At 56.3% G+C, this 83,436-nt stretch carries 76 protein-coding genes, 6 tRNA genes and 1 rRNA gene; 61 read left to right on the plus strand and 22 right to left on the minus strand.

Annotation, left to right across the window (positions count from 1 at the left end; all coding sequences use genetic code 11):
* The first annotated feature begins 3 nt into the window (after positions 1 to 3).
* The 3 genes from rrf (at position 4) to P349_RS01890 (ending at position 380) form a co-directional block, all read left to right on the plus strand.
* Positions 4 to 119 (plus strand): 5S ribosomal RNA (rrf, locus tag P349_RS01900).
* Between the two features lie 56 nt (positions 120 to 175).
* Positions 176 to 252 (plus strand) — tRNA-Asp (locus P349_RS01895).
* A 52-nt stretch (positions 253 to 304) separates the two neighbouring features.
* Positions 305 to 380, plus strand: a tRNA-Trp gene (locus P349_RS01890).
* 100 nt (positions 381 to 480) lie between these two features.
* Here P349_RS01890 and hdfR read toward each other — a convergent pair.
* A complete protein-coding gene (gene hdfR / locus P349_RS01885; protein ID WP_024907953.1) occupies positions 481 to 1,302 on the minus strand; it encodes an HTH-type transcriptional regulator HdfR in 822 nt (273 codons plus the stop codon).
* Positions 1,303 to 1,420: 118 nt separating this feature from the next.
* Here hdfR and P349_RS01880 point away from each other — a divergent pair, with 118 nt between their 5' ends.
* Complete coding sequence (locus P349_RS01880; RefSeq protein WP_008501577.1) at positions 1,421 to 1,759, plus strand: DUF413 domain-containing protein; 339 nt, start codon at positions 1,421 to 1,423, stop codon at positions 1,757 to 1,759.
* Positions 1,760 to 1,789: 30 nt separating this feature from the next.
* Here the strand turns inward: P349_RS01880 and P349_RS01875 are convergent, their stop codons facing one another.
* The gene (locus P349_RS01875; RefSeq protein ID WP_032646100.1) at positions 1,790 to 3,310 is read right to left on the minus strand and encodes a YifB family Mg chelatase-like AAA ATPase; all 1,521 of its coding nucleotides are present in this window, start codon (positions 3,308 to 3,310) and stop codon (positions 1,790 to 1,792) included.
* Positions 3,311 to 3,651: 341 nt separating this feature from the next.
* On the opposite strand from P349_RS01875, the gene ilvL reads away from it, so the two are divergent.
* From ilvL to ilvA, 7 genes are all read left to right on the plus strand, one after another.
* On the plus strand, positions 3,652 to 3,750 hold the full coding sequence (ilvL, locus tag P349_RS25800; RefSeq protein WP_001311244.1) for an ilv operon leader peptide: 99 nt from the start codon (positions 3,652 to 3,654) through the stop codon (positions 3,748 to 3,750).
* Between the two features lie 86 nt (positions 3,751 to 3,836).
* A complete protein-coding gene (gene ilvX / locus P349_RS26680; RefSeq protein WP_166792073.1) occupies positions 3,837 to 3,887 on the plus strand; it encodes a peptide IlvX in 51 nt (16 codons plus the stop codon).
* Between the two features lie 2 nt (positions 3,888 to 3,889).
* Positions 3,890 to 5,536: an acetolactate synthase 2 catalytic subunit gene (gene ilvG / locus P349_RS01870; protein ID WP_032646099.1), complete on the plus strand. Its 1,647-nt coding sequence runs from the start codon at positions 3,890 to 3,892 to the stop codon at positions 5,534 to 5,536.
* Complete coding sequence (gene ilvM / locus P349_RS01865) at positions 5,533 to 5,796, plus strand: acetolactate synthase 2 small subunit (protein ID WP_024907956.1); 264 nt, start codon at positions 5,533 to 5,535, stop codon at positions 5,794 to 5,796. The genes ilvG and ilvM overlap by 4 nt, the downstream gene beginning before the upstream one ends.
* Positions 5,797 to 5,814: 18 nt before the next feature.
* The gene (gene ilvE, locus P349_RS01860) at positions 5,815 to 6,744 is read left to right on the plus strand and encodes a branched-chain-amino-acid transaminase (RefSeq protein ID WP_023309654.1); all 930 of its coding nucleotides are present in this window, start codon (positions 5,815 to 5,817) and stop codon (positions 6,742 to 6,744) included.
* A 60-nt stretch (positions 6,745 to 6,804) separates the two neighbouring features.
* On the plus strand, positions 6,805 to 8,655 hold the full coding sequence (ilvD, locus tag P349_RS01855) for a dihydroxy-acid dehydratase (RefSeq protein WP_032646098.1): 1,851 nt from the start codon (positions 6,805 to 6,807) through the stop codon (positions 8,653 to 8,655).
* A 2-nt stretch (positions 8,656 to 8,657) separates the two neighbouring features.
* Positions 8,658 to 10,202 carry a threonine ammonia-lyase, biosynthetic gene (gene ilvA, locus P349_RS01850; RefSeq protein WP_039267211.1) on the plus strand — a complete coding sequence of 515 codons (1,545 nt, stop codon included), beginning with the start codon at positions 8,658 to 8,660 and terminating at the stop codon, positions 10,200 to 10,202.
* Here ilvA and ilvY read toward each other — a convergent pair.
* Positions 10,199 to 11,089 carry an HTH-type transcriptional activator IlvY gene (gene ilvY / locus P349_RS01845; RefSeq protein WP_023333829.1) on the minus strand — a complete coding sequence of 297 codons (891 nt, stop codon included), beginning with the start codon at positions 11,087 to 11,089 and terminating at the stop codon, positions 10,199 to 10,201. The two genes, ilvA and ilvY, sit on opposite strands and share 4 nt — an antisense overlap.
* 152 nt (positions 11,090 to 11,241) lie before the next feature.
* On the opposite strand from ilvY, the gene ilvC reads away from it, so the two are divergent.
* On the plus strand, positions 11,242 to 12,717 hold the full coding sequence (gene ilvC / locus P349_RS01840; protein ID WP_021242831.1) for a ketol-acid reductoisomerase: 1,476 nt from the start codon (positions 11,242 to 11,244) through the stop codon (positions 12,715 to 12,717).
* A gap of 86 nt (positions 12,718 to 12,803) precedes the next feature.
* On the opposite strand, the gene ppiC (P349_RS01835) is transcribed toward ilvC, so the two are convergent.
* A complete protein-coding gene (ppiC, locus tag P349_RS01835; protein WP_008501570.1) occupies positions 12,804 to 13,085 on the minus strand; it encodes a peptidylprolyl isomerase PpiC in 282 nt (93 codons plus the stop codon).
* 50 nt (positions 13,086 to 13,135) lie between these two features.
* On the minus strand, positions 13,136 to 13,417 hold the full coding sequence (ppiC, locus tag P349_RS01830) for a peptidylprolyl isomerase PpiC (protein WP_004886860.1): 282 nt from the start codon (positions 13,415 to 13,417) through the stop codon (positions 13,136 to 13,138).
* Positions 13,418 to 13,529: 112 nt separating this feature from the next.
* Here ppiC (P349_RS01830) and rep point away from each other — a divergent pair, with 112 nt between their 5' ends.
* Entirely contained in the window at positions 13,530 to 15,554 is a 2,025-nt protein-coding gene (rep, locus tag P349_RS01825; RefSeq protein WP_032646096.1) for a DNA helicase Rep, read from the plus strand.
* A 51-nt stretch (positions 15,555 to 15,605) separates the two neighbouring features.
* On the opposite strand, the gene gppA is transcribed toward rep, so the two are convergent.
* Positions 15,606 to 17,090 (minus strand): guanosine-5'-triphosphate,3'-diphosphate diphosphatase, encoded by a 1,485-nt coding sequence (gene gppA / locus P349_RS01820; protein ID WP_032646095.1) that lies wholly within the window; start codon positions 17,088 to 17,090, stop codon positions 15,606 to 15,608.
* A gap of 5 nt (positions 17,091 to 17,095) precedes the next feature.
* The gene (gene rhlB, locus P349_RS01815) at positions 17,096 to 18,364 is read right to left on the minus strand and encodes an ATP-dependent RNA helicase RhlB (RefSeq protein WP_021242834.1); all 1,269 of its coding nucleotides are present in this window, start codon (positions 18,362 to 18,364) and stop codon (positions 17,096 to 17,098) included.
* 144 nt (positions 18,365 to 18,508) lie between these two features.
* Between rhlB and trxA the strand changes: the two genes are divergently transcribed.
* From trxA to P349_RS01730, 17 genes are all read left to right on the plus strand, one after another.
* The gene (gene trxA, locus P349_RS01810; RefSeq protein ID WP_006179218.1) at positions 18,509 to 18,838 is read left to right on the plus strand and encodes a thioredoxin TrxA; all 330 of its coding nucleotides are present in this window, start codon (positions 18,509 to 18,511) and stop codon (positions 18,836 to 18,838) included.
* 345 nt (positions 18,839 to 19,183) lie between these two features.
* On the plus strand, positions 19,184 to 20,443 hold the full coding sequence (gene rho / locus P349_RS01805; RefSeq protein WP_008501566.1) for a transcription termination factor Rho: 1,260 nt from the start codon (positions 19,184 to 19,186) through the stop codon (positions 20,441 to 20,443).
* 241 nt (positions 20,444 to 20,684) lie between these two features.
* Positions 20,685 to 21,788 carry a UDP-N-acetylglucosamine--undecaprenyl-phosphate N-acetylglucosaminephosphotransferase gene (gene wecA, locus P349_RS01800; RefSeq protein WP_032646094.1) on the plus strand — a complete coding sequence of 368 codons (1,104 nt, stop codon included), beginning with the start codon at positions 20,685 to 20,687 and terminating at the stop codon, positions 21,786 to 21,788.
* Positions 21,789 to 21,801: 13 nt separating this feature from the next.
* Positions 21,802 to 22,848 carry an ECA polysaccharide chain length modulation protein gene (gene wzzE / locus P349_RS01795; RefSeq protein WP_032646093.1) on the plus strand — a complete coding sequence of 349 codons (1,047 nt, stop codon included), beginning with the start codon at positions 21,802 to 21,804 and terminating at the stop codon, positions 22,846 to 22,848.
* Between the two features lie 56 nt (positions 22,849 to 22,904).
* Positions 22,905 to 24,035 carry a non-hydrolyzing UDP-N-acetylglucosamine 2-epimerase gene (wecB, locus tag P349_RS01790; protein ID WP_032646091.1) on the plus strand — a complete coding sequence of 377 codons (1,131 nt, stop codon included), beginning with the start codon at positions 22,905 to 22,907 and terminating at the stop codon, positions 24,033 to 24,035.
* Entirely contained in the window at positions 24,032 to 25,294 is a 1,263-nt protein-coding gene (gene wecC / locus P349_RS01785) for a UDP-N-acetyl-D-mannosamine dehydrogenase (RefSeq protein WP_032646090.1), read from the plus strand. Before wecB ends, wecC begins: the two co-directional genes overlap by 4 nt.
* Positions 25,291 to 25,968, plus strand: coding sequence for a dTDP-4-amino-4,6-dideoxy-D-galactose acyltransferase (gene rffC, locus P349_RS01780; protein WP_032646089.1), 678 nt, complete (start codon positions 25,291 to 25,293; stop codon positions 25,966 to 25,968). The genes wecC and rffC overlap by 4 nt, the downstream gene beginning before the upstream one ends.
* Before the next feature lie 4 nt (positions 25,969 to 25,972).
* A complete protein-coding gene (gene rffA, locus P349_RS01775) occupies positions 25,973 to 27,103 on the plus strand; it encodes a dTDP-4-amino-4,6-dideoxygalactose transaminase (protein ID WP_032646087.1) in 1,131 nt (376 codons plus the stop codon).
* A gap of 1 nt (position 27,104) precedes the next feature.
* Complete coding sequence (gene wzxE, locus P349_RS01770; RefSeq protein WP_032646086.1) at positions 27,105 to 28,355, plus strand: lipid III flippase WzxE; 1,251 nt, start codon at positions 27,105 to 27,107, stop codon at positions 28,353 to 28,355.
* Positions 28,352 to 29,431, plus strand: a complete 1,080-nt coding sequence (locus P349_RS01765) for a TDP-N-acetylfucosamine:lipid II N-acetylfucosaminyltransferase (RefSeq protein WP_032646084.1) — start codon at positions 28,352 to 28,354, stop codon at positions 29,429 to 29,431. The genes wzxE and P349_RS01765 overlap by 4 nt, the downstream gene beginning before the upstream one ends.
* Positions 29,428 to 30,780: an ECA oligosaccharide polymerase gene (gene wzyE, locus P349_RS01760; protein WP_032646083.1), complete on the plus strand. Its 1,353-nt coding sequence runs from the start codon at positions 29,428 to 29,430 to the stop codon at positions 30,778 to 30,780. Before P349_RS01765 ends, wzyE begins: the two co-directional genes overlap by 4 nt.
* A 12-nt stretch (positions 30,781 to 30,792) precedes the next feature.
* On the plus strand, positions 30,793 to 31,533 hold the full coding sequence (wecG, locus tag P349_RS01755) for a lipopolysaccharide N-acetylmannosaminouronosyltransferase (RefSeq protein WP_032646082.1): 741 nt from the start codon (positions 30,793 to 30,795) through the stop codon (positions 31,531 to 31,533).
* Positions 31,534 to 31,730: 197 nt separating this feature from the next.
* The gene (thrP, locus tag P349_RS01750; RefSeq protein WP_032646081.1) at positions 31,731 to 33,116 is read left to right on the plus strand and encodes a bifunctional threonine/serine APC transporter ThrP; all 1,386 of its coding nucleotides are present in this window, start codon (positions 31,731 to 31,733) and stop codon (positions 33,114 to 33,116) included.
* A gap of 102 nt (positions 33,117 to 33,218) precedes the next feature.
* Positions 33,219 to 33,295, plus strand: a tRNA-Arg gene (locus tag P349_RS01745).
* 64 nt (positions 33,296 to 33,359) lie between these two features.
* Positions 33,360 to 33,435, plus strand: a tRNA-His gene (locus P349_RS01740).
* 22 nt (positions 33,436 to 33,457) lie between these two features.
* Positions 33,458 to 33,543: transfer RNA gene (locus P349_RS01735), tRNA-Leu, on the plus strand.
* Positions 33,544 to 33,589: 46 nt separating this feature from the next.
* Positions 33,590 to 33,666: transfer RNA gene (locus tag P349_RS01730), tRNA-Pro, on the plus strand.
* A gap of 507 nt (positions 33,667 to 34,173) precedes the next feature.
* On the opposite strand, the gene P349_RS01725 is transcribed toward P349_RS01730, so the two are convergent.
* The 5 genes from P349_RS01725 to hemC all read right to left on the minus strand — a co-directional run bounded on the left by P349_RS01725 (position 34,174) and on the right by hemC (position 39,649).
* On the minus strand, positions 34,174 to 35,385 hold the full coding sequence (locus P349_RS01725) for an MFS transporter (protein WP_032646080.1): 1,212 nt from the start codon (positions 35,383 to 35,385) through the stop codon (positions 34,174 to 34,176).
* 172 nt (positions 35,386 to 35,557) lie between these two features.
* Entirely contained in the window at positions 35,558 to 36,757 is a 1,200-nt protein-coding gene (gene hemY, locus P349_RS01720) for a protoheme IX biogenesis protein HemY (RefSeq protein ID WP_032646079.1), read from the minus strand.
* A 2-nt stretch (positions 36,758 to 36,759) separates the two neighbouring features.
* On the minus strand, positions 36,760 to 37,950 hold the full coding sequence (hemX, locus tag P349_RS01715) for a uroporphyrinogen-III C-methyltransferase (protein ID WP_032646078.1): 1,191 nt from the start codon (positions 37,948 to 37,950) through the stop codon (positions 36,760 to 36,762).
* Positions 37,951 to 37,970: 20 nt separating this feature from the next.
* Entirely contained in the window at positions 37,971 to 38,711 is a 741-nt protein-coding gene (gene hemD, locus P349_RS01710; RefSeq protein ID WP_024907976.1) for a uroporphyrinogen-III synthase, read from the minus strand.
* Entirely contained in the window at positions 38,708 to 39,649 is a 942-nt protein-coding gene (gene hemC, locus P349_RS01705; protein WP_032646077.1) for a hydroxymethylbilane synthase, read from the minus strand. Before hemC ends, hemD begins: the two co-directional genes overlap by 4 nt.
* A 349-nt stretch (positions 39,650 to 39,998) precedes the next feature.
* Here hemC and cyaA point away from each other — a divergent pair, with 349 nt between their 5' ends.
* The gene (gene cyaA, locus P349_RS01700) at positions 39,999 to 42,542 is read left to right on the plus strand and encodes a class I adenylate cyclase (RefSeq protein ID WP_023309629.1); all 2,544 of its coding nucleotides are present in this window, start codon (positions 39,999 to 40,001) and stop codon (positions 42,540 to 42,542) included.
* A 91-nt stretch (positions 42,543 to 42,633) separates the two neighbouring features.
* Here cyaA and cyaY read toward each other — a convergent pair whose 3' ends face one another.
* Positions 42,634 to 42,954 carry an iron donor protein CyaY gene (cyaY, locus tag P349_RS01695; protein WP_024907979.1) on the minus strand — a complete coding sequence of 107 codons (321 nt, stop codon included), beginning with the start codon at positions 42,952 to 42,954 and terminating at the stop codon, positions 42,634 to 42,636.
* Positions 42,955 to 43,089: 135 nt separating this feature from the next.
* Here cyaY and lptM point away from each other — a divergent pair, with 135 nt between their 5' ends.
* The 8 genes from lptM to corA all read left to right on the plus strand — a co-directional run bounded on the left by lptM (position 43,090) and on the right by corA (position 50,018).
* The gene (gene lptM / locus P349_RS0124690; protein WP_032646076.1) at positions 43,090 to 43,293 is read left to right on the plus strand and encodes an LPS translocon maturation chaperone LptM; all 204 of its coding nucleotides are present in this window, start codon (positions 43,090 to 43,092) and stop codon (positions 43,291 to 43,293) included.
* 35 nt (positions 43,294 to 43,328) lie between these two features.
* Positions 43,329 to 44,153 (plus strand): diaminopimelate epimerase, encoded by an 825-nt coding sequence (dapF, locus tag P349_RS01690; protein ID WP_024907981.1) that lies wholly within the window; start codon positions 43,329 to 43,331, stop codon positions 44,151 to 44,153.
* A complete protein-coding gene (locus P349_RS01685; RefSeq protein WP_032646075.1) occupies positions 44,150 to 44,857 on the plus strand; it encodes a DUF484 domain-containing protein in 708 nt (235 codons plus the stop codon). The genes dapF and P349_RS01685 overlap by 4 nt, the downstream gene beginning before the upstream one ends.
* Complete coding sequence (xerC, locus tag P349_RS01680; protein WP_024907983.1) at positions 44,854 to 45,756, plus strand: tyrosine recombinase XerC; 903 nt, start codon at positions 44,854 to 44,856, stop codon at positions 45,754 to 45,756. Before P349_RS01685 ends, xerC begins: the two co-directional genes overlap by 4 nt.
* Entirely contained in the window at positions 45,756 to 46,472 is a 717-nt protein-coding gene (gene yigB, locus P349_RS01675) for a 5-amino-6-(5-phospho-D-ribitylamino)uracil phosphatase YigB (RefSeq protein WP_032646074.1), read from the plus strand. The genes xerC and yigB overlap by 1 nt, the downstream gene beginning before the upstream one ends.
* A 76-nt stretch (positions 46,473 to 46,548) precedes the next feature.
* Positions 46,549 to 48,711, plus strand: coding sequence for a DNA helicase II (gene uvrD / locus P349_RS01670; protein ID WP_032646073.1), 2,163 nt, complete (start codon positions 46,549 to 46,551; stop codon positions 48,709 to 48,711).
* A gap of 149 nt (positions 48,712 to 48,860) precedes the next feature.
* Positions 48,861 to 48,917 (plus strand): YsgD/CorL family protein, encoded by a 57-nt coding sequence (gene ysgD / locus P349_RS26890; protein ID WP_212743980.1) that lies wholly within the window; start codon positions 48,861 to 48,863, stop codon positions 48,915 to 48,917.
* 150 nt (positions 48,918 to 49,067) lie between these two features.
* Entirely contained in the window at positions 49,068 to 50,018 is a 951-nt protein-coding gene (corA, locus tag P349_RS01665) for a magnesium/cobalt transporter CorA (RefSeq protein WP_008501540.1), read from the plus strand.
* Positions 50,019 to 50,101: 83 nt separating this feature from the next.
* Here corA and rarD read toward each other — a convergent pair whose 3' ends face one another.
* Positions 50,102 to 50,998 carry an EamA family transporter RarD gene (rarD, locus tag P349_RS01660; protein WP_032646072.1) on the minus strand — a complete coding sequence of 299 codons (897 nt, stop codon included), beginning with the start codon at positions 50,996 to 50,998 and terminating at the stop codon, positions 50,102 to 50,104.
* A 51-nt stretch (positions 50,999 to 51,049) separates the two neighbouring features.
* Positions 51,050 to 51,517, minus strand: coding sequence for an acyl-CoA thioesterase YigI (gene yigI / locus P349_RS01655; RefSeq protein ID WP_008501538.1), 468 nt, complete (start codon positions 51,515 to 51,517; stop codon positions 51,050 to 51,052).
* Positions 51,518 to 51,680: 163 nt separating this feature from the next.
* Here yigI and pldA point away from each other — a divergent pair, with 163 nt between their 5' ends.
* From pldA to rhtC, 3 genes are all read left to right on the plus strand, one after another.
* A complete protein-coding gene (pldA, locus tag P349_RS01650) occupies positions 51,681 to 52,550 on the plus strand; it encodes a phospholipase A (RefSeq protein ID WP_024907987.1) in 870 nt (289 codons plus the stop codon).
* A 90-nt stretch (positions 52,551 to 52,640) separates the two neighbouring features.
* Positions 52,641 to 54,470, plus strand: coding sequence for an ATP-dependent DNA helicase RecQ (recQ, locus tag P349_RS01645; protein WP_032646071.1), 1,830 nt, complete (start codon positions 52,641 to 52,643; stop codon positions 54,468 to 54,470).
* Positions 54,471 to 54,531: 61 nt separating this feature from the next.
* Positions 54,532 to 55,152, plus strand: coding sequence for a threonine export protein RhtC (rhtC, locus tag P349_RS01640; RefSeq protein ID WP_024907989.1), 621 nt, complete (start codon positions 54,532 to 54,534; stop codon positions 55,150 to 55,152).
* Here rhtC and rhtB read toward each other — a convergent pair.
* Entirely contained in the window at positions 55,149 to 55,769 is a 621-nt protein-coding gene (gene rhtB, locus P349_RS01635; protein ID WP_008501533.1) for a homoserine/homoserine lactone efflux protein, read from the minus strand. The two genes, rhtC and rhtB, sit on opposite strands and share 4 nt — an antisense overlap.
* Before the next feature lie 109 nt (positions 55,770 to 55,878).
* Here rhtB and pldB point away from each other — a divergent pair, with 109 nt between their 5' ends.
* The 3 genes from pldB to P349_RS01620 all read left to right on the plus strand — a co-directional run bounded on the left by pldB (position 55,879) and on the right by P349_RS01620 (position 58,685).
* Positions 55,879 to 56,871 (plus strand): lysophospholipase L2, encoded by a 993-nt coding sequence (pldB, locus tag P349_RS01630; RefSeq protein WP_024907990.1) that lies wholly within the window; start codon positions 55,879 to 55,881, stop codon positions 56,869 to 56,871.
* Positions 56,872 to 56,902: 31 nt separating this feature from the next.
* Entirely contained in the window at positions 56,903 to 57,703 is an 801-nt protein-coding gene (gene yigL, locus P349_RS01625) for a sugar/pyridoxal phosphate phosphatase YigL (protein WP_032646070.1), read from the plus strand.
* A gap of 82 nt (positions 57,704 to 57,785) precedes the next feature.
* On the plus strand, positions 57,786 to 58,685 hold the full coding sequence (locus tag P349_RS01620; RefSeq protein ID WP_032646069.1) for a carboxylate/amino acid/amine transporter: 900 nt from the start codon (positions 57,786 to 57,788) through the stop codon (positions 58,683 to 58,685).
* Here P349_RS01620 and metR read toward each other — a convergent pair.
* Positions 58,573 to 59,526 carry an HTH-type transcriptional regulator MetR gene (gene metR, locus P349_RS01615; RefSeq protein ID WP_032646068.1) on the minus strand — a complete coding sequence of 318 codons (954 nt, stop codon included), beginning with the start codon at positions 59,524 to 59,526 and terminating at the stop codon, positions 58,573 to 58,575. The two genes, P349_RS01620 and metR, sit on opposite strands and share 113 nt — an antisense overlap.
* 115 nt (positions 59,527 to 59,641) lie before the next feature.
* On the opposite strand from metR, the gene metE reads away from it, so the two are divergent.
* Positions 59,642 to 61,903 carry a 5-methyltetrahydropteroyltriglutamate--homocysteine S-methyltransferase gene (gene metE, locus P349_RS01610; protein ID WP_032646067.1) on the plus strand — a complete coding sequence of 754 codons (2,262 nt, stop codon included), beginning with the start codon at positions 59,642 to 59,644 and terminating at the stop codon, positions 61,901 to 61,903.
* A 43-nt stretch (positions 61,904 to 61,946) separates the two neighbouring features.
* Here the strand turns inward: metE and P349_RS01605 are convergent, their stop codons facing one another.
* Together P349_RS01605 and P349_RS01600 are read right to left on the minus strand one after the other, a co-directional pair.
* Positions 61,947 to 63,410, minus strand: a complete 1,464-nt coding sequence (locus P349_RS01605; protein ID WP_032646066.1) for a glycoside hydrolase family 1 protein — start codon at positions 63,408 to 63,410, stop codon at positions 61,947 to 61,949.
* A gap of 38 nt (positions 63,411 to 63,448) precedes the next feature.
* Positions 63,449 to 64,255 (minus strand): dienelactone hydrolase family protein, encoded by an 807-nt coding sequence (locus P349_RS01600; protein ID WP_024907996.1) that lies wholly within the window; start codon positions 64,253 to 64,255, stop codon positions 63,449 to 63,451.
* 255 nt (positions 64,256 to 64,510) lie between these two features.
* Here P349_RS01600 and udp point away from each other — a divergent pair, with 255 nt between their 5' ends.
* From udp to tatD, 9 genes are all read left to right on the plus strand, one after another.
* Entirely contained in the window at positions 64,511 to 65,272 is a 762-nt protein-coding gene (gene udp / locus P349_RS01595; protein ID WP_003860792.1) for a uridine phosphorylase, read from the plus strand.
* 140 nt (positions 65,273 to 65,412) lie between these two features.
* Entirely contained in the window at positions 65,413 to 66,870 is a 1,458-nt protein-coding gene (gene rmuC / locus P349_RS01590) for a DNA recombination protein RmuC (protein ID WP_032646065.1), read from the plus strand.
* 66 nt (positions 66,871 to 66,936) lie between these two features.
* Positions 66,937 to 67,692: a bifunctional demethylmenaquinone methyltransferase/2-methoxy-6-polyprenyl-1,4-benzoquinol methylase UbiE gene (ubiE, locus tag P349_RS01585; RefSeq protein WP_023309612.1), complete on the plus strand. Its 756-nt coding sequence runs from the start codon at positions 66,937 to 66,939 to the stop codon at positions 67,690 to 67,692.
* Positions 67,693 to 67,705: 13 nt separating this feature from the next.
* Entirely contained in the window at positions 67,706 to 68,311 is a 606-nt protein-coding gene (gene ubiJ, locus P349_RS01580) for a ubiquinone biosynthesis protein UbiJ (RefSeq protein ID WP_032646064.1), read from the plus strand.
* A complete protein-coding gene (ubiB, locus tag P349_RS01575) occupies positions 68,308 to 69,948 on the plus strand; it encodes a ubiquinone biosynthesis regulatory protein kinase UbiB (protein ID WP_024907999.1) in 1,641 nt (546 codons plus the stop codon). The genes ubiJ and ubiB overlap by 4 nt, the downstream gene beginning before the upstream one ends.
* 76 nt (positions 69,949 to 70,024) lie before the next feature.
* Positions 70,025 to 70,279, plus strand: coding sequence for a Sec-independent protein translocase subunit TatA (gene tatA / locus P349_RS01570; protein ID WP_024908000.1), 255 nt, complete (start codon positions 70,025 to 70,027; stop codon positions 70,277 to 70,279).
* A gap of 3 nt (positions 70,280 to 70,282) precedes the next feature.
* On the plus strand, positions 70,283 to 70,825 hold the full coding sequence (gene tatB / locus P349_RS01565; RefSeq protein WP_024908001.1) for a Sec-independent protein translocase protein TatB: 543 nt from the start codon (positions 70,283 to 70,285) through the stop codon (positions 70,823 to 70,825).
* A 2-nt stretch (positions 70,826 to 70,827) separates the two neighbouring features.
* Positions 70,828 to 71,598: a Sec-independent protein translocase subunit TatC gene (gene tatC / locus P349_RS01560; RefSeq protein ID WP_032646063.1), complete on the plus strand. Its 771-nt coding sequence runs from the start codon at positions 70,828 to 70,830 to the stop codon at positions 71,596 to 71,598.
* A 41-nt stretch (positions 71,599 to 71,639) separates the two neighbouring features.
* On the plus strand, positions 71,640 to 72,422 hold the full coding sequence (gene tatD, locus P349_RS01555) for a 3'-5' ssDNA/RNA exonuclease TatD (RefSeq protein WP_032646062.1): 783 nt from the start codon (positions 71,640 to 71,642) through the stop codon (positions 72,420 to 72,422).
* Here tatD and rfaH read toward each other — a convergent pair.
* The gene (rfaH, locus tag P349_RS01550) at positions 72,419 to 72,910 is read right to left on the minus strand and encodes a transcription/translation regulatory transformer protein RfaH (protein ID WP_023309605.1); all 492 of its coding nucleotides are present in this window, start codon (positions 72,908 to 72,910) and stop codon (positions 72,419 to 72,421) included. The two genes, tatD and rfaH, sit on opposite strands and share 4 nt — an antisense overlap.
* Before the next feature lie 173 nt (positions 72,911 to 73,083).
* Here rfaH and ubiD point away from each other — a divergent pair, with 173 nt between their 5' ends.
* Together ubiD and fre are read left to right on the plus strand one after the other, a co-directional pair.
* A complete protein-coding gene (gene ubiD, locus P349_RS01545) occupies positions 73,084 to 74,574 on the plus strand; it encodes a 4-hydroxy-3-polyprenylbenzoate decarboxylase (protein ID WP_161798590.1) in 1,491 nt (496 codons plus the stop codon).
* 42 nt (positions 74,575 to 74,616) lie between these two features.
* Positions 74,617 to 75,318 carry an NAD(P)H-flavin reductase gene (fre, locus tag P349_RS01540; protein WP_032646059.1) on the plus strand — a complete coding sequence of 234 codons (702 nt, stop codon included), beginning with the start codon at positions 74,617 to 74,619 and terminating at the stop codon, positions 75,316 to 75,318.
* A gap of 161 nt (positions 75,319 to 75,479) precedes the next feature.
* On the opposite strand, the gene fadA is transcribed toward fre, so the two are convergent.
* The gene (gene fadA, locus P349_RS01535; protein ID WP_008501515.1) at positions 75,480 to 76,643 is read right to left on the minus strand and encodes an acetyl-CoA C-acyltransferase FadA; all 1,164 of its coding nucleotides are present in this window, start codon (positions 76,641 to 76,643) and stop codon (positions 75,480 to 75,482) included.
* Between the two features lie 9 nt (positions 76,644 to 76,652).
* Positions 76,653 to 78,842 carry a fatty acid oxidation complex subunit alpha FadB gene (gene fadB, locus P349_RS01530; RefSeq protein ID WP_032646058.1) on the minus strand — a complete coding sequence of 730 codons (2,190 nt, stop codon included), beginning with the start codon at positions 78,840 to 78,842 and terminating at the stop codon, positions 76,653 to 76,655.
* 190 nt (positions 78,843 to 79,032) lie between these two features.
* On the opposite strand from fadB, the gene pepQ reads away from it, so the two are divergent.
* The 4 genes from pepQ to hemG are packed head-to-tail and all read left to right on the plus strand — an operon-like array spanning position 79,033 to position 83,025.
* Positions 79,033 to 80,364, plus strand: a complete 1,332-nt coding sequence (pepQ, locus tag P349_RS01525) for a Xaa-Pro dipeptidase (protein ID WP_032646057.1) — start codon at positions 79,033 to 79,035, stop codon at positions 80,362 to 80,364.
* Positions 80,364 to 80,978: an IMPACT family protein gene (locus tag P349_RS01520; RefSeq protein ID WP_024908007.1), complete on the plus strand. Its 615-nt coding sequence runs from the start codon at positions 80,364 to 80,366 to the stop codon at positions 80,976 to 80,978. The genes pepQ and P349_RS01520 overlap by 1 nt, the downstream gene beginning before the upstream one ends.
* Before the next feature lie 39 nt (positions 80,979 to 81,017).
* On the plus strand, positions 81,018 to 82,469 hold the full coding sequence (trkH, locus tag P349_RS01515) for a Trk system potassium transporter TrkH (RefSeq protein WP_023309600.1): 1,452 nt from the start codon (positions 81,018 to 81,020) through the stop codon (positions 82,467 to 82,469).
* A 10-nt stretch (positions 82,470 to 82,479) separates the two neighbouring features.
* Positions 82,480 to 83,025, plus strand: a complete 546-nt coding sequence (hemG, locus tag P349_RS01510; protein ID WP_032646055.1) for a menaquinone-dependent protoporphyrinogen IX dehydrogenase — start codon at positions 82,480 to 82,482, stop codon at positions 83,023 to 83,025.
* Positions 83,026 to 83,436 lie beyond the last annotated feature (411 nt).

Here is an 83,436-nt window from a genome sequence, read left to right on the forward strand (position 1 = left end):
TTGCCTGGCGGCTTTAGCGCGGTGGTCCCACCTGACCCCATGCCGAACTCAGAAGTGAAACGCCGTAGCGCCGATGGTAGTGTGGGGTCTCCCCATGTGAGAGTAGGGAACTGCCAGGCATCAAATTAAGTAGTAAGCCGGTGCATAAATCCGGTGGTTACAAGCAGTCTTCGGTGGAGCGGTAGTTCAGTCGGTTAGAATACCTGCCTGTCACGCAGGGGGTCGCGGGTTCGAGTCCCGTCCGTTCCGCCACTTATTAAGACATTAAGCCTGCCCTATCGGCAGGCTTAATGGCAAAAACTTTAGGGGCGTAGCTCAGTTGGTAGAGCACCGGTCTCCAAAACCGGGTGTCGCGAGTTCGAGTCTCTCCGCCCCTGCCATATAGAATCCTTTGCTTCGGCAAAGGATTTTTTTTTGCCTGAAACGCTGCAGAAAACGCTTTTCTTAATTTTTCAGCCAGCATTCCTGCTGGCTGATATATCAATCCATTACATTGATTTTTAACAGATCTTTTATCTGTGATTGCTTATCACTGTTTTGCAGCCAAATCGCATACAGCGGCCTGGTAAGCGTGGTGGAATCCAGCACCGTATGCAGCCCCGCTTTAGTATCTGCCCAGCGAACAGGTAACCAGGTACAACCTCTCAGCAAGGGCAGCTGCTGACAGGCGATCTCCGCAGAGCTGGTCGTTAGCTGCGGAACATCATCAGGTGCAATCAATCCCGTCTCATGCTGCTGAAAATCAGGCCCCCATTCCAGCCGCAAATAGGTCAGGTCTGCCTTCATCATCGAAGGTTCAGAGGCATAAAGCGCCAGTCCAAACTGACCCACAATCTGGCTGCTAAATTCGTCCATCTTGGGGGCTTCGGTTGTGATCAGAAGATCAAGCTGGCGCTCATGAAGTTGCTTAACCAGCGACTGCCGTTGCGCAATCCTGGCTTCGAATTGCAGGTGACTGTGTGAATGATAAAGCCGGGTAAGCCACTGACTTAGCATACATTCCCACAGGGAAGCGCTGGCCCCTATCGAGAACTCATTATGCCTCGACGTATGTGCCACCTCTTTGCGTGCCGCCTGCCAGGTATTCATGAGCGTTTCAGCGTACGGCAGCAGTTTCTCGCCGGCAGGCGTTAAGCGAATATTGTTGCGATGGCGGGTAAAAAGATTCACACCCAGTTGATTTTCCAGCTGTCGAATACGAAAACTGACGGCTGACTGCGTCAGATAAAGGGCTTCCGCTGCTCGCCCAAAGTGGCGTGTTCTGCTCACTTCAAGGAAAGTTTTAAGCAATTCCGTATCCACATCTTTCTCCGCAAAATTATTTGTCGTTATGATTTAAATGTTTTGTTTTACACTCTGTCAAGCGTAACTAATACTCCGCGCCATAAATAGCTCGGCCAAAGAATTAGGAGCGTGTAGGATGGCGGAAAGCTTTACGACGACTAATCGTTTTTTCGACAATAAACATTATCCGCGCGGGTTCTCTCGTCACGGCGATTTCACCATCAAAGAAGCTCAACTGCTTGAGCGCCATGGTTATGCCTTTAACGAGCTGGATCTGGGTAAGCGTGAACCTGCAACCGAAGACGAAAAACAGTTTGTTTCTGTTTGCCGTGGTGAGCGTGAGCCGCAGTCTGAAGCGGAACGTGTGTGGATCAAGTACATGGCGCGCATTAAGCGTCCAAAGCGCTTCCATACGCTGTCTGGCGGTAAGCCGCAGATGGAAGGTGCAGAAGACTACACCGAGTCTGATGACTAAGATGATAAGAAGGGGCTACGGCCCCTTTTTTTATGCCAGCAACTTCTGCAGATGCAGCAGCAAACGATCGATAGCGCGATAGCTCAGCGCCTCCTGCAAATGTTTCCTCTCAATGTCAGTGCACCCCTCCACGTCAGCAATGGTTCTGGCCACTTTCAACAAACGCTGCCACGCACGTATGGATAGCCCGAACCGCGTCAACGTCTCCTCCAGCCATCCCGCATCCTCAATGTTAAGAGAACAAAACTGCCGGATCCCGGCATTATCCAGCCGCGCATTTAGCCTGTTCTGACGGGCGTACTGCCGCTTCTGGGCTGCAATCACCCGCTCGCGTACCTCTGCTGAGCTTTCACCCGTGATGCCCGTTTGCCTGAGCAGGCCCGGTGGAGGAAGCGGGATTTCGAGAGATAAATCGAAACGGTCGAGGAACGGGCCGGATAACTTACCGAGATAGCGCAATGTCTGCTCTGGCGTACAGCGGTTATGGTTGCCCTGGTAGTGGCCCGTCGGGCTGGGATTCATCGCAGCGACCAGCTGAAACTGCGCGGGATAGCTTATTTTGGCCCGCGTGCGTGAGATATGTATCTCGCCGGATTCAATGGGCTCCCGCAGTGCATCCAGCACGCGGCGCTCAAACTCCGGCAATTCATCAAGAAACAGAATGCCATTGTGTGCCAGCGAGATCTCACCCGGCCCGGGGATAGACCCACCGCCGACCATTGCCGTCAGTGAAGCGCTATGATGTGGGGAACGAAAAGGGCGACGGCGCCACTGTTTTTGCAACGATGCAGAACTGATGAGGCTGTATATGGCGGCACTTTCCAGCGCTTCATGATTATTGAGCGGTGGAAGCAACCCACTCAATCTGCTCGCCAACATGGTTTTACCCGTACCCGGCGGACCAATTAACAGAAGATTGTGTCCCCCTGCAGCCGTAATCTCCAGCGCCCGTTTCCCTTGCTCCTGCCCCATAATCTCGCTGAGATCCTCTGGAGCATCCGCTATAACATCATCACACTCCTCCGGCTCGGACAGTTCATGTCGCCCTTCCAGCCATGCACAAACTTCCTGTAAATGCCCCGCGATGAGGCATCCTTTTTCCGCGATAAGACTCACTTCTGATGCGTTTTCATTGGCGACAATGATTTGCCGCCCTGCACGTATGGCTTCCAGCGCTCCCGATATCGCCCCGGGAACGCCTCTTAACGCGCCTGTAAGCGCGAGTTCGCCAACGAACTCATACGAGCCTAGCCGTGTCGTATTAAGCTGCTCAGAAGCCGCGAGAAGAGCAATTGCGATAGGTAAATCATATCGCCCACCCTCTTTGGGAAGATCGGCAGGAGCAAGGTTGATGGTGATCTTCTTCGCGGGGAAGGCATAACCGCTATTTATTATTGCGCTGCGAACGCGATCCCTGGCCTCTTTAACCGTCGTTTCAGGTAACCCGACAAGCGTGAGTCCGGGTAGCCCGTTACTCAAATGAACCTCGACGGAAATAAGCGGTGCCTTTACCCCGAGAGCCGCACGCGTATAAACAACTGACAGTGACATTTGCACTACCTCCTGGTGCGACTATGCCAGCGCTTTTTTTGTCTGTTTAGCGTCATTTTGCGGATTTACGCCGCCTGTTCAGAGATTTTAATCGCATACTGAAACTCTTGCATAACCGTGGAAGCCTCCTCGCAGAATGTAAAAAGCCCCGTTTTGACGTTAAGAACCGCAGAAAAAAAATGAAAAATATTCATTTTCTAATTTCCGTATATAAAACAACGCTTTTAAGAAATATGATTCGCGGACTAACCAAATCCGTCATAAATAAATCTTGTGTTTGAATTAAAAACTGTGATAACTCTTTAGGTATTCCTTCGAACAAGATGCAAAAAGAACTGAAAATGACAGCCCTTCTACGAGTGATTAGCCTGGTCGTGATTAGCGTGGTGGTGATTATTATCCCACCGTGCGGGGCTGCACTTGGACGAGGAAAGGCTTAGAAATCAAGCCTTAACGAACTAAGACCCCCGCACCGAAAGGTCCGGGGGTTTTTTTATGACTAAAAAACGCAAATGAGGAGCAGAGCATGACGACTAGCACAAAATTCTGTTTCTCCCGATTTATGACGGGGAACTAACTATGAATGGGGCACAGTGGGTAGTACATGCGTTGCGCGCGCAGGGAGTCGAAACAGTATTCGGTTATCCGGGTGGCGCAATTATGCCGATTTACGATGCACTGTATGACGGCGGCGTGGAACATCTCTTGTGCCGACACGAGCAGGGTGCAGCGATGGCAGCCATCGGCTATGCCCGCGCGACAGGTAAAACGGGCGTGTGTATGGCGACTTCAGGCCCGGGCGCAACTAACCTCATCACCGGCCTGGCTGACGCGCTGTTGGATTCCGTTCCCGTTGTCGCCATCACCGGGCAGGTGGCGTCTTCGTTCATCGGTACCGACGCTTTCCAGGAAGTCGACGTCCTCGGTTTATCGCTGGCCTGCACCAAACACAGCTTCCTCGTCCAGTCTCTGGAAGAGCTGCCGCGCGTAATGGCAGAAGCGTTCGAAGTGGCAAACTCAGGTCGTCCTGGTCCGGTTCTGGTCGATATCCCGAAAGATATCCAGGTGGCATTCGGCGATCTGGAACCGCACTTCTCAACCGTTGAAAGCGACAATGCGTTTCCGGATGCGGAAGTTGAAGAGGCCCGTCAGATGCTGGCGCAGGCGAAACAGCCGATGCTGTACGTCGGCGGTGGCGTCGGCATGGCGCAGGCCGTTCCAACCCTGCGCGAATTTATCGCAACAACGCAGATGCCAGCGACCTGCACGCTGAAAGGTCTCGGTGCTGTCGACGCGGATTACCCCTACTATCTGGGCATGCTGGGGATGCACGGCACCAAAGCGGCAAACCTGGCGGTGCAGGCGTGCGATCTGCTCATCGCCGTAGGTGCCCGTTTTGACGACCGCGTCACCGGCAAGCTGAATACCTTTGCGCCGAACGCCAAAGTGATCCATATGGATATCGACCCGGCGGAGATGAACAAGCTGCGTCAGGCGCACGTTGCCCTCCAGGGCGATCTCAACGCGCTGTTACCGGCATTGCAGCAGCCGCTGGATATCAATGCATGGCGTCAGCACACCGCAGACATGCGCGCCGAGCACGCCTGGCGTTACGACCACCCCGGCGAGGCTATCTACGCGCCGCTGCTGTTGAAGCAGTTGTCCGACCGTAAACCGGCTGACAGTGTCGTCACCACCGACGTAGGCCAGCATCAGATGTGGTCCGCGCAGCACATGACCTACACCCGCCCGGAAAACTTCATCACCTCCAGCGGGTTAGGGACGATGGGCTTCGGTCTGCCAGCCGCCGTTGGCGCACAGGTTGCCCGCCCGAACGATACCGTAATCTGTATCTCCGGTGACGGCTCCTTCATGATGAACGTTCAGGAGCTCGGCACCGTTAAGCGCAAGCAGTTGCCGCTGAAAATCGTCTTGCTCGACAACCAGCGTTTAGGGATGGTTCGCCAGTGGCAACAGCTGTTCTTCCAGGAGCGTTACAGCGAAACGACCCTTACCGATAACCCCGATTTCCTCATGCTGGCCAGCGCTTTTGGCATCCCTGGTCAGCACATCACCCGTAAAGATCAGGTTGAAGCGGCGCTCGACACCATGCTGAACAGCGAGGGGCCTTACCTGCTTCATGTCTCAATCGATGAACTCGAGAACGTCTGGCCGCTGGTACCGCCTGGTGCCAGTAACTCACAAATGATGGAGAAATTATCATGATGCAGCATCAGGTCGCCGTACAGGCTCGCTTCAACCCGGAAACCTTAGAACGCGTTTTGCGCGTGGTGCGTCATCGTGGTTTTCAGATTTGCTCTATGAATATGGAGACGGCCACTGACGCCCGGAATATCAGTATCGAATTAACCGTTGCCAGCCCGCGGTCGGTCGACTTACTGTTTAGTCAGTTATCAAAGCTGGTAGACGTTGCCCATGTTGCCATCTGCCAGAGCACAACCACATCACAACAAATCCGCGCTTAAGCGTGACAGGACGAAAAAATGACGACAAAAAAAGCTGATTACATTTGGTTCAACGGTGAGATGGTTCGCTGGGAGGACGCGAAGGTCCACGTGATGTCCCACGCGCTGCACTACGGTACCTCCGTGTTTGAAGGCATCCGCTGCTACGATTCTCACAAAGGGCCAGTGGTGTTCCGCCATCGCGAACACATGCAGCGTCTGCATGACTCAGCCAAAATTTATCGTTTCCCGGTATCTCAGAGCGTGGATGAGCTGATGGAAGCCTGCCGCGATGTGATCCGTAAGAACAACCTGACCAGCGCCTATATTCGTCCGCTGGTCTTCGTGGGCGACGTCGGTATGGGCGTGAACCCGCCAGCGGGCTATACCACGGATGTGATCATTGCCGCGTTCCCATGGGGTGCCTACCTGGGTGCAGAAGCCCTGGAGCAGGGGATCGACGCAATGGTCTCTTCCTGGAACCGCGTTGCGCCAAACACCATCCCGACCGCCGCGAAAGCTGGCGGTAACTACCTCTCTTCACTGCTGGTCGGTAGCGAAGCGCGCCGTCACGGCTATCAGGAAGGTATCGCCCTGGACGTAAACGGCTACATCTCCGAAGGCGCAGGTGAAAACCTGTTTGAAGTGAAAGACGGCATCCTGTTCACGCCGCCGTTCACCTCGTCCGCGCTGCCGGGCATCACCCGTGATGCCATCATCAAGCTGGCGAAAGATCTGGGTATCGAAGTGCGCGAGCAGGTGCTATCTCGCGAATCCCTGTACCTGGCGGATGAAGTCTTTATGTCCGGTACCGCGGCTGAAATCACGCCGGTGCGCAGCGTAGACGGTATCCAGGTGGGCGAAGGCCGCTGTGGCCCGGTCACCAAACGCATTCAGCAAGCGTTCTTTGGCCTCTTCACCGGCGAAACAGAAGATAAATACGGCTGGTTGGATCAGGTTAATCACTAAGTATAAATTTGGGACGGCACGCACCGTCCCATTACATAGTCAGACGGGAGTAAATAAAGCATGCCTAAGTATCGTTCAGCCACCACCACCCACGGCCGTAACATGGCGGGTGCCCGCGCACTGTGGCGCGCCACCGGAATGACCGACGCCGATTTCGGTAAGCCAATTATCGCCGTGGTGAACTCCTTCACCCAGTTCGTTCCGGGCCACGTGCACCTGCGCGATCTGGGTAAGCTGGTTGCCGAGCAAATCGAGGCCTCCGGCGGCGTGGCGAAAGAGTTCAACACCATTGCGGTGGATGACGGTATCGCGATGGGTCACGGGGGCATGCTCTATTCACTGCCGTCGCGCGAACTGATCGCCGACTCGGTGGAGTACATGGTTAACGCCCACTGCGCCGATGCAATGGTCTGTATCTCCAACTGCGACAAAATCACTCCGGGGATGCTGATGGCCTCCCTGCGCCTGAATATTCCGGTGATCTTCGTCTCCGGTGGCCCAATGGAAGCGGGGAAAACCAAGCTCTCCGACAAAATCATCAAGCTCGACCTGGTTGATGCGATGATCCAGGGCGCGGACCCGAAAGTCTCTGACGAGCAGAGCGACCAGGTGGAACGCTCCGCGTGTCCGACCTGCGGCTCCTGTTCCGGGATGTTCACGGCGAACTCCATGAACTGCCTGACCGAAGCGCTGGGTCTTTCTCAGCCGGGCAACGGCTCGCTGCTGGCGACCCACGCCGACCGTAAGCAACTGTTCCTCAATGCCGGTAAACGTATCGTTGAGCTGACCAAACGCTACTACGAGCAGGATGACGCCAGCGCGCTGCCGCGCAGCATCGCCAGCAAAGCGGCGTTCGAGAACGCCATGACGCTGGATATCGCCATGGGCGGTTCCACCAACACCGTTCTGCACCTGCTGGCCGCCGCGCAGGAAGCCGAAATCGACTTCACCATGAGCGACATCGACAAGCTGTCCCGTAAAGTGCCGCAGCTGTGTAAGGTCGCGCCGAGTACGCAGAAGTACCACATGGAAGACGTGCACCGTGCCGGTGGCGTCATCGGTATCCTCGGCGAGCTGGATCGCGCCGGGCTGCTGAACCGTGACGTGAAAAACGTCCTCGGCCTGACGCTGCCGGAATCGCTGGACCAGTACGACGTGATGCTGACCAAAGACGACGCGGTGAAAAAAATGTTCCGCGCGGGTCCTGCCGGTATTCGCACCACCCAGGCGTTCTCGCAGGACTGTCGCTGGGACACCCTGGACGATGACCGCGCCGAAGGCTGCATCCGCTCGCTGGAACACGCCTACAGCAAAGACGGCGGCCTGGCCGTGCTGTACGGTAACTTTGCGGAAAACGGCTGCATCGTGAAGACCGCTGGCGTGGACGACAGCATCCTGAAATTCACCGGTCCGGCGAAAGTGTACGAAAGCCAGGATGAAGCGGTAGACGCTATCCTGGGCGGTAAAGTGGTGGAAGGCGACGTGGTTGTCATCCGTTATGAAGGGCCGAAAGGCGGCCCGGGCATGCAGGAGATGCTCTACCCAACCACCTTCCTCAAATCGATGGGCCTCGGTAAAGCCTGCGCGCTGATCACCGACGGGCGTTTCTCCGGCGGCACCTCTGGTCTCTCCATCGGCCACGTTTCACCGGAAGCGGCAAGCGGCGGCAACATTGCCATCATCGAAGACGGCGACCTGATCGAAATCGACATTCCTAATCGCGGCATTCAGCTCAAACTTACCGACCAGGAGATCGCGGCCCGTCGTGAAGCCCAGGAGGCCCGCGGCGACAAAGCCTGGACGCCGAAAGATCGCCAGCGCGAAGTATCCTTCGCCCTGCGCGCCTACGCGAGCCTTGCCACCAGTGCAGATAAAGGCGCGGTGCGCGATAAATCTAAACTTGGGGGCTAATGATGGCCGAGTCACAACCCTTATCCGCCGCCCCCGAGGGGGCGGAATACCTGAGAGCGGTGCTGCGCGCGCCGGTCTATGAAGCCGTGCAGGTTACGCCCCTGCAGAAAATGGAAAAACTCTCTTCGCGCCTCGACAACGTTATCCTGGTCAAGCGCGAAGACCGTCAGCCGGTGCACAGCTTCAAGCTGCGCGGCGCCTACGCGATGATGGCCGGGCTGACCGACGAGCAGAAAGCGCGCGGCGTGATTACCGCCTCGGCGGGCAACCACGCGCAGGGTGTCGCTTTCTCTTCGGCCCGTTTAGGTCTGAAAGCGCTGATCGTGATGCCGGTCGCTACCGCCGACATCAAAGTCGATGCGGTACGCGGTTTCGGCGGCGAAGTGCTGCTCCACGGGGCTAACTTCGACGAAGCGAAAGCCAAAGCGATCGAGCTGGCGCAGCAGCAGGGGTTCACCTGGGTGCCGCCGTTCGACCACCCGATGGTGATTGCCGGGCAGGGGACGCTGGCGCTTGAACTGCTGCAGCAGGATGCCCATCTCGACCGCGTGTTTGTGCCGGTCGGCGGCGGCGGCCTGGCCGCGGGCGTGGCGGTGCTGATCAAACAGCTGATGCCGCAGATCAAAGTCATTGCCGTGGAAGCGGAAGACTCCGCCTGCCTGAAAGCGGCGCTGGATGCGGGCCATCCGGTCGACCTGCCGCGCGTCGGGCTGTTTGCCGAGGGCGTGGCGGTGAAGCGTATTGGCGACGAAACGTTCCGCCTGTGTCGGGAGTATCTCGACGATATCGTCACGGTGGATAGCGACGCCATCTGCGCGGCGATGAAAGATCTGTTCGAAGACGTGCGCGCGGTGGCGGAACCGTCCGGCGCGCTGGCGCTGGCAGGGATGAAAAAATACATCGCGCAGCACAATATTCGCGGCGAACGTCTGGCGCACGTGCTGTCTGGTGCCAACGTGAACTTCCACGGTCTGCGCTACGTTTCCGAGCGCTGCGAGCTGGGCGAACAGCGGGAAGCGCTGCTGGCGGTGACCATCCCGGAAGAGAAGGGCAGCTTCCTGAAGTTCTGTCAGCTGCTGGGCGGTCGTTCGGTGACGGAGTTTAACTACCGTTTTGCCGATGCCAAAGACGCCTGTATTTTTGTCGGCGTGCGCCTGAGCCGCGGCGTGGAGGAGCGCAAAGAGATCCTCAACCTGCTGCATGAGGGCGGCTATAGCGTGGTCGATCTCTCTGACGACGAGATGGCGAAGCTGCACGTGCGCTACATGGTCGGCGGGCGTCCATCGAAGCCGCTCAGGGAACGTCTGTTCAGCTTCGAGTTCCCGGAATCGCCGGGCGCGCTGCTCAAGTTCCTGCACACGCTGGGCACGCACTGGAACATCTCCCTTTTCCACTACCGCAGCCACGGTACCGACTACGGCCGCGTGCTGGCGGCGTTTGAACTGGGCGAGCACGAGCCGGATTTCGAAACGCGGCTGAACGAGCTGGGCTATGAGTGTCACGACGAAACCCATAACCCGGCGTTCAGGTTCTTCCTGGCAGGTTAGTGGTTCGGCAATATCGTCCAGAACGCATCAATAAGCGGCTCATGCAGCCGCTTTTTTTGTGCGCACACGCCAAGCTCAAACGGCGTCTTCTCGTCGCTGCGCTCCAGAATCATTACGCGATTGCGCACCGGTTCCGGGCTATTTTCCAGCACCACTTCCGGCAGCAGCGCCACGCCGCAGCCCAGCGCCACCATCGACACCATCGCTTCATGGCCGCTGACCGTGGCGTAAATCGACGGGTTGCTGATTTTCTGACGGCGGAACCACAGCTCAATGCGGCGGCGCACAGGCCCCTGATCGGCCATGATAAACGGCACCGTGGACCAGTCCGGTTTTTCCACCGACACCTGATTACGCACCGGGCAGGGCAGCGCGGGGGCAATCAGCACCACCGCCAGATTCTCCAGCATCGAGAACGCTACCGCACCCGGCAGGGTTTCCGGCTTCCCGGCAATGGCGAGATCCGCTTCGCCCGTCACCACTTTTTCCATTGCGTCGGAGGCGTCGCCGGTAGTGAGCTTAATTTCAACCGACGGATGTGCCGCGCGGAAGCGGTCGAGAATGGGCGGCAGATGGCTATAGGCGGCGGTCACGGAGCAGAAAATATGCAGCTCACCGGAAAGCGACGGCCCCTGCTGGTCAATCGAGTGACGCAGCTGCTGGTACTGCAACAGCGTCTGCTGGGCAAAAATGCGCAACTCTTCGCCCGCTTCCGTGAGGGTGACGGTGCGGTTGTCGCGCACGAACAGCGGCTGGCCGAGGTCTTCCTCGAGGCGCTGGATCTGGCGCGAAAGCGTGGAGGGGCTAACGTGCATCGCCCGCGCGCTGCGGCCAAAGTGACGGCTTTCCGCCAGGTGCAGGAACATTTTCAGATCGCGTAAATCCACTGATTCCACTCCCTCTTTTTATATTGCAAAAATTGCAACGTGACGTTGTGAATATATCAATTTCCGCAATAAATTTCCTGTTGTAATGTGGGTACATTCTCGCTGAAACGCGAACCGAACAATAAGACACACAACATCACGAGGTATCACCCATGGCTAACTACTTTAATACACTGAACTTGCGCCAGCAGCTGGCGCAACTGGGCAAATGCCGCTTCATGGCGCGCGACGAATTTGCCGATGGCGCGAGCTACCTTCAGGGTAAAAAAGTGGTCATCGTCGGCTGTGGCGCACAGGGTCTGAACCAGGGCCTGAACATGCGTGACTCCGGTCTGGATATCTCCTACGCCCTGCGTAAAGAAGCGATTGCCGAGAAGCGTGCTTCCTGGCGTAAAGCGACCGAAAACGGCTTCAAAGTGGGTACCTACGAAGAGCTTATCCCGCAGGCGGATCTGGTGGTTAACCTGACCCCGGACAAACAGCACTCAGACGTTGTACGTTCTGTACAACCGCTGATGAAAGACGGTGCCGCGCTGGGCTACTCCCACGGCTTCAACATCGTTGAAGTGGGCGAGCAGATCCGTAAAGACATCACCGTAGTGATGGTGGCACCGAAGTGTCCGGGTACGGAAGTACGCGAAGAGTACAAGCGTGGCTTCGGCGTGCCGACACTGATCGCAGTTCACCCGGAAAACGATCCGAAAGGCGAAGGCATGGCGATTGCCAAAGCATGGGCAGCGGCGACCGGCGGCCACCGTGCGGGCGTTCTGGAATCGTCCTTCGTTGCCGAAGTGAAATCTGACCTGATGGGCGAGCAGACCATTCTGTGCGGCATGCTGCAGGCCGGTTCTCTGCTGTGCTTCGACAAGCTGGTGGAAGAAGGTACTGACCCGGCCTACGCTGAAAAACTGATTCAGTTCGGCTGGGAAACCATCACCGAAGCGCTGAAGCAGGGTGGTATTACGCTGATGATGGACCGTCTGTCCAACCCGGCAAAACTGCGTGCTTACGCGCTGTCTGAACAGCTGAAAACCATCATGGCGCCGTTGTTCCAGAAACACATGGACGACATCATCTCCGGCGAGTTCTCTTCCGGCATGATGGCAGACTGGGCGAACGACGATAAGAAACTGCTGACCTGGCGTGAAGAGACCGGTAAGACCGCGTTCGAAACCGCGCCGCAGTATGAAGGTAAAATCGGCGAGCAGGAGTACTTCGATAAAGGCGTCCTGATGATCGCGATGGTGAAAGCAGGCGTTGAGCTGGCGTTCGAAACCATGGTCGATTCCGGCATCATCGAAGAGTCTGCATACTACGAATCACTGCACGAGCTGCCGCTGATTGCGAACACCATCGCCCGTAAGCGTCTGTACGAAATGAACGTGGTGATCTCTGATACCGCAGAATACGGTAACTACTTGTTCTCTTACGCCTGCGTACCGCTGCTGAAAGAGTTTATGACCACTCTGCAGACGGGCGATCTGGGCAAAGCGATTGCTGAAGGTGCCGTGGACAACGCGCAGCTGCGCGACGTGAACGAAGCGATTCGCAGCCACCAGATCGAGAAAGTGGGTCACAAACTGCGTGGCTACATGACCGATATGAAGCGTATCGCGGTAGCGGGCTAACAATCTTGTCGGGTGGCGCTTCGCTTACCCGACCTACAAAACCGTAAGATGTAGGCCGGGTAAGGCGCAGCCGCCACCCGGCTTTTTTATTTGCGATACAGCACTTTAATCACGTGGTAGCCGAACTGCGTGTGCAGCGGGCCGGTTGGCTCCAGCACCGGGCAGGAGAAGACCACTTTATCGAACGCCGGTACCATCTGACCCTGGCGGAATTCACCCAGATCGCCGCCGCGTTTGCCTGACGGACAGATAGAGTGCTTCTTCGCCAGTTTGCCGAAGTCGGCGCCGTTTTTTATCTGCTCCAGAAGATCCAGAGCCAGTTTCTCTTCTTTAACAAGAATATGCAGTGCTGCTGCTGTTTTTGCCATGATCGTGCCTTGAATAGGTTGAGATAAATCGGGGCGCAATATACCACGCGTCAGCGGCGATAAAGCACCTTAATGATATGGTAGCCAAATTTGGTTTTTACCGGGCCGTAGGGCTTCAGAAGCGGGCAGCTAAAGACCGCCTGATCGAACGGGCCGACCATCGCACCTTGTTGAAACTCCCCAAGATCACCGCCATTGCGCCCGGACGGGCATTTAGAGTAACGCTTCGCCAGATGATCAAAGCTGATGCCGCGCTCCAGCTTGGCCAGGATCTCCTGGGCCAGTTTCTCTTCTTTTACCAGAATATGCAGGGCTGCTGCGGTCTTTTTCATGGTTCTGCTCTAAGGGTTAAACGCGATTTCTCCACTTTATCATTAGCCGGTAAATCTGCGCCCGGCTTTCTGCTACAATCCACACCCCGTTCGAAGATTGAGCAATACTCCCATGCGTTTAAACCCTGGACAACAACAAGCGGTCGAATTCGTTACTGGACCATGCCTGGTGCTGGCAGGGGCCGGTTCGGGTAAAACCCGCGTGATCACCAACAAAATCGCCCATCTGATCCACAACTGCGGGTATCAGGCGCGACACATTGCGGCGGTCACCTTTACCAATAAAGCGGCGCGCGAGATGAAAGAGCGTGTCGGTCAGACGCTGGGCCGTAAAGAGGCGCGCGGCCTGATGATCTCCACCTTCCACACGCTGGGGCTGGATATCATCAAACGCGAGTATGCGGCGCTGGGAATGAAGTCCAACTTCTCGCTCTTCGATGACACCGATCAGGTGGCGCTGCTCAAAGAGCTCACCGAGGGGCTGATCGAAGATGATAAAGTGCTGTTGCAGCAGCTGATCTCGACGATCTCGAACTGGAAAAACGATCTGATGACGCCGGCCCAGGCCGCGGCGATCGCCAAAGGCGAACGGGATCGCATCTTCGCCCACTGCTACGGTCTGTACGATGCACATATGAAAGCGTGCAACGTGCTGGACTTCGACGACCTGATCCTGCTGCCGACGCTGCTGCTGCAGCGCAATGAAGAGGTGCGCGAGCGCTGGCAGAACAAAATCCGTTACCTGCTGGTGGATGAGTATCAGGACACCAACACCAGCCAGTACGAGCTGGTGAAGCTGCTGGTGGGGCAGCGCGCGCGTTTTACCGTGGTAGGCGATGATGACCAGTCAATTTACTCCTGGCGCGGCGCGCGCCCGCAAAACCTGGTGCTGCTGAGCAAAGATTTCCCGGCGCTGCAGGTGATTAAGCTGGAACAGAACTATCGCTCCTCCGGGCGTATCCTGAAAGCAGCTAACATCCTGATTGCCAATAACCCGCACGTGTTTGAGAAGCGTCTCTTCTCCGAACTGGGCTACGGCACGGAGCTGAAAGTGCTCAGCGCCAACAATGAGGATCATGAAGCGGAGCGCGTGACGGGCGAACTCATCGCCCACCACTTCGTCAACAAAACCGAATATAAGGATTACGCAATCCTCTATCGCGGCAATCACCAGTCGCGCGTCTTTGAAAAGATGCTGATGCAGAACCGCATTCCGTACAAAATCTCGGGTGGCACGTCGTTCTTCTCACGACCAGAAATCAAAGATCTGCTGGCCTATCTGCGCGTGCTCACTAACCCGGATGACGACAGCGCGTTTCTGCGCATCGTGAATACGCCAAAACGCGAGATTGGCCCGGCGACGCTGCAAAAGCTCGGCGAGTGGGCGATGACCCGCAACAAAAGTATGTTTACCGCCAGCTTCGACATGGGGCTGAGCCAGACGTTAACCGGACGCGGGTATGATTCATTAACGCGATTCACCCACTGGCTTGGCGAAGTGCAACGTCTCGCGGAGCGCGAGCCGGTGGCGGCGGTGCGCGATCTTATTCACGGCATCGACTATGAGTCCTGGCTGTACGAAACGTCGGCCAGCCCGAAAGCGGCTGAGATGCGCATGAAGAACGTAAACCAGCTCTTCAGCTGGATGACCGAAATGCTGGAAGGCTCTGAAATCGACGAGCCGATGACCCTGACGCAGGTGGTCACCCGCTTTACCCTGCGCGACATGATGGAGCGGGGCGAGAGCGAAGAAGAGGCCGATCAGGTACAGCTGATGACGCTGCACGCGTCAAAAGGTCTGGAGTTCCCGTATGTCTATCTGGTCGGTATGGAAGAGGGGTTGTTACCGCATCAGAGCAGCATTGATGAAGACAACGTCGACGAGGAGCGCCGCCTGGCCTACGTGGGGATCACCCGCGCGCAGAAAGAGCTGACGTTCACACTGTGTAAAGAGCGCCGTCAGTATGGCGAACTTGTCCGCCCGGAGCCGAGCCGTTTCCTGCTGGAGCTGCCGCAGGATGACGTGATTTGGGAACAGGAGCGCAAAGTGATTACCGCAGAAGAGCGGATGCACAAGGGGCAGGCTAACGTGGCAAATATCCGCGCCATGCTGGCAAAAGCCAAAGAGAAAGGATAATGATGAGTAGGCCGGGTAAGGCGAAGCCGCCACCCGGCAATGTTCAGCGCATTACTTCACTTCCAGCACCCAGTGCACATAGCTCTGCCACTGGCACTCCTGCTCGATCATCTCTGCCCCAAGCGGGTGACGATCAATCCAGTTCTCCGGTAACGTCAGCGAAAGCTTCTCGTCATCGGCCACCAGATTAATTGCAGGCAGCAAATCATCGCGGCGGCGGCTGGCAAACAGGATCGCCAGACGCAGCAGGCGGCACAGATGCTCGGCCACGCGCGGCGGTACGGCGTTTTGCTGATGCAAAGACGAGAGGTCAACGGCATTGGTCTGGTTCAGCAACAGCGTTGCCAGCAATTTTTTCTGCGCGGGTGTATAGCCCGGTAAATCCAGGTTGCGCACCAGATACGCTGCGTGAGCAGGTGCCTGCTTAAAATCAATGCTCAGCCCCACTTCATGTAGCGCACAGGCGCTCAGCAATAAATCCCGGCTCAGAGGATCAAGATCCCAGACGTTAGCGACCTGATCGGCGAAGCGTGACGCCAGCTGCGATACGCGTCCTGCCTGATCGATATCAACCAGAAAACGACGCTGAACGTTGCGCAGGGTACGGCTGCGGATATCCTGATCGACCGACAGATGCAGCATCCCGTAGACCAGACCTTCTCGCAGCGCGCCGCCGGCCAGGGTCATACACTGGATGTTCAGCTCGGTGAAAATAGCGATAAGAATGGCCAGTCCGCTCGGGAAAACCAGCGCGCGCTCCAGCGTCAGGCCTTCAATTTCCAGCTCTTCCAGGCGTCCGCACTGAATGGCGCGCTGTTTCAGCTGCTGAAGTTTGGCAAGCGTAATCCGCTCGTCCATTCCCTGCGCCATCATGATTTCCTGCAGGGCCTGCACGGTACCCGAGGCACCCACGCAGACTTTCCAGCCGTGATAGCGCAGCTCGTCCATCACCGGGCGTAACACTTCGCGCGCGGCGTTCTCTGCCTCGTCGAAGTTCTCTTTACCCAGATTACGATCGGTAAAGTAGCGCTCAAGCCAGGTCACGCAGCCCATCGACAGGCTGAACAGCGACGTTGCCTGCGCGCCGGTGCCGGTAACAAGCTCGGTACTGGCACCGCCGATATCCACTACCAGGCGACGATCGTCACCCCCCGTGGTGTGTGCAACACCCTGATAAATCAGGCGAGCTTCTTCTTCACCGCTGATAACCTGAACCGGACAACCTAGAATTTCCTGCGCTCTGGCAATAAAATCCACGGCGTTAACCGCTAGGCGGAGTGTCGCAGTGGCGACCACGGTGATTTGGGCATGCGGGATATCCTGCAGACGCTCGGCAAAGAGTCGCAGACACTGCCAGCCACGTTCCATGGCTTCAGGTGAGAGGTGATTGTCGCTGCTCAGGCCCGCCGCGAGGCGGACCTTGCGCTTAATGCGCGTCAGCGTTTGTATGCTTCCCGCCACCTCGCGCACAACCAGCATATGAAAACTATTCGAACCGAGATCAATTGCCGCATAAAGCGAGGTGGAGCTGAGCATATTTTTTAACCTGAACGACGACGATTACGCGGTGCGCCGCCTGAACGACGCGGACCATTGCCGGAGCGTGGGCGGGTTAGACGCTTAGGCGGCGGCAGTTCGCTTAACAGCGCTTCCGGATTGTATTTGCTCTGCGGAATAGAGTGACCGATATAAGTCTCAATGGCTGGAAGATTCAGCGCATACTCTTCACACGCAAGGCTAATCGAGTGACCGCTTGCGCCCGCACGACCGGTACGACCGATACGGTGTACGTAGTCTTCGCAGTCGTCTGGCAGATCGTAGTTAAAGACGTGCGTTACGGCCGGAATGTGTAAACCACGTGCCGCCACGTCGGTTGCGACCAGAATATCGAGATCGCCACGGGTAAATTCTTCAAGAATGCGCAGGCGTTTTTTCTGCGCCACGTCGCCGGTCAGCAGGCCAACACGGTGACCGTCTGCAGCCAGATGGCCCCAGATGTCTTCACAACGGTGTTTGGTGTTCGCGAAGATAATGGCGCGATCGGGCCACTCTTCTTCAATCAGCGTTTGCAGCAGGCGCATCTTCTCTTCATTTGAAGGATAGAAGAGCTCTTCTTTAATGCGGTGACCCGTTTTCTGCTCCGGTTCCACTTCCACGTACTCGGCGTTGTTCATCTGTTCGAACGCCAGTTCGCGCACACGGTAGGAGAGGGTTGCAGAGAACAGCATATTCAGGCGCTGGTTAGCCGGAGGCATACGGCGGAACAGCCAGCGGATGTCTTTAATGAAGCCCAGATCGTACATGCGGTCAGCTTCATCGAGCACCACAACCTGGATTGCACCGAGGTTAATGTGGTTCTGTTTAGCGTAGTCGATAAGACGGCCGGTGGTACCGATCAGGATATCCACACCGCTTTCCAGCACTTTCAGCTGTTTATCGTAGCCGTCGCCGCCATAGGCCAGACCCAGCTTCAGGCCGGTAGCCTGCGCCAGGGGTTCAGCGTCTGCATGGATCTGTACCGCCAGTTCTCGCGTCGGGGCCATAATTAGCGCGCGCGGCTGGTTAACTTTGCGGTCTGCAATCGCTGGGTGAGAAAGTAAATAATGAAACGTTGACGTTAAAAACGCCATCGTTTTGCCGGTACCGGTTTGCGCCTGCCCGGCAACATCGCGACCGGCCAGCGTCAGCGGCAGCGCGAGGGCCTGAATGGGCGTGCAGTTATGAAACCCTTTATTTTCAAGGGCTTCAATCACCTTCGGGTGCAGCGCGAAGTCGGAAAACTTCTGTTCTGTTAAATGTGTTTTGCTCATAGTGTGGTAGAATATCAGCTTACTATTGCTTTACGAAAGCGTATCCGGTGAAATAAAGTCAACCTTTAGTTGGTTAATGCGACATCAACACGTCGTTGGTGGAGACAAAACCAACGTACCAGGCTTATTCCTGTGGAGTTATATATGAGCGATAAAATTATTCACCTGACTGACGACAGTTTTGACACGGACGTACTTAAGGCTGACGGGCTGATCCTCGTCGATTTCTGGGCTGAATGGTGTGGTCCTTGCAAAATGATCGCCCCGATTCTGGATGAGATCGCCGACGAATATCAGGGCAAACTGACCGTTGCCAAGCTGAACATCGACCAGAACCCGGGCACCGCACCAAAATACGGTATCCGTGGCATTCCGACCCTGCTGCTGTTCAAAAACGGCGAAGTGGCGGCGACCAAAGTGGGCGCGCTGTCCAAAGGTCAACTGAAAGAGTTCCTGGACGCTAACCTGGCGTAAGGTTTCTCCGCTGTGCGTTCAGAGCTCCCGGCTAAATGATGTGGAACTCTGGACGCCCGGCTGAAGTCGTGCTAAGTTAGCTATGACTTCGTTTTAAACATATCTTGTTGTTTGAATCTTGTTTTACCCGATACTTCCCGTTGTTGACATGAACAGTGCGTGAAGTGGCTAAATTCCGGGCTTGTCACTCAATCCGTCTTGTCGTTTCAGTTCTGCGTTCTTTCCCTGTGACCAGACAGCGAACAGACATGAGTTGATGGCCGCTAAACAGGCATGGATGACCCTGCCATACCATTCACAACATTAAGTTCGAGAATCACCCCGAGTTTAAGAACCCACACCATTATGAATCTTACCGAATTAAAGAATACGCCGGTTTCTGAGCTGATCACTCTCGGCGAAAATATGGGGCTGGAAAACCAGGCTCGTATGCGCAAGCAGGACATCATTTTCGCCATCCTGAAGCAGCACGCTAAGAGTGGCGAAGATATCTTTGGCGACGGTGTGCTGGAGATATTGCAAGACGGATTTGGTTTCCTCCGCTCTGCAGACAGCTCCTACCTCGCCGGCCCTGACGACATCTACGTATCCCCCAGCCAAATCCGCCGTTTCAACCTCCGCACTGGTGACACCATTTCAGGTAAGATTCGTCCTCCTAAAGAGGGTGAACGCTACTTTGCGCTGTTGAAAGTCAATGAAGTTAACTTCGACAAACCAGAAAACTCGCGTAATAAGATCCTCTTTGAGAACTTAACGCCGCTGCACGCGAACTCTCGCCTGCGCATGGAGCGTGGTAACGGTTCTACCGAAGACTTAACCGCGCGTGTTCTGGATCTGGCATCACCAATTGGTCGTGGCCAGCGTGGTCTGATTGTGGCACCGCCGAAAGCGGGTAAAACCATGCTGCTGCAGAACATCGCGCAGAGCATCGCCTATAACCACCCAGACTGCGTGCTGATGGTACTGCTGATTGACGAACGTCCGGAAGAAGTGACCGAGATGCAGCGTCTGGTTAAAGGTGAAGTGGTTGCTTCTACTTTCGACGAGCCAGCCTCTCGCCACGTTCAGGTTGCGGAAATGGTTATCGAGAAGGCGAAACGCCTGGTTGAGCACAAAAAAGACGTGATCATCCTGCTCGACTCCATCACCCGTCTGGCGCGTGCCTACAACACCGTGGTCCCAGCGTCCGGTAAAGTGCTGACCGGTGGTGTGGATGCCAACGCCCTGCATCGTCCGAAACGCTTCTTCGGTGCCGCACGTAACGTGGAAGAGGGCGGCAGCCTGACCATCATCGCGACGGCGCTGATCGATACCGGTTCAAAAATGGACGAAGTGATTTACGAAGAATTTAAAGGTACAGGTAACATGGAACTGCACCTTTCTCGTAAAATCGCTGAAAAACGCGTCTTCCCGGCTATCGACTACAACCGTTCCGGTACCCGTAAAGAAGAACTGCTCACCACGCAGGAAGAGCTGCAGAAAATGTGGATCCTGCGCAAAATCATCCATCCAATGGGTGAAATTGACGCGATGGAATTCCTCATTAACAAACTGGCGATGACCAAAACCAACGACGATTTCTTCGACATGATGAAACGCTCGTAACGCAAATAAAGCCAGCGAACGCCACGTTTTTACGTGGCGTTTTTCTTTTATGGACTATACGCTAGTACCACCTACTCCCAATTTTGACCGGTCAGTGCGACAATAAGATAATTCGCACAGTAAAAACATTAATAGCTTGAATAATAAACAAATGGAACTGTAAGAGGTTTGCTTTATAACTTCAGGCTCAGCGCCTTGATGGTTATACTTGCTTGACTAACATTTGTTGAGAACATCCATTGTGAACCTACTTGATACGTTTACTGAACTAACCAGTATTTTCTTGTTTACCACCTGCTTTTTGTTTCTGGCACGTAAGGTGGCGAAATATCTGGGGTTAGTGGATAAACCCAACTTCCGTAAGCGTCATCAAGGTATGATCCCTTTGGTCGGGGGTATCTCCGTTTTCGCGGGGATCTGCTTCACATTCGCCATAGCGGATTACTATATTCCACATGCCCGGTTGTACCTGACCTGCGCGACTGTGCTTGTGGTGGTTGGCGCTCTTGACGACCGTTATGATATTAGCGTCAAAATCCGCGCCTTCGTTCAGGCTGCTGTAGCTATTGCTATGATGGTGTTCGCTAAGTTGCACTTGAGTAGCCTGGGCTATATTTTTGGCTCCTGGGAGATGGAACTCGGTCCGTTCGGTTATTTCCTGACACTTTTTGCCGTGTGGGTGGCGATTAACGCGTTCAACATGGTTGACGGTATTGATGGTTTGCTTGGAGGCCTGTCCTGCGTCTCATTTGCCGCAATTGGTTTCATTTTATGGTTCGATGGGCAATATAGCCTTGCTATGTGGTGTTTTGCCATGATTGCGGCCATCCTGCCTTATATCCTTTTAAATCTCGGCGCATTGGGCCGGCGCTATAAAGTATTCATGGGTGATGCGGGTAGTACGCTTATCGGCTTTACTATCATTTGGATCTTGCTGGAAACCACTCAGGGTGATGTACACCCCATTAGCCCGGTTACGGCATTATGGATTATCGCTATCCCGTTAATGGATATGGTTGCGATTATGTATCGCCGCCTGCGTAAAGGGATGAGTCCTTTCTCTGCTGATCGTCAGCACATTCATCATTTGATCATGCGAGCCGGATTCACTTCCCGGCAGGCATTTGTGCTTATTACGCTGGCGGCTGCTATTCTAGCGGGGATTGGCGTGACGGCGGAATATACACATTTTGTTCCTGAATGGGCTATGTTGGTATTGTTCTTGCTAGCTTTTTCTCTCTATGGCTACTGCATCAAGCGCGCATGGAAGGTAGCACGCTTCATTAAACGTATTAAGCGCAGGATGCGTCGTAGCAGTGGCAAACATACAACATTAACTAAGTAAAACCGGGACTATGATGACTCAACCGTTGGCGGGAGCGAAATCAGTGGTAACTGAGAATGAACTGGATATTCGGGGTTTGTTTCGCGTGTTATGGGCAGGCAAACTTTGGATTGCCGGGATCGCGCTGGGGTTTGCACTGTTAGCGCTGGCCTATACATTCTTTGCAAAACAGGAGTGGAGCGCCACGGCAATCACGGACAAACCAACGGTTAATATGCTCGGGGGATACTATTCCCAGCAGCAATTCCTGCGAAATCTGGATATCAAAGCCAGTCTTGCAACGCCAGACCAGGCCTCCGTTATGGATGAAGCCTATAAAGAGTTTGTGATGCAGCTGGCTTCGTGGGATACCCGCCGCGATTTCTGGTCCCAGACGGATTACTACAAGCAGCGTCGGGTTGATAACACCAAAGCCGATGCCGCCCTGCTGGACGATCTGATTAACAATATCCAGTTTATGCCGGGCGATGCGCTGCGTAACGTGAATGACAGCGTCAAGCTGATTGCAGAAACTGCGCCGGATGCCAACAACCTGTTGCGTCAGTATGTTGCGTTTGCCAGCCAGCGTGCCGCAAGCCATCTTAACGAAGAGCTTAAAGGCGCCTGGGCGGCTCGTACCATCCAGATGAAAGCGCAGGTGAAACGTCAGGAAGAGGTGGCTAAAGCCATTTTTGCTCGTCGTGTACACAATATTGAGCAGGCGCTGAAAATTGCGGAGCAGCACAATATTTCCCGTACTGAGACGGACGTGCCGGCTGATGAGCTGCCTGACTCTGAAATGTTCCTCCTTGGCCGCCCTATGCTGCAGGCGCGTCTGGAAAACCTGAAGGCCGTTGGGCCTGATTTTGACCTCGATTACGATCAAAATCGCGCGATGCTTAACACGCTTAATGTCGGTCCATCCCTGGATCCGCGTTTTCAGACCTATCGTTATTTGCGAACGCCTGAAGAACCTGTAAAACGCGACAGTCCGCGCCGCGCATTCCTGATGATCATGTGGGGAATTGTGGGGGCACTCGTTGGTGCTGGCGTGGCGTTAACGCGTCGTCGTACAAACTAAGAACGCCGTCTACGATGAAGGCTGCGGCCTTCATCGTCTAATCGAAGAGAATCGATGTGAAAGTACTTACCGTATTTGGCACCAGGCCGGAGGCCATTAAGATGGCGCCTCTGGTTCATGCGCTGGCCAGCGATCCTGATATTGAAGCAAAAGTGTGCGTCACAGCCCAGCACCGGGAGATGCTCGACCAGGTCTTAACGCTCTTTTCCATCGTCCCGGATTACGACCTCAATATTATGAAACCGGGGCAAGGTTTGACGGAAATAACCTGCCGCATACTGCAAGATCTCAAGCCGATCCTGGAGTCATTTAAGCCTGACGTGGTGCTGGTACACGGTGATACCACCACTACCGTGGCGACAAGCCTGGCCGCGTTCTACCAGCGAATTCCCGTGGGACATGTTGAGGCGGGGCTGCGTACTGGCAATCTTTATTCGCCGTGGCCGGAAGAGGCCAACCGCACGTTAACGGGCCATCTGGCGATGTACCACTTTGCGCCAACGGAAAACTCTCGTCAAAACCTGCTGCGTGAAAATATCGCCGATAATAAAATCTTTGTGACCGGTAATACGGTCATTGACGCGTTAATTTGGGTACGTGACCGCGTCCTGGCAAATAGCGATCTTCAGAAAGAGCTCGCAGCCCGCTATCCGTTCCTTCACAACGGCAAAAAAACCATTCTGGTCACTGGTCATCGACGCGAAAGCTTTGGCCGGGGTTTTGAGCAAATCTGCCATGCGCTGGCTGAAATCGCCGCGCAGAACGACGATGTGCAAATTGTCTATCCAGTACACCTTAACCCTAACGTCAGCGAGCCGGTCAATCGTATTCTGGGCCACGTCGAAAACGTTCTGCTGATCGAACCGCAGGACTACATGCCGTTTGTCTGGCTGATGAACCATGCCTGGCTGATCCTCACCGATTCCGGCGGAATTCAGGAAGAAGCGCCATCCCTCGGCAAACCGGTTCTGGTGATGCGTGAAACGACCGAACGTCCGGAAGCCGTTAAAGCCGGTACGGTGCGTCTGGTCGGCACCAACGCACAGCTGATCGTCGAAGAGGTCACGCGCCTGCTGCACGACGATGAAGCGTATCAGGCGATGAGCCGGGCCCATAATCCGTATGGCGACGGGCAGGCTTGTGGTCGTATTTTGCATGCACTTAAACACAATCGGGTATCGCTATGAGTTTTACTACCATCTCTGTCATTGGTCTTGGCTACATTGGCTTGCCCACCGCGGCGGCGTTTGCCTCTCGTCAAAAACAGGTTGTCGGTGTGGATATCAACGCACGCGCGGTGGAAACCATTAACCGTGGCGAAATTCATATTGTCGAGCCCGATCTTGACCGCGTGGTGAAAGAGGCTGTGGACGGAGGCTTCCTGCGTGCCAGCACGACCCCTGTGGAAGCAGATGCCTACCTGATTGCCGTTCCAACACCCTTTAAAGGTGACCACGAGCCCGACATGGCTTTTGTCGAGGCGGCGGCAAAATCCATCGCACCTGTGCTGAAGAAAGGGGCACTGGTGATCCTGGAATCGACCTCTCCGGTTGGTGCTACCGAGCAGATGGCACAGTGGCTGGCCGACGCGCGCCCTGATTTAAGCTTCCCGCAGCAAGCGGGGGAGCAGGCGGATATCAATATCGCCTACTGTCCGGAGCGCGTGCTGCCGGGCCAGGTCATGGTCGAACTGATGAAAAACGACCGCGTCATTGGCGGTATGACGCCCGTCTGTTCCGAACGTGCCAGCGCGCTGTATAAGATTTTCCTGGAAGGTGAATGTGTGGTGACCAACTCCCGCACCGCCGAGATGTGCAAGCTGACGGAAAACAGCTTCCGCGACGTCAATATCGCTTTTGCGAACGAACTGTCGCTGATCTGCGACGATCAGGGGATTAACGTCTGGGAGCTGATTAGCCTGGCGAATCGCCATCCGCGCGTCAACATTCTCCAGCCAGGCCCGGGAGTAGGCGGACACTGTATCGCCGTCGATCCGTGGTTTATCGTGGCGCAGAATCCGGCGCAGGCGCGCCTGATTCGCACCGCGCGCGAAGTGAACGACAGCAAGCCTCACTGGGTGCTCAATCAGGTTAAAGCGACGGTAGCGGATTGTCTGGCAGAGAGCGGCAAGCGCGCCAGTGAGCTGAAAATTGCCTGCTTTGGTCTGGCATTTAAACCCAATATTGACGATCTGCGTGAAAGCCCGGCGATGGAAATTGGCGAGATGATTGCCGAATGGCACAAGGGCGAAACGCTGGTGGTTGAGCCGAATATCCATGAATTACCGGCAAAACTGGCGGGGCACTGCACGCTGACGGCGCTGGACGACGCGCTGGCGGCGGCGGACGTGCTGGTGCTGCTGGTAGATCATAAAGAGTTTAAAGCGACGTCCGGCGATGCCGTTCGTCAGCAGTATATTGTGGATACCAAAGGTGTCTGGCGTTGAATAGCCTGAATGGGGTACTCGAGTCCCTGCAGTGGGAGAGTGCTTTTTTCGGCCTGCCGTCGGCCATCGTGCGTCTGCGCGATGACGCGCCGGTACTGGCTGAATCGGATTTTATCGCCTGGCAACGAGTGCAGGCGAAGATTCCGGCGGAGCGCGTCGATCTGCTTGACGCGCTCCAGCAGCACGGCTTTCAGCTGGTTGAAGGTGAGGTCGATCTTTCCATTACCCTCACCCGGCACGATGCGTCCGGCGCGGAAATTGCAACGGAACAGGATATCCCCGTGCTGCGTCGGATGGCGGCCCGGGCGTTTGCGCAGAGCCGCTTTCGTACGCCCTGGTATGCACCTGACGATAGCGGGCGTTTCTATGCCCAGTGGATAGAGAATGCCGTCAAAGGCACCTTTGACCACGTCTGCCTGGTTTTCCGTGCAGGGGACGGTCAAATCCAGGGGTTCGTCTCGCTGCGTAAGCTCAACGCGCGCGAGGCGCGTATCGGCTTATTAGCCGGGCGCGGCATGGGTGAGAAACTCATGCAGGCGGCGCTGCACTGGGCGCAGCAGCAACAGCTTGTGACGCTGCGGGTCGCGACCCAACTGGGCAACACCGCCGCGCTTAAACGTTATATTGCGAGTGGTGCCAACATCGACGCCACCGCCTACTGGTTATACAGGTGACAAGATGATTCCATTTAACGCACCACCCGTCGTCGGAACTGAACTCGACTATATGCAGTCTGCCATGGGCAGCGGCAAACTCTGCGGTGACGGTGGTTTTACCCGTCGCTGTCAGCAGTGGATGGAACAGCGTTTTCGCAGCGCCAAAGTGCTGCTGACCCCGTCCTGTACGGCATCGCTGGAAATGGCAGCACTGCTGCTGGATATCCAGCCCGGTGATGAAGTGATCATGCCGAGCTATACCTTCGTTTCCACCGCGAACGCGTTTGTTCTGCGCGGGGCGAAAATCGTTTTTGTGGATATCCGACCGGATACCATGAACATTGATGAGACGCTGATTGAAGCGGCGATCACCGATAAAACACGCGCGATCGTGCCGGTTCATTACGCGGGCGTGGCCTGTGAAATGGACACCATCATGGCCATCGCCAAAAAACATAATCTGTTTGTGGTGGAAGATGCCGCGCAGGGCGTGATGTCTACCTACAAGGGACGCGCGCTGGGTACGATCGGCCACATCGGCTGCTTTAGCTTCCACGAAACCAAAAACTACACGGCAGGCGGAGAAGGTGGCGCGACGCTGATTAACGACCAGGCGCTCGTGGAGCGTGCGGAAGTGATCCGCGAAAAAGGCACCAACCGCAGCCAGTTCTTCCGCGGCCAGGTAGACAAATACACCTGGCGCGATATTGGCTCCAGCTATCTTATGGCGGATCTGCAGGCCGCGTACCTGTGGGCGCAGCTGGAAGCGGCGGAACGTATCAACCTGCAGCGTCTCTCCCTGTGGCAAACCTATTACGATGCGCTTGAGCCTCTGGCCAAAGCCGGGCGTATTGAGCTGCCAACCATTCCTGCTGATTGCGTCCACAACGCGCACATGTTCTACATCAAGCTGCGCGATAACGACGACCGCAGCCAGCTCATTGCCTGGCTGAAAGAAGCCGAAATTATGGCGGTATTCCACTATATCCCGTTGCACTCCAGCCCGGCGGGTGAAACGTTTGGGGTGTTCGCGGGTGAAGACCGTTACACCACCAAAGAAAGTGAGCGTTTGCTTCGTCTGCCACTGTTCTACAACCTCGCGCCAGTTAACCAGCGTACGGTGATTAATACCCTCCTGAGTTATTTCGGCTGATATGTCTCTGGCAAAAGCATCGGTGTGGACCGCCGCGTCCACGCTTGTAAAAATTGGTGCCGGGCTGCTGGTCGTCAAGCTGCTGGCGGTCTCATTTGGCCCCTCTGGTGTGGGACTAGCGGGTAATTTCCGCCAGCTTGTCACCGTCCTTGGGGTGCTGGCCGGTGCCGGTATTTTTAACGGCGTAACCAAATACGTTGCGCAGTACCATGATGATGCGGCTCAGCTTCGCAGAGTCGTGGGCACCTCTTCGGCGATGGTCACGGGTTTTTCGACCCTGATGGCGATTATCTTTCTGCTGGCGGCGGCCCCTATCAGCCAGGGCTTGTTCGGGCACACCCATTACCAGGGGCTGGTGCGTCTGGTGGCGTTGGTTCAGATGGGCATTGCCTGGGCTAACCTGCTGCTGGCGCTGATGAAAGGGTTTCGTGATGCTGCCGGGAACGCGCTTGCCTTAATTCTGGGCAGCGTCATCGGCGTGATTGCCTACTACTTCTGCTATCGCCTGGGAGGCTATGAAGGCGCACTGCTCGGACTGGCGCTGGTCCCGGCTCTGGTTGTTGTGCCTGCGGCGCTTATGCTGATGCGTCGGGGCGTCATCCCGCTGAGCTACCTGAAACCGCAATGGGATAAAGTGCTTGCCAGTCAGTTGGGTAAATTTACCCTGATGGCGCTCATTACCTCCGTCACGCTGCCGGTGGCCTACGTGATGATGCGAAACCTGCTGGCGGCGCATTATAGCTGGGATGAAGTGGGGATCTGGCAGGGCGTAAGCAGCATTTCAGACGCCTACCTCCAGTTTATTACGGCTTCCTTTAGCGTTTATTTGCTGCCAACATTATCGCGTCTGACGTCCAGGCAGGATATTACCCGTGAGATTTTCCGATCGCTGCGCTTCGTGTTGCCAGCGGTTGCAGCTGCCAGCTTGACCGTCTGGTTATTGCGTGATGTCGCCATCTGGCTGCTGTTCTCGGCGAAGTTCACCGCCATGCGCGATCTGTTTGCCTGGCAGCTGGTGGGCGATGTGCTGAAAGTGGGTGCTTACGTTTTCGGCTATCTGGTGATTGCAAAAGCGTCCCTGCGGCTATATATCCTGGCGGAAATTAGCCAGTTTGCATTGCTGACCTCGTTCTCGCACTGGCTGATACCCGCACACGGTGCGCTGGGGGCAGCTCAGGCCTACATGGCAACCTATATCGTTTATTTCGCTGCCTGTTGCGGCGTATTTTTATTGTGGCGTAAACGCGCATGACTGCACTGATTCACATCCTGGGATCGGATATCCCACACCATAACCAGACCGTTTTGCGGTTCTTCAACGACGAGCTGGCATCGGGTAATACTGATGCGCGTGAGTTTATGGTTGCAGGTCAGGATAAGGGCCTGAGCGCAGCATTTCCGGCGCTCGCTATTCGCTTCTGGCCGGATAAGGCCTCACTGGCGAAGGCGGTTGTTGCCAAAGCCAAAGCGGATCGTAAGCAACGTTTCTTTTTCCACGGGCAGTTTAATACCGGCCTGTGGCTGGCGCTTCTCAGCGGGGGGATTAAACCCTCCCAGTGCAGCTGGCATATCTGGGGAGCCGATCTCTACGAAGTCTCCCGCGGTTGGAAATTCCGTCTTTTCTATCCCTTACGCCGCATGGCGCAGGGGCGCGTAGGCTGTGTGTTTGCCACCCGTGGCGATCTCAACTATTTTGCTAAGCAGCACCCGAGCGTGCGCGGAGAACTCCTCTATTTCCCCACCCGCATGGATCCGGCGCTGAACACCATGGCGAATGACACGGTGCGTGAAGGCAAGCTAACGATCCTGGTGGGGAATTCCGGCGATCGCAGTAACGAACACGTTTCGGCGCTCAGGGCAGTGCATCAGCAGTTCGGCGACACGGTGAACGTGGTGGTGCCGATGGGCTATCCCGCCAACAACGACGCCTATATTGATGAGGTTCGCCAACAGGGACTTGCGCTGTTTAGCGCAGAAAATCTGCACATCCTTAGCGATAAGCTGGAATTTGATGAATATCTTGCGCTGCTGAGAAAATGCGATCTTGGCTATTTCATCTTTGCCCGACAGCAGGGAATCGGCACGCTGTGTCTGCTGATTCAGGCGGGGGTACCGTGCGTGCTCAACCGCGACAACCCGTTCTGGCAGGACATGGCCGAGCAGCATATTCCGGTGCTGTTTACCTCAGATGCGCTAAATGTCGAGGTGGTACGTGAAGCTCAGCGCCAGCTCACGCTGGTGGATAAAAATAGCATCGATTTTTTCAGCCCGAATTACCTCACGCCGTGGCACCGCGCGCTGCGTATCGCGTCAGGAGACAAAGCATGAGTCAGTTGCAATTCAGCGGCTTACTGGTTGTCTGGCTTCTGAGCACCCTGTTTATCGCCACGCTTACCTGGTTTGAATTTCGCCGGGTGCGCTTCAACTTTAACGTTTTCTTCTCGTTACTGTTTCTGCTGACCTTCTTTTTCGGCTTCCCGCTCACCAGCATTCTGGTCTTCCGTTTTGACGTGAGCGTCGCGCCGCCGGAAATCCTGCTCCAGGCGCTTCTGGCGGCGACCTGCTTCTACGCGGTCTACTACGTCACCTATAAAACGCGTCTGCGTTCAGCGCAGGCCGCAGCTCCGCGTCGGGCGCTTTTTACCATGAATCGGGTGGAGACCCACCTGACGTGGGTGATGCTGATGACCATCGCCCTGGTCAGCGTCGGTATCTTCTTCATGCATAACGGCTTCCTGCTGTTTAAGCTCCACTCCTACAGCCAGATTTTTTCAGCCGAAGTCTCGGGCGTGGCGCTTAAGCGTTTCTTCTACTTCTTCATTCCGGCGATGCTGGTGATCTTTTTCCTGCGTCAGGACAGCAAAGCGTGGCTGTTCTTCCTGGTCAGCACCGTCGCGTTTGGCATCCTGACCTACATGATTGTGGGCGGTACGCGCGCGAACATTATTATCGCCTTCGCGATCTTCCTGTTTATCGGCATCATTCGCGGCTGGATCTCGCTGTGGATGCTGGTTGCGGCAGGAGTGTTTGGCATAGTGGGGATGTTCTGGCTGGCGCTGAAGCGCTATGGGATGAACGTGGCGGGAGATGAGGCATTTTACACGTTCCTCTACCTGACGCGCGATACGTTCTCGCCGTGGGAAAACCTGGCATTACTGCTGCAAAACTACGACAAGATTGATTTCCAGGGGCTGGCGCCAATTGTTCGCGACTTCTACGTCTTTATTCCTTCCTGGCTATGGCCGGACCGGCCTGGTGTGGTGCTCAATACCGCGAACTATTTTACCTGGGAAGTGCTGAACAACCATTCCGGTCTGGCAATCTCGCCAACGCTGATTGGTTCCCTGGTGGTGATGGGCGGGGCGTGGTTCATTCTGCCCGGGGCGGTTGCCGTGGGGCTGATTATTAAGTGGTTCGACTGGCTTTACGTGCGGGGCAACGAAGAGACCAACCGCTATAAAGCCGCCATTTTGCACAGTTTCTGCTTTGGTGCCATTTTCAATATGATCGTGCTGGCGCGCGAAGGGTTGGATTCATTCGTGTCGCGCGTGGTGTTCTTCATGGTCGTTTTCGGCGTCTGCCTGTTACTGGCCAAACTGCTGTACTGGCTGTTTGACAGCGCAGGGCTTGTGCACAAGCGCGAGCGGCAGGGCAGCACAACGCTGTCGCAAGTCTGAGTAAGGATAGTAATGACTGATAAAATTTCTGCACCGCGCTATGCGCTACGAGGCCTGCAGCTTATTGGCTGGCGCGACATGCAGCACGCGCTGGACTTTCTGTTTGCCGACGGCCAGATGAAATCCGGTACGCTGGTGGCTATCAACGCGGAAAAAATGCTGGCGGTTGAGGATAACGCGGAAGTCAAAAGCCTGATTGAAGCGGCTGAATTTAAATACGCTGATGGGATCAGCGTGGTCCGCTCTATCCGTAAAAAGTATCCTGACGCTAATGTTTCCCGCGTGGCGGGGGCCGATCTCTGGGAGCAGCTTATGGCCCGCGCAGGTGCGCAGAACACGCCCGTGTTCCTGATTGGCGGTAAGCCGGAGATACTGGCCCAGACGGAGGAGAAACTGCGTCGTCAATGGAATGTTAATATCGTCGGCAGCCAGGATGGTTACTTCAAACCGGAAGATCGGCAGGCGCTGTTTGAGCGCGTTCGTGACAGCGGGGCGAAAATTGTCACCGTGGCGATGGGGTCCCCGCGCCAGGAGATCCTGATGCGCGACTGCCGTCTGGTCTGTCCGGATGCCCTCTACATGGGCGTTGGCGGTACGTACGACGTCTTTACCGGCCACGTTAAGCGTGCGCCCAGGGTCTGGCAAAATCTGGGGCTGGAGTGGCTGTACCGCCTGCTATCGCAACCGACGCGCATTAAACGACAGATCCGTCTGCTTCGCTACCTCGCCTGGCATTACACCGGGAAAATGTAATCAAAATGTAGCGCGATATGCTATTCGCGCTGCAACTCGCCTGCAAAACTGCTGACAATCTGTGCAATGCATTCATTTTTTTAATGCATCGTTTGCCATTTGGCCGATTTTAAGAAACCATTCGCTCCGTATTTTAGTACCCCTAAAAAACAATACCCGGTCTTAAGCCGGGAAACAGCAAACACAATCGAGGATCTATGGCAGAGAAAAAACCGGAGCTACAGCGTGGGCTGGAAGCTCGTCATATTGAACTGATAGCGCTGGGCGGCACTATCGGCGTGGGCCTGTTTATGGGCTCCGCAAGTACGCTCAAATGGGCAGGCCCTTCCGTATTACTGGCGTATATTATCGCCGGGCTGTTTGTTTTCTTCATTATGCGTTCCATGGGCGAAATGCTCTTCCTGGAGCCGGTAACCGGCTCGTTCGCCGTTTACGCGCATCGTTATATGAGCCCGTTCTTTGGCTACCTGACGGCCTGGTCATACTGGTTTATGTGGATGGCGGTGGGCATCTCAGAGATCACCGCGATAGGGGTCTACGTCCAGTTCTGGTTCCCGGACATGGTCCAGTGGATACCCGCGCTCATTGCCGTGGGGCTGGTGGCGCTGGCAAACCTGGCCGCCGTGCGCCTTTACGGTGAAATTGAGTTCTGGTTCGCAATGATCAAAGTCACCACGATTATCGTGATGATTGTCGTCGGCCTGGGCGTGATTTTCTTCGGCTTTGGCAACGGTGGACACGCTATCGGCTTTGGCAACCTGACCGAAAACGGCGGCTTCTTCGCTGGCGGCTGGAAGGGCTTCCTGACGGCGCTGTGTATCGTTGTGGCCTCGTATCAGGGCGTGGAGCTGATCGGCATTACCGCCGGTGAAGCGAAAAACCCGCAGGTCACACTGCGTAGCGCGGTAGGCAAAGTGCTGTGGCGCATCCTGATTTTCTATGTGGGTGCAATCTTCGTTATCGTAACCATCTTCCCGTGGAACGAAATTGGCACGACCGGCAGCCCGTTTGTTTTAACCTTCGCCAAAATTGGTATCACGGCGGCGGCGGGTATCATCAACTTTGTGGTCCTGACGGCAGCGTTGTCAGGCTGTAACAGTGGGATGTACAGCTGCGGACGTATGCTCTATGCGCTCTCGAAGAACAACCAGTTGCCTGCGGCGATGAGTAAAGTCTCACGTGCCGGGGTGCCGGTGGCGGGGGTGGCGGTCTCCATTGCGATCCTGCTGATTGGCTCTTGCCTGAATTACATCATACCTAACCCGCAGCGCGTGTTCGTTTACGTCTACAGCGCCAGCGTACTGCCGGGCATGGTGCCGTGGTTTGTTATCCTCATCAGCCAGCTGCGCTTCCGTCATGCGCACAAAAAGGCGATTGAAAGCCATCCGTTCCGCTCAATTCTGTTCCCGTATGCGAACTATTTGACGATGGCGTTCCTGATTTGCGTATTAATCGGGATGTACTTTAATGAAGATACCCGCATGTCGCTGTTTGTCGGGGTGATCTTCCTGGCGGCTGTGACGGCTGTATATAAGCTTTTTGGCCTGGGCCGCCGTGCCACCACGCAGAAAGTGGAGGAATAAGCGGCAAAATGTGCAAACCATAACCAAACGCGCATTTTTTTCAAAAAAGCACTAGACAGCGGGGACGGAGGTACGTAATATCCAGCCCCGCAACGGCGCTAAGCGCCCGTAGCTCAGCTGGATAGAGCGCTGCCCTCCGGAGGCAGAGGTCTCAGGTTCGAATCCTGTCGGGCGCACCATTAACCCGGTGCTGGAGCTGCGGTGGTCTGAGAAGTAGTCAGTACCGCGTGAAAGAATACAGTGGTGGCTATAGCTCAGTTGGTAGAGCCCTGGATTGTGATTCCAGTTGTCGTGGGTTCGAATCCCATTAGCCACCCCATTATTTGAAAGAGTTGTGAATTGCGAAGGTGGCGGAATTGGTAGACGCGCTAGCTTCAGGTGTTAGTGTCCTTTGGATGTGGGGGTTCGAGTCCCCCCCCTCGCACCACGACTTTTTAAATGAGTTGAACTAAAAATTCAAAAAAGCAGTACATCGGCGAGTAGCGCAGCTTGGTAGCGCAACTGGTTTGGGACCAGTGGGTCGGAGGTTCGAATCCTCTCTCGCCGACCAATTTTGAACCCCGCTTCGGCGGGGTTTTTTGTTTTCTGCAATTCTTCATCCCTGTCGTCATTCTCCAACAACGTCCTTTTTCATTGTCGCAATCCAGCGACATATAACTCATTGAAAGTTAGGTAAATAACTGTTTATGGGTTTTGCTGTCTCCTCCTGGCGACATCTTCCCGCCTTTTCCCGATACGTTGTAGAGCTTAAGACGTTACTTAACAGCATAATTTCCTTTTATCTTAAAATGTTGCGTCATGTAAAAGTTCTGGGTGTCATGTTGGCACGTTACGTGCAATAATATGCGTGTAGATGCTCATTCCATCTCTTATGTTCGCCTTAGTGCCTCATAAACTCAGGAATGACGCAGAGCCATTTACGGTGCTTATCGTCCACTGACAGATGTCGCTTCGGCCTCATCAGACACCATGGACATAACGTTGAGTGAAGCACCACATATGTTGTCTTACAGACCTGTTTTAACGCCTGCTTTTATAGCAGGCGTTTTTTTATGCCTTATTCCCGATACCTGCGCATGATCAGGGCGACCAATAGCAGGGCAACTGACGAGACCGTATAGAGCGCCAGCACAGAGCCAAGCCCAACAGCCACCATCGCTGCAATACCGGTGAAAAGAGAGGCGCTGAGCGTTTGCCAGCGCCAGGCTTTCCCGCTGGCTGAAGCGGTTTGCGTGAGATGAAAACTACTGAGTACGCCAAACGTGCCCGCTGCGAAGAGAATATTCGAGGCCAGATGCGCGATAAAGATCATGCTCAGCGCACATGCCGTCCACCCGGACAAAAACGGCAGCACACCATAACCGGTCAGAAAGATACCGAGACAAACGATGATGCGCGGCGTGTGAGCGGCAAAGCGCGTCAGGCTCTCTTTTTTTAGCAGCATGGGGCCGCAAAGTTGTCCCATGCTCCTTGCGAAAAGCAGCGGCAGAGCAAGGCCCGCCGCATCCTGAGGATGGATTTGCTGTGCCAGCGCGGGAAGCAGCGCCATGGCCGGTGAGCCGACGGCCGCCAGCGACGGCAGGATGAGCAGGCTGCGTTTCTGCCGAACGGTCAACGTCCGCCAGCGTAATGCCGCAGGGGCTTCCTCTTCCTCGGGGGGCGTGAGTGATGGCGCAGAAAACCGGCGTCCAGCCAGCCATAGCATGAGCAGTGACCCGAGAAAGCTGGCGGCATCAATGGTCAGCAGGGTAAACACGGAAGTCTTCTGGAACAGCACCACGCCCAGGCCGGTCCCTAACAATACCTGCGAGGCAAAAATCACATTTTCCAGACAGGTCGCAGCAGGCAGCTCTGCTTCACTGAGGCCGCGCTTGAAGAGCAACGTCAGCGCGGGCCAGCTCATCCCGCTGAGCAGCGCCTCGGTGGATTGTACGGCGAGTAATGCGGCAACGCTGTGATAACCCACACCAAGCAAGGGAAAGAGCAGAGCGAGCAGGCCCAGCCCTTCGGTCAGTATCAGCAGGGATATTGGAGAACAGCGTGAGCACAGCTTTTCGCCGATCGTACTGCCGATAAATCCCGGTACTGTAGCGAAAAGAAAAGCAAGGGTTAGCAGAGCAGGCGAGGCCGACCACGCTAACAGCAAGCCGAAGACCACAACCTGGGTTAAGCCATTCCCCAACGAAGAAAAGATAAAAGCACAGGCAAGCAGGCGCAGCCAGCGGTGGCCGCGCAGCGCTTCAATAAGCGTATATAAAAGCGAGTTCATGACGATTTCCTTTCAAAAACGATTTAATCCACGCTGCAGAATGTGCGCGTGTGTGAAAAAAAGTTAATGAAAAGACATCGTTACATTGGCGGGTTCGTTTGTGGATGCGGGTGTAAAGAATGTAGCAGGAGAAAGGCGATAAAAAAAGGAGGCCATCTGGCCTCCTGATTAATTACTGCTGCGTACCGTTATTTTGCAGCGTCAGCAACAGCCCATCACGGCGCATGGCGGCCGCTTCTTCCGGCTTATGCTGCTTGTCCAGCGTATCGGCAAGCCATGCGTAGTCAAACGCGTCCGGACGCTGCTTGAGTGCTGCACGGAAGGCGAGGCTTGCCTCCTGCCATTCGCCGTGCTTCATCAACGACTGGCCGAGCGTGCTCCACAGCAGTGGACGATCGCCAACGGTTTTAATCTGCTGACGCAGCACTTTTTCGATTTGCTCAGGATTGTTGGTTTTCAGGCGCGGGATCACCATCACCAGACGATCGTCGTACTGGCGCTTCAGACCGTCGAGGAGGATCTCCTGAGCCGTGTCGTGATCGTCACATTCAATAAGATGTTCCGCCATCGCCACCTGCAGAGGAACCTGCTGACGCGTTTTCCGGCTCTGATTCTTCCACCACGTTTTCAGACCGTCGCTGCCCAGGTCAGCGCGCGCCTGATCCATCAGGCCAATCCACGCCAGACGCTGAAGCTCATCACGATGTTCATCGTCGCCCACCTCGGCCTTCGCCATGGAAGGAATGATGTCCAGCAGTGAGCCCCAGGCGCCGGTACGGATGTAGGCCTGCTCGGCAAGGCGCAGCACTTCCGGATGACGTGGTGCGACTTCCAGCAGGCGGTCGATGCCGTGGCGAGCCGCGTGATTCTCATTACGTGCCAGCTGCAGACGAACGCGCGTGATTTCCACCGGAATCGGGTCGCCGTGAGCCAGCTCAGCCGCCCGTTCCAGGTGCTGATTGGCGCGTGCTTCATCACCGCGCTGCTGCGCTGCTTCGGCCGCCAGCAGATAGTTCACCACCGGCTGTTCGGCGTGGTCGGCGTTTTTCGACATCAGCTTTTCAACCTGCTGATAATCACCCTCTGCGAGCTTAAGCAGCGCCTGCTCGGTCTGTTTACGGGCGCGGCGGCGCTTACGGCCAACGAACCAGCCGCGCGTATGGGCACCGGTATGGAAAATACGGCGCAGGATCCACTCGATCGCAAACAGCACCACCACGCCGAGGATCAGAATGATCGTCAGACCCGTTACGCTGGTTTCAATGTTGTAGTTATCGGTCTGGATCAGGACGTAACCCTGATGCCCCGCAAGCATAGGCCCGAGGACGATCCCGGCGATCAGCAGGATGAAGAGTAAGAGGACTTTTAGCATCATTACTCTCCTTGCGGTGCGCTTTCAGGCGCAGGAGCAGGTGCTGCTCCGCTCGTCTGCTCTGCCGGTACGCCCGGCTGTGCCAGCAGATTACGCACGCGCGTTTGCATCAGCTTCTCCAGAATCGGCTGGCTGGCCAGCTTATCCGGCACGTTCATGGTGATGTTCTGCTGGCTCAGCTTATCAATGTCTTCGAGGAAGGCGGTGGTCGTCGCATCATCGGTGTTGTAGTAGGCGCGGACCCACGTTGAGACGTTATCCAGCGCCTGCTTGTAGGTCTCTTCCTGATGACGCGGTACGGCCTGCGCCGCCACCAGTAGACGGGAACGAATGTTCTCGCGCAGATAGATGTCCTGGTTTGGTGCGAGCAGCGGTACGGCAGTTTCGTCGCGACGGCGGATAGTGATAAAGCTGTCCATAAAGTTCTGCCAGCTTTTCTGCAGGTTTATGCGCCATTCGCTCAGGGAACTGGAAAGTTCGGTACCGTCGGAATCCATCGGGGAGTCGTCGTCGTTGTTATCCGCCAGCTGCAGGTTATCAATCTGATTTGAAAGCTGATTCACCTTGAGGATAATGCCGTCGTAGTCCACCTGTGAGACGGCGGAGAGGCTGGCGATGTCTTCGGTGATCGCGCGACGGGCGGTGATAAGGCTTGGATCGTTCATGTCTGCCAGGCTCGCATCGGCGCTTTTCAGCAGCGCCGCGGCAGTGGTGACGTCCTGATCGCTCCAGAGCTTACGTCCGGCGAGCTTCACCAGGAAGTCGGCCTGCGAGAGCAGCCAGGTTTTGGCATCGGTGCCGGAAATGGTGGCGACTTTCTGCTGTACTTCACCCAGCTGTTTGGTCAGCTCTTCCTGTTTGCTGTTCGCTTCGGCAAGCGCAGCGGCCTGCTGCTTAATTACGGCTTCCAGCTCGGTTTTCTGCGTCTCCTGCTCTTTTTGCAGGGCAGTGAGCTGATTCACCAGCGCATCGCTGGTGGACGTCTGGTTAGCGCCCTGTTGTTTCACCAGACCGTACAGGCCAACCCCTGCTGCCAGCGCGATGGCGATGGCAATCGCGCTCAGCGTGAGGCTCGTTTTGTTGCTGCCGTTTTTCTTCTCAGCGGTTTTCTCTGTCGTCTCTGGCTGTGGCGTCGTCTCCACAGTCTCCCTGGTCTCTTCAACCACGGCGGAGGATTTGTCGTGTTCCGTCATTATGGCTTCCCATTTGAGAGTTATTGTAATGCGCGCAGCAGCGCATCGTTGTCGGCGTTATCAGCGATCCGAATATCCTGCCAGCCCAGTTCCCGGGCCTGGTTCGCCAGACGCTCACTGACGACCAGAAGCCGACAGCGGAGTAACCAGTTTTCGCGATACCAAAGCGGTATCAGCGACCAAAGCTGTTGTAACATTTCACCGCTGGTGACCACCAGCGTATTAATGCCGCGCGCGTGCCAGCGCATCGCCTCTTCCGCGCCATCGTAGTGTTTTGCACAGCGCTGATAGCACTCAATGAACGTCACGTCTGCACCACGTTCACGCAGCGTTTCGCCCAGCAGTTCGCGGCCACCATTACCGCGCAAAATGAGCGCACGCTTTCCGGCAACAGTTTGTAATTCAGGTAATTGTAGCAAGACTTCACTGATTTCCCGATCTAACGGGTAACGAACGTCCGCGCTGCTTACGGTATGCAGCGCCAGGGCCGTTGTGCGGCCAATCGCGAAATAGCGGGGGGCGGTTGGCCAGGTCAAACCCTGCTGTTGCAGCTGCGCGTGGGCAAATTCCACGGCATGTTGCGACAGCGCAAACAGCAGGTCGCCGTCCTGAAGGGTATCCATCTGGTCGGCGAGCGCAGAGAGCTCGCGACCAGGGGAGAATTCTATGAGCGGAAAACTCCAGGCCACCTGCCCCAGTGCGCGCAGACGGCTCACTAATTGCTCTCCTGCGGGAGAAGGGCGGGTGACGAGAATACTCATGCAGGGGGTTCTCCATTATAAACGTCAGCCAGAATCTCGCGGGCGCCGTTATCCAGTAACTCTTCGGCCAGCGAAACGCCAAGCTGCTCGGCATCTTGCGCTTTACCGCGACGTTCGCCGCGCACCATCTGCGAACCGTCCGGGGCGCCTACCAGCGCGCGCAGCCACAGTTCGCCATTCGTCAATTCAGCATAGCTGCCAATTGGAACCTGGCATCCCCCTTCGAGGCGGGTATTCATCGCACGCTCGGCTTTTACGCGGGTAGCGGTATCGTCATGGTTCAGCGGTGCGAGCAGTTCGCGGGTACGCGCATCGTCCAGACGGCACTCGATGCCGACGGCACCCTGGCCCACGGCCGGCAGCGACAGCTCTGGCGGTAACGCCACACGAATGCGCGACTCAAGCCCCAGACGCTTCAGGCCGGCAACGGCGAGGATAATGGCATCGTAATCGCCGTTATCCAGCTTGCCCAGACGCGTGCCGACGTTACCGCGCAGCGAGCGAATGATCAGGTCAGGACGACGTTCCGCCAGCTGACACTGACGGCGTAAACTGGACGTGCCAACCACGCTACCTTCTGGCAGCGCGTCGAGGGAGTCATAGTGGTTAGAGACAAACGCATCGCGCGGATCTTCGCGCTCGCAGATGGTCACCAGCCCCAACCCTTCCGGGAACTCGACGGGTACGTCTTTCATCGAATGTACGGCGATATCGGCGCGGTTCTCAAGCAATGCCAGTTCCAGTTCTTTGACAAACAGGCCTTTGCCGCCCACTTTCGCCAGGGGCGTATCGAGGATCACGTCACCGCGCGTGACCATCGGCACCAGCTCGACGCGCAATCCACTGTGGCAGGCCTCAAGGCGCTGCTTCACATAATGTGCCTGCCAGAGCGCGAGAGGGCTTTGGCGTGTGGCAATTCTCAAAACATTGTCTAACATGCTTGTTACCGTCATTATCAATCGCTAACCATCCTAACATTGTTGACTCTGGGATGGCAGTTTTACGGTTGATGAAGCGTGAGAGGGACAAGGCGGCGTATTCGCCAGCCATAGCCGTATTCAGGAATTTACACGTACAGAACGGTGCTACACTTGTATGTAGTGCATCTTTCTTTACGGTCAACCGGCAAGGTGTTAAATTGATCACGTTTTAGACCATTTTTTCGTCGGTACCACCAAAAATGATAAGGGCGAAAAAGGGTAACGGTTATCTTTTTGAAATACTGCGGGTCCGCTGTTACTCGTGTTTTGAATAGCTGCGACACCCGGAAACATCAGGCGATACGTCTTGTACCTCTATATTGAGACTCTGAAACAGAGACTGGATGCCATAAATCAACTGCGTGTGGATCGCGCGCTTGCTGCTATGGGCCCTGCTTTCCAGCAGGTGTACAGTCTGCTGCCGACATTATTGCACTATCACCACCCGCTGATGCCTGGCTACCTTGATGGTAACGTTCCCCAGGGCATTTGCCTTTTCACGCCTGATGAAACCCAACAGCATTATTTGAACGAGCTGGAACTCTACCGCGGCATGCCGCCACAGGAGTCCCCGAAAGGTGAACTGCCGATTACCGGCGTTTACTCAATGGGGAGCACCTCATCGGTAGGGCAAAGCTGTTCTTCGGACCTGGACATCTGGGTCTGCCATCAGTCCTGGCTCGATAACGACGAGCGTCAGCTGCTGCAGCGTAAATGCAGCCTGCTGGAGAGCTGGGCGGCATCGCTCGGTGTGGAAGTGAGCTTCTTCCTGATTGATGAAAACCGTTTCCGCCATAACGAAAGCGGCAGTCTGGGTGGTGAGGACTGCGGCTCGACTCAGCACATCTTATTGCTGGATGAATTTTACCGTACTGCTGTGCGCCTGGCCGGGAAGCGTATTCTGTGGAATATGGTCCCGTGCGAAGAAGAAGAGCATTACGATGATTACGTCATGTCGCTTTACGCGCAGGGCGTACTGACGCCAAACGAATGGCTGGATCTCGGCGGCCTGAGTTCCCTGTCAGCAGAAGAGTATTTCGGCGCAAGCCTCTGGCAGCTCTATAAGAGTATCGACTCACCGTACAAAGCGGTGCTGAAAACGCTGCTGCTTGAAGCCTATTCCTGGGAATACCCTACGCCGCGCCTGCTGGCGAAAGATATCAAGCAGCGTCTGCACGACGGGGAAATCGTCTCCTTCGGGCTGGACGCCTACTGCATGATGCTGGAGCGCGTGACCGAATACCTGAAAGCCATTGATGACACCACGCGTCTTGACCTGGTGCGTCGATGTTTCTATCTCAAAGTCTGTGAGAAATTGAGCCGCGAGCGCGCCTGCGTGGGCTGGCGTCGTGAAGTGGTCAGTCAGTTAGTGAAAGAGTGGGGATGGGACGAAGCGCGTCTGTCCATGCTCGACAACCGGGCCAACTGGAAAATCGATCAGGTGCGTGAAGCGCACAACGAACTGCTCGATGCGATGATGCAAAGTTACCGTAACCTGATCCGCTTTGCGCGCCGTAACAATCTCAGCGTTTCCGCCAGTCCGCAGGACATTGGGGTGTTGACCCGTAAGCTGTACGCCGCGTTTGAAGCGCTGCCGGGTAAAGTCACGCTGGTTAACCCGCAGATTTCGCCTGACCTGTCAGAACCAAACCTGACCTTTATCTACGTGCCGCCGGGCCGCGCGAACCGCACCGGGTGGTATCTGTACAACCGTGCGCCAAGCATGGATTCCATCATCAGCCATCAGCCGCTGGAATATAACCGCTATCTGAACAAGCTGGTGGCCTGGGCCTGGTTTAACGGCCTGCTGACCTCGCGCACGCGTTTGTTTATCAAAGGCAACGAGGTGGTCGATCTCGCTAAACTGCAGGAGATGGTCGCGGATGTGTCGCACCACTTCCCGCTGCGTCTGCCTGCGCCGACGCCAAAAGCGCTCTACAGCCCGTGCGAGATTCGCCATCTGGCGATCATCGTCAACCTGGAATATGACCCGACGGCGGCCTTCCGCAATCAGGTGGTTCATTTTGACTTCCGCAAGCTGGACGTCTTTAGCTTTGGCGAGCAGCAAAACTGCCTGGTCGGCAGCGTGGACCTGCTCTACCGCAACTCGTGGAACGAAGTGCGTACCCTGCACTTCAACGGCGAGCAGGCGATGATCGAGGCGCTGAAAACCATTCTCGGCAAGATGCACCAGGATGCCGCGCCGCCGGACAGCGTGGAAGTGTTCTGCTACAGCCAGCACCTGCGTGGGTTGATTCGTACCCGCGTGCAGCAGCTAGTCTCTGAGTGTATCGAACTGCGTCTCTCCAGTACCCGTCAGGAAACCGGGCGCTTTAAAGCGCTGCGCGTCTCCGGTCAAACCTGGGGCCTGTTCTTCGAGCGCCTGAACGTGTCGGTACAGAAGCTGGAAAACGCCATCGAATTCTACGGCGCGATTTCGCACAACAAGCTGCACGGCCTGTCGGTGCAGGTGGAAACCAACCACGTTAAGCTGCCGCAGGTGGTGGACGGCTTTGCCAGCGAAGGGATTATTCAGTTCTTCTTTGAAGAGTCGGGCGACGATGCCGGGTTCAACATCTACATTCTGGATGAGACCAACCGCGCCGAGGTGTATCACCATTGTGAAGGCAGTAAAGAGGAGCTGGTGCGCGACGTCAGCCGCTTCTACTCCTCTTCGCATGACCGTTTCACCTACGGCTCAAGCTTTATCAACTTTAACCTGCCGCAGTTCTACCAGATTGTGAACGTCGACGGTCGTACGCAGGTGATCCCGTTCCGTACCCAGGCCGTAACGCCTGCCGCGCCTGCCAATCAGGACACCGCGCCGCTGTTGCAGCAGTATTTCTCCTGAGTCTTTTCGCCGGGCGGCGCTAACGCTTACCCGGCCTACAACCGCTCGAACCCGTAGGCCGGGTAAGCGTTAGCGCCACCCGGCACAGAAACTACCTGAAACTCACCGCCTCACCCGCCTGTGCAGTCGACGCCTGTTCCAGCAGATCCCAGAACGTTACGCCGCTGCGGTCGCAAACCCATTCCCCGTCTTTCAGATCGAAATGATAGCCGCCCTGTTTCGCGGCCAGCCAGACCTGGTGAAGCGGCTCCTGGCGGTTAATAATAATTTTGCTGCCATTTTCGAAGCTCAGGGTCAGAATACCGCCGTTGATTTCACAATCGATATCGCTGTCGCCGTCCCAGTCGTCAATACGTTCTTCGATGGTCATCCACAGGTTGTCGGCAAGGCGATGGAATTCACTGTCGTTCATGGTTTTGTTCCTGTTTTTCGTGATGCCGGCAGTATAACCCTAAATAATTCCCGTTGCAGGAAAGCGGCAAACTCTTGCTTTTGTGTCTTCTCCTGCGATGATAGAAACAGATTTGAACTTACGGGCAACTTTATAATGAAAAACGCTTTCCGAACGCTTGCCGTTCTCATCACGCTGTTTAGCCTGACTGGCTGCGGACTGAAGGGACCACTGTACTTCCCACCTGCGGATAAAACCGCACCGCCGCCGACGAAACCGGTTAACAGCGGCATTGAGTCTTCCACGCCAAATACTAACGACCGTGGCGACAACGGCGGCCCGACTCAGGTTAATCTCTGACGACAACGTTCTGTACCCGCGCAATGGAGCAAATGATGCAGTTCTCTAAAATGCATGGCCTTGGCAACGATTTTATGGTCGTCGACGCGGTAACGCAGAATGTGTTTTTCTCCCCGGAACTGATCCGTCGCCTGGCGGATCGGCATCTGGGCGTGGGGTTCGATCAACTGCTGGTGGTTGAGCCTCCGTACGATCCCGACCTCGATTTCCACTACCGTATTTTTAACGCGGACGGCAGCGAAGTTAACCAGTGCGGCAACGGCGCGCGCTGTTTTGCCCGCTTTGTCCGTCTGAAAGGGCTGACCAACAAGCGTGATATTCGCGTCAGCACGGCCAATGGTCGCATGGTGCTCAGCGTCACCGATGATGAACTGGTGCGCGTGAACATGGGCGAGCCTAACTTCGAGCCCTCCGTCGTGCCGTTTCGCGCAAACAAAGCGGAAAAGACCTATATTATGCGTGCGGCCGAGCAGACAGTATTGTGCGGCGTCGTCTCAATGGGTAACCCGCACTGCGTGATTCAGGTTGATGATGTGCAAACCGCCGCGGTCGAAACGCTCGGCCCGGTGCTGGAAAGCCACGAACGTTTCCCGGAGCGCGCGAACATCGGTTTTATGCAGGTGGTGAAGCGCGAGCACATTCGCCTGCGGGTTTACGAGCGCGGCGCGGGTGAGACTCAGGCCTGCGGAAGCGGTGCCTGTGCGGCGGTGGCCGTGGGCATCTCCCAGGGGTTACTGGCAGAAGAGGTTCGCGTGGAATTACCGGGCGGTCGGCTTGATATCGCCTGGAAAGGACCGGGTCATCCACTGTATATGACTGGCCCGGCGGCACATGTCTATGACGGGTTTATCCATCTATGAAACAACCAGGGGAAGAACTGCAGGAAACAGTGACGGAACTGGACGACAGAGCTGTTGTTGATTATCTGCTGCGCAATCCTGAGTTTTTTATTCGCAATGCACGCGTTGTCGAAGAGATGCGCGTGCCGCATCCGGTTCGCGGGACCGTGTCGCTGGTGGAATGGCATATGGCGCGCGCGCGCAACCATATCAACCAGCTTGAAGAGAACATGACGCTGCTGATGGAGCAGGCCAGCACCAACGAAAGCCTGTTCTATCGTCTGCTGCATCTGCAGGCGCGTCTGGCGTCGGCGCACAGTCTTGACGAGTTCCTCAGCCGCTTCCACCGCTGGGCGCGCGAGTTGGGGCTGGCAGGCGCAACGATTCGCCTGTTCCCTGACCGCTGGCGCATTGGCGCGCCGTCGGGGTTTACCCATCTGGCACTGAGCCGTCAGGCGTTTGAACCGCTGCGCATTCAGCGTCTTGGCCATGAGCACCACTATCTGGGGCCGCTGAACGGGCCTGAGCTGCTGGTTGTGTTGCCGGAGGCCAAAGCGATTGGCTCGGTGGCGATGTCGCTGATGGGGCGCGATGGCGATCTGGGCGTCATCTTATTTACCAGCCGCGACGCGCATCACTATGAGCAAGGGCAAGCCACGCACCTGCTGCAGGAGATCGCCCTGATGTTGCCTGAGCTGCTGGAGCGCTGGATTGAGCGCGTATGACGGACGGACTGCTCGCCACTGACGTTTCGCGCTTTCTGCGCTATCTGGGCGTGGAACGCCAGCTCAGCCCCATAACGCTGCTTAACTACCAGCGTCAGCTTGATGCCATCATGCAGATCGCCGACGAGATCGGCCTGAAAAGCTGGCAACAATGTGACGCTGCGACGGTACGCGGGTTCGTCGTGCGTAGCCGTAAAAAAAATCTCAGCCCGGCGAGCCTGGCGCTCAGGCTCTCAGCGCTGCGCAGTTTCTTCGACTGGCTGGTCAGTCAGGGTGGCTTAAAAGCCAACCCGGCAAAGGGGATCGCCACGCCGAAAGCCCCGCGCCATCTGCCCAAAAATATCGACGTCGACGACGTAAACCGCCTGCTGGATATCGACCTTAACGATCCGCTTGCCGTACGCGACCGCGCGATGCTGGAGGTGATGTACGGCGCAGGCCTGCGTCTGTCTGAACTCGTCAACCTTGACCTCAAGCATCTCGATCTGGAATCTGGCGAAGTGTGGGTAATGGGTAAGGGCAGCAAAGAGCGCCGCCTGCCGATTGGCCGCAATGCGGTCTCCTGGATTGAGCACTGGCTTGACCTGCGCGGGCTGTTTGGCTCCGACGAAGATGCGCTGTTCCTGTCGAAACTCGGCAAGCGGATCTCGGCGCGTAACGTGCAAAAGCGCTTTGCGGAGTGGGGCATTAAGCAGGGGCTGAACAGCCACGTGCATCCGCACAAACTGCGCCACTCCTTTGCAACACATATGCTTGAGTCGAGCGGCGATCTGCGAGGCGTGCAGGAGCTCCTCGGGCACGCAAATCTGTCTACCACTCAAATCTATACCCACTTAGACTTCCAACACCTTGCCTCGGTGTATGACGCGGCGCATCCACGCGCCAAACGGGGGAAATAATGCGTTTTTACCGCCCACTCGGTCAGATCTCAGCTCTGACGTTTGACCTTGATGACACCCTTTATGACAACCGCGAGGTGATCCTGCGTACCGAGCAGGAGTCGCTGGCGTTCGTGCAGAACTACCATCCCGCGCTGAAGGCGATACAGAACAAGGATTTCCAGAAGCTGCGCCAGTCCCTGAGGGAGACCGAGCCGGACATTTACCACGACGTGACCGAATGGCGTCGTCGCGCGGTTGAGCAGGCGATGCTTAACGTGGGTCTGAGCGCACAGGATGCCGCTATTGGGGCGGAAGCAGCCATGGAAAACTTCGCCAAATGGCGCAGCCGTATCGACGTGCCGCAGGAAACCCACGACACGCTGGCGAAGCTTGCCGAAAAGTGGCCGCTGGTGGCCATCACCAACGGCAATGCCCAGCCCGAGCTATTTGGCCTGAGTGATTATTTTGAGTTCGTGCTGCGTGCGGGTCCTCACGGGCGCGCGAAGCCGTTCAGTGACATGTACCATCTGGCGGCAGATAAGCTTAACCTGCCGCTGGGTAAGATCCTGCACGTGGGGGATGACCTGACCACGGACGTGGCTGGCGCTATCCGCTGCGGCATGCAGGCCTGCTGGATCAAGCCGGAAAACGCTGACCTGATGATCACCTCCGATAGCCGTCTTCTGCCGCACGTGGAAATTTCGCGGTTGGCATCCCTCACGACGCTGATATAATCATCAATTGTTCTGTATAAATTAACAGGGTTTTGGCGAATGCTATTCGCCTGCCCGACATGACGTGACGGTGCCAATGGACGTTTCTTACCTGCTCGACAGCCTTAATGACAAACAGCGTGACGCGGTTGCCGCCTCGCGCACCAACCTGCTGGTGCTGGCTGGGGCGGGCAGTGGTAAGACGCGCGTGCTGGTTCACCGTATCGCCTGGCTGCAGAGCGTGGAAAACTGCTCGCCGTACTCCATCATGGCGGTGACGTTCACCAACAAGGCGGCGGCGGAGATGCGCCACCGTATCGCCCAGCTGATGGGCACCAGCCAGGGCGGCATGTGGGTCGGTACCTTCCACGGCCTGGCGCACCGCCTGCTACGCGCGCACCACATGGACGCCAACCTGCCGCAGGATTTCCAGATCCTCGACAGCGAAGACCAGCTCCGTCTGCTGAAGCGCCTGATCAAGGCGATGAACCTCGACGAGAAGCAGTGGCCGCCGCGTCAGGCGATGTGGTACATCAACGGCCAGAAAGACGAAGGGCTGCGCCCGCACCATATTCAGAGCTTCGGCAACCCGGTCGAGCAGACCTGGCAGAACGTCTACAAGGCCTATCAGGAAGCGTGCGATCGCGCCGGCCTGGTGGATTTCGCCGAGCTGCTGCTGCGCGCCCACGAGCTGTGGCTCAACAAGCCGCACATTCTGCAGCACTACCGTGAACGCTTTACCAATATCCTGGTGGACGAATTCCAGGATACCAACAACATCCAGTACGCATGGATCCGTCTGCTGGCCGGTGATACCGGCAAGGTGATGATCGTGGGCGATGACGACCAGTCGATCTACGGCTGGCGCGGGGCGCAGGTGGAGAACATCCAGCGCTTCCTCAACGATTTCCCCGGCGCGGAAACTATCCGTCTGGAGCAGAACTACCGCTCAACCAGCAACATTCTGAGCGCGGCCAACGCCCTGATTGAGAATAACAACGGGCGTCTGGGTAAAAAGCTGTGGACCGACGGCGTCGACGGCGAACCGATTTCGATTTACTGCGCGTTTAACGAACTCGACGAAGCGCGCTTCGTGGTCAACCGCATCAAAACCTGGCAGGACAACGGCGGCGCGCTGGAGCAGTGTGCCATTCTCTATCGCAGCAACGCCCAGTCGCGCGTGCTGGAAGAGGCGCTGCTGCAGGTGAGCATGCCGTACCGCATTTACGGCGGCATGCGCTTCTTCGAACGTCAGGAAATCAAAGATGCGCTCTCGTATCTGCGTCTGATTGCGAACCGTAACGACGACGCGGCGTTTGAACGCGTGGTGAACACACCAACCCGCGGGATTGGCGACCGTACGCTGGACGTGGTGCGTCAGGCCTCGCGCGACCGCCAGCTGACGCTGTGGCAGGCGTGCCGCGAGCTGCTGCAGGAAAAGGCCCTTGCCGGACGCGCGGCCAGCGCTCTACAGCGCTTCCTTGAGCTGATTGACGCCCTGGCGCAGGAAACCGCGGACATGCCGCTGCACGTGCAGACCGACCGGGTGATTAAAGACTCCGGCCTGCGCACCATGTACGAGCAGGAAAAAGGCGAGAAGGGCCAGACCCGTATTGAGAACTTAGAGGAACTGGTCACGGCAACGCGCCAGTTCAGCTACAACGAAGAAGACGAAGACCTGATGCCGCTGCAGGCGTTCCTCTCCCACGCCGCGCTGGAAGCGGGCGAAGGGCAGGCGGACACCTGGCAGGATGCGGTTCAGCTGATGACCCTGCACTCCGCCAAAGGTCTGGAGTTCCCGCAGGTGTTCATCGTTGGCATGGAAGAGGGGATGTTCCCGAGCCAGATGTCGCTGGATGAGGGCGGGCGTCTGGAAGAGGAGCGTCGTCTGGCCTACGTGGGTGTGACGCGCGCGATGCAAAAGCTAACGCTGACCTACGCCGAAACCCGCCGTCTGTACGGTAAAGAGGTCTACCACCGTCCGTCGCGCTTTATCGGTGAACTGCCGGAAGAGTGCGTGGAGGAGGTGCGTCTGCGGGCGAGCATCAGCCGTCCGGTCAGCCATCAGCGCATGGGCTCGCCGATTGCGGAAACCGATACCGGCTACAAGCTGGGCCAGCGCGTGCGCCATTCGAAGTTTGGCGAAGGTACCATTGTGAATCTGGAAGGCAGCGGCGAGCATAGCCGCCTGCAGGTGGCGTTCCAGGGGCAGGGGATCAAATGGCTGGTGGCGGCCTACGCGAAGCTGGAAACAGTCTAACATTCAGAAAAATATCATTATTTTGCAATAATCTGCTAGCCTTATACAGTGAAGGTCAATTAATGCCCTTCAGCGTTCCGTTGCGTGTTGACGCCACAGTTATAGCTGGCGTAACATGCGCGCACGATTACGCTAAGAGGACATTCGCCTTGGACACACCCAGTAGATACTGGCTCAATTCCCTGTCATCCAGGAACAACTCCTAAGGCTATCTCCTCTTGCTGATGGCCTTAGTGGTTGTCAGCGACTGCTCTATTCCCGTCGCGCTGAGTCAGGCTGTTTAATGGTCTGAAACCCAATTTGTTTCTGTGTGCCCACCGAACTGTCCGATATTTTTTGCATTGGGAGTCCCGGTCATGTTGAGCGCATTTCAACTCGAAAATAACCGACTGACTCGGCTTGAAGCCGAAGAGTCACAGCCCCTCATTGATGCCGTATGGGTGGATCTGGTCGAGCCGGACGACGATGAGCGCCTTCGCGTACAATCTGAGCTGGGGCAAAGCCTGGCAACCCGCCCGGAACTGGAAGACATCGAAGCATCCGCCCGTTTTTTTGAAGATGAAGACGGTCTGCACATTCACTCCTTCTTCTTCTTTGAAGATGCGGAAGACCACGCGGGTAACTCCACCGTGGCGTTTACCATTCGCGACGGCCGTTTGTTCACCCTGCGCGAACGTGAGCTGCCGGCATTCCGTCTCTACCGCATGCGCGCCCGCAGCCAGGCGATGGTAGACGGCAACGCGTACGAACTGCTGCTCGATCTGTTCGAGACCAAAATTGAACAGCTGGCGGACGAAATTGAAAACATCTACAGCGATCTGGAAAAGCTGAGCCGCGTGATCATGGAAGGCCATCAGGGCGATGAGTACGACGAAGCGCTCTCCACGCTGGCGGAGCTGGAAGATATCGGCTGGAAGGTGCGCTTGTGTCTGATGGATACCCAGCGTGCGCTGAACTTCCTGGTGCGCAAGGCGCGTCTGCCGGGCGGTCAGCTGGAGCAGGCGCGTGAGATCTTACGAGATATCGAATCCCTGCTACCGCACAACGAATCCCTGTTCCAGAAGGTCAACTTCCTGATGCAGGCGGCGATGGGCTTTATCAACATCGAGCAGAACCGCATCATCAAGATCTTCTCGGTGGTTTCCGTGGTGTTCCTGCCGCCGACGCTGGTGGCATCCAGCTACGGGATGAACTTCGAGTTTATGCCGGAGCTGAAGTGGAGCTTTGGTTACCCGGGGGCGATTATCTTTATGATCCTCGCGGGGCTGGCGCCGTATCTCTATTTCAAACGCCGGAACTGGCTGTAAAAATCTGGCGGGTGGCGCTGCGCTTACCCGCCCTACGATCGAATCCCCTCTCCCTGTGGGAGAGGGTTAGGGTGAGGGCAACATCACAGCCCTTTACGCATTCTGCGTTGGGTATAAATCGCATCCGCAACAAAGATCGCCAGCGCCACCCAGATAAAGGCGAACGTCACCATCTTATCCGCCCCCGGTACCTCTCCGTAAAAGACCACTGCCAGCAGGAACATCAGCGTCGGGCCAATGTACTGGAAGAAGCCCAGCGTGGAGAGACGCAGACGCGTCGCGGCACCGGTGAAGCACAGCAGAGGAATGGTGGTCACCACGCCCGCCGCCATCAGCATCAGGTTCAGCGACCACGGGTTGCTGCCCATATGGCTGGTGGCACTGTCGGCGATGCCGAAGAGATAAATCGCCGCCACCGGCAGCAGCCAGAGGGTTTCAAACAGCATCCCCGTCTGCGCTTCCACCGCAATCTTCTTACGCACCAGGCCGTAGAAGGCAAAGCTGAACGCCAGGCCGAGGGCAATAATCGGCAGCGAGCCGAAGGTCCACAGCTGCACCAGTACGCCGCAGAAGGCCAGAAGGACCGCTAACCACTGCATCCGGCGGAAGCGTTCGCCGAGGAAAATCATCCCCAGCACGATGTTTACCAGCGGGTTAATGAAGTACCCCAGGCTCGCTTCGAGCATGTGATGGTTATTCACTGCCCAGATAAACAGCAGCCAGTTACCGCCAATCAGCACCGCTGAGAGCGCCAGCAGGAAGACCTTTTTAGGGGTTTTAAACAGCGTTTTGACGCCCGACCACTGACGGCTGAGGCTCATCAGCGCGATCATAAAGAAGAATGACCAGATAACGCGATGAGTCAGGATCTCGTCAGCCGGAACGTAGGCGATAAGCTTGAAATACGCCGGGGCGATACCCCAAATAAAATAAGCGGCAAGGGCGAGTAAAACGCCCTGCCGCGTCTGTTTAGCATCCATCGGGAAAATCCGTTACAAAAAAGTGAATTAATTTTACCCGATTTTGCCGCCTCAACCCACCATATAAGTGGCTGTTGCGCTGGCGATATACACCTGTTCTTCGTTGTGTAACTCAACGCGCGCCACGGCGACTTTATTCCCCGCGCGCAGCAGGCTGCTGGTACAGGTAAAGCGATTTCCGCGTCCCGGGCGAAGATAGTCGACGCGTAAGTCGATAGTACCCATGCGTGCCAGGCGCTGGCGAAGTTCGTCTTCGTTGATGGTGTCATGGCGGGTCAGCGTACTGCCCACGCAGACCAGACCTGCCGCCACGTCCAGCGCGGAGGCAATCACACCGCCGTGCAAAATACTTTGCGCCCAGTTACCCACCATCATCGGCTGGTTGTTGAAGCTCAGTTGGGCAAAGTCTTTCTCGTAACGCTCCAGCTCCAGTCCCAGCGCGCGGTTAAACGGCATATGGTAAACAAAAATCTCGCCCACGAGTTTTAACACTTCTTCGGCGGTAAGCATGGCTGACATGAGGCATCACATCCTTATTGTTAACGAAATGTTGATTTTATGCCGCGGCAACAAGGAATGCCACTTTCAGAAACGAGGATGCAGCAGTTGTCGCAGAAGTCTGTAGAATGTCCGCCACATAACTATTCAGGTAATTTTACTCTTTTGCAGGAGAACACCACCGATGCGGACGTATCTGGCCTGGTTACTGGCGGCGGTTGCGCTGCCCTTCACAGCATATGCGCAGGAAGCGACGATCAAAGAGGTGCATGATAAACCTGCCGTTCACGGTAGCATTATCGCGAACCTTCTTCAGGAACATGACAATCCGTTCACGCTCTATCCGTATGACACCAACTACGTGATTTACACCCAGACCAGCGATCTCAACAAAGAGGCGATAAGCTCCTATAACTGGTCTGATAATGCGCGTAAAGATGAGGTGAAGTTCCAGCTCAGCCTGGCATTCCCGTTCTGGCGCGGTATTCTGGGGCCGAACTCGGTTCTCGGGGCGTCTTACACGCAGAAATCCTGGTGGCAGCTCTCTAACAGCGGAGAGTCCTCACCGTTCCGTGAAACCAACTATGAGCCGCAGCTGTTCCTCGGTTTTGCAACGGATTATGAGTTTGCGGGCTGGACGCTGCGTGATGTCGAAGTGGGATTTAACCATGATTCTAACGGACGTTCCGATCCCACCTCGCGCAGCTGGAACCGTGCCTATACGCGTCTGATGGCGCAGAACGGTAACTGGATGGTGGAAGTGAAGCCGTGGTATGTGGTGGGCGAAACCGATGACAACCCGGATATCACCAAATATATGGGCTACTACCAGCTCAAGGTAGGCTACCAGTTAGGTGATGCCGTGCTCAGCGCCAAAGGTCAGTACAACTGGAACACCGGCTACGGTGGTGCGGAAGTGGGCTTAAGCTATCCAATGACGAAGCATGTCCGCATCTATACTCAGGTGTACAGCGGTTACGGCGAGTCGCTTATCGATTACAACTTCAACCAGACCCGCATCGGCGTGGGCGTGATGCTGAACGATATTCTCTAGGCTGCTCGAATGTTTTTGCGTTAAACGTTGAAGTTTCTCTCTCAGGCGCTGAAAATAGCGCCTGTTTCATTTCAGGCATATGGGGTTAACGTGGCGCAGGCGGAAGTATTGAATCAGGAGTCGCTGGCTAAACAGGTTTTGCATGAAACCTTTGGCTACCAGCAGTTCCGCCCTGGCCAGGAAACCATCATTGAAACGGTGCTGGAAGGCCGTGACTGCCTGGTGGTGATGCCGACCGGCGGCGGTAAGTCCCTCTGTTATCAGGTGCCCGCGCTGGTGCTTAACGGCCTGACGGTTGTGGTATCCCCGCTCATTTCGCTAATGAAAGACCAGGTTGACCAACTGCTCGCCAACGGCGTGGCGGCAGCCTGTCTTAACTCCACACAAACCCGGGAGCAGCAGCAAGAGGTGATGGCCGGGTGCCGCACCGGGCAGATTCGCCTGCTGTATATCGCCCCGGAACGCCTGATGCTGGATAACTTCCTCGACCATCTCGCGCACTGGAACCCAGTGCTGCTGGCGGTGGATGAAGCGCACTGTATCTCCCAGTGGGGACATGATTTCCGCCCGGAATACGCTGCCCTCGGCCAGCTGCGTCAGCGCTTCCCCGAGCTGCCGTTTATGGCGCTCACCGCCACGGCGGATGACACCACGCGGCTGGATATCGTTCGTTTGCTGGGGCTGAACGACCCCTATATTCAGGTCAGCAGCTTCGACCGCCCCAACATCCGCTACATGCTGATGGAAAAATTCAAGCCACTGGATCAGCTCCTGCGCTACGTCCAGGAGCAGCGCGGCAAGTGCGGCATCATCTACTGCAACAGCCGTGCGAAGGTGGAAGACACCGCCGCGCGTCTGCAAAACCGCGGCTTTAGCGCCGCTGCCTATCACGCCGGGTTAGAGAACCACATCCGCGCCGACGTGCAGGAGAAATTCCAGCGCGACGACCTGCAAATCGTGGTTGCGACGGTGGCGTTCGGGATGGGGATTAACAAGCCGAACGTGCGCTTTGTGGTGCACTTCGACATCCCGCGCAATATCGAATCCTACTATCAGGAAACCGGTCGCGCCGGACGTGACGGTCTGCCTGCGGAAGCGATGCTGTTTTACGATCCGGCCGATATGGCGTGGCTGCGCCGCTGTCTTGAAGAGAAACCGCAGGGACAGCTGCAGGATATTGAGCGCCACAAGCTCAACGCGATGGGCGCGTTTGCTGAAGCGCAAACCTGCCGCCGTCTGGTGCTGCTCAACTACTTTGGTGAAGGGCGCCAGGAGCCTTGCGGCAACTGCGATATCTGCCTGGATCCGCCGAAACAGTACGATGGTCTGATGGACGCGCGTAAGGCGCTCTCGACCATTTACCGCGTGAACCAGCGCTTCGGGATGGGCTACGTGGTGGAAGTGCTGCGCGGTGCCAACAACCAGCGTATCCGCGATATGGGCCACGACAAGCTGCCTGTCTACGGTATTGGCAAGGACCAGAGCCACGAGCACTGGGTGAGCATCATTCGCCAGCTGATCCACCTCGGCTTTGCCACGCAGAATATTGCCCAGCACTCCGCGCTTCAGCTCACGGAGGCCGCGCGTCCGGTGCTGCGCGGTGACGTTGAACTCAAGCTCGCCGTGCCGCGCGTCATCGCCCTCAAGCCACGCGTGATGCAAAAATCCTACGGCGGCAATTACGACCGCAAGCTTTTCGCCAAACTGCGTAAGCTGCGTAAGGCCATCGCCGACGAAGAGAACATCCCGCCTTACGTGGTGTTCAACGACGCGACGCTCATCGAGATGGCCGAGCAGATGCCGCTCAGCGCCAGCGAGATGCTCAGCGTCAACGGCGTGGGGACGCGCAAGCTGGAGCGCTTTGGTAAAGAGTTTATGGCGCTCATCCGCTCTCACGCCGATGGTGATGATGAGGAGTAGTCAGCCGGGCGAAAAAGTGCCAGGATGATGACTCACTGAATTATTTCCCCGCGAGTTAATTATGTTGATGCTATTTCTCACCGTGGCGTTAGTGCACATCGTTGCGCTGATGAGCCCGGGACCGGACTTTTTCTTCGTGTCGCAAACGGCCGTCAGTCGTTCCCGCAAAGAGGCGATGATGGGCGTGCTCGGTATTACCATGGGCGTTATGGTCTGGGCGGCCGTTGCGCTGCTCGGTCTGAACCTGATTCTGGCGAAGATGGCCTGGCTGCATAACATCATTATGGTTGGCGGCGGGCTGTACCTGTGCTGGATGGGCTACCAGATGCTGCGCGGGGCGCTGAAGAAAGAGCAGAAAAAACCGGAAGAGCCAAAGGTGGAGCTGGCAACGGGCGGCCGCAGCTTTGTAAAAGGGCTGCTGACCAATCTGGCAAACCCAAAAGCGATTATCTATTTCGGCTCGGTGTTCTCGCTGTTTGTCGGCGATAGCGTCGGTGCGGGCGCACGTTGGGGCATCTTCCTGCTGATCGTTGTTGAAACCTTCGCCTGGTTTACCATCGTGGCCAGCCTGTTCGCCTTACCGGCGATGCGCCGCGGCTACCAGCGTATCGCGAAGTGGATTGATGGCTTCGCCGGCGCGCTGTTCGCCGGCTTCGGCATTCATCTCATCATTTCTCGCTAAGCATGACGCGCTGACGCAAGCAGCGCACCAACCAGCATAAACAGCGAGCCAAAGACTTTATTCAGGGCCTTCATCTGCTTAGGCCCTTTAATCCACGCCGCAATCCGCTGCGCCAGCGTCGCGTAACCAATCATCACGATGATATCGACAATAATGGTGGTCGCGCCCAGCACCACGTACTGCATGACCTGGGGCTGGTGCGGCACGATAAACTGCGGGAACAGCGCGGCGAGGAACACGATACTCTTCGGGTTGGTCAGGTTGACGAACACCGCGCGCTTAAACAGATGGCCGCGGTTTTGCGTCTGAGCGAGCGTATTCAGGTTAATGGAGCCTGCTGCGCGCCACTGCTGAATGCCGAGCCAGATCAGATACGCCGCCCCGGCCCATTTCAGCACCTCAAAGGCCAGTACCGAGCGGGAGAACAGGGTCCCCAGACCAATCCCAACCAGCACGATATGAATGCCCAGCCCGGTCTGCAAACCGGCAATTGACGCCGCCGCACCGCGATAGCCGTGGTTGATGGAGGTGGTCATGGTGTTAATGGCGCCCGAGCCCGGTGAAAGGCTAAGGATGATGGATGTCAGCAGGTAAGCGAACCACCACTCGAAGGTCATTTGAAACTCCCGAATCGTCTGTTTTTATGCCACAATACGCTATTGTTGAGTCATTTTGTGACCGGTTACGAAAAAACGATATTCCTTGGCTTAGGTGAGTAGAAACCCGATGTTTCAGCAGAAAAAGGACTGGGAAACACGAGAAAACGCATTTGCTGCTTTCTCCATGGGGCCGCTGACCGATTTCTGGCGCCAGCGTGAGGAAGATGAGTTTACGGGCGTCGGTGATATACCGGTACGCTTTGTGCGTTTTCACGATAAGAAAAATGACCGGGTCATCGTGGTCTGTCCCGGGCGTATTGAGAGCTACATCAAATACGCCGAACTGGCCTATGACCTGTTCCATCTGGGCTTCGATGTGCTGATTATCGATCACCGCGGGCAGGGGCTTTCTGGCCGCCTGCTATCGGATACGCATCGCGGCCACGTGGATAACTTCAGCGATTACGTCGACGATCTCGCCGCGTTCTGGCAGCAGGAGGTCGAGCCCGGCCCCTGGCGGAAGCGCTATATTCTGGCGCACTCGATGGGCGGTGCGATTTCAACGCTGTTTTTACAGCGCCACGCTCACCAGTGCGATGCCATTGCGCTCACCGCGCCGATGTATGGCATCGTCATGCGTTTTCCTGACTGGATGGTACGTCATATTCTTGACTGGGCTGAGGGCCATCAGCGCATTCGGGAAGGCTATGCCATCGGGACGGGACGCTGGCGGGCACTGCCGTTTGCGATGAACGTGCTGACCCACAGTCGCCAGCGGTATCGTCGTAACCTGCGTTTTTATGCCGATGAGCCGCGCCTGCGCGTGGGGGGCCCGACCTACCACTGGGTGCGGGAAGGTATCCTTGCCGGTGAGCAGGTTCTGGCGGGTGTCGGCAATGACGATACACCAACACTCCTGATTCAGGCGGAAGAAGAGCGTGTGGTGGATAACCGCATGCATGACCGCTATTGTGAACTGCGCGCGGCCGCCGGTCACCCTTGTGAAGGGGGAAAACCGCTGGTCATTAACGGCGCGTACCATGAGATCCTTTTTGAAAAGGACGCTATGCGCTCAGTCGCGCTCAACGCCATTGTTGAATTTTTCAACAGGCATAATTGATTATTGTTTTCCACCAGAGGTTGAAATCCCTATGTACCAGGTTGTTGCATCTGATTTAGATGGCACGCTGCTTTCCCCTGACCACACCCTGTCGCCTTACGCGAAAGAGACCCTAAAGCTGCTGACGGCACGGGGCGTGAACTTTGTGTTTGCCACCGGCCGCCACCACGTCGACGTGGGGCAGATCCGCGATAATCTTGAGATCAAATCGTACATGATCACCTCCAACGGTGCGCGCGTGCATGATACCGACGGCAACCTGATCTTCACCCACAACCTGGATCGCGATATTGCCGCCGATCTGTTTGGCGTGGTGCACAAGAATCCGGCTATCGTCACCAACGTTTATCGTGACGACGACTGGTTCATGAACCGCCACCGCCCGGATGAAATGCGTTTCTTCAAAGAAGCGGTATTTAACTACTCCCTGTACGAGCCGGGTCTGCTGGAGCCGGAGGGGATCAGTAAGGTGTTCTTCACCTGCGACAGTCACGAAGAACTGCTCCCGCTGGAGCAGGCAATCAACGCCCGCTGGGGCGATCGCGTCAATGTGAGCTTCTCAACCCTGACCTGTCTGGAAGTGATGGCGGGTGGCGTCTCCAAAGGCCACGCGCTGGAAGCCGTCGCGAAACGTCTGGGCTTCGAGCTGAAAGACTGTATCGCCTTTGGTGACGGCATGAACGATGCCGAAATGCTGTCGATGGCGGGCAAGGGCTGCATTATGGAGAATGCGCACCAGCGTCTGAAAGATTTGCACCCGGAGCTGGAAGTGATCGGCACCAACGCAGACAATGCGGTACCGAAATACCTGCGCAAACTGTTCCTTGAATAATCTTCATTTGGTTGTTTATTGCTCAGATGTCAACTAAAGAGTTCGCTACAATGCCTCTCCTTCTTTCTGAGAGACAAGCATTGTGGCGCTACTCATTATCACCACTATCCTGTGGGCCTTCTCCTTTAGTCTGATTGGCGAATACCTTGCCGGTTCGGTCGACAGCTACTTCTCGGTGCTGATGCGCGTGGGGCTGGCGGCGCTGGTATTCCTGCCGTTTCTGCGTACGCGCGGGCAATCGCTGAAAACGATTGTGCTGTATATGCTGGTGGGGGCGATGCAGCTCGGCATCATGTACCTGTTTAGCTTCCGGGCTTATGTCTACCTGTCCGTCTCGGAATTCCTGCTCTTTACCGTGCTGACGCCGCTCTACATCACGCTGATATACGATCTGCTGAGTAAACGCCGCCTGCGCTGGGGATACCTGCTTAGCGCGGCGCTGGCGGTGATTGGCGCGGCGATTATTCGCTACGACAAAGTCAGCGATCACTTCTGGACCGGACTGATGTTCGTCCAGCTCGCCAATATCAGTTTCGCCATCGGCATGGTGGGCTATAAGCGCCTGATGGAAACCCGCCCGATGCCGCAGCATAACGCGTTCGCCTGGTTTTATATGGGCGCCGCGATTGTCGCAGTGGCGGCGTGGTTTATGCTCGGTAACCCGCACAAGCTGCCGACCACCGCCGTGCAGTGGGGCGTGCTGATCTGGCTGGGCGTCGTGGCTTCCGGGTTGGGGTACTTCATGTGGAACTACGGCGCGACGCAGGTCGACGCCGGTACGCTTGGGATCATGAACAACGTGCATGTCCCGGCTGGGTTGTTGGTCAACCTCGCCATCTGGCAGCAACAGCCGCACTGGCCGAGCTTCCTTATTGGGGGAGCGGTGATCCTGGCTTCGCTGTGGGTCCATCGCCGCTGGGTCGCTCCGCGCTCCGCACAAACGGAAGATGGTCGCACGCGTGGTTCCGCGCTGAGCGAATAAACGCCTCCGTAATCGGCTGACGCTGCTCGCCATCGCGCACGGCGGCGTACAGTCGGCTCCACAGTCCTTCCCCCAGGGTTTTGGTCTGCACAAGACCCTGGCGTTCAAAGCTCTCTACCACCCAGTGCGGCAGCGCCGCGATACCCATTCTGGCCGCCACCATCTGAATCAACAGCAGGGTGTTATCCACGCTTTTCAGCTGCGGACTGATGCCCGCTGGCTGCAGGAAGTGGCGCCAGATATCCAGACGACTGCGCTGAACCGGGTAAATCAGCAGCGTTTCCGTCGCCAGGTCTTCCGGCGTGATGCGCGTTTTCGCCGCCAGCGGATGATCCGGTGCCAGCACCAGGCGCACTTCATAATCAAACATCGGCGAATAGTGCAGGCCGCTGCGCGGCAGGATGTCAGAGGTCATCACCAGGTCCAGCTCGCCCTGCTGCAGGGACGGCTGCGGGTCGAACGTCACGCCGGATTTGAAATCCATCTCCACCTGCGGCCACTTCTGACGGAAGTTCTCAAGCGCGGGGGTCAGCCACTGAATACAGCTGTGGCACTCAATGGCGATACGCAGCGTGGTTTGCTGCGGTTCGTTACACGCCTGCAGCGCGCTGGCGATTTGCGGCAGGACCTGATTCGCCAGCTGCAACAGTATCTCACCTTGCGGCGTAAAGCGCAGGGGCTGGCTCTTACGCACAAAAAGACGGAAGCCGAGGCGTTGTTCCAGATCGCTGAACTGGTGAGAAAGGGCGGACTGGGTCTGGTGCAGCGTGGCCGCCGCCGCCGCGAGCGAGCCGCAGTTCCGCAACGCTTGTAGCGTTTTCAGGTGTTTTATCTCGATCATGAAAGTCCTTCACTTCGCCATGAACATATTGCGCTTGAGGAATATACAGTACCTGCCAATTATAGATGTGTAAACATCTGGACGTCTAAATAACGAATTTCACAAGGGGCACACCATGACAATCCGCAATCACACACTCGGTTTCCCTCGCGTTGGCCTGCGTCGCGAGCTGAAAAAAGCGCAAGAAAGCTACTGGGCGGGGAACGCCACCCGTGAAGAACTGCTGGCGGTGGGACGCGAGCTGCGCGCCCGTCACTGGGATCAGCAAAAACAGGCGGGCATTGACCTGCTGCCGGTGGGCGATTTCGCCTGGTACGACCATGTTCTGACGACCAGCCTGCTGCTTGGCAACGTGCCGGCTCGTCATCAGAACAAAGATGGATCGGTAGATATCGATACCCTGTTCCGCATCGGCCGTGGCCGTGCGCCAACGGGTGAGCCAGCGGCAGCGGCGGAAATGACTAAATGGTTTAACACTAACTATCACTATATGGTGCCGGAGTTCGTAAAAGGTCAGCAGTTCAGGCTGACCTGGACGCAGCTTCTGGATGAAGTGGACGAAGCGCTGGCGCTGGGCCATCAGGTGAAACCGGTTCTGCTCGGGCCGGTAACGTACCTGTGGCTGGGTAAAGTAAAAGGCGAGCAGTTTGACCGACTCAGCCTGCTGAAGGACATTCTGCCGGTCTACAAACAGGTGCTGATTGAGCTGGGCAAACGCGGCATTCAGTGGGTGCAAATCGACGAGCCGGCGCTGGTGCTCGAACTGCCCAAGGTTTGGCTCGATGCCTTCAAACCGGCGTATGACGCGCTGGCGGGGCAAGTGAAGCTGCTGCTGACCACCTATTTCGAAGGCGTAACGCCGAACCTTAACACCATTGCCGCGTTGCCGGTTCAGGGTCTGCACGTTGACCTCGTACACGGTAAAGACGATGTCGCGGAGCTGCACAAGCGCCTGCCTGTGGACTGGCTGCTCTCCGCCGGGCTGATTAACGGTCGTAACGTCTGGCGTGCCGATCTCACCGGGAAATATGCCCAGATTAAGGACATCGTCGGCAAACGTGAGCTGTGGGTGGCTTCGTCCTGCTCCCTGCTGCACAGCCCGATCGATCTGAGCGTGGAAACCCGCCTGGATGCCGAGGTGAAAAGCTGGTTTGCCTTCGCGCTGCAAAAATGCGAAGAGCTGACGCTGCTGCGCAATGCGCTGAACAGCGGCGACACGGCGGCGATCGCCGAATGGAGCGTACCGATCCAGGCGCGTCGTCACTCGGCGCGCGTGCACAACCCGGCGGTGGAAAAACGCCTGGCGGCCATCACCGCCCAGGACAGCCAGCGTCAGAGCCCGTATGAAGTCCGCGCTGAAGCGCAGCGTGCCCGCTTCAACCTGCCTGCGTGGCCGACCACCACCATCGGTTCCTTCCCCCAAACCACCGAAATCCGTGGCCTGCGTCTGGACTTCAAAAAGGGCAATCTGGATGCGAATCACTACCGCACCGGTATCGCCGAACACATCAAGCAGGCGATTATCGAGCAGGAACGTCTGGGTCTGGACGTGCTGGTGCACGGTGAGGCCGAGCGTAACGACATGGTGGAATACTTCGGTGAGCATCTCGATGGCTTCGTGTTTACCCAAAACGGCTGGGTGCAGAGCTATGGCTCCCGCTGCGTGAAGCCGCCGGTGGTGATCGGCGACGTCAGCCGTACGGAAGCGATCACCGTGGAGTGGGCGAAATACGCGCAGTCCCTCACGGACAAGCCGGTGAAAGGCATGCTCACCGGTCCGGTGACCATTCTTTGCTGGTCCTTCCCGCGTGAAGACGTGACCCGTGAAACCATCGCCAAACAGATTGCCCTGGCACTGCGTGATGAAGTGGCGGATCTGGAAGCAGCAGGCATTGGCATTATTCAGATTGACGAACCGGCACTGCGCGAAGGCCTGCCGTTGCGTCGCAGCGACTGGGATGCCTACCTGCAGTGGGGTGTGGAGGCGTTCCGCATCAACGCCGCGGTGGCGAAGGACGACACCCAGATCCACACCCACATGTGTTACTGCGAATTTAACGACATCATGGATTCGATTGCCGCGCTGGACGCCGACGTGATCACCATTGAGACGTCGCGCTCAGACATGGAGCTGCTGGAGTCGTTCGAAGAGTTCGAGTACCCGAACGAAATCGGGCCGGGCGTGTACGACATTCACTCCCCGAACGTGCCGAGCGTGGAGTGGATTGAAGCCCTGCTGAAAAAAGCGGCCCAGCGCATTCCGGCTGAGCGCCTGTGGGTGAACCCGGACTGCGGCCTGAAAACCCGCGGCTGGCCGGAGACGCGTGCGGCGCTGGCGAACATGGTGAAGGCAGCACAGAACTTGCGTCAGGCATAATTGTGACGCGCGATGGCCGGGTGCCAGCCCGGCCTTATCGTACTTAGCTCAGGTCTGCGCCATTGCTGGCAATCACTTTTTGGTACCACCAGAAGGAGTCTTTTTTCAGCCGTTTCAACGTACCGTTGCCTTCATCGTCCTGATCGACATAGATAAAACCGTAGCGTTTGGACATCTGCGAGGTGCCCGCGCTAATGATGTCGATACAGCCCCACGTGGTGAACCCTATCACCTCCACGCCTTCATTAATCGCGGCCAGCGTTTGCGCGAAGTGCGCGCGGAAATAGTCGATGCGATAGCTATCGTGGATCCTGCCGTTTTCGACCACATCCTTCGCGCCCAGACCGTTTTCAACGATAAACAGCGGCTTCCGGTAACGGTCATACAGCTCCAGCAGCGAGATTTTTAACCCAAGCGGATCAATCTGCCATCCCCATTCGGACGCAGGCAGATACGGGTTTTTCACACCGAGAACGGTATTCCCGGGAATGCGTTCGGCGTCAGGCTGAGTGGATTCGGTCATCGACATGTAATAGCTGAAGGAGACGAAATCGACGGTATGCGCCTTTAAAATACGCCGATCGTCAGGGTGCATTTCAATATGGATATTTCGTCGTTCCAGATCGCGCAGGATAAGCGGCGGATAGTCGCCAAATACCTGCACGTCAGCATAAAAATAGTTTTCCAGGTTTTTCTTCAGCGTGGCTTCAACGTCTTCCGGACGGCAGCTGTGCGGATAGGTCGTCAGTTTGGTCAGCATGCACCCGACCTGGCTGCCCGGAATTTTGGCGTGGCAGTCTCGGGTGACAAGTGCAGACGCGACAAACTGATGATGCAGACCCTGATAGATATCCTGTTTCGCGTTGCCCGGCGCGCTTTTCTCTTCGCGAATGCCCGCGGTCGTAAAGGGATGGCGGTGAATACTGTCTATTTCATTGAAGGTTAGCCAGTAACGCACCAGCTCTTTGTAGCGGTCGAAACAAACATTGCTGAAGCGAACAAAGGCATCAACCACATTACGATGCACCCAGCCGTTATATTTTTCGCTCAGCGCCAGCGGCATTTCGTAGTGGGAAAGGGTGACCAGCGGCTCGATGTTATGACGACGCAGCTCGCGGAACAGTTCTTCATAAAACTGCAGCCCGGCCTCGTTTGGCGCGGCGTCCTCTCCGGTCGGGAAAATACGCGACCAGGCAATGGATACGCGCAGCACCTTAAAACCCATCTCAGCAAACAGCGCGACGTCGTCTTTATAGTGGTGATAAAAATCGATGCCGCGGCGTTTCGGGTACAGCGCATCATTTTTACCTTCAAACGCGTCGCGGATATTCTCGTCCGTCAGGGCCATATGGCCGCTGTAATCTTTCACGGAGAGGTTGGGTTTCCAGGCGACAGCGTCGGCAACGGACGGCCCTTTGCCGTCCACGTTCCATGCGCCTTCGGCCTGGTTGGCGGCAATCGCGCCGCCCCATAAAAAACCGTGTGGAAACGCGAGGGAATAGTCCATAACACGCACTCCTTATGCGTCATGATGATGGGAAAGGCTTACCCTTTTTTACCACCGTACTGACGGAACCACGTAAGCATCCGCTGCCATCCATCTTTCGCCGATTCAGCGTGATAGCTCGGACGATAGTCGGCGTTAAACGCATGCCCGGCATCCGGGTAAACTACAATCTCCGCCTTCGCATTTGCCGCGCGGAGCGCATGGCGCATGGTTTCTACCGAATCCAGCGAAATACCGGTGTCCTGACCGCCGTAAAGCCCTAACACGGGGGCATTCAACTCGGTGGCGATATCAACCGGATGTTTCGGTGAATTCAGCGTTTTTTCACCCACCAGTTTGCCGTACCAGGCGACAGCGGCTTTGAGCTGCGGGTTATGCGCGGCATACAGCCAGCTAATGCGTCCACCCCAGCAGAAACCGGTGACCAGCAGACGATGGGGATCGCCCCCGTTGCGCGCCGCCCAGCTGGCGACGTGGTCGAGGTCGGCCAGCACCTGCGCGTCCGGGACTTTGCTGACCAGGTTGCTGAGCAAGGTGGGAATATCGCTGTAGTCGTTCGGATCGCCCTGACGGAAGTAGAGTTCTGGCGCAACGGCCAGATAGCCTTCCAGCGCCAGCCGGCGGCAGAGGTCGCGAATGTGTTCGTGAACACCAAATATCTCCTGAATCACGATCACGATGGGCAGCGGGCCGTCTGCCGATTTTGGTCGTGCGTGATAAGCAGGCATATTCTCCCCCTGCGAGGGAATAGAGGTCTCACCCGCCGTGATGGCGTCTTCAGATGTTGAGACGATGGTTGAGGCATGCGGGGCCGCAGCAGGTGCAAAACCGGTTTTTTCAGTCATGGCATTCTCCGTACCAATCAGTTAGCGCAAAGGTAAATATAGACACCAGGTTAACAACTCACAGTGCCTTAAACGGTCTATCTTTTGTGCAGCACCTGACGATATAACTTGTTAATGTGATGTAAATCACTTTTTGGTGGAAATTCAATGCAATCATTTTCATTCATGGTGAGGTGCGTCACGAAATTATGCTTACTGCTTCTGTAAAGTACCGTTTTACTTCTTCTGACTAACCGACCCACAGAGGAGTCACCTATGTCTAAGTCTGATGTTTTTCATCTCGGCCTCACTAAAAACGATTTACAAGGGGCTACGCTCGCTATCGTCCCTGGCGATCCTGAGCGTGTGGAAAAGATCGCCGCGCTGATGGATAAGCCGGTCAAGCTGGCTGCCCATCGTGAGTTCACCACCTGGCGCGCAGAGCTGGATGGCAAAGCGGTGATCGTGTGCTCTACCGGTATCGGTGGTCCGTCTACGTCTATTGCTGTTGAAGAGCTGGCGCAGCTGGGCATTCGTACTTTCCTGCGTATCGGTACCACCGGCGCTATCCAGCCGCACATCAACGTCGGCGACGTGCTGGTCACGACCGCGTCCGTCCGTCTGGACGGTGCAAGCCTGCACTTTGCACCGATGGAATTCCCGGCAGTGGCGGATTTCGAATGCACCACCGCGCTGGTTGAAGCCGCGAAATCCGTGGGCGCAACCACCCACGTAGGCGTAACCGCCTCTTCCGACACCTTCTACCCGGGCCAGGAGCGTTACGACACCTTCTCTGGCCGCGTGGTAAGCCGCTTCAAAGGCTCCATGGAAGAGTGGCAGTCAATGGGTGTGATGAACTACGAAATGGAATCCGCCACGCTGCTGACCATGTGCGCAAGCCAGGGTCTGCGTGCTGGTATGGTGGCGGGCGTTATCGTCAACCGTACCCAGCAGGAGATCCCGAACGCCGAAACCATGAAGCAGACCGAAAGCCATGCAGTGAAAATCGTGGTCGAAGCCGCGCGTCGCCTGATCTAGTCCCCTCCTTTCGAAATCAAAGGCCGGCACGTTCGGCCTTTATTTTTTGCGTAGCGCCTCGCAGGAAAACCCTTTCAAACTGGACGTTTATACAGCACAATCTTATTTTGTGCGGGTAATACGTTGATGCAGGGGGCATTGTGGATATCTCAGTCCTGATTTATGCGGTGATTGCGCTGGTGGGCGTGGCGATAGGCTGGCTCATTTCCAGCTATCAGCATGCACAGCAGAAGGCCGATCAGCTGGCAGAGCGCGAAGAGATAGTCGCTGAATTAAGTGCGGCAAAGCAGCAGCTTGCCCTGAGTGAACACTGGCGCGACGAGTGTGAACTGCTCAACAACGAGCTGCGCAATCTCCGTGACATCAACACCTCGCTGGAGGCCGATCTCCGCGAAGTGACCACCCGCCTTGAATCCACTCAGCTGCATGCGGAAGACAAAATCCGCCAGATGATCAACAGCGAGCAGCGCCTCAGCGAACAGTTTGAGAACCTCGCCAACCGTATTTTCGAGCACAGCAACCGCCGCGTTGATGAACAGAACCGCCAGAGCCTTAACAGCCTGCTGACGCCGTTGCGTGAACAGCTGGACGGTTTTCGTCGTCAGGTGCAGGACAGTTTTGGTCAGGAAGCCCGCGAGCGGCACACCCTGGCGCATGAGATTCGCAATCTCCAGCAGCTGAATGCCCAGATGGCGCAGGAAGCGGTCAACCTGACCCGCGCGCTCAAAGGGGATAACAAAACCCAGGGCAACTGGGGAGAAGTGGTGCTGACCCGCGTACTGGAAGCCTCCGGCCTGCGGGAAGGATATGAATACGAAACGCAGGTCAGCATTGAGAACGATGCCCGCTCGCGCATGCAGCCGGATGTGATTGTGCGGCTGCCGCAGGGTAAAGATGTGGTGATTGACGCCAAAATGACCCTGGTGGCGTATGAGCGTTACTTCAACGCGGAGGATGACTACACCCGCGAATCGGCGCTGCAGGAGCACATTGCCTCCGTGCGTAACCACATTCGCCTGCTCGGCAGAAAAGACTATCAGCAGTTGCCGGGTCTCCGCTCGCTGGACTATGTCCTGATGTTTATTCCGGTAGAGCCCGCGTTTCTGCTGGCACTCGACAGGCAGCCTGAACTCATCACCGAAGCGCTCAAAAATAACATTATGCTGGTCAGCCCTACCACGTTGCTGGTGGCGTTACGTACCATTGCGAACCTGTGGCGCTATGAGCACCAGAGCCGCAACGCGCAGCAGATTGCCGATCGTGCCAGCAAGCTGTACGACAAAATGCGCCTCTTCGTGGACGACATGTCCTCAGTCGGGCAGAGCCTGGATCGTGCGCAGGATAACTACCGCCAGGCGATGAAAAAACTCACCTCGGGACGCGGCAATCTGCTGGCGCAGGCCGAATCATTCCGCAGCCTGGGGGTAGAGGTTAAACGCGAGATTAATCCGGAATTGGTGGAACAGGCCACCGCCCAGGACGACGAGTTTCGCCTGCGAGAAGGTGCGGACGAACAAAAGACAAACAGTGAAGACAATACGTTAGCGGTGGATTTATCACCAGACGAGACTCCAGCGCGTTTCTTTCGCGGTGGTTGAAACGTAGGGCAAACGCGCCCAATCTGTTACACTTCACGAACATTTTACTGATAAGCAGGCTCTGAGATGGCTGACGATTCACAAGACACAACGCACTTTGGCTTTCAGACTGTCGCCAAAGCGCAGAAAGCTGACATGGTGGCCCACGTATTTCATTCCGTGGCGGCGAAGTACGATGTAATGAATGACCTGATGTCGTTCGGCATTCATCGCTTGTGGAAGCGCTTCACCATTGACTGTAGCGGCGTGCGTCGCGGACAAACGGTGCTGGATTTAGCCGGCGGTACGGGCGATTTAACCGCGAAATTCTCTCGCCTGGTGGGCGAAACCGGGCGCGTTGTCCTCGCCGATATTAATGACTCCATGCTGAAAATGGGCCGCGAAAAGCTGCGTAACATCGGCGTGGTGGGGAACGTGGAATATGTTCAGGCAAACGCCGAAGCGCTGCCGTTCCCGGACAATACCTTTGACTGCATCACGATCTCCTTCGGTCTGCGTAACGTGACCGATAAAGAAAAGGCGCTGCGCTCCATGTACCGCGTGCTGAAACCGGGTGGACGCCTGCTGGTGCTCGAGTTCTCGAAACCGATCATTGAGCCGCTGAGCAAAGCCTACGACGCCTATTCCTTCCACGTGCTGCCGCGCATCGGTGAGCTGGTGGCGAATGATGCGGAAAGTTACCGCTATCTGGCGGAATCTATCCGTATGCACCCGGATCAGGACACCTTAAAAGCCATGATGCAGGATGCAGAATTTGAGAATGTTGAATATTTCAACCTGACGGCGGGTGTCGTCGCGCTGCATCGCGGTTACAAATTCTGAGTGGAGGTGTCCCGTGCCCTTTAAACCCTTAGTCTCCGCAGGCATCGAGAATGTACTGAATGCTTTCCTGTATCGCGCTCCGGCGCTGAAAGCTGCGCGTCAGCGGCTAAACGGGAAGGTATTGCGCATTGTTTTAAAAGAGTTATCGACGCCGCTTGTACTGGTCTTCAGCGAACGCCAGCTTGACGTACTGGGGAAGTGGGAAGGTGGAGCTGACTGCTCGGTCATCACGCACATGAGCGTGCTGCCAAAACTGCGCGATCGCCAGCAATTAACGGCGCTTATCCGCAGCGGTGAGCTGGAAGTAGAAGGCGACATTCAGGTCGTGCAGAACTTCGTTGCGCTCACCGATCTTGCGGAGTTCGACCCGGCAGAGCTGCTCGCGCCTTTTATCGGCGACATCGCCGCCGAAGGCATCGGGAAAGTCCTTCATGGTGGCGCCTCCTTTGCGCGTAAAAGCCTGCATCGTCAGCAACGCTATGCGGCGGAAGTGCTGACGGAGGAGTGGCGAATGGCACCCGGGCCATTGGAAGTGGCGTGGTTTGCGGAAGAGACCGCTGCTGTTGAACGTGCGGTTGATGCGTTAACCAAACGGCTGGAAAAACTGGAGGGCAAATGACGCCTGGTGAAATTCGGCGCCTCTATTTTATTATTCGCACCTTTTTGAGCTACGGGCTCGACGAGCTTATCCCCAAAATGCGTATCACGCTGCCGCTTCGTATCTGGCGGCGGATGCTGTTCTGGATGCCCAATCGCCATAAAGGTCAACCGCTGGGTGAGCGTCTTCGCCTGGCGCTGCAGGAGCTCGGTCCGGTTTGGATTAAATTTGGACAGATGCTGTCGACCCGTCGCGATCTCTTCCCGCCGCTTATTGCCGATGAGCTCGCGATGCTGCAGGACCGCGTCGCACCGTTTGACGGCGCGCGCGCGAAAAAGCAAATTGAAGAGGCGATGGGAAATGTACCCGTCGAGACCTGGTTTGACGATTTCGACATTCACCCACTGGCATCGGCCTCTATCGCGCAGGTGCATACCGCGCGTCTGAAAGAAAACGGCAAAGAAGTTGTTATTAAGGTCATTCGTCCGGACATCCTGCCCATCATCAAAGCAGACATGAAGCTGATTTATCGTCTGGCGCGCTGGGTACCACGCTTGCTGCCGGACGGGCGTCGCCTTCGTCCACTGGAAGTGGTGCGGGAATATGAAAAAACGCTGATTGATGAGCTTAACCTGCTGCGCGAATCGGCAAACGCCATTCAGCTGCGTCGCAACTTTGAAAACAGCCCGATGCTCTATGTTCCTGAAGTCTATTCTGACTACTGCAGCCAGAACATGATGGTAATGGAGCGTATCTACGGTATTCCGGTTTCGGATGTGGTGGCCCTTGAGAAGCAGGGAACGAACATGAAGCTGTTGGCCGAGCGTGGGGTACAGGTCTTCTTTACCCAGGTGTTCCGCGACAGCTTTTTCCATGCGGACATGCATCCGGGCAATATCTTCGTGAGCTACGAACACCCTGAGGATCCGAAGTACATCGGTATCGACTGCGGGATTGTGGGGTCACTGAACAAGGAAGATAAACGGTATCTGGCTGAGAACTTCATCGCGTTCTTCAACCGCGACTACCGTAAGGTGGCCGAGCTGCACGTCGATTCAGGCTGGGTGCCGCCGGACACCAACGTCGAGGAGTTCGAGTTCGCGATCCGGACCGTTTGTGAACCGATTTTTGAAAAACCGCTGGCGGAAATCTCCTTCGGGCACGTGCTGTTAAACCTGTTCAACACGGCTCGCCGCTTTAATATGGAAGTTCAGCCACAGCTAGTTTTACTTCAGAAAACATTACTTTACGTTGAGGGTGTAGGCCGACAGCTCTATCCTCAGTTAGACTTGTGGAAGACCGCGAAACCTTTCCTTGAGTCCTGGATTAAGGATCAGGTTGGCATTCCGGCGCTGGTGCGCTCGCTGAAAGAGAAAGGCCCGTTCTGGATAGAAAAAATGCCGGAAATTCCTGAACTGGTTTATGACAGTTTGCGTCAGAGCAAGAACCTTCAGCACAGCATGGATAAAATCGCCCGCGAGCTTCAGTCCAGTCGGGTACGCCAGGGACAGTCACGCTATCTCTTTGGGATTGGCGCAACGCTGCTGCTGAGCGGTACGCTGCTGCTGATCAACCGTCCGGACTGGCAGATGATGCCCGCCTGGCTGATGGCCGCCGGGGTGGTTGTCTGGCTTGCCGGATGGCGAAAAACGCGCTGAGTTTGCGTCGCTATCGACGGGTCGCATACGTATAATGCGACCTGACTAATTAATCATCTATCCCTGAGGAACATGTATGGGTGGTATCAGTATCTGGCAATTGTTGATCATTGCCGTCATCGTCGTGCTGCTGTTTGGCACCAAAAAGCTCGGTTCTATTGGTTCCGACCTGGGCGCGTCTATCAAAGGCTTCAAGAAAGCGATGAGCGATGATGAGAGCAAGCAGGATAAAACCAGCCAGGACGCTGATTTTACTGCTAAGTCCATCGCCGATAAGCAGGAAGAAGCCAAAAAGGAAGACGCTAAACGCCACGATAAAGAGCAGGTGTAAGTCGTGTTCGACATTGGTTTTAGTGAGCTCCTGCTGGTCTTTGTGATTGGCCTGATTGTGCTGGGGCCGCAGCGTCTGCCGGTGGCGGTGAAGACCGTTGCGGGCTGGGTTCGTGCGCTGAGATCGCTGGCATCGACCGTTCAGAATGAGCTGGCCCAGGAGCTTAAGCTGCAGGAATTTCAGGAAAGCCTTAAAAAGGTCGAGAAGGCGAGCATGGATAACCTGACGCCGGAACTGAAAGCGTCAATGGATGAGCTGCGCGAAGCGGCGGAATCCATGAAGCGCTCCTACAGCGTTAACGATCCTGAAAAAGCGAGCGATGAAGCGAACACCATCCATAACCCGGTGGTGAAGGGCAGCGAGGAGCAGCGCGAGGGCGTAACGCCTGCCAGCGCAGAACATCAGGCTGCCGCGCCAGAACAGACGCCGCAGGAAACCGAAGTGAAAAAACAGGTGCAGCCGGAAGAGCCGGTGGCAAAAACGGCGGAAGTGAAGCCCGCTGCGTCCGTTTCCGAATCATCCCCCTCGTCGAGTGATAAAGCGTAAACATGGCAGTAGATGATACTCAACCGCTGATTGCGCACCTCATTGAGCTGCGTAAGCGCCTGTTAAACTGCATTATTGCGGTTTTACTCATATTCCTGTGCCTGGTCTATTTTGCCAACGATATCTATCAGGTGGTCTCTGCACCGCTGATTAAGCAGATGCCGCTGGGCGCAACGATGATTGCAACAGACGTTGCTTCTCCGTTCTTCACCCCCATCAAGCTGACCTTCTGGGTGTCGTTGATTGCCTCAGCGCCGGTCATTCTTTATCAGGTGTGGGCGTTTGTGGCGCCAGCACTGTATAAGCACGAACGCAAGCTGGTGATCCCGCTGCTGGTGTCCAGCTCGCTGCTGTTCTATATCGGCATGGCGTTTGCCTATTTCGTTGTCTTCCCGCTGGCCTTCGGCTTCCTGACGCATACCGCGCCGGAAGGGGTTCAGGTGTCGACGGATATCGCCAGCTACCTCAGCTTTGTGATGGCGCTGTTTATGGCGTTCGGCGTGGCATTCGAAGTGCCGGTGGCCATTGTGCTGCTTTGCTGGGTAGGGGTAACAACCCCGGATGACCTGCGTAAGAAGCGTCCGTATATCCTGGTGGGCGCCTTTGTGGTCGGCATGCTGCTGACACCGCCGGATGTGTTCTCGCAGACGCTGCTGGCCATACCGATGTACTGTCTGTTTGAGGTTGGCGTCTTCTTCTCGCGTTTCTACGTGGGTAAAGGACGTCGAGCGGATGACGAAGACGATACGTCCGACAAGACCACCGAAGAGTAAAACCAGCCGCCCGTCAGGGCGGTTGTTATATGGGGATTTGCATGTTTGATATCGGACTCAATCTGACCAGCTCGCAGTTTGCGAAAGATCGTGATGAGGTGGTTGCGCGTGCGTTTGCTGCCGGGGTGAAAGGGATGCTGCTGACGGGCACCAACCTGCATGAGAGCGAGCAGGCGCAGCAGCTGGCGCAACGCTACGATCGCTGTTGGTCTACTGCTGGCGTGCATCCTCACGACAGTAGCCAGTGGACCCCGGAAAGTGGCGACACCCTGTACAGGCTGGCGAAGACGCCAGCCGTTGTGGCGATCGGCGAATGCGGTCTCGATTTCAACCGTAACTTTTCCACGCCTGAAGAGCAGGAAAAAGCATTCACTGCCCAGCTTGCGCTGGCGGCAGAGCTTGGAATGCCCGTATTTATGCACTGCCGCGACGCGCATGAGCGTTTCCTGGCACTTCTGGATCCGTGGCTGGATAAACTGCCCGGCGCGGTACTCCACTGCTTTACCGGTTCACGACAGGAAGCGCTGGATTGCCTGAAGCGAGGGCTTTATCTGGGTATTACCGGCTGGGTTTGCGATGAGCGTCGCGGGCTCGAACTTCGGGAGCTGTTGCCGGCGATCCCGGCTGACCGGTTGCTCCTTGAAACCGATGCGCCCTATCTGCTACCGCGCGATATGAAACGCAAACCGGCATCGCGGCGAAATGAGCCCGCGTATCTGGGGCATATTGTTGAGAGTGTTGCGAAGTGGCGCGGAGAGGATCCGCACTGGCTTTCGGCGCAGACGGATAACAACGTGCGTAATCTGTTCGGAATAAACGTTTAAAGCTTGCGGAAGTCGGTGTTTTTAACGCTCTGCAGCACCTGCTTGTTCAGCAGATTGAGCAACAGCATTGAGCGCGCTTCCCCGTCCGGCTCGGCAAAAATCGCCTGCAGGCCTTCGAAAGCCCCTTCGGTAATTACGACGCTATCGCCCGTGTAAGGGGTTTCGGGGTCGGTGATCCCTTCAGGCTGTTGATAAATCGACAGCTGATGAATGACCGTCGACGGAACCGTTGCCGGGTGAGCACCAAAACGAACGAAGTGGCTGACGCCACGCGTGGCGCTGATGGTGGTGGTGTGGATGACTTCCGGGTCGAACTCCACGAACAGGTAGTTCGGGAACAACGGCTCACTGACGGTTGTGCGCTTCCCGCGCTGCATTTTTTCAAGCGTGATCACGGGTGTCAGGCAATTTACAGACTGACGTTCAAGATGTTCCTGCGCGCGCTGAAGTTGCCCGCGTTTGCAATACAGTAAATACCAGGCCTGCATAATCACTCTTTCCCTTAGTTCGGGGCGCAAGCATATCAAAACCCTGGCGGGATCGCTAAGTTGATTATAATGGGGGAAAACGGTACAGAACGCATAAGTTCACGCTTATTTAACAAAATTACAGCATCAAGCAGGCTTACGCCGTATAATGAAGCGCTTACAGAGAGGCCATGATTAACTGCATGAAATACCACGATCTCCGCGACTTCCTGACGCTGCTGGAAAAGCAGGGTGAACTCAAACGTATTACACTTCCTGTTGATCCTTATCTGGAGATGACAGAAATTGCTGACCGCACCCTGCGTGCCGGTGGCCCCGCATTACTGTTTGAAAATCCGAAAGGGTACTCCATGCCGGTGCTGTGCAACCTGTTTGGTACACCGCGTCGCGTCGCACTGGGGATGGGACAGGAAGACGTCACGGCCCTCCGCGAAGTCGGTAAGCTGCTGGCCTTCCTGAAAGAGCCGGAGCCGCCGAAAGGCTTCCGCGATTTGTTCGACAAGCTGCCGCAGTTTAAGCAGGTGCTGAACATGCCCACCAAACGCCTGCGCGGCGCGCCGTGCCAGCAGAAAGTGCTGGAAGGCGATGCGGTTGATCTGACCAAAATCCCTGTCATGCAGTGCTGGCCGGAAGATGCTGCGCCGCTGATCACCTGGGGGCTCACCGTTACGCGCGGCCCGCACAAAGAGCGGCAAAACCTCGGTATTTACCGCCAGCAGCTGATTGGCAAGAATAAACTCATCATGCGCTGGCTGTCGCATCGCGGCGGCGCGCTGGATTTCCAGGAGTGGTGCGCTGCGCATCCGGGGGAGCGTTTCCCGGTGTCTGTCGCTTTAGGCGCCGATCCGGCCACCATTCTGGGAGCCGTCACCCCCGTGCCGGATACCCTTTCTGAATATGCGTTTGCAGGCCTGCTGCGCGGAACGAAAACCGAAGTCGTGAAGTGTATTTCTAACGATCTCGAAGTTCCGGCCAGTGCAGAAATTGTGCTGGAGGGTTACCTTGAGCAGGGTGAAATGGCGCCAGAAGGCCCTTACGGCGACCACACCGGTTATTACAATGAAGTGGATAACTTCCCGGTGTTTACCGTGACGCACATTACGCAGCGTGAAGATGCGATTTATCACTCCACGTATACCGGACGCCCACCGGACGAACCGGCGGTGCTGGGCGTGGCGCTGAATGAAGTGTTTGTGCCGATCCTGCAAAAGCAGTTCCCGGAAATAGTTGATTTTTATCTGCCGCCTGAAGGATGCTCGTATCGCATGGCGGTGGTCACGATGAAGAAGCAGTATCCAGGTCATGCTAAACGCGTGATGATGGGCGTGTGGTCTTTCCTGCGCCAGTTTATGTATACCAAATTTGTTATTGTCTGCGATGATGACGTTAACGCCCGCGACTGGAATGACGTAATCTGGGCCATTACCACGCGAATGGACCCGGCGCGCGATACGGTGTTAGTCGAAAACACGCCGATAGATTACCTGGATTTTGCCTCGCCGGTTTCCGGTCTTGGCTCAAAGATGGGACTGGATGCCACAAATAAATGGCCTGGCGAAACCGACCGTGAATGGGGTCGCCCGATCAAAAAAGATCCTGCTGTGACCGCGCGCATTGACGCGATCTGGGACGAGCTGGCCATAATGAATAACGGTAAACCCTGAGCTGACCGTTAAGCCCTATAGACTTCCCGACAGAGAGAGCGAATGACAACCTTAAGCTGTAAAGTGACCTCGGTAGATGCCATCACCGACACCGTATATCGCGTCCGTTTAGTGCCAGAAGCGCCATTCTCTTTCCGCGCGGGTCAGTACCTGATGGTTGTGATGGATGAGCGTGATAAGCGTCCTTTCTCTATGGCCTCAACGCCGGCGGAGCAGGAATTTATTGAGCTTCATATTGGTGCGTCAGAGCTTAACCTGTATGCGATGGCGGTGATGGATCGCATCCTGAAGGAACGTGAAATCGTGGTGGATATTCCGCACGGTGATGCGTGGCTGCGCGATGACGAAGACCGTCCGCTGATCCTGATCGCTGGCGGTACCGGCTTCTCTTATGTGCGCTCTATTCTGTTGACCGCCCTGGCGCGTAACCCGGACCGTGACATCACCATTTACTGGGGTGGCCGCGAAGAGAAACATCTGTACGATCTGTCTGAACTGGAAGCGCTGAGCGTCACCCATCCTAACCTGCGCATTGAACCGGTGGTTGAGCAGCCGGAAGAGGGCTGGCGCGGGCGTAGCGGTACGGTGCTGACGGCGGTGCTGCAGGATCACGGTACGCTGGCTGGGCACGATATCTATATCGCTGGCCGTTTCGAGATGGCGAAAATCGCCCGCGATCTGTTCTGTAACGAACGTGAAGCGCGTGAAGACCGCCTGTTTGGCGATGCGTTTGCCTTCATTTAAATAAAAAACCCGCCCCTGACAGGCGGGAAGAACGGCAACTAAACTCTCTCTCTTCGCCAGTGACGCCACTGGCGGCGAGGTACCTCTCGTAGGCTGGGAAAGCGCAGCGCCTCCCGGCAAAAGCCCGATGGTGCGATGCTTATCGGGCCTACGTATTAGACCTACACTCTCTCAAACACCGTCGCGATACCCTGACCCAGCCCGATACACATCGTTGCCAGACCAAACTGAGCATCTTTGCGTTCCATCAGGTTGATCAGCGTCGTGCTGATGCGCGCCCCGGAGCAGCCCAGCGGGTGACCGAGGGCGATCGCGCCGCCGTTGAGGTTAATCTTCTCATCGATCTGCTCCATCAGCCCCAGATCTTTAATGCACGGCAGGATCTGCGCGGCGAAGGCTTCATTCATCTCAAACAGATCGATGTCGCTGGCGGTTAATCCCGCTTTTTTCAGCGCCAGCTTCGAGGCCGGAACCGGGCCGTAACCCATGATTGACGGATCGCAGCCCACGACCGCCATCGAACGTACCCGAGCGCGAGGGGTTAAGCCCAGCTCGCGGGCGCGGCTTTCGCTCATCACCAGCATCGCGGCGGCACCGTCGGACAGCGCCGACGAGGTCCCTGCCGTGACCGTACCGGTGACCGGATCAAACGCCGGACGCAGCGTGGAAAGCGCTTCGACGGTGGTTTCCGGGCGGATGACTTCGTCGTAGCTGAACTGCTTCAGAACGCCGTCTGCGTCGTGACCGCCGGTCGGGATGATCTCATTCTTAAAGGCACCGGACTGTGTCGCCGCCCATGCGCGAGCGTGAGAGCGCGCGGCAAAGGCATCCTGCATTTCACGGCTGATGCCGTGCAGACGAGAAAGCATCTCTGCGGTCAGACCCATCATCCCCGCGGCTTTCGCCACGTTACGGCTCATCCCCGGGTGGAAATCGACCCCGTGGCTCATCGGCACGTGGCCCATGTGCTCAACGCCGCCCACCAGACAGGCCTGCGCATCGCCGGTCATGATCATGCGCGCCGCGTCGTGCAGCGCCTGCATTGACGAACCGCACAGGCGGTTCACCGTGACGGCCGGAACCGAATGCGGGATCTCCGCCAGCAGCGACGCGTTACGGGCGATGTTGAAGCCCTGCTCCAGGGTCTGCTGCACGCAGCCCCAGTAGATATCGTCCAGCGCAGCAGGATCCAGCGCCGGGTTACGCGCCAGCAGGCTACGCATCAGATGCGCGGAGAGGTCTTCCGCACGCACGTTACGGAATGCACCGCCTTTTGAACGGCCCATCGGGGTGCGAATCGCATCAACAATGACAACCTTTTCCATTGTGACTCCTTAAGCCGTTTTCAGTTCGCCAACCGGACGGGCTGGCTCAACTGCTGGATAGTAGGGTTCGTTATGGCGCGCTTTGTTACGCAGCCCTTCCGGCACCTCATAAAGCGGGCCGAGGTGCTGATACTGCTGAGCCATATCGAGATAGCGGGCGCTGCCGAGCGTGTCCAGCCAGCGGAACGCGCCGCCGTGGAACGGAGGGAAGCCCAGGCCGTATACCAGCGCCATATCCGCTTCCGCCGGGCTGGCGATAATGCCTTCTTCGAGGCAACGCACCACTTCGTTGATCATCGGGATCATCATGCGGGCGATGATCTCATCGTCGGTGAAGTCGCGTTTCGGCTGACTGACATCGGCCAGCAGGCTATCCACCGCCGCGTCTTCTTCTTTCTTCGGTTTGCCCTTGCTGTCTTCTTTATAGCGCCAGAAGCCCAGGCCGTTTTTCTGGCCGAAGCGGTTAGCGTCGAACAGCGCGTCAATGGCGTCGCGATAATCTTTCTGCATACGCTGCGGGAAGCCTGCCGCCATCACCGCCTGAGCGTGGTGGGCGGTATCAATGCCGACCACGTCCAGCAGATACGCCGGGCCCATCGGCCAGCCGAACTGTTTTTCCATCACTTTGTCGATTTTGCGGAAGTCCGCGCCGTCGCGCAGCAGCTGGCTGAAACCGGCGAAGTAAGGGAACAGCACGCGGTTGACGAAAAAGCCCGGGCAGTCGTTAACGACGATCGGCGTTTTGCCCATCTTGCTTGCCCATGCCACCACTTTGGCGATGGTGTCGTCAGAGGTTTTTTCCCCACGGATCACTTCGACCAGCGGCATACGGTGTACCGGGTTGAAGAAGTGCATCCCGCAGAAGTTTTCCGGACGCTTCAGCACGCTCGCCAGTTCGCTAATTGGAATGGTGGAGGTATTAGAGGCCAGCACGGTCTCAGGACGAACCTTGTCTTCCGTTTCCGCCAGCACCGCTTTTTTAACCTTCGGGTTCTCGACGACGGCTTCGACCACCACGTCGACACGGTCGAAACCGCTGTATTCCTGCACGGGCTGAATGGTGGAGATCACGCCTGCAAGCTTCAGCCCGTCAATTTTTCCGCGTTCCAGCTGTTTATTCAGCAGCTTGGCCGCTTCGGTCATGCCCAGCGTCAGGGATTTCTCGCTGATGTCTTTCATCACTACCGGCACGCCTTTCCAGGCCGACTGGTAAGCGATGCCGCCACCCATAATGCCCGCGCCGAGTACCGCCGCATGTTTTGGCGTCTCGACGTTTTTGGTCAGCTGTTTGGCTTTGCCTTTCACGAACTGATCGTTCAGGAAGATACCGACCAGCGCGCGGGCTTCATTGGTGTGCGCCAGCGGGACAAAGCTCTGATTTTCGAGCTTCAGCGCGTCATCGCGTCCGAGACGGGCAGCCGCTTCAATGGTTTTCACCGCCGTGATTGGCGCCGGGTAGTGTTTACCCGTCGTCTGCATCACCATGCCTTTGGCGATGGTGAAGCTCATGGTGGCTTCAATCTTGCTGAGTTTTAACGGTTCCAGCTTCGGCTGGCGTTTGGCTTTCCAGTCGAGATCGCCGTTAATCGCCTGACGCAGAATGGCGACAGCACCTTCAACCAGCTTCTCAGGTTTCACAACGCCGTCGACCAGACCGATTTTCTGTGCCTGTTCTGCGCCGACATCTTTACCCGCGGCAATGATCTCCAGCGCGCTGTCGGCACCCAGCATACGCGGCATACGGACGGAGCCGCCAAAGCCCGGCATGATGCCCAGCTTGGTTTCCGGCAGGCCGATGCGCAGGTCCGGTGTCGCCAGGCGATAGTCTGTCGCCAGCACGCACTCGCAGCCGCCGCCCAGCGCATAGCCGTTAACGGCGGAAATGGTCGGGACAGGCAGATCTTCCAGACGATTAAAGACGCTGTTGGCAAAGTGCAGCCACTGGCTCAGCTGTTCTTCCGGGACCAGGAACAGCGAAAGGAACTCGGTGATATCGGCACCGACGATAAAGGCCGCTTTGTTCGAACGCAGCAGCAGCCCTTTTAATTCAGGTTGTTTTTCAAGAACATCCAGCGCCTGGCCAAGACTGGCCACCGTCGCGGTATCAAGCTTGTTCACTGAGCCGGGGGCATCGAACACCAGTTCGGCAATGCCATCTTCCAGCCAGTTGAGGTACAGGGTGTCGCCTTTGTAGAGCATGTCAGTCTCCTGAATCCAGCAATTGGATCTGGTCATACCAGATGAATCGGAGTGTGGGATTTATGTTAATAAAATGCAAATTACTCATTAAGAAAATGCTGCATTGATCACGGTCGGTGGAAATCACGCAGCCGGAGTGAGGTGTGCTAAGATGCGATGACTTGAGGTCAAAAAAACGAAAGGAAGAATGATGGACTCACTGGCTTCGCTTTATAAAAATCATATCGTTACCCTACAAGAACGTACCCGCGATGTACTGGCCCGCTTTAAGCTGGATGCGCTGCTGATCCACTCCGGCGAGCTGATGAATACCTTTCTGGATGACCACGCTTATCCGTTCAAGGTGAACCCGCAGTTTAAAGCCTGGGTACCGGTGACGCAGGTTCCAAATTGCTGGCTGCTGGTGGATGGCGTGAACAAACCGAAACTGTGGTTCTACCTGCCGGTCGATTACTGGCACAACGTAGAACCGCTGCCGACCTCTTTCTGGACGGAAGAGATTGAGGTCATTGCGCTGCCGAAAGCGGACGGTATTGGCAGCCAGCTGCCTGCCGCGCGTGGCAACATCGGCTACATTGGCCCTGTTCCGGAGCGTGCGCTGGGTCTGGATATTCCGGCAGACAAACTCAACCCGAAAGGGGTGCTGGATTATCTGCACTATTACCGCGCATATAAAACCGACTATGAACTTTACTGCATGCGTGAAGCGCAAAAAACGGCGGTGAATGGTCACCGTGCGGCGCATGAAGCGTTCCAGTCGGGGATGAGCGAGTTCGACATCAATCAGGCCTATCTGACCGCGACAGGCCACCGTGATACCGACGTGCCGTACAGCAATATCGTCGCGCTGAACGAGCACGCATCTGTGCTTCACTATACCAAACTGGATCACCAGGTTCCGTCGGAAATGCGCAGCTTCCTGCTGGACGCAGGGGCAGAGTACAACGGCTACGCGGCCGACCTGACCCGCACCTGGGCGGCGAATGCGGACACCGAGTTCGCGCAGCTGATCAAAGACGTGAACGATGAACAGCTGGCGCTGATTGGCACCATGAAGGCGGGCACCAGCTATGTGGATTACCACATCCAGTTCCATCAGCGCATCGCCAAACTGCTGCGTAAGCACCAGATTGTGAAAGACATGAGCGAAGAGGCGATGGTCGAGAACGATCTGACCGGGCCCTTCATGCCGCACGGCATTGGTCACCCGCTGGGCCTGCAGGTGCACGACGTTGCGGGCTTTATGCAGGATGATACCGGTACACATCTGGCGGCACCGTCTAAATATCCTTACCTGCGCTGCACCCGCATTCTGGAACCGCGCATGGTGCTGACGATTGAACCGGGGATCTACTTTATCGAATCCCTGCTGGCGCCGTGGCGTGAAGGCCAGTTCAGCAAGCACTTCAACTGGGAAAAAATTGAAGCGCTGAAGCCGTTTGGCGGTATTCGTATCGAAGATAACGTGGTGGTTCACGAAAACGGTATCGAGAATATGACGCGAGACCTGAAGCTGGGCTGATGGAAAGCTGGCTGATACCGGCTGAACCGGTCACCTTTGTTGAGGAAATCAAGAAAAGCCGCTTTATTACGCTGCTGGCGCATACCGATGGCGTAGAGGCGGCAAAAGCGTTTGTCGAGTCCGTCCGGGCTGAGCATCCTGACGCCCGTCACCACTGCGTGGCGTGGGTAGCAGGGCCGCCGGACGATTCGCAGCAGCTGGGGTTTTCCGATGACGGTGAACCGGCGGGCACGGCCGGCAAACCCATGCTCTCCCAGCTAATGGGCAGCGGCGTGGGCGAAATAACCGCCGTGGTGGTGCGCTACTACGGCGGCATTTTGTTAGGCACCGGTGGGCTGGTTAAAGCTTATGGCGGGGGCGTACAGCAGGCGCTTAATATGCTGGTCACTACCCGCAAAACGCCGCTTACCGAATATACTTTATTATGCGATTACGCCCAGCTATCGGGTATTGAAGCGCTGCTGAGGCAGTTTAACGGTGTCATCGCACACAGTGAATATCAGGCAATGGTGCAATTACGCGTGGCGCTTCCTCAGGCGGAACTGGCTGCTTTTTCAGCAAAACTGGCAGATTTTAGTCGTGGTTCGTTGCAATTGCTGCCGATTGAAGAATAATCCCCACCTCACTTTTGAATACCAAAGGAAGCGGCAGAGATGCATTTTCGTGCCATAACCCGAATCGTTGGACTGCTGGTTATACTCTTTTCCGGGACGATGATTCTCCCTGGACTGGTGGCGCTTATCTACCGGGACGGCGCGGGGCGGGCATTTACCCAGACCTTCTTTGTCGCGCTGGCGATTGGCTCGCTGCTGTGGTGGCCAAACCGTCGCCAGAAAGGTGAGCTGAAATCTCGCGAAGGGTTTCTGATTGTGGTCCTGTTCTGGACGGTGCTGGGGAGCGTTGGTTCGCTACCCTTTATCTTCTCTGAACAGCCTAACCTGAGCATCACGGATGCCTTTTTTGAATCCTTCTCCGGTTTAACGACCACCGGGGCGACGACGCTGGTGGGGCTGGATTCACTTCCGCACGCCATTCTTTTTTATCGCCAGATGCTGCAGTGGTTCGGGGGGATGGGGATCATCGTCCTGGCGGTGGCCATTCTGCCTATTCTGGGCGTTGGTGGGATGCAGCTCTATCGCGCCGAAATGCCCGGACCGCTGAAAGATAACAAGATGCGCCCGCGTATTGCTGAGACGGCGAAAACTCTCTGGCTTATCTATGTATTACTGACGGTGGCCTGTGCGCTGGCGCTATGGTTTGCCGGGATGCCCGCTTTCGACGCCATCGGACACAGCTTCGCGACGATTGCTATCGGCGGGTTCTCCACCCACGATGCCAGCGTCGGCTACTTCGACAGCCCAACGATTAACACGATTATTGCCATTTTCCTGCTGATCTCTGGCTGTAACTACGGTCTGCACTTCTCTTTACTGAGCGGACGCAGCCTGAAGGTGTACTGGCGTGACCCTGAGTTCCGCATGTTTATTGGCGTCCAGCTGACGCTGGTAATTATCTGTACCCTGGTGCTCTGGTTCCATGATGTCTATAACTCCGCGTTGACCACGCTAAACCAGGCCTTCTTCCAGGTAGTATCGATGGCGACGACCGCCGGGTTTACCACGGACAGCATCGCGCGCTGGCCGCTGTTCCTGCCGGTGCTTCTGCTCTGTTCCGCGTTTATCGGCGGCTGTGCGGGGTCGACGGGCGGTGGCCTGAAGGTGATCCGTATTCTGCTGCTGTTCAAGCAGGGCAACCGTGAGCTGAAGCGCCTGGTCCACCCGAACGCGGTCTACAGCATCAAGCTGGGGAACCGCGCGCTGCCGGAACGTATCCTCGAAGCGGTGTGGGGGTTCTTCTCGGCGTATGCGCTGGTCTTTATCGTCAGTATGCTGGCGATCATCGCGACGGGAGTGGATGATTTCTCCGCCTTTGCTTCCGTCGTCGCAACATTGAACAACCTCGGGCCTGGCCTGGGGGTTGTGGCGGATAACTTTGCCAGTATGAACCCGGTCGCGAAATGGATCCTCATCGCCAATATGCTGTTTGGTCGTCTTGAGGTCTTTACGCTGCTGGTGCTGTTCACCCCTACATTCTGGCGCGAGTAAGGAGCCGTTGATGAAAACACTGATTCTTTTCTCTACGCGAGACGGGCAAACGCGTGAGATTGCCGCGTATCTGGCATCTGAATTAAAAGAGCTGGGGATTTACTCGGATGTGGTGAACCTGAACCGTGCTGAGCAGATAAGCTGGCAGGATTACGACCGCGTGGTAATTGGTGCATCTATTCGTTACGGGCATTTCCATCCGGCGCTGGATCGCTTTGTGAAAAAGCATACGGCGGTGCTCAACAAACTGCCCGGGGCATTTTACTCGGTCAATCTGGTCGCGCGTAAACCCGAGAAGCGCACGCCGCAGACCAACAGCTACACGCGCAAGTTTTTACTCAACTCGCCGTGGCAGCCTGATCTGTGCGCCGTCTTTGCCGGCGCGCTGCGCTACCCTCGCTACCGCTGGTATGACCGCTTTATGATCCGTCTTATTATGAAGATGACGGGGGGCGAAACCGACACGCGTAAAGAAGTGGTTTATACCGACTGGTCGCAGGTAGCTAGTTTTGCGCGAGAAATCGCACATTTAACGGGCGATTCGCGACATAAATAAGCGTTAAGTTTGAAAAGTGAGCGAACGAAAAGTTTTTTGTATTTTGTGCTTGTCACTTCAGAATAACTCCCTATAATGCGCCTCCACTGACACGGAACAACGGCACACACGCCGCCGGGTCAGCAGAGAATAGCGAAAATAAACGCTTGACTCTGAAGCGGGAAAGCGTAATATGCACACCCCGCGCCGCAGCGAAAAGCGAAGCGGCACTGCTCTTTAACAATTTATCAGACAATCTGTGTGGGCACTCAAAGTGACATGGATTCTTAATGTCTTCGGACAATAAATGAATACCAAGTCTCTGAGTGAACATACGTAATTCATTACGAAGTTTAATTCACGAGCATCAAACTTAAATTGAAGAGTTTGATCATGGCTCAGATTGAACGCTGGCGGCAGGCCTAACACATG

This window comes from Enterobacter sp. DC4 (assembly GCF_000568095.1).
In the GTDB taxonomy this organism is placed as follows: Bacteria; Pseudomonadota; Gammaproteobacteria; order Enterobacterales; family Enterobacteriaceae; genus Enterobacter; species Enterobacter pseudoroggenkampii.

Coding starts and splice junctions, on each gene's coding strand:
- pepQ (WP_032646057.1), top strand. CDS start 79,033: ATGGACTCACTGGCTTCGCTTTATAAAAATCATATCGTTACCCTACAA.
- P349_RS01685 (WP_032646075.1), top strand. CDS start 44,150: ATGAAACAACCAGGGGAAGAACTGCAGGAAACAGTGACGGAACTGGAC.
- metE (WP_032646067.1), top strand. CDS start 59,642: ATGACAATCCGCAATCACACACTCGGTTTCCCTCGCGTTGGCCTGCGT.
- trkH (WP_023309600.1), top strand. CDS start 81,018: ATGCATTTTCGTGCCATAACCCGAATCGTTGGACTGCTGGTTATACTC.
- hemG (WP_032646055.1), top strand. CDS start 82,480: ATGAAAACACTGATTCTTTTCTCTACGCGAGACGGGCAAACGCGTGAG.
- ilvD (WP_032646098.1), top strand. CDS start 6,805: ATGCCTAAGTATCGTTCAGCCACCACCACCCACGGCCGTAACATGGCG.
- wecC (WP_032646090.1), top strand. CDS start 24,032: ATGAGTTTTACTACCATCTCTGTCATTGGTCTTGGCTACATTGGCTTG.
- uvrD (WP_032646073.1), top strand. CDS start 46,549: ATGGACGTTTCTTACCTGCTCGACAGCCTTAATGACAAACAGCGTGAC.
- pldA (WP_024907987.1), top strand. CDS start 51,681: ATGCGGACGTATCTGGCCTGGTTACTGGCGGCGGTTGCGCTGCCCTTC.
- ppiC (WP_004886860.1), bottom strand. CDS start 13,417: ATGAAAAAGACCGCAGCAGCCCTGCATATTCTGGTAAAAGAAGAGAAA.
- ilvA (WP_039267211.1), top strand. CDS start 8,658: ATGGCCGAGTCACAACCCTTATCCGCCGCCCCCGAGGGGGCGGAATAC.
- hemX (WP_032646078.1), bottom strand. CDS start 37,950: ATGACGGAACACGACAAATCCTCCGCCGTGGTTGAAGAGACCAGGGAG.
- ilvM (WP_024907956.1), top strand. CDS start 5,533: ATGATGCAGCATCAGGTCGCCGTACAGGCTCGCTTCAACCCGGAAACC.
- corA (WP_008501540.1), top strand. CDS start 49,068: ATGTTGAGCGCATTTCAACTCGAAAATAACCGACTGACTCGGCTTGAA.
- rep (WP_032646096.1), top strand. CDS start 13,530: ATGCGTTTAAACCCTGGACAACAACAAGCGGTCGAATTCGTTACTGGA.
- cyaY (WP_024907979.1), bottom strand. CDS start 42,954: ATGAACGACAGTGAATTCCATCGCCTTGCCGACAACCTGTGGATGACC.
- rfaH (WP_023309605.1), bottom strand. CDS start 72,910: ATGCAGGCCTGGTATTTACTGTATTGCAAACGCGGGCAACTTCAGCGC.
- thrP (WP_032646081.1), top strand. CDS start 31,731: ATGGCAGAGAAAAAACCGGAGCTACAGCGTGGGCTGGAAGCTCGTCAT.
- gppA (WP_032646095.1), bottom strand. CDS start 17,090: ATGCTCAGCTCCACCTCGCTTTATGCGGCAATTGATCTCGGTTCGAAT.
- wzyE (WP_032646083.1), top strand. CDS start 29,428: ATGAGTCAGTTGCAATTCAGCGGCTTACTGGTTGTCTGGCTTCTGAGC.
- ilvE (WP_023309654.1), top strand. CDS start 5,815: ATGACGACAAAAAAAGCTGATTACATTTGGTTCAACGGTGAGATGGTT.
- fadB (WP_032646058.1), bottom strand. CDS start 78,842: ATGCTCTACAAAGGCGACACCCTGTACCTCAACTGGCTGGAAGATGGC.
- P349_RS01765 (WP_032646084.1), top strand. CDS start 28,352: ATGACTGCACTGATTCACATCCTGGGATCGGATATCCCACACCATAAC.
- P349_RS01725 (WP_032646080.1), bottom strand. CDS start 35,385: ATGAACTCGCTTTTATATACGCTTATTGAAGCGCTGCGCGGCCACCGC.
- P349_RS01880 (WP_008501577.1), top strand. CDS start 1,421: ATGGCGGAAAGCTTTACGACGACTAATCGTTTTTTCGACAATAAACAT.
- P349_RS01875 (WP_032646100.1), bottom strand. CDS start 3,310: ATGTCACTGTCAGTTGTTTATACGCGTGCGGCTCTCGGGGTAAAGGCA.
- metR (WP_032646068.1), bottom strand. CDS start 59,526: ATGATCGAGATAAAACACCTGAAAACGCTACAAGCGTTGCGGAACTGC.
- P349_RS01600 (WP_024907996.1), bottom strand. CDS start 64,255: ATGACTGAAAAAACCGGTTTTGCACCTGCTGCGGCCCCGCATGCCTCA.
- ilvC (WP_021242831.1), top strand. CDS start 11,242: ATGGCTAACTACTTTAATACACTGAACTTGCGCCAGCAGCTGGCGCAA.
- ilvG (WP_032646099.1), top strand. CDS start 3,890: ATGAATGGGGCACAGTGGGTAGTACATGCGTTGCGCGCGCAGGGAGTC.
- ubiE (WP_023309612.1), top strand. CDS start 66,937: ATGGCTGACGATTCACAAGACACAACGCACTTTGGCTTTCAGACTGTC.
- rffA (WP_032646087.1), top strand. CDS start 25,973: ATGATTCCATTTAACGCACCACCCGTCGTCGGAACTGAACTCGACTAT.
- yigL (WP_032646070.1), top strand. CDS start 56,903: ATGTACCAGGTTGTTGCATCTGATTTAGATGGCACGCTGCTTTCCCCT.
- wzzE (WP_032646093.1), top strand. CDS start 21,802: ATGACTCAACCGTTGGCGGGAGCGAAATCAGTGGTAACTGAGAATGAA.
- tatC (WP_032646063.1), top strand. CDS start 70,828: ATGGCAGTAGATGATACTCAACCGCTGATTGCGCACCTCATTGAGCTG.
- P349_RS01520 (WP_024908007.1), top strand. CDS start 80,364: ATGGAAAGCTGGCTGATACCGGCTGAACCGGTCACCTTTGTTGAGGAA.
- rarD (WP_032646072.1), bottom strand. CDS start 50,998: ATGGATGCTAAACAGACGCGGCAGGGCGTTTTACTCGCCCTTGCCGCT.
- ppiC (WP_008501570.1), bottom strand. CDS start 13,085: ATGGCAAAAACAGCAGCAGCACTGCATATTCTTGTTAAAGAAGAGAAA.
- hemY (WP_032646079.1), bottom strand. CDS start 36,757: ATGCTAAAAGTCCTCTTACTCTTCATCCTGCTGATCGCCGGGATCGTC.
- wecG (WP_032646082.1), top strand. CDS start 30,793: ATGACTGATAAAATTTCTGCACCGCGCTATGCGCTACGAGGCCTGCAG.
- rhtB (WP_008501533.1), bottom strand. CDS start 55,769: ATGACCTTCGAGTGGTGGTTCGCTTACCTGCTGACATCCATCATCCTT.
- ilvL (WP_001311244.1), top strand. CDS start 3,652: ATGACAGCCCTTCTACGAGTGATTAGCCTGGTCGTGATTAGCGTGGTG.
- tatD (WP_032646062.1), top strand. CDS start 71,640: ATGTTTGATATCGGACTCAATCTGACCAGCTCGCAGTTTGCGAAAGAT.
- hemC (WP_032646077.1), bottom strand. CDS start 39,649: ATGTTAGACAATGTTTTGAGAATTGCCACACGCCAAAGCCCTCTCGCG.
- rhlB (WP_021242834.1), bottom strand. CDS start 18,364: ATGAGCAAAACACATTTAACAGAACAGAAGTTTTCCGACTTCGCGCTG.
- rho (WP_008501566.1), top strand. CDS start 19,184: ATGAATCTTACCGAATTAAAGAATACGCCGGTTTCTGAGCTGATCACT.
- yigB (WP_032646074.1), top strand. CDS start 45,756: ATGCGTTTTTACCGCCCACTCGGTCAGATCTCAGCTCTGACGTTTGAC.
- tatA (WP_024908000.1), top strand. CDS start 70,025: ATGGGTGGTATCAGTATCTGGCAATTGTTGATCATTGCCGTCATCGTC.
- pldB (WP_024907990.1), top strand. CDS start 55,879: ATGTTTCAGCAGAAAAAGGACTGGGAAACACGAGAAAACGCATTTGCT.
- xerC (WP_024907983.1), top strand. CDS start 44,854: ATGACGGACGGACTGCTCGCCACTGACGTTTCGCGCTTTCTGCGCTAT.
- hemD (WP_024907976.1), bottom strand. CDS start 38,711: ATGAGTATTCTCGTCACCCGCCCTTCTCCCGCAGGAGAGCAATTAGTG.
- ubiB (WP_024907999.1), top strand. CDS start 68,308: ATGACGCCTGGTGAAATTCGGCGCCTCTATTTTATTATTCGCACCTTT.
- yigI (WP_008501538.1), bottom strand. CDS start 51,517: ATGTCAGCCATGCTTACCGCCGAAGAAGTGTTAAAACTCGTGGGCGAG.
- fre (WP_032646059.1), top strand. CDS start 74,617: ATGACAACCTTAAGCTGTAAAGTGACCTCGGTAGATGCCATCACCGAC.
- P349_RS01605 (WP_032646066.1), bottom strand. CDS start 63,410: ATGGACTATTCCCTCGCGTTTCCACACGGTTTTTTATGGGGCGGCGCG.
- trxA (WP_006179218.1), top strand. CDS start 18,509: ATGAGCGATAAAATTATTCACCTGACTGACGACAGTTTTGACACGGAC.
- rhtC (WP_024907989.1), top strand. CDS start 54,532: ATGTTGATGCTATTTCTCACCGTGGCGTTAGTGCACATCGTTGCGCTG.
- dapF (WP_024907981.1), top strand. CDS start 43,329: ATGCAGTTCTCTAAAATGCATGGCCTTGGCAACGATTTTATGGTCGTC.
- fadA (WP_008501515.1), bottom strand. CDS start 76,643: ATGGAAAAGGTTGTCATTGTTGATGCGATTCGCACCCCGATGGGCCGT.
- udp (WP_003860792.1), top strand. CDS start 64,511: ATGTCTAAGTCTGATGTTTTTCATCTCGGCCTCACTAAAAACGATTTA.
- lptM (WP_032646076.1), top strand. CDS start 43,090: ATGAAAAACGCTTTCCGAACGCTTGCCGTTCTCATCACGCTGTTTAGC.
- wzxE (WP_032646086.1), top strand. CDS start 27,105: ATGTCTCTGGCAAAAGCATCGGTGTGGACCGCCGCGTCCACGCTTGTA.